The sequence below is a fragment of the Azospirillum sp. B21 genome (genome assembly GCF_008364825.1).
Taxonomy (GTDB): Bacteria; Pseudomonadota; Alphaproteobacteria; order Azospirillales; family Azospirillaceae; genus Azospirillum.
This window is the reverse complement of sequence record NZ_VTTO01000007.1, coordinates 1-114,483: the sequence shown is the minus strand read 5'-3', so window position 1 is coordinate 114,483 and position 114,483 is coordinate 1. Positions and strand designations below refer to the sequence as shown.

101 protein-coding genes and 2 pseudogenes (1 of these 103 only partly in view) are annotated in these 114,483 nt (G+C 67.9%); 61 read left to right on the top strand and 42 right to left on the bottom strand.

Annotated features, from left to right (window positions below):
* Positions 1-94, bottom strand: the beginning of a protein-coding gene (locus FZ983_RS18240; RefSeq protein ID WP_149224945.1) for a hypothetical protein. 521 nt of this gene lie to the left of the window's left edge; the window shows 94 of its 615 coding nt (coding positions 1-94); it begins with the start codon at positions 92-94; its stop codon lies beyond the left edge, outside the window.
* A gap of 176 nt (positions 95-270) precedes the next feature.
* Positions 271-1,284, bottom strand: coding sequence for a helix-turn-helix domain-containing protein (locus tag FZ983_RS18235; RefSeq protein ID WP_149224944.1), 1,014 nt, complete (start codon positions 1,282-1,284; stop codon positions 271-273).
* Between the two features lie 203 nt (positions 1,285-1,487).
* Here FZ983_RS18235 and kynU point away from each other — a divergent pair, with 203 nt between their 5' ends.
* Genes kynU through FZ983_RS18220 form a run of 3 tightly spaced genes read left to right on the top strand, consistent with a single transcriptional unit; the run spans position 1,488 to position 4,374 of the window.
* Positions 1,488-2,681, top strand: coding sequence for a kynureninase (kynU, locus tag FZ983_RS18230; RefSeq protein WP_149224943.1), 1,194 nt, complete (start codon positions 1,488-1,490; stop codon positions 2,679-2,681).
* Between the two features lie 26 nt (positions 2,682-2,707).
* Positions 2,708-3,544, top strand: coding sequence for a tryptophan 2,3-dioxygenase (gene kynA, locus FZ983_RS18225; protein ID WP_149224942.1), 837 nt, complete (start codon positions 2,708-2,710; stop codon positions 3,542-3,544).
* Positions 3,541-4,374, top strand: a complete 834-nt coding sequence (locus FZ983_RS18220; RefSeq protein ID WP_149224941.1) for an alpha/beta hydrolase — start codon at positions 3,541-3,543, stop codon at positions 4,372-4,374. The genes kynA and FZ983_RS18220 overlap by 4 nt, the downstream gene beginning before the upstream one ends.
* A gap of 19 nt (positions 4,375-4,393) precedes the next feature.
* On the opposite strand, the gene FZ983_RS34165 is transcribed toward FZ983_RS18220, so the two are convergent.
* From FZ983_RS34165 to FZ983_RS18200, 5 genes are all read right to left on the bottom strand, one after another.
* Positions 4,394-4,540: a hypothetical protein gene (locus FZ983_RS34165; protein ID WP_188092394.1), complete on the bottom strand. Its 147-nt coding sequence runs from the start codon at positions 4,538-4,540 to the stop codon at positions 4,394-4,396.
* 92 nt (positions 4,541-4,632) lie between these two features.
* Positions 4,633-5,469, bottom strand: coding sequence for an oxidoreductase (locus tag FZ983_RS18215; protein ID WP_149224940.1), 837 nt, complete (start codon positions 5,467-5,469; stop codon positions 4,633-4,635).
* A 136-nt stretch (positions 5,470-5,605) separates the two neighbouring features.
* Complete coding sequence (locus tag FZ983_RS18210; RefSeq protein ID WP_149224939.1) at positions 5,606-6,535, bottom strand: AraC family transcriptional regulator; 930 nt, start codon at positions 6,533-6,535, stop codon at positions 5,606-5,608.
* 116 nt (positions 6,536-6,651) lie between these two features.
* On the bottom strand, positions 6,652-7,278 hold the full coding sequence (locus tag FZ983_RS18205) for a GPR1/FUN34/YaaH family transporter (protein ID WP_149224938.1): 627 nt from the start codon (positions 7,276-7,278) through the stop codon (positions 6,652-6,654).
* A 159-nt stretch (positions 7,279-7,437) separates the two neighbouring features.
* Positions 7,438-8,364, bottom strand: a complete 927-nt coding sequence (locus FZ983_RS18200) for a LysR substrate-binding domain-containing protein (RefSeq protein WP_149224937.1) — start codon at positions 8,362-8,364, stop codon at positions 7,438-7,440.
* 287 nt (positions 8,365-8,651) lie between these two features.
* Between FZ983_RS18200 and tkt the strand changes: the two genes are divergently transcribed.
* Positions 8,652-10,640: a transketolase gene (tkt, locus tag FZ983_RS18195; RefSeq protein WP_149224936.1), complete on the top strand. Its 1,989-nt coding sequence runs from the start codon at positions 8,652-8,654 to the stop codon at positions 10,638-10,640.
* 38 nt (positions 10,641-10,678) lie between these two features.
* A complete protein-coding gene (locus tag FZ983_RS18190; RefSeq protein WP_149224935.1) occupies positions 10,679-11,644 on the top strand; it encodes a D-2-hydroxyacid dehydrogenase in 966 nt (321 codons plus the stop codon).
* Here the strand turns inward: FZ983_RS18190 and FZ983_RS18185 are convergent.
* Complete coding sequence (locus FZ983_RS18185) at positions 11,638-12,420, bottom strand: GntR family transcriptional regulator (protein WP_247883813.1); 783 nt, start codon at positions 12,418-12,420, stop codon at positions 11,638-11,640. The two genes, FZ983_RS18190 and FZ983_RS18185, sit on opposite strands and share 7 nt — an antisense overlap.
* A gap of 194 nt (positions 12,421-12,614) precedes the next feature.
* On the opposite strand from FZ983_RS18185, the gene FZ983_RS18180 reads away from it, so the two are divergent.
* The 7 genes from FZ983_RS18180 to FZ983_RS18145 all read left to right on the top strand — a co-directional run bounded on the left by FZ983_RS18180 (position 12,615) and on the right by FZ983_RS18145 (position 21,791).
* Entirely contained in the window at positions 12,615-13,640 is a 1,026-nt protein-coding gene (locus FZ983_RS18180) for an ABC transporter substrate-binding protein (RefSeq protein WP_149224934.1), read from the top strand.
* A gap of 180 nt (positions 13,641-13,820) precedes the next feature.
* Positions 13,821-14,627 carry an ABC transporter permease gene (locus tag FZ983_RS18170; RefSeq protein WP_149224932.1) on the top strand — a complete coding sequence of 269 codons (807 nt, stop codon included), beginning with the start codon at positions 13,821-13,823 and terminating at the stop codon, positions 14,625-14,627.
* Positions 14,628-14,631: 4 nt separating this feature from the next.
* Positions 14,632-15,414 (top strand): ABC transporter ATP-binding protein, encoded by a 783-nt coding sequence (locus tag FZ983_RS18165; protein ID WP_149224931.1) that lies wholly within the window; start codon positions 14,632-14,634, stop codon positions 15,412-15,414.
* On the top strand, positions 15,411-16,754 hold the full coding sequence (locus tag FZ983_RS18160; RefSeq protein ID WP_149224930.1) for an amidohydrolase family protein: 1,344 nt from the start codon (positions 15,411-15,413) through the stop codon (positions 16,752-16,754). The genes FZ983_RS18165 and FZ983_RS18160 overlap by 4 nt, the downstream gene beginning before the upstream one ends.
* A gap of 34 nt (positions 16,755-16,788) precedes the next feature.
* On the top strand, positions 16,789-17,520 hold the full coding sequence (locus FZ983_RS18155) for an aspartate/glutamate racemase family protein (RefSeq protein WP_149224929.1): 732 nt from the start codon (positions 16,789-16,791) through the stop codon (positions 17,518-17,520).
* Between the two features lie 39 nt (positions 17,521-17,559).
* Entirely contained in the window at positions 17,560-18,996 is a 1,437-nt protein-coding gene (hydA, locus tag FZ983_RS18150; RefSeq protein WP_149224928.1) for a dihydropyrimidinase, read from the top strand.
* A gap of 248 nt (positions 18,997-19,244) precedes the next feature.
* Positions 19,245-21,791, top strand: coding sequence for an EAL domain-containing protein (locus FZ983_RS18145; RefSeq protein WP_188092393.1), 2,547 nt, complete (start codon positions 19,245-19,247; stop codon positions 21,789-21,791).
* 67 nt (positions 21,792-21,858) lie between these two features.
* Here the strand turns inward: FZ983_RS18145 and uxuA are convergent, their stop codons facing one another.
* The 3 genes from uxuA to FZ983_RS18130 all read right to left on the bottom strand — a co-directional run bounded on the left by uxuA (position 21,859) and on the right by FZ983_RS18130 (position 26,139).
* Positions 21,859-23,049, bottom strand: coding sequence for a mannonate dehydratase (uxuA, locus tag FZ983_RS18140; RefSeq protein ID WP_149224926.1), 1,191 nt, complete (start codon positions 23,047-23,049; stop codon positions 21,859-21,861).
* 55 nt (positions 23,050-23,104) lie between these two features.
* Positions 23,105-24,628, bottom strand: coding sequence for a mannitol dehydrogenase family protein (locus FZ983_RS18135; protein WP_149224925.1), 1,524 nt, complete (start codon positions 24,626-24,628; stop codon positions 23,105-23,107).
* A gap of 149 nt (positions 24,629-24,777) precedes the next feature.
* Positions 24,778-26,139: an MFS transporter gene (locus tag FZ983_RS18130; RefSeq protein WP_149224924.1), complete on the bottom strand. Its 1,362-nt coding sequence runs from the start codon at positions 26,137-26,139 to the stop codon at positions 24,778-24,780.
* Positions 26,140-26,640: 501 nt separating this feature from the next.
* On the opposite strand from FZ983_RS18130, the gene FZ983_RS18125 reads away from it, so the two are divergent.
* Entirely contained in the window at positions 26,641-28,335 is a 1,695-nt protein-coding gene (locus tag FZ983_RS18125) for an ELWxxDGT repeat protein (RefSeq protein ID WP_188092392.1), read from the top strand.
* A gap of 13 nt (positions 28,336-28,348) precedes the next feature.
* Here the strand turns inward: FZ983_RS18125 and FZ983_RS18120 are convergent, their stop codons facing one another.
* Genes FZ983_RS18120 through FZ983_RS18110 form a run of 3 tightly spaced genes read right to left on the bottom strand, consistent with a single transcriptional unit; the run spans position 28,349 to position 31,706 of the window.
* Positions 28,349-29,077, bottom strand: a complete 729-nt coding sequence (locus FZ983_RS18120; protein ID WP_247883812.1) for a GntR family transcriptional regulator — start codon at positions 29,075-29,077, stop codon at positions 28,349-28,351.
* The gene (locus FZ983_RS18115; protein ID WP_149224922.1) at positions 29,074-30,501 is read right to left on the bottom strand and encodes an amidase; all 1,428 of its coding nucleotides are present in this window, start codon (positions 30,499-30,501) and stop codon (positions 29,074-29,076) included. Before FZ983_RS18115 ends, FZ983_RS18120 begins: the two co-directional genes overlap by 4 nt.
* Positions 30,498-31,706: an MFS transporter gene (locus FZ983_RS18110; protein ID WP_149224921.1), complete on the bottom strand. Its 1,209-nt coding sequence runs from the start codon at positions 31,704-31,706 to the stop codon at positions 30,498-30,500. Before FZ983_RS18110 ends, FZ983_RS18115 begins: the two co-directional genes overlap by 4 nt.
* 26 nt (positions 31,707-31,732) lie before the next feature.
* Here FZ983_RS18110 and FZ983_RS18105 point away from each other — a divergent pair, with 26 nt between their 5' ends.
* Positions 31,733-32,086, top strand: coding sequence for a hydroxyisourate hydrolase (locus FZ983_RS18105; RefSeq protein WP_149224920.1), 354 nt, complete (start codon positions 31,733-31,735; stop codon positions 32,084-32,086).
* 6 nt (positions 32,087-32,092) lie between these two features.
* On the opposite strand, the gene FZ983_RS18100 is transcribed toward FZ983_RS18105, so the two are convergent.
* The 4 genes from FZ983_RS18100 to FZ983_RS18085 are packed head-to-tail and all read right to left on the bottom strand — an operon-like array spanning position 32,093 to position 36,048.
* Positions 32,093-32,905, bottom strand: a complete 813-nt coding sequence (locus FZ983_RS18100; protein ID WP_149224919.1) for an ABC transporter permease — start codon at positions 32,903-32,905, stop codon at positions 32,093-32,095.
* Positions 32,906-32,921: 16 nt separating this feature from the next.
* Positions 32,922-33,779: an ABC transporter permease gene (locus FZ983_RS18095; protein WP_149224918.1), complete on the bottom strand. Its 858-nt coding sequence runs from the start codon at positions 33,777-33,779 to the stop codon at positions 32,922-32,924.
* Between the two features lie 56 nt (positions 33,780-33,835).
* Positions 33,836-34,882, bottom strand: a complete 1,047-nt coding sequence (locus FZ983_RS18090) for an ABC transporter substrate-binding protein (protein WP_149224917.1) — start codon at positions 34,880-34,882, stop codon at positions 33,836-33,838.
* Between the two features lie 47 nt (positions 34,883-34,929).
* Positions 34,930-36,048, bottom strand: coding sequence for an ABC transporter ATP-binding protein (locus tag FZ983_RS18085; RefSeq protein ID WP_149224916.1), 1,119 nt, complete (start codon positions 36,046-36,048; stop codon positions 34,930-34,932).
* 364 nt (positions 36,049-36,412) lie between these two features.
* Between FZ983_RS18085 and FZ983_RS34770 the strand changes: the two are divergent.
* Positions 36,413-36,601 (top strand): annotated as a pseudogene (locus FZ983_RS34770) (IS3 family transposase); the annotation flags it as partial.
* 32 nt (positions 36,602-36,633) lie between these two features.
* Here the strand turns inward: FZ983_RS34770 and FZ983_RS18075 are convergent.
* The 7 genes from FZ983_RS18075 to FZ983_RS18045 all read right to left on the bottom strand — a co-directional run bounded on the left by FZ983_RS18075 (position 36,634) and on the right by FZ983_RS18045 (position 42,720).
* A complete protein-coding gene (locus FZ983_RS18075) occupies positions 36,634-37,326 on the bottom strand; it encodes a response regulator transcription factor (protein WP_149224914.1) in 693 nt (230 codons plus the stop codon).
* Positions 37,327-37,811: 485 nt separating this feature from the next.
* Positions 37,812-38,537 carry a response regulator transcription factor gene (locus tag FZ983_RS18070; RefSeq protein WP_149224913.1) on the bottom strand — a complete coding sequence of 242 codons (726 nt, stop codon included), beginning with the start codon at positions 38,535-38,537 and terminating at the stop codon, positions 37,812-37,814.
* Between the two features lie 347 nt (positions 38,538-38,884).
* Entirely contained in the window at positions 38,885-39,388 is a 504-nt protein-coding gene (locus tag FZ983_RS18065; RefSeq protein WP_149224912.1) for a hypothetical protein, read from the bottom strand.
* 115 nt (positions 39,389-39,503) lie between these two features.
* Complete coding sequence (locus FZ983_RS18060) at positions 39,504-40,208, bottom strand: hypothetical protein (RefSeq protein ID WP_149224911.1); 705 nt, start codon at positions 40,206-40,208, stop codon at positions 39,504-39,506.
* A gap of 130 nt (positions 40,209-40,338) precedes the next feature.
* On the bottom strand, positions 40,339-40,938 hold the full coding sequence (locus FZ983_RS18055) for a hypothetical protein (protein ID WP_149224910.1): 600 nt from the start codon (positions 40,936-40,938) through the stop codon (positions 40,339-40,341).
* A 189-nt stretch (positions 40,939-41,127) separates the two neighbouring features.
* On the bottom strand, positions 41,128-42,213 hold the full coding sequence (locus tag FZ983_RS18050) for a CsgG/HfaB family protein (protein ID WP_149224909.1): 1,086 nt from the start codon (positions 42,211-42,213) through the stop codon (positions 41,128-41,130).
* 87 nt (positions 42,214-42,300) lie between these two features.
* Positions 42,301-42,720 (bottom strand): curli assembly protein CsgF, encoded by a 420-nt coding sequence (locus FZ983_RS18045; RefSeq protein WP_149224908.1) that lies wholly within the window; start codon positions 42,718-42,720, stop codon positions 42,301-42,303.
* Positions 42,721-43,258: 538 nt separating this feature from the next.
* On the opposite strand from FZ983_RS18045, the gene FZ983_RS18040 reads away from it, so the two are divergent.
* The 13 genes from FZ983_RS18040 to FZ983_RS17980 all read left to right on the top strand — a co-directional run bounded on the left by FZ983_RS18040 (position 43,259) and on the right by FZ983_RS17980 (position 61,308).
* Positions 43,259-43,702, top strand: a complete 444-nt coding sequence (locus FZ983_RS18040; RefSeq protein WP_188092391.1) for a winged helix DNA-binding protein — start codon at positions 43,259-43,261, stop codon at positions 43,700-43,702.
* Positions 43,703-44,209: 507 nt separating this feature from the next.
* Positions 44,210-46,063, top strand: coding sequence for a two-component system sensor histidine kinase AtoS (gene atoS, locus FZ983_RS18035; RefSeq protein ID WP_149224906.1), 1,854 nt, complete (start codon positions 44,210-44,212; stop codon positions 46,061-46,063).
* The gene (gene atoC / locus FZ983_RS18030; RefSeq protein WP_247883811.1) at positions 46,060-47,475 is read left to right on the top strand and encodes an acetoacetate metabolism transcriptional regulator AtoC; all 1,416 of its coding nucleotides are present in this window, start codon (positions 46,060-46,062) and stop codon (positions 47,473-47,475) included. The genes atoS and atoC overlap by 4 nt, the downstream gene beginning before the upstream one ends.
* 377 nt (positions 47,476-47,852) lie before the next feature.
* A complete protein-coding gene (locus tag FZ983_RS18025) occupies positions 47,853-48,515 on the top strand; it encodes a 3-oxoacid CoA-transferase subunit A (protein WP_149224905.1) in 663 nt (220 codons plus the stop codon).
* On the top strand, positions 48,508-49,164 hold the full coding sequence (locus tag FZ983_RS18020; RefSeq protein WP_149224904.1) for a 3-oxoacid CoA-transferase subunit B: 657 nt from the start codon (positions 48,508-48,510) through the stop codon (positions 49,162-49,164). The genes FZ983_RS18025 and FZ983_RS18020 overlap by 8 nt, the downstream gene beginning before the upstream one ends.
* Positions 49,165-49,269: 105 nt before the next feature.
* On the top strand, positions 49,270-50,643 hold the full coding sequence (locus tag FZ983_RS18015; protein ID WP_149224903.1) for a TIGR00366 family protein: 1,374 nt from the start codon (positions 49,270-49,272) through the stop codon (positions 50,641-50,643).
* Between the two features lie 89 nt (positions 50,644-50,732).
* Positions 50,733-51,908, top strand: coding sequence for an acetyl-CoA C-acetyltransferase (locus FZ983_RS18010; RefSeq protein ID WP_149224902.1), 1,176 nt, complete (start codon positions 50,733-50,735; stop codon positions 51,906-51,908).
* Positions 51,909-52,071: 163 nt separating this feature from the next.
* Positions 52,072-53,763 carry a cache domain-containing protein gene (locus FZ983_RS18005; RefSeq protein ID WP_188092390.1) on the top strand — a complete coding sequence of 564 codons (1,692 nt, stop codon included), beginning with the start codon at positions 52,072-52,074 and terminating at the stop codon, positions 53,761-53,763.
* Positions 53,764-54,178: 415 nt separating this feature from the next.
* Positions 54,179-56,044 carry an ABC transporter ATP-binding protein gene (locus tag FZ983_RS18000; protein WP_211102939.1) on the top strand — a complete coding sequence of 622 codons (1,866 nt, stop codon included), beginning with the start codon at positions 54,179-54,181 and terminating at the stop codon, positions 56,042-56,044.
* A gap of 78 nt (positions 56,045-56,122) precedes the next feature.
* Positions 56,123-57,670 (top strand): ABC transporter substrate-binding protein, encoded by a 1,548-nt coding sequence (locus tag FZ983_RS17995; RefSeq protein ID WP_149224900.1) that lies wholly within the window; start codon positions 56,123-56,125, stop codon positions 57,668-57,670.
* 91 nt (positions 57,671-57,761) lie between these two features.
* Positions 57,762-58,685 (top strand): ABC transporter permease, encoded by a 924-nt coding sequence (locus tag FZ983_RS17990; RefSeq protein WP_149224899.1) that lies wholly within the window; start codon positions 57,762-57,764, stop codon positions 58,683-58,685.
* Positions 58,686-58,690: 5 nt separating this feature from the next.
* Positions 58,691-59,545, top strand: coding sequence for an ABC transporter permease (locus FZ983_RS17985; protein WP_149224898.1), 855 nt, complete (start codon positions 58,691-58,693; stop codon positions 59,543-59,545).
* Positions 59,542-61,308, top strand: coding sequence for a M14 family metallopeptidase (locus FZ983_RS17980; protein WP_149224897.1), 1,767 nt, complete (start codon positions 59,542-59,544; stop codon positions 61,306-61,308). Before FZ983_RS17985 ends, FZ983_RS17980 begins: the two co-directional genes overlap by 4 nt.
* A gap of 235 nt (positions 61,309-61,543) precedes the next feature.
* On the opposite strand, the gene FZ983_RS17975 is transcribed toward FZ983_RS17980, so the two are convergent.
* Positions 61,544-62,320: a FadR/GntR family transcriptional regulator gene (locus tag FZ983_RS17975; protein WP_149224896.1), complete on the bottom strand. Its 777-nt coding sequence runs from the start codon at positions 62,318-62,320 to the stop codon at positions 61,544-61,546.
* A 223-nt stretch (positions 62,321-62,543) separates the two neighbouring features.
* On the opposite strand from FZ983_RS17975, the gene FZ983_RS17970 reads away from it, so the two are divergent.
* From FZ983_RS17970 to FZ983_RS17925, 10 genes are all read left to right on the top strand, one after another.
* A complete protein-coding gene (locus FZ983_RS17970) occupies positions 62,544-63,425 on the top strand; it encodes a fumarylacetoacetate hydrolase family protein (RefSeq protein ID WP_149224895.1) in 882 nt (293 codons plus the stop codon).
* A gap of 37 nt (positions 63,426-63,462) precedes the next feature.
* On the top strand, positions 63,463-64,227 hold the full coding sequence (locus tag FZ983_RS17965; RefSeq protein WP_149224894.1) for an alpha/beta fold hydrolase: 765 nt from the start codon (positions 63,463-63,465) through the stop codon (positions 64,225-64,227).
* On the top strand, positions 64,227-64,622 hold the full coding sequence (locus tag FZ983_RS17960) for a DUF1636 family protein (RefSeq protein ID WP_149224893.1): 396 nt from the start codon (positions 64,227-64,229) through the stop codon (positions 64,620-64,622). Before FZ983_RS17965 ends, FZ983_RS17960 begins: the two co-directional genes overlap by 1 nt.
* Positions 64,623-64,728: 106 nt before the next feature.
* Positions 64,729-66,006 carry an amidohydrolase family protein gene (locus FZ983_RS17955; protein ID WP_149224892.1) on the top strand — a complete coding sequence of 426 codons (1,278 nt, stop codon included), beginning with the start codon at positions 64,729-64,731 and terminating at the stop codon, positions 66,004-66,006.
* A 102-nt stretch (positions 66,007-66,108) separates the two neighbouring features.
* Positions 66,109-66,966 (top strand): branched-chain amino acid ABC transporter permease, encoded by an 858-nt coding sequence (locus tag FZ983_RS17950; protein ID WP_149224891.1) that lies wholly within the window; start codon positions 66,109-66,111, stop codon positions 66,964-66,966.
* A gap of 5 nt (positions 66,967-66,971) precedes the next feature.
* Entirely contained in the window at positions 66,972-67,976 is a 1,005-nt protein-coding gene (locus FZ983_RS17945; RefSeq protein WP_188092389.1) for a branched-chain amino acid ABC transporter permease, read from the top strand.
* On the top strand, positions 67,973-69,223 hold the full coding sequence (locus FZ983_RS17940) for an ABC transporter substrate-binding protein (protein WP_149224889.1): 1,251 nt from the start codon (positions 67,973-67,975) through the stop codon (positions 69,221-69,223). The genes FZ983_RS17945 and FZ983_RS17940 overlap by 4 nt, the downstream gene beginning before the upstream one ends.
* A gap of 24 nt (positions 69,224-69,247) precedes the next feature.
* Positions 69,248-69,997 carry an ABC transporter ATP-binding protein gene (locus FZ983_RS17935; protein ID WP_149224888.1) on the top strand — a complete coding sequence of 250 codons (750 nt, stop codon included), beginning with the start codon at positions 69,248-69,250 and terminating at the stop codon, positions 69,995-69,997.
* Positions 69,984-70,697, top strand: coding sequence for an ABC transporter ATP-binding protein (locus FZ983_RS17930; RefSeq protein ID WP_247883810.1), 714 nt, complete (start codon positions 69,984-69,986; stop codon positions 70,695-70,697). Before FZ983_RS17935 ends, FZ983_RS17930 begins: the two co-directional genes overlap by 14 nt.
* Before the next feature lie 40 nt (positions 70,698-70,737).
* On the top strand, positions 70,738-71,508 hold the full coding sequence (locus FZ983_RS17925; protein WP_149224886.1) for an SDR family oxidoreductase: 771 nt from the start codon (positions 70,738-70,740) through the stop codon (positions 71,506-71,508).
* A gap of 59 nt (positions 71,509-71,567) precedes the next feature.
* Here FZ983_RS17925 and FZ983_RS17920 read toward each other — a convergent pair whose 3' ends face one another.
* The gene (locus FZ983_RS17920; protein ID WP_149224885.1) at positions 71,568-73,118 is read right to left on the bottom strand and encodes an FAD-binding oxidoreductase; all 1,551 of its coding nucleotides are present in this window, start codon (positions 73,116-73,118) and stop codon (positions 71,568-71,570) included.
* Positions 73,119-73,307: 189 nt separating this feature from the next.
* Between FZ983_RS17920 and FZ983_RS17915 the strand changes: the two genes are divergently transcribed.
* The 6 genes from FZ983_RS17915 to FZ983_RS17890 all read left to right on the top strand — a co-directional run bounded on the left by FZ983_RS17915 (position 73,308) and on the right by FZ983_RS17890 (position 83,779).
* Positions 73,308-73,994 carry a response regulator transcription factor gene (locus FZ983_RS17915; protein ID WP_149224884.1) on the top strand — a complete coding sequence of 229 codons (687 nt, stop codon included), beginning with the start codon at positions 73,308-73,310 and terminating at the stop codon, positions 73,992-73,994.
* Positions 73,995-73,999: 5 nt separating this feature from the next.
* A complete protein-coding gene (locus FZ983_RS17910; protein ID WP_149224883.1) occupies positions 74,000-76,042 on the top strand; it encodes an ATP-binding protein in 2,043 nt (680 codons plus the stop codon).
* Positions 76,043-76,232: 190 nt separating this feature from the next.
* Complete coding sequence (locus FZ983_RS17905) at positions 76,233-77,330, top strand: hypothetical protein (protein WP_149224882.1); 1,098 nt, start codon at positions 76,233-76,235, stop codon at positions 77,328-77,330.
* A 34-nt stretch (positions 77,331-77,364) separates the two neighbouring features.
* A complete protein-coding gene (locus FZ983_RS17900) occupies positions 77,365-78,765 on the top strand; it encodes an NHLP bacteriocin system secretion protein (RefSeq protein WP_149224881.1) in 1,401 nt (466 codons plus the stop codon).
* Position 78,766: 1 nt separating this feature from the next.
* Positions 78,767-80,908 carry a cysteine peptidase family C39 domain-containing protein gene (locus FZ983_RS17895; protein WP_149224880.1) on the top strand — a complete coding sequence of 714 codons (2,142 nt, stop codon included), beginning with the start codon at positions 78,767-78,769 and terminating at the stop codon, positions 80,906-80,908.
* Between the two features lie 15 nt (positions 80,909-80,923).
* The gene (locus FZ983_RS17890; RefSeq protein ID WP_149224879.1) at positions 80,924-83,779 is read left to right on the top strand and encodes an ATP-binding cassette domain-containing protein; all 2,856 of its coding nucleotides are present in this window, start codon (positions 80,924-80,926) and stop codon (positions 83,777-83,779) included.
* Positions 83,780-83,901: 122 nt separating this feature from the next.
* Here the strand turns inward: FZ983_RS17890 and FZ983_RS17880 are convergent.
* Positions 83,902-84,117 (bottom strand): annotated as a pseudogene (locus tag FZ983_RS17880) (amidohydrolase); the annotation flags it as partial.
* Here FZ983_RS17880 and FZ983_RS34765 point away from each other — a divergent pair.
* From FZ983_RS34765 to FZ983_RS35090, 3 genes are read left to right on the top strand one after another with little or no spacing between them, the layout of a single operon-like run.
* Positions 84,068-84,466 carry a cupin domain-containing protein gene (locus FZ983_RS34765; protein WP_348771062.1) on the top strand — a complete coding sequence of 133 codons (399 nt, stop codon included), beginning with the start codon at positions 84,068-84,070 and terminating at the stop codon, positions 84,464-84,466. The pseudogene FZ983_RS17880 and the gene FZ983_RS34765 overlap by 50 nt on opposite strands.
* A gap of 59 nt (positions 84,467-84,525) precedes the next feature.
* Positions 84,526-86,046, top strand: a complete 1,521-nt coding sequence (locus FZ983_RS17870) for an AMP-binding protein (RefSeq protein WP_149224877.1) — start codon at positions 84,526-84,528, stop codon at positions 86,044-86,046.
* A 3-nt stretch (positions 86,047-86,049) separates the two neighbouring features.
* Positions 86,050-86,184 carry a hypothetical protein gene (locus tag FZ983_RS35090; protein ID WP_282187005.1) on the top strand — a complete coding sequence of 45 codons (135 nt, stop codon included), beginning with the start codon at positions 86,050-86,052 and terminating at the stop codon, positions 86,182-86,184.
* Between the two features lie 42 nt (positions 86,185-86,226).
* Here the strand turns inward: FZ983_RS35090 and FZ983_RS17865 are convergent, their stop codons facing one another.
* Positions 86,227-87,159: a LysR family transcriptional regulator gene (locus FZ983_RS17865; protein WP_188092388.1), complete on the bottom strand. Its 933-nt coding sequence runs from the start codon at positions 87,157-87,159 to the stop codon at positions 86,227-86,229.
* A 369-nt stretch (positions 87,160-87,528) separates the two neighbouring features.
* Between FZ983_RS17865 and FZ983_RS17860 the strand changes: the two genes are divergently transcribed.
* From FZ983_RS17860 to FZ983_RS17810, 11 genes are all read left to right on the top strand, one after another.
* Complete coding sequence (locus tag FZ983_RS17860) at positions 87,529-88,302, top strand: ABC transporter ATP-binding protein (RefSeq protein WP_149224875.1); 774 nt, start codon at positions 87,529-87,531, stop codon at positions 88,300-88,302.
* Complete coding sequence (locus tag FZ983_RS34760) at positions 88,299-89,816, top strand: ABC transporter permease subunit (protein WP_247883809.1); 1,518 nt, start codon at positions 88,299-88,301, stop codon at positions 89,814-89,816. The genes FZ983_RS17860 and FZ983_RS34760 overlap by 4 nt, the downstream gene beginning before the upstream one ends.
* Before the next feature lie 85 nt (positions 89,817-89,901).
* A complete protein-coding gene (locus tag FZ983_RS17850) occupies positions 89,902-90,924 on the top strand; it encodes an amidohydrolase family protein (protein WP_149224874.1) in 1,023 nt (340 codons plus the stop codon).
* Positions 90,921-91,901: an ABC transporter substrate-binding protein gene (locus tag FZ983_RS17845; RefSeq protein WP_149224873.1), complete on the top strand. Its 981-nt coding sequence runs from the start codon at positions 90,921-90,923 to the stop codon at positions 91,899-91,901. The genes FZ983_RS17850 and FZ983_RS17845 overlap by 4 nt, the downstream gene beginning before the upstream one ends.
* A 14-nt stretch (positions 91,902-91,915) precedes the next feature.
* Positions 91,916-92,734: an SDR family oxidoreductase gene (locus tag FZ983_RS17840; protein ID WP_149224872.1), complete on the top strand. Its 819-nt coding sequence runs from the start codon at positions 91,916-91,918 to the stop codon at positions 92,732-92,734.
* Positions 92,731-93,537, top strand: coding sequence for a sugar phosphate isomerase/epimerase (locus FZ983_RS17835; protein WP_188092387.1), 807 nt, complete (start codon positions 92,731-92,733; stop codon positions 93,535-93,537). The genes FZ983_RS17840 and FZ983_RS17835 overlap by 4 nt, the downstream gene beginning before the upstream one ends.
* Before the next feature lie 25 nt (positions 93,538-93,562).
* On the top strand, positions 93,563-94,123 hold the full coding sequence (locus FZ983_RS17830) for a hypothetical protein (RefSeq protein WP_149224870.1): 561 nt from the start codon (positions 93,563-93,565) through the stop codon (positions 94,121-94,123).
* A 35-nt stretch (positions 94,124-94,158) separates the two neighbouring features.
* Positions 94,159-94,947: an SDR family oxidoreductase gene (locus FZ983_RS17825; RefSeq protein WP_149224869.1), complete on the top strand. Its 789-nt coding sequence runs from the start codon at positions 94,159-94,161 to the stop codon at positions 94,945-94,947.
* A 67-nt stretch (positions 94,948-95,014) separates the two neighbouring features.
* Positions 95,015-95,803 carry an SDR family NAD(P)-dependent oxidoreductase gene (locus FZ983_RS17820; protein WP_149224868.1) on the top strand — a complete coding sequence of 263 codons (789 nt, stop codon included), beginning with the start codon at positions 95,015-95,017 and terminating at the stop codon, positions 95,801-95,803.
* The gene (locus tag FZ983_RS17815) at positions 95,800-96,498 is read left to right on the top strand and encodes a ThuA domain-containing protein (RefSeq protein ID WP_149224867.1); all 699 of its coding nucleotides are present in this window, start codon (positions 95,800-95,802) and stop codon (positions 96,496-96,498) included. The genes FZ983_RS17820 and FZ983_RS17815 overlap by 4 nt, the downstream gene beginning before the upstream one ends.
* Before the next feature lie 32 nt (positions 96,499-96,530).
* Complete coding sequence (locus FZ983_RS17810) at positions 96,531-97,433, top strand: TauD/TfdA family dioxygenase (protein WP_149224866.1); 903 nt, start codon at positions 96,531-96,533, stop codon at positions 97,431-97,433.
* A 48-nt stretch (positions 97,434-97,481) separates the two neighbouring features.
* Here the strand turns inward: FZ983_RS17810 and FZ983_RS17805 are convergent, their stop codons facing one another.
* The 13 genes from FZ983_RS17805 to FZ983_RS17745 form a co-directional block, all read right to left on the bottom strand.
* Positions 97,482-98,315 (bottom strand): amidohydrolase family protein, encoded by an 834-nt coding sequence (locus FZ983_RS17805; RefSeq protein WP_149224865.1) that lies wholly within the window; start codon positions 98,313-98,315, stop codon positions 97,482-97,484.
* Positions 98,308-99,078: an enoyl-CoA hydratase/isomerase family protein gene (locus tag FZ983_RS17800; RefSeq protein ID WP_149224864.1), complete on the bottom strand. Its 771-nt coding sequence runs from the start codon at positions 99,076-99,078 to the stop codon at positions 98,308-98,310. The genes FZ983_RS17805 and FZ983_RS17800 overlap by 8 nt, the downstream gene beginning before the upstream one ends.
* Position 99,079: 1 nt before the next feature.
* Positions 99,080-100,279, bottom strand: coding sequence for an amino acid ABC transporter substrate-binding protein (locus FZ983_RS17795; RefSeq protein ID WP_149224863.1), 1,200 nt, complete (start codon positions 100,277-100,279; stop codon positions 99,080-99,082).
* 52 nt (positions 100,280-100,331) lie between these two features.
* Positions 100,332-100,748, bottom strand: a complete 417-nt coding sequence (locus FZ983_RS34160) for a Zn-ribbon domain-containing OB-fold protein (protein ID WP_188092386.1) — start codon at positions 100,746-100,748, stop codon at positions 100,332-100,334.
* On the bottom strand, positions 100,748-101,911 hold the full coding sequence (locus FZ983_RS17785; protein WP_188092385.1) for a thiolase family protein: 1,164 nt from the start codon (positions 101,909-101,911) through the stop codon (positions 100,748-100,750). Before FZ983_RS17785 ends, FZ983_RS34160 begins: the two co-directional genes overlap by 1 nt.
* Before the next feature lie 24 nt (positions 101,912-101,935).
* Positions 101,936-102,658, bottom strand: a complete 723-nt coding sequence (locus FZ983_RS17780) for an ABC transporter ATP-binding protein (RefSeq protein WP_149224862.1) — start codon at positions 102,656-102,658, stop codon at positions 101,936-101,938.
* The gene (locus FZ983_RS17775) at positions 102,655-103,437 is read right to left on the bottom strand and encodes an ABC transporter ATP-binding protein (RefSeq protein WP_149224861.1); all 783 of its coding nucleotides are present in this window, start codon (positions 103,435-103,437) and stop codon (positions 102,655-102,657) included. Before FZ983_RS17775 ends, FZ983_RS17780 begins: the two co-directional genes overlap by 4 nt.
* Entirely contained in the window at positions 103,430-104,398 is a 969-nt protein-coding gene (locus tag FZ983_RS17770; RefSeq protein ID WP_149224860.1) for a branched-chain amino acid ABC transporter permease, read from the bottom strand. Before FZ983_RS17770 ends, FZ983_RS17775 begins: the two co-directional genes overlap by 8 nt.
* Positions 104,395-105,276, bottom strand: a complete 882-nt coding sequence (locus FZ983_RS17765; protein ID WP_149224859.1) for a branched-chain amino acid ABC transporter permease — start codon at positions 105,274-105,276, stop codon at positions 104,395-104,397. Before FZ983_RS17765 ends, FZ983_RS17770 begins: the two co-directional genes overlap by 4 nt.
* 12 nt (positions 105,277-105,288) lie before the next feature.
* Positions 105,289-106,470, bottom strand: coding sequence for an acyl-CoA dehydrogenase (locus FZ983_RS17760; protein ID WP_149224858.1), 1,182 nt, complete (start codon positions 106,468-106,470; stop codon positions 105,289-105,291).
* On the bottom strand, positions 106,467-108,056 hold the full coding sequence (locus FZ983_RS17755) for an AMP-binding protein (protein WP_149224857.1): 1,590 nt from the start codon (positions 108,054-108,056) through the stop codon (positions 106,467-106,469). The genes FZ983_RS17760 and FZ983_RS17755 overlap by 4 nt, the downstream gene beginning before the upstream one ends.
* A 103-nt stretch (positions 108,057-108,159) precedes the next feature.
* Positions 108,160-109,077 carry a hydroxymethylglutaryl-CoA lyase gene (locus FZ983_RS17750; protein ID WP_149224856.1) on the bottom strand — a complete coding sequence of 306 codons (918 nt, stop codon included), beginning with the start codon at positions 109,075-109,077 and terminating at the stop codon, positions 108,160-108,162.
* A 3-nt stretch (positions 109,078-109,080) separates the two neighbouring features.
* Positions 109,081-110,295 (bottom strand): CoA transferase, encoded by a 1,215-nt coding sequence (locus FZ983_RS17745; protein WP_149224855.1) that lies wholly within the window; start codon positions 110,293-110,295, stop codon positions 109,081-109,083.
* A 267-nt stretch (positions 110,296-110,562) separates the two neighbouring features.
* On the opposite strand from FZ983_RS17745, the gene prpR reads away from it, so the two are divergent.
* The 3 genes from prpR (at position 110,563) to FZ983_RS17730 (ending at position 114,288) form a co-directional block, all read left to right on the top strand.
* A complete protein-coding gene (gene prpR / locus FZ983_RS17740; protein ID WP_211102936.1) occupies positions 110,563-112,533 on the top strand; it encodes a propionate catabolism operon regulatory protein PrpR in 1,971 nt (656 codons plus the stop codon).
* A gap of 112 nt (positions 112,534-112,645) precedes the next feature.
* Positions 112,646-113,590 (top strand): 3-hydroxyacyl-CoA dehydrogenase NAD-binding domain-containing protein, encoded by a 945-nt coding sequence (locus tag FZ983_RS17735; protein WP_149224854.1) that lies wholly within the window; start codon positions 112,646-112,648, stop codon positions 113,588-113,590.
* The gene (locus FZ983_RS17730) at positions 113,587-114,288 is read left to right on the top strand and encodes an aspartate/glutamate racemase family protein (protein ID WP_149224853.1); all 702 of its coding nucleotides are present in this window, start codon (positions 113,587-113,589) and stop codon (positions 114,286-114,288) included. The genes FZ983_RS17735 and FZ983_RS17730 overlap by 4 nt, the downstream gene beginning before the upstream one ends.
* Positions 114,289-114,483 lie beyond the last annotated feature (195 nt).

Genomic DNA, 114,483 nt, shown 5'->3' with positions numbered 1-114,483 from the left:
GCACGGCCCACATCAGGAAGACGGGGCGATCATTCAAACTCTTCGATGCCATTCTGTACCGGGCCATCGGCAGGGCTGCAATCGCCGGATCCATGATTTCTCTCTCTAGATTTTGACGGGTGTTGATCGCGTAGCGATGGAGGGATGCCGGCCGGCGCAGTGTCCGCATCGGCTGGTCGGTTGGAGCAATACGCTAGCGTGGCAATGACGGGCGGGCCATGACCGGGCGTCCAAATTTCCTTGACCATGCGTCCCCAAGAAGACCCTGTGTCAGGCGCGCAGCCGGCGCAGCCAGTCCGGGAACTCGCCGCCGATGCTGCCCGCCGCACCCGGCCGAACGGCATCCTTCACCGTCCCGGTCGTTACCCCGGCGCGCATTTCCGACGGCGAGCAGCCGAAGGCGCGGCGGAAGGCCCGGCTGAAATGCGCCTCGCTGGTAAAGCCGTAGGCGAAGGCGATTTCCCCGATGCGCCGCCGCTCGCCGGGATCGCACAGATGTTCGCGCACGCGCTGCAGGCGGCGCTCCTGTATGTAGCGGTTGACGCCGTGGTGGGGCTCGAACAGCGTATAAAGCGCCGAGCGCGACAGGCCGAGCGCCATGCACAGCCGGTCCGGCGACAGGTCCGGGTTCGTCAGGTTGGCGTCGATGTAGCGCCTCGCCTGCATGATCAGCGTTGCGGCGACCTGCGGCCGTGCCTGCACCAGCGCGTCGTGGCTGGGCGCCAGACAGGCCGTGACCATGTCGCGGATGACGCGCACGATCTGCGGCGCCTCCTCCACCGTTGCCGCCGGCACCGCCTGGGCCAGCGACCGCATGTGGTCGGCCAACAGCCGCCCCATGATGCCGCCGAGGCGGGTCCCGTGCAGCGCGTCCGCCCGCGGCAGCATGCCGGTCATGACATCGCGGGGAACGATGATGCAGGCGCCGTCCAGCCGCATCGACGGCAATGCCAGCGGCTGGCCCATGTCCTTGACCAGGATTTCATCCGATGCATTTCCGGCAGCGCCGGACCGGTCCAGGCGGATGATGAAATGGTCCATGTGGTCCGACCGGATCTTTGCCGGCGACCGGTGGTAGGCCAGCGCGTCGACATCCATCGTGCCGACGATCAGCGGCCCCAGGTGCGCGCTGGTGGCCGTGCCGCTGAACCGTCGGCTGACATCCTCCTCCAGCGGGGCGATTTCGTAGACCGACGTCATGGCATCCCGCCATGCGCCGAAACGCTCGCGTTCCGGAAGGAAGCCGGTGGAAAAGCGCCGGAACGGAACGGTCTGCGTGGCCACGAAGGAAACCCGCAAATTTGTTTAGTGTACCACTTTCTTTCAGATAGGGGCGCCCGGGTCAATAGGGGGGTGGAGGCCCGTCGCCGCCGATTTTCCGCTGGACAGTCTCCGGGTGGCGGCGATATCCAGAACTATAGATGGTTGGGACAACTGACAAATTTCGGCCGGCGGTGCTTGCCGGACAGACAGTGGCAGGCAGAGCTATGACGGATTTCCAAGCGACCCGCGCCCGCTTCCGCATTCCCGACGGTGTCATCTATCTGGACGGCAACTCGCTGGGACCGCTACCGGTCGCCGCGGAGGACCGGGTGGCCCGCACCCTGGCCGTAGAATGGGGTGGGCAGTTGATCCGCGGCTGGAACAGCGCCGGCTGGATGGTGCAGCCGCGCGTCGTCGGCGACCGCATCGCCCGGCTGATCGGTGCTCCGGCCGGCAGCGTGGTGGTGGGCGACACCCTGTCGATCAAGGTCTATCAGGCCCTGGCCGCGGCCCTGGCGATGCAGCCGGACCGCCGCGTCATCCTGTCGGACAGCGGCAACTTCCCGACCGACCTCTACATGGCGGAAGGGCTGATCGAGACGCTGGGCCGCGGCCATATCCTGAAGGTGGTGGCGCCGGAGGAGGTGGAGGCTGCGATCGGCGAGGATGTCGCCGTGCTGATGCTGACCGAGGTCGATTACCGGACCGGCCGCCTGCACGACATGGCGGCGCTGACTACCAAGGCTCATGCGGCCGGCGTGGTGACGGTGTGGGATCTCGCCCATTCCGCCGGTGCCCTCCCGGTCGATCTGGCCGGTACGGGCGCGGATTTCGCGGTCGGCTGCACCTATAAATATCTGAATGGCGGGCCGGGGGCGCCCGCCTTCATCTATGTCGCGCCGCGCCATGCGCAGACGACGCAGCCGGCCCTGTCCGGCTGGATGGGGCACGAGGCGCCCTTCTCCTTCGACCCGTCCTATCGCCCCGGCGAGGGCGTGGAGCGGATGCGCGTCGGCACCCCGCCGGTGATCGCGCTGGCCGCACTCGACGCGGCGCTGGACGTTTGGGACGGGGTGGACATGGCCGATGTCCGCCGCACCTCAATCGCGCTTTGCGATTTGTTCATCGAGCTGGTGGAGGCGCGGTGCCCGGCACTGGAACTCGCGTCACCGCGCGATGGCACGCGGCGCGGCAGCCAGGTGTCCTTCCGCCATCGCCACGGCTACGCCATCATGCAGGCGCTGATCGACCGCGGCGTGATCGGCGATTTCCGCGCGCCCGACATCCTGCGCTTCGGCTTCACCCCGCTCTACATCGGCGAGGCGGAGGTGTGCGGCGCCGTCGCCGTGTTGAAACAGGTGTTGGACGGCGGGCTTTGGGACCGGCCCGAGTACCACAGGAAGGCCGCCGTAACATGAGCAAACGTGACATGAGTGGGCGTGACATGAGCAAGCCTTACGACCCGGCGGACGAGGGCGCCCAGATGGCCTTCGACGGGCGGATGTCCTACGGCGACTATCTGCAGCTCGACCGCATCCTGGGCGCGCAGATCCCGCGTTCCACCGCCCATGACGAGATGCTGTTCATCATCCAGCACCAGACGTCGGAGCTGTGGATGCGGCTGGCGGTCTACGAGATCCGCGCCGCGCGTGAGGCGATCCGCGAGGACCGGCTGTCGCCCGCCTTCAAGATGCTGGCCCGCGTCGCCCGCATCTTCGAGCAGCTGAACTCCGCCTGGGACGTTTTGCGCACGATGACGCCCAGCGAATACACCCGCTTCCGCGACGATCTCGGCCAGTCCTCCGGCTTCCAGTCCTACCAGTATCGGGAGATCGAGTTCCTGCTGGGCAACCGCAACCCGGCGATGCTGCGGCCCCATGCCCACCGCCCGGAAATCCACTCCATGCTGGAACAGGAACTGTCCCGCCCCAGCCTGTATGACGAGGCGTTGCGCCTGCTGGCCCGCAACGGCATCCCGGTTCCGGCCGAAGTGCTGGAACGCGACGTGTCGCAGACTCATCAGCCCAATGACGGCGTGACGGAGGCGTGGCGGGTCATCTATCAGTCCCCCGAAGACCATTGGCCGCTCTACGAGCTTGCCGAGAAGCTGGTGGATTTCGAGGATTACTTCCGCCGTTGGCGCTTCAACCATGTGACGACGGTGGAGCGGGTGATCGGCTTCAAGCGCGGCACCGGTGGTACCGGCGGCGTGTCCTATCTGCGCAACATGCTGGCGGTGGAGCTGTTCCCGGAACTCTGGCGCGTGAGGACGGTGCTGTGAGCGGCTTGCAGGCAATCACCGATTGGGACGACGCCTACAGCAACAGCGCCTATATTCCCGGCGGCGACGCCTATCCGGCACGCTGGGCGGAGCGGGCGGCGGCCTTCCGGGCAGAGCGTTCCGTCGCCGGCCGGGCGGAGTTGGACCTGCCCTATGGCGAGGGGGAGCGGGAGCGCTACGACCTGTTCCTCCCCGATGCTGCTGCCAAAGGGACAGTCGTGTTCATCCATGGCGGTTATTGGATGGCTTTCGACAAGGGGCGCTGGTCACATCTGGCGGCCGGCGCTCTTGCCCGCGGCTGGGCCGTCGCGATGCCCAGCTACACGCTCTGCCCCGAAAGCCGCATCGCCGGCATCACCCGGCAGGTCGCGCGTGCGGTGGAGGCCATCGCGCAGGCCCAGCGGGGACCGTTGCGCCTGACCGGTCATTCCGCCGGCGGCCATCTGGTCAGCCGCCTCGCCTGTGCCGACGCGCCATTGCCGGCGGAGGTGCAGGGGCGGGTGGAACATGTCGTCTCCATCAGCGGCCTGCACGACCTGCGGCCGCTGCTGAACACCGGCATGAAGGCCACGTTGAATCTGGACGAAAAGGAGGCCGCGGCGGAAAGCCCGGCCCTTCTGCGCCCGCGGCCGGGCACCCGCATCACCTGCTGGGCGGGTGCCGCCGAACGGCCGGAATTCGTCCGGCAGACGGAACTGCTCGCCAACATCTGGCATGGGCTGGGGGCAGCGACCGAACTGCGGCTGACTGGCGGGCGCCATCACTTCGATGTCATCGACGATCTTGCCGATGCGGACTCAGAATTGGTGGCGGCTTTGCTTGGGTCTTGAGGCGGTGATCGGCTGATCCTTATCCCAGCAACTCCTCCCCTCGCGGGCGGTAGGGACTGGCCGCCGGTCGGTGCGCCTCATGGCGCGTATGAATCTGAAAGCTGCGGTCGCTGCCGACCAGCAGAAGCAGGCCGAGCGATGCGGCGACGATTCCGATGCAGAGCATGGCGGCAACTCCTGTCGTGATGGTGTTGGTTGCCTGATCCTCCAGGCGAGAGGAGGGCAGGGGCGGAGTGGCCGCCCCCGGTCCCCACGCCGTCAGGCTGCGAAGTCGGTCGCCACCGACCGGTCCCGCCAAGCGGCGATCTCGGCACGGCGCTGCTCGACCGCACCGCCGGCCATCTCCACGGCATCGGAGCCGGCCAGGAAGTGGCGGGGCGGTTCCTGCATGTCGGCCAGTTCGACCATGGCGGCGGCCAGCTTCGCCGGGTCGCCCGGCTGCTTGTGGCTGTAGCTGTCGTAGGTCGACCGCTGCTCGGCCGAGTGGGCGGAGTAATCGGCGATCTCCCTGGTGCCGTAGCGAACCGAGCTGCCGTCGAGGAAGTCGGTGCGGAAGAAGCCGGGCTCCACCACGGTGACGTGGATGCCGAAGGGCGCCACCTCCAGCGCCAGCGAGTCCGAGAAGCCTTCCACCGCGAATTTCGTCGAGCAATAGACCGAGGCGCCGGCGAACCCCAGGACTCCGCCGATGGAGGACAGGTTCAGGATGCGGCCCGACCGTTGCCGACGCATCACCGGCAGGACGGCACGGGTGACGTGGAACAGGCCGAACACGTTGGTGGCGAACTGCCGTTCGATGTCCGCCGCCTCGATCTCCTCGAACTGGCCGAGCTGGCCGAAGCCGGCATTGTTGACCAGTACGTCGATGCGCCCGAAGCGGTCGACCGCCGCCTGCACCGCCGCCACCGACTGTGCCTCGTCGGCGACGTCGAGCGCCACCGTCAGCACGCGGTCGCCATGGCCGGCATAGGCCGCCTGCAGCTGGTCGAGCTTGCGGCCGGTGGCGACCACCCGATCGCCGGCGGCCAGCGCCGCCTTCGCAACCTCCGCCCCGATGCCGCGCGCGCTGCCGGTGATGAACCAGACCTTGCTCATGTCCGTCTTCCCTCTTCGCTGTTGGACCGGCTGTCCGCTGCGGTCCCGATGAGGAGAGAATAGGGGCGGGCGGTCCGCGGCCGGTAGACCAGAGGTCCGGCAGGATTGCCTGATCCTCCGGAACCTGGAGAATCCCTCAGGCCCGCGCCGCCTGCCGGGCGCCGGCATCCTCGCCGGCCATGGAGGCGCGCAGGCGCGCGGCGTCGCGGATCGGCGGTAGCCCGAACAGGCGGGCATATTCGCGGCTGAACTGGGACGGGCTGCCGTAACCCACGGCGAAGCCGGCGCTGGCGGCATCGGTCAGGTTGGCAAGGATCAGCCGCCGCGCCTCCTGCAGGCGCAGCTGCTTCTGGTATTGGAGGGGGCTGAGCGCCGTGACCTCCTTGAAATGCTGGTGGAAGGCGGACGGGCTCATGTTGGCCTTGGCGGCGACCGTCTCGATGCGCAGCGGTTCGCGGAAATTGTCCTTGATCCACTTCACGGCGCGGCCGATCTGGGCGGTGCGGCTCTCGCCCAGCGCGATGCGGTGCAGCATGGCCCCATGGTCGGCTGTCAGCAGGCGATAGAGCAGTTCGCGTTCCACCAGCGGCGCCAGCATCGGGATGGCGTCCGGCGTCTCCAGCAGACGCGCCATGCGGGCCGCCGCGTCGATCATCTCCGGCGTGGCGAGGCTGGTGGTCAGGCCGAGGCCCTGTTCGGCCTGCGGCGGCGGCCGCAACCCGGCCTCCAGGAAAAGGCCGCTCAGCAGCGCCGGGTCCAGCGTCAGGCGCAGGCACAGGAAGGGGTTGTCCGCCGTCGCCTGGACCACTTGTCCGATCACCGGCAGGTCCAGCGACACGGCGATGTAGTGTCCGGCCCGGTAATCCAGGATGCGGTCGCCGGCAATGGTGCGCTTCGCCCCATGCGCGAGGATGCACACGGACGGCTCATAGACGGTGTGGAGCCGTTCGGTCGGGCTGCTGGCGCGGATCACCGCCAGCCGCGGGATCTGCGTTTCATGGACCCCGTCCCCCAGGTCGGAGGTCACGCGGTCCAGGATCAGCGAGAATTCGGTCTGCTTGAACATGGATGGCAGGCTCCCATTCCGGTCGGTCCGCAGCCATCCATCCTAGCGTCCGGATGCCGATGCTCACAGAGCCCCAAGAGGATCGTGCAAGCATCGGCGAGGATCGAGCCGGGCCTTCAGCGCAGGAACGGCTTGCCCATCGGCAGCACGTCGCGGCCGAAGACGTCGAGGAAGACGGCGTGCGCCATGCCGTACAGCGCCAGACCGGCACAGACCATCAACTCGTAGCCGGCGATCACCGTGAAGACGTGATCGGCGAAATGGGCCAGATCCAACAGGACGAAGCCGGCCAGCAGCGTGATGAAGATCAGGCCCAGCACCCGGCTGATCCGCATGGCGCCGATGGTCATGATCGCGGTGTAGAGCGTCCAGGCGACCAGATACCAGCCGATGTCCGTCTCGCCGACGGTGAACAGGCCCGTCTTGTTGCCGATCAGGATCAGGCACAGCGAAATCCAGAAACAGCCGTAGGAGGTGAAGGCGCTGTAGCCGAAATTGTTGCCCGCCTTCATCTCCTGCAGGCCGGCGATCATCTGCGCCACCCCGCCGAAGATCAGGCCGAGCCAGACCACCGGGCCGATATCGATCCAGCCGACATTGTGGAACTGCAGAAGCAGAGTCGACAGCCCGAATCCGGCAAGGCCGACGACGGCCGGGTTGCCATGCTTGAGCGGAGCGTGAGAAGCGGTTTGACCGGCTTCGACGGGCGAAGCCGGTTTCGCGACGAGAACGGATACTGACATTCTGGTTCCAGTCTCGCGGGCGGCAAACTTGAGCCCGCCCGCGGCAAAGAAGGTGTTGGATATGGGCGGACACCGAACGCCCGCCTCCACCTTTAAGACCACGTTCCCGCGCGCCGATGAAGTGGTCATACCAGCGACATACCATCGCATCCGTATGCGTCAACCGGGCGGCGTCCGATGGCCTGGGGCCGCCTTGTCGAAGTCAATCTTCGGGACACCGAGCTCTTCGACGAGCCACGTCACGAAGCAGCGGAAGGCGTGTTTCCGTTCGGCGCCCTTCGGCCAGACCATCCAATGCGCGACATGCCGCAGGCTTTGTGACCGTCCCTCCAGCGGTGCCACCAGCTGGCCGGACTGCAGTTCGCGTTCCGCCAGGCGCGTCGATTCCAGCACGACGCCGACCCCATTCACCGCGGCGGCGATGGCCATGAAGCTGCGGTCGAAGCGTGGTCCCGCCGGGGTGGCGGCTATGGCGGAATTGGCGTCGAACCACATCGGCCAGGTGAACCGATTGTGGTCGCTCCGAACGAGCGGGACCGACAGGAGGTCGTCGATGGCGGCGATCCGCGACGCGGTGGCCGGCGCGCACAGCGGGCAGACCGTCTCCTGCCCCAGCGGGATCGCCACCACGTCGGTCTGGCGCGGCTCCCCATAGACGATGGAGAGGTCGTATTCCTCGGTCGGGAACAGCGGATAGTCCGGGCTGGCCGACAGCTTCAGCTCCACCGCCGGAAAAAGCCCCAGGAAGCGGCCGAGCCGCGGCGACAGCCATTGCGCGGCGAAGGACGGCGCGCAATGGACCCTGATGCGCGCCGGACCGGCGGTCGTGATCTCCTGCAGGCCGCGTTGCAGTTGATCGAAACCGCGTGTGACGTGCCGATACAACGTCTGTCCTTCCGGCGTCGGTTCGATCTTCCGCGGCGACCGCTGGAAAAGCACCGTTCCCAGCATGCGCTCTAGTTCCCGGATGGCATGGCTGACTGCGGACGGCGTGACCGCCATTTCCTGTGCCGCCGCGGCAAAGCTGCCCAGGCGGCAGGCCGCCTCGAAGGCGCGTAGCTGGGTCAGCGGAAGCCGGCCGGTCATAGATGAATCCAATTCATGACCTGTTGCAAACGATGCGTTTGTCAGATGGTCCGGGGTGATGCAAGTCTTTCATCGCGCCGCAGCCGTTCGAAAGAACTCGCCAAGGCAACAATCACCGGTTCGGCACGATGCCGAGATCAAACTGCCGGAGTGGGCTGTATATCCGGTATTGCCCGAACGGGGGGCGCCGCCGCCGCACCGCCGGTCCGTTCCGTCTATCGCCCCTCCCACCCAGCGTGCATCGGTCGCCGTCCCGCCGGGTGGACGCGACGAGGAGATTTGCGCCCATGACGCCCCCTGCAGCCGTCGACCCCCGCCTGATGGCGAATGCGATCCGCTTTCTGTCCATCGACGCCATCGAGCGCGCCACCGAAGGGCATCAGGGCGTGCCGCTGGGCATGGCGGAAATCGCCACGGCCCTGTTCACCCAGCACTTCAAATGCAATCCGGCCGATCCGCGCTGGCCGGACCGCGACCGCTTCGTCCTGTCGAACGGCCATGGGTCGATGCTGCTCTATTCCCTGCTGCACCTGCTGGGGTACGAGCGCATCTCCCTCGACCAGATCAGGAATTTCCGCGAACTCGGATCGCATTGCGCCGGCCATCCCGAATATGATCCCGACGCCGGCATCGAGGTCACCACCGGCCCACTCGGCCAGGGCATCGCCAACGCCTTCGGCATGGCGGTCGCCGAAGCCTATCTGAACGCCAAATACGGCCCCGCCCTGGTGGACCATCACACCTACGCCTTCGTCGGCGACGGCTGCCTGCAGGAAGGTGTTGGGCAGGAGGTCATCCAGCTTGCCGGCCATCTGCGGCTGGGCAAGCTGGTCTTCTTCTGGGACGACAACAGCATCACCGACGACGGCAGCACCGTGCTGTCGATCAGCGAGGACGTCGCCGCCCGCTTCCGCGTCGCCGGCTGGCATGTGCAGGAGGTCGACGGCCATGATGTCGAGGCGGTGTCGGCGGCCATCACGCTGGCGAAGAAGGACCCGCGCCCGTCGATGATCGCCTGCCGCACGGTGATCGCCCGCGGCATCCCGCGCCTGGAAGGCCAGCGCGGCGGCCACAGCGCCCGCCTGTTCAAGGAGGATCTGGAAGCGACGCGCGCCGATCTCGGCTGGCCGTACCCGTCCTTCACCGTGCCGGACGACGTGCTGTCGGCTTGGCGCGACGCCGGTGCGCGCCATGGCGGGGAATATGACGCGTGGCACCGCCGCGTCGCCGCCCTGCCGGACAAGGAGCGTGCCGAGTTCACCCGCGTGATCGAGGGCCGGCTGCCCGAGGGCTGGCGCGACGCGCTGCTCGCCTACAAGAAGCGCATGGCCGACGAACGGGTTGCCCAGCCCTCCATCCAGGCATCGGGCGACATCGCCACGCTGTTGGCGGACATCCTGCCGGAAATGATGATCGGCTGCGCCGACCTGGAGGCGCCGACCAACCACAAGCGCACGCGCACCTCCTTCACCGCCGAGGAACCCGCCGGCACCTATGTCCATTGCGGTGTGCGCGAGCATGCGATGGGGGCGATGGTCAACGGCATGGCCGCGCATGGCGGCATCATCCCGGTCAGCGTCACCTATCTCGCCTTCTCCGACTATCAGCGACCGACCTTGCGCATGGCGGCGCTGATGGGCTTGCCGGCGATCTACGTCTTCAGCCACGACTCCCTGGCTGTCGGCAAGAACGGACCGACGCATCAGCCGGTGGAGATCCTCGCCTCCTTCCGGGCCATGCCCAACATTCTGGTGATGCGCCCTGCCGATGCCGTCGAGGCCGCTGAATGCTGGGAGATCGCGCTGGAACACCGGACCGGCCCCAGCATGCTGGTCTGCTCCAAGCAGGCGCTGCCCGCGACAGGCCGTCCCTACGGTGCAGAGAATCTGACGCACCGCGGCGCCTATGTGCTGGCCGAGGCAGAAGGCGGCAAGCGTCTGGTCACGCTGATGGCCACCGGTTCGGAGGTGGCGCTGGCGCTGGAGGCGCGCCAGACCCTGCAGGCCGAGGGCATTCCCACCGCCGTGGTGTCGATGCCCTGCTGGGAACTGTTCGACCGGCAGGACGACGCCTACCGCGCGGAGGTGATCGGCACCGGCACGGTGCGCGTCGGCATCGAGGCGGCGGTCCGGCTGGGCTGGGACAAATATGTCGGCGAAACCGGCGGCTTCATCGGCATGAGCGGCTTCGGTGCCTCCGGCCCGGTGGATGCCCTGTTCGAACGCTTCGGCATCACTCCGGCCCACATTGTGGCCGAGGTCAAGCGCCGGCTCTGACCGCGCCGCCACTCCCTTTCGTGACCAAGGACATCGTGATGCGCAAGATCGTCTTCCTCGACCGTGCCACCCTCGCCCCACAGATCCGCCTGCGCAAGCCGGGCTTCCCGCATGAGCTGGTGGAACATGCCCAAACGACGCCGGATCAAGTGCTGGACCGTCTGGCCGGTGCCGAGATCGCCATCGTCAACAAGGTGCAGCTGACTGCCGAGCTGCTGGAACGGCTGCCGCAGCTGAAGCTGATCGCCGTTGCCGCCACCGGCACCGACTGCGTCGACAAGGAGTATTGCCGGACGCACGGCATCGCGGTGAGCAATATCCGCGGCTATGCCATCAACACGGTGCCGGAACACACCTTCGCCCTGATGCTGGCGCTCCGCCGCAACATCGTGCCCTTCCGGCAGGACGTGCTGGATGGCGAGTGGCAGAAGTCCGGGCAGTTCTGCTTCTTCAACCACCCGATCCACGATCTGCAGGGCGCCCGGCTCGGCATCATCGGCGAGGGCGTGCTGGGCCAGCGGGTCGCCGACATCGCCCGCGCCTTCGGCATGGTTCCGCTGTTCGCCGCGCACAAGGGGAAGTCCGGCCTCGGCCCGCTCTACACGCCGTGGGACGTGGTGCTGGAGACCAGCGACGTCATCACCCTGCACAGCCCGCTCACGCCCGAGACGCGCGGCATGATCGCCATGCCCGAGTTCCGCCGGATGAAGCGCCGGCCGCTGATCATCAACACCGCGCGGGGCGGTCTGGTGGTCGAGGAGGATCTGGTGACGGCCCTGGACGAGGGGCTGATCGCCGGCGCCGGTTTCGACGTGACGCTGCCCGAGCCGCCGCCGGCGGACAGCCCGCTGATGCGTATCGCCGGGCGGCCCAACGTCATCGTCACGCCGCATCTGGGCTGGGCGTCGGACGAGGCGCAGCAGGCGTTGGCCGACCAATTGATCGACAACATCGAGAATTTCGTCGCCGGTTCGCCCAGCAACCTCGTGATGGGTGCTTACTGACGAACGCCGATGCCGGCGGGGTGGTCGGAAACCGACCGGCCATCTTCCCCGGAAACCGCACCGGCCTCATTGCCCTGCCGCAAGGTGCGCAGGACCGCATCGGCGGTGCGGCGGCTGTGATCGGCCAGCAGGGCGGCGGCGGTGGCGGCATCGCGGCGGCGCAGGGCGTCCATGACCGCCTCATGCTCCGTCAGCGAATGTTGCCAACGGTCGGCATCGTAATTGGCCAGCGAGCGCGCCCGGTTGAGCTGGGCGGCGAAGCCCTTGTAGGTTGCCTCCAGCACCGGATTGCCGGCCATGGCGACGATCCAGCCATGGATGCGGCGGTTGGTGGTGGAATAGGCCGCGCGCTCCCCCGCCTGGAATTGGGCGACGAGTTCGCCGTGCAGCCGGTCCAACTCCGCGAACGCCTCTGCCGAACCGTTGTCGCAGGCGAGCCGGCCGGCGAGGCTCTCCAGTGCTTCCATCACCTGGAAGATCGCTGCGATCTCCTTGGGATCGATCGGCGTCACCACGGCGCCGCGGTGCGGGCGCAGCTCCACCAACCCTTCGGCCGCCAGCACGCGCAGCGCCTCGCGCAACGGCGTGCGCGAGACGCCGAGCTGTTCGCACAACTCCATCTCCGGCACGCGGCGGCCGGGCGGCAGTTCCCCCTCCAGGATCATGGCCCGCAACTCCGCCACCGCGGAGTGATGCAGCGTCTCACGGCGCAGGGGGGCGTTGGTGGTCTTTGCGGGGCTGTCCATGGTCGATCCGGCGGGGCTGTTCTGCTGCATACTTGGGCATTCTTGCTCAAACGATGCCATGCGCTCAAAAATAAGGCAAGCAACCTCGTTGATGATCCTTCGCGTCAAATCGACATTAAGCGGCTGTATTAAAACAGCAATTACGAAATAGAGATTTTGTATACAATCTGGCACGGTGCTTGCGACAGAGGTGGAAACGCAACCGCATCTGGAGCCGAAGCCTCATGTCGATCCGGTCTCTCTCCCTGAACGCCATCACCGCCACCGCGCTGGCCCTGTCCGCCCTGGCGGTGGCCGTTCCGACGGCGCAGGCCGCCGATGCGGAAGCGGTGAAGCTCGGCTTCGCCAAATGCGCCCACTGCCTGCCGATGGCGCTGACGCCCGATCTTGCCAAGGGCGTGTCGATCGAGGCGATCAACTTCAACTCCGGCAACGACGTGCTGACCGCGCTGGTGTCCAAGAGCATCGACGTGGCGCAGGTCACCTACCTCCACTACGTCACTGCGCTGGACAAGGGTTTCGACGTCGTTGCCATCTCCGGTCAGGTCAATGGCGGGTCGGAGATCGTCACCGCCAAGGGCATCGACCTGAAGGCGGGCGACTGGGCCGGGCTGAAGGCGCTGGCGGCATCCCGCAAGGAGAAGGGCGAGCCGCTGCGCGTCGCGGCATCGCGCGGGAACGCGCAGGACATCCACATGCGCGGCGCCCTGCAGAAGCATGGCATCGACGCCAACAAGGACGTCCAGTTCATCAACATCCCCAACCCATCCGACCATGCCGCCGCCCTGCAGCGCGGCGAGGTCGACGTGATCTGCACAGTGGAGCCCTTCGCTTCGCAGATCCGCAGCACCGGTGTCGGCGCGCATTTCGCGCTGCCCTATGACCAGGCGGCCGGCAACCTGACCAACCTGATCGTCACCCGCTCCGACGTGATCAAGGAGCATCCGAAGGCGGTCGAGGCCACCGTCGCTTCCGTCGTGGCGCTGGTCGACAAGCTGAAGACCGACCGCACCGTGTGGGTCGACACCATCAACAAATATACCGGGCTCAACAAGGATATCGCGGCGGCGTCCCTGGAAAACGCCTTCCCCGACTACGCCATCCACAAGGACAGCACCGTCGCCATCGCGACGATGATGCGGGAGCTGAAATACATCGGCAAGGACGTGTCGGACGCCGCGGTGCGGAACATCGACTACCGGTTTCTGGAAGCGGTGACGAAGAAGCCGAAGAGCGAGCTGGGGGGCTGAGGGGGCGTCAGTCTCCGGCCCCCACCCTAACCCTCCCCCGCTGGGCAGGGGAGGGGACTGCCGCCGCTCTTCCGCACAAGTACTTGCTCCCTCCCCCGCCCAGCGGGGGAGGGTCGGGGTGGGGGCAATTGTGCCTCTCCCATCTCAGGCACCACACCGAGAACTTCGAAAGGCCGCTCCATGACCGCATTGTCTAAATCCTGGGAGCGCGCGGTCGTTCCCGTCCTGATCCTCGCGGCCTGGGAGATCGTGTCGCGGTCCGGCCTGTTGCCGGCGGCCTTGCTGCCGGCGCCCTCCGTCGTGCTGCACAGCTGGGCCGACTGGGTGTTCGGCTTCGACGAGACGGCGCAGGCGAACAGCGGGCGCTGGCTGGCCGATGCGCTGTCCAGCGCGGTGCGCGTCGCCGCCGGATACGGCATCGCGGTGGCGACCGGCGTGCTGCTGGGCATCGCCATCGGCTGGTGGAGTTGGGTGGAGCGCGCCATCGAGCCGACCATCCAGATGCTGCGCCCGGTGCCGCCGGTGTCCTGGATCCCGGTGGCGATCATCTGGTTCGGCATCGCCAACAAGCCCGCGATCTTCCTGGTCTTCCTTGGCGCGTTCTTCCCCATCCTGATGAACACCATCCACGGGGTGAAGACGGCCGACCGCAACCTGATCCGCGCCGCCTCGATGATGGGCGCCACCGAACAGCAGCTGTTGCGCCATGTGGTGTTCCCGGCGGCGCTGCCCAGCATCTTCGCCGGCCTTCGCATCGGCATCGGTGCCGCCTGGATGCTGACCGTCACGGCGGAGATGGTCGCGGTCAAGAGCGGGCTCGGCTACGTGCTGTGGGACAGCTACTACTTCCTGCGCTACGACCTCGTCCTTGCCGCGATGGCCAGCATCGGGCTGCTGGGCTACGTCACCGACGCGCTGATCAAGCTGCTGATGTCCGCGGCGCTGCACTGGCAGCACGCCTCCACGCTCCAGAGCCGGGAGGGCTGAGCCCATGGCCTCCATCGAACTTCAGAACATCACCAAGATCTACAGCGACGCCAAGCGCAAGCGCGACCTGCTGGCCATCGACGACGTCAGCCTGACGGTGGAACGCAACGAGTTCCTCTGTATGCTCGGCTCGTCCGGCTGCGGCAAGTCCACCCTGCTGAACATGATCGCCGGCTTCGAGAAGCCGACCAAGGGCACCGTCACCGTCGGCGGCAAGCCGGTGGACGGCCCAGGTGCGGACCGCGGCATGGTGTTCCAGCAGGCCAACCTGATGCCCTGGCTGCCGGTGTGGGAGAACATCGCCTTCCACCTGCGCCTGAAGGGCTGGCGCAAGGCCGACCGCCGCGCCGCGGCGCAGGAGTTCATCGACCTCGTCGGGCTGAAGGGCTTCGAGAACCATTATCCGGCCGAGCTGTCGGGCGGCATGAGCCAGCGCGTCGGCATCGCCCGCGCCCTGCTGATGAACCCGCAGGTCATCCTGATGGACGAGCCCTTCGCGGCGCTCGACGCCCAGACCAAGATGGACATGCAGGAGGAGCTGGTCGCCATCTGGCAGAAGCAGCGCTGCACCATCGTCTTCGTCACCCACAGCGTCGACGAGGCGCTGGTGCTGGGCACCCAGGTGGCGGTGCTGACCAGCCGGCCGGGCCGCCTGCGCGAACGCATCGAACTGGATCTGCCGCGCCCGCGCGACATCACCAGCCCGCGCTTCAACGACCACAAGCGCCACATCCTGAACCTGATCCGGGAAGAGGGCCTGCAGCAGCGGCAGGTCGCCGCGGCATGACCGAGGCTTCCCAACCGCAACCGCTCGACCTGCTGCTGACCGGCGCGACGATCATCACCGGCGACGAGGCTGGGGTAATGGAGGATGCGGCGCTTGGCATTCGCGATGGGCGGATCGTCCATCTGGCGCCGGCCGCACAAGCCGCGCCGCCGGCCAAGCGGACGTTGGCGCTGCCGGGGCGGCTGGTGACGCCGGGCTTCGTCAACGCCCATCTGCATGCCGTGCTGGTGATGGTGCGCGGTGTCGCCGCCGACCTGGGTTTCGCGCCATCCTACACGCCGGGCGTGCCGAAGGGCACCGACGCGACACCGGAGGAGGCCCGCGCGCTGGCCCGGCTGGGCGCGGTGGAGGCTCTGCTCGCCGGCTCCACCCTGGTCTGCGACCATTTCGTCCATGCCGACGCGACGCTGGACGCCATGGCGGACCTGGGCCTGCGCATCCATGCCGGCTGGCGGGTGCATGACGTCGATTTCGCCCGTGTGCCGAAGGGCGACTGGAGCTTCGACGCGGCGCTGGGCGAGGATCTGCTGCGGCGGACGCTCGACCTGCACGACCGCTGGGACGGTGCCGGCGGCGGACGCATCCGGGTGCAGATGGCGGCCCATGCGCCCGACACCTGCTCCCCCGCCTTCCTGCGCAGGCTGGCCGAGGCGGCGGCGGAGCGCGGCATGCGCGTCAACACCCATCTGGCGCAAAGCCGCGTAGAGGTGGAGCGGGTGAAGGCTGCCACCGGCATGACTCCGGCGGCGCTGCTGGCGGAGACCGGGCTGCTGAACGACCGGCTGCTCGCCACCCACTGCCTTTATGTGGACGAACACGACATCGCCCGGCTGGCGCGGGCCGGCGCCCATGCCGTCCATGTGCCGAAATGCAACGCCGCCTCCGGCAGGCTGGCACCGACCCCGGCGCTGAAGGCGGCGGGCGTCAATCTGGCGCTCTGCACCGACACCCAGCATGGCGACATGGTGGAGGCGATGCGCTGGGCGCTCGCCACCGGACGCATCGGCCAGGGCGGCGTCACCGCCGACTGGCAGCCCGCCGACGTCTTCCGCATGGCGACGCTGGGCGGAGCCCGCGCCGTCGGGATGGCGGACGAGATCGGCACGCTGGCGGTCGGCAAGGCGGCGGACCTCGTGGTGTTCGACGCCCGCCGGCCGCACCTGCGCCCGCTGATCAATCCGCTGGGAACGCTGGTCCACACCGGGCGCGGCGGCGACGTGGAGATGGTGCTGGTGGAGGGCGAGACGCTGGTCGACGGCGGCCGCCCCGTCCATGCCGACTTGGAAGAGATCTGTATCGAGGCCGACAAGGCCGCCCGCGCCCTGTGGGCGCGTGCCTGACCCCACTCATTCAAAGAAAGACGAGTCCCCCGAGATGACCAAGCGCGTTCTTCTGGGCATGCTGACCCCGTCCTCCAACACGGTGCTCGAACCGGTGACCGCCGCCATGCTGAGCGGCCTGCCGGAGGTGAGCGCCCATTTCGGCCGCTTCACCGTCAAGGAGATCTCGCTGCGCGCCGCGGCACTCGACCAGTTCACCGACGCACCCTTCCTGGATGCCGCCCGGCTGCTGGCCGATGCGCAGCTGAACGTGATCGGCTGGAACGGCACTTCGGCCGGCTGGCTCGGCTTCGACGCCGACGTGAAGCTGTGCAAGGCGATCGAGGATGAGACGGGAATTCCCGCCTGCACCTCCATGCTGGCGCTGAACGAGATCCTGGAGACGACGGGGCGCAAGCGCTTCGCCATCGTCAGCCCCTATCTGGACGAGATCCAGCAGACGATGGTCGCCAATTACAACGCCGCCGGGTTCGAGGTGGTGGCCGAACGGCACCTGAACGACCGCGGCAACTTCTCCTTCTCCGAGATCAGCGAGGAGCAAATCGAGCGCATGTGTCTGGAGGTGGCGGAGGCCAAGCCGGAGGCCATCGCCATCATCTGCACCAACATGCGCGGGGCCCCGGTGGCGGAGCGGGTGGAAAAGGCGCTGGGCATCCCCGTCTACGACACGGTGTCCACCGTGCTGTGGAAGGCGCTGCGCATGACCGGAGTCGACACCCGCCGGGTCCAGGGCTGGGGCAGCCTGTTCCGGGAATTGCACGGCTGACGTGCCAAGAAGCTGACGCGCCAAGAAGGGGAGGGGAGCATGGACTTCGATCTGGTCATCCGCAACGGCACGGTCGCCACCGCGTCGGACGTGTTCAAGGCCGATGTCGGCGTGAAGGACGGCACGGTGGCGGCGCTCGGCAGCGGGCTCGCCGCTGGGCGGGAGGAGATGGACGCCGGCGGGCTGCTGGTCCTGCCGGGCGGGGTCGACAGCCATGTCCATTTCGACCAGCCGACCGGCGACTCTTCGGTGATGGCCGACGATTTCCTGTCGGGCACCCGCTCCGCGGCATTCGGGGGCACCACCACGGTGCTGCCCTTCGCCTGCCAGCAGAAGGGCCAGTCCCTGCGCGCCGCGGTGGAGGATTATCACCGCCGGGCCGCGGGCAAGCCGGTGATCGATTATGCCTTCCACCTGATCGTCACCGACCCGACCGAGCAGGTCCTGGGGCAGGAGCTGCCGGCGCTGATCCGCGACGGCTACACCTCCTTCAAGATCTACATGACCTACGACGCGCTGAAGCTGAACGACCGCCAGATTTTGGAGGTGCTGGACATCGCGCGGTCCGAGGGCGCCATGGTGATGATGCATGCGGAGAATGCCGACTGCATCGCCTGGCTGACCGAGAAGCTGGAACGCGCCGGCCAGACCGCGCCCTTCTTCCACGGCGTCTCCCGTCCCCGCGTGGCGGAGCGCGAGGCGACCCACCGCGCCATCTCCCTGGCCGAGCTGGTGGACGTGCCGATCCTGATCGTCCATGTCTCCGGCGCCGACGCGGTGGAGCAGATCCGCTGGGCCCAGGGGCGCGGCCTGCGCATCTATGCCGAGACCTGCCCGCAATACCTGTTCCTGACCGCCGACGACCTGGGTGGGGAAGGATTCGAAGGAGCGAAATGCATCTGCTCCCCGCCGCCGCGCGACGCCGCCAACCAGAAGGTGATCTGGGACGGGCTGACCGGTGGCACCTTCCAGATCTTCTCCTCCGACCATGCGCCGTTCCGCTTCGACGGGGCGGGTGGCAAGAAGGTGAATGGCGAGAAGGCCCCCTTCCGCTGCGTGCCCAACGGCATTCCGGGGGTGGAGACCCGGCTGCCGCTGCTGTTCTCCGAAGGTGTGATGAAAGGCCGCATGGAGCTGACGAAGTTCGTCGAGCTGACCGCCGCCAACCCCGCCCGCATGTATGGCCTGCACCCGCGCAAGGGTACCATCGCCGTCGGGTCGGACGCCGACATCGCGATCTGGGATCCCGCGCGCAAGGTGACGATCACCAACGGCATCCTGCACCACGATGTCGACTACACCCCCTATGAGGGCATCGAGGTCACCGGCTGGCCGGTGATCACGCTGTCGCGCGGAGACGTGGTGTGCCGCGACGGCGTCCTGCTGGCGTCGCCCGGCCGCGGCGCCTTCCTGCCCTGCGGCCTGCCGGCCCCTGCCCGGCCGAAGGGGGCGCCCGCACCGGCATTGCCATTCTAAGGCCCCTACGGGTTGCACCGGATTGCGAAGCTCAGATCTATGACGAAAGGCAAGGTATCGCGCAACAGGAGGAGGACTGCGCGAAAAGATTGATCTGCGTACCTTGCGAACTGTTCTCATAAGCGGAAAATTAACGGGAAGGAGTGCACAATAATTGTGATATTCGAAAACCGGTAACTTTCGCGATGATCTCTCCCCGCACTCCAGAAATCTTCGATCGGGCTACGGGCGATGCTCGCCGACTCAATATGGCCGGCCTGCTTTTTGCCGCCATGGTTGTGCTGACCATCGCATTCGTGATGTTCATGGCGCTGGAGACGGCACGGCGCATCGACACGGCAATGGCGGAGCGGACGAAGGCGGAGATCGTCGATGCGGTGGCCGATCTGGGCGCCGCGATGGGGAAGAAGGCCGAGGAATACAGCCTGTGGAACGACGCCGTCGACCATCTGGTGGTCGCGTTCGATGGCGTCTGGGCCAATGCCAACGTCGGTCCCTATGCGGAACGCCTGTGGGGGCTGGACCGCTCCTATGCCTGGAACGGCCGCGACGGGCTGATCTATGCGTCGAAGGACGGCGCCCTGCGCGGCGATCTGGACGCGGCCGCCCGGGAGGCTGCGGATTTGCTGCCGGTGCTGGCGGCGGCGCGGACCGCCGGCCGGCCGGTCAGCGGCATCGTTCATATCGGGCAGACGCCCTTCGTCTTCGGCGCCCGCGTGATCGAGTATGAGGAGGGACGCGCCGCCCTGCCGCCCGACCCGCAACAGCCGGTCCAGGTGTTCCTGACCACCCTGGAAGGCGAGTTGGCGAAGCTTGCCGAGTCGCGGCGGATCGCCGGGTTGCGTGTGGTCCCGATCGATACCCCGGCTCTTCCGGTCCTGGCCAGCCTGCCGCTGGAGGCCATCGCCGACCAGCCGGTCGGTATCCTGACCTGGAAGCCGGAACAGCCCGGGGGCACGCTGGTCCGCCGGATCGCGCCCTATGCCGCCGGCTTCGCGCTGGCCTTGATGGCGTTGCTCTTCCTGTTCCAACGCGTGCTGCACCGGCTGAAGCGGCAGGAGCCGCTGCGCCTCAGCGAGGCGCGGCTGGCCCAGGCGCAGCGCGTCGCCCGGCTGGCCTACACGGTCCACCTGCCGGAGGAACGGCTGGAGGTCTCCGCCAATTTCCGCGACCTGATTGGCCTGCCCGGCGAGTCCGGCCTGCTCACCATCGGCCTCTATCTCGAACGGGTGAAGCCGGAACACCGTATGGAGGTGCAGGAGGCCTACCGCCGCGCCTGGGCGGAGAACAGCCGCTTCGACATCGAATACCGCATCACCCGCTCAGGAGACGGACATCTCGACCTTCAGGAGGTGGGGGAGCCGTTCCACGATTCCGACGGCCTCGTGCTGGGCCTGATCACCGCCATCCAGGACGTCACCGCCCGCCGCCGCGCGGAGGAGACCATCCGGCACCAGGCCAATTACGACGCGTTGACCGGACTTCCCAACCGGCCGCTGTTCTACGACCGGCTGCGGCAGGCGCTGCGGCGGGCGTTGCGGTTGCGCAACCGGATGGCCCTGCTGTTCATCGACCTGAACCGCTTCAAATGGGTCAACGATACGCTGGGCCACCAGACCGGCGACGTCCTGCTGCGCGAGGCGGCGCAGCGGATGGCCGGCTGCCTGCGCGATTCCGAAACCATCGCCCGGATCGGCGGCGACGAGTTCACGGTGATCCTGTCCGACATCGGCGACCGCGAGGATGCCGAGCGGGTGGCCCGCCGCCTGCTGGACTGCCTGTCGGAGCCGTTCCACATCGCCGGCCAGACCCTGCACATCTCCGCCAGCATCGGCGTCACCTTCGCCCCCGACCAGGGGACCGACCCCGAGCTTCTGGTGAAGAACGCCGACGTCGCGATGTACCATGCCAAGCGCCTGGGCACCGCCAACTGGACCTTCTACGACCCGGCGATGGACGCCGACGCCCTGGCGCATCTGCAACTGGAGAACGAACTGCACGAGGCGGTGGCGAAGGGCCAGCTTGCGCTGTTCCTCCAGCCGGTGGTGGATGTCGCCAGCGGCCTGCTGGCGGGTGCCGAGGCGGAGGTGCGTTGGAACCATCCCGACCGTGGCCTGCTTTCCGCCGATCAATTCCTGCATCTTGCCGAGGCCAACGGACTGATCGTGGCGGTCGGCGGCTGGCTGCTGGATGCCGCCTGCCGGCAGCTGGCGGACTGGCGCGACCGTGACGCCGCCGGCCTGCGTCTGACCGTTCCGGTGTCCTCCCTGCAGCTCCGCCATTTCGGCTTCGAGGAGCAGGTCGCCGGCTGCCTCGCCCGCCATGGCGTCCCGCCCGACCGGCTGATCCTGGAACTGCCTGAAGCCGCCATGCTGTCGCCGTCGGATGAGACGACGCGGACGATGCAGACGTTGCGGACGCTGGGGGTCGCCTTCTCCATCAGCGGCTTCGGCACCGGCTATGCGTCGCTGGGCCATCTGCGGCGGCTGCCGGTGGAGTTCCTGAAGATCGATCAGGCGATTCTGCAGGACATGGCGCGGAACCCGGGCAACCAGGAGATGGGGCGCGCCATCGTGGCGTTGGCCCGCAGCATGAACCTGACGGTGATCGCGGAAGGAATCGAGACGGGGGAACAGCAGGCATTGGCCGGTGAGGTGCGCTGCGTCTATGCCCAGGGCCGCTATCTCGGCCATCCGGTTCCCGCCGAGTCTTTCGACCTGACCCTGACCGCTGCGGGGAGCGGGCCGCTTTGCCCGGCGGCCATCTGCCCGGCGGACGGCGAGGGTCGTCCCTGACGCGCGCTCGGCGACGGGGCCCCTCTCCCCGCACTGGAGAGAGCCCCCGCCACCGTCACGCCCGCCGTCACGCCACCCGCTTCTCGCGGAAGGCCTCGATGGTCCGCATCACGCCCCGCAGCTCTGCGAGGCCCTTCAGCCGGCCGACGAAAGAGTAGCCGGGGTTCATCGTCTGGCCGATGTCGTCGCCCAGCAGATGGCCGTGGTCGGGGCGCATCGGGATCTGGGCGTCGGCGCGGCCGGCCTGCCGGCGGCGGGCCTCCTCGTCGATCAGCGCCGCGGCCACGCCGATCAGGTCGGTGTCGCCGCCGAGATGGTCGGCCTCGTAGAAGGACCCGTCCGGCTCGTGCGTGGTGTTGCGCAGATGGACGAAGTGGATGCGTGGCGCAAACTCCTTCGCCATCGCCACCAGATCGTTCTTCGGGTTGGACCCGAAGGACCCCGTGCACAGGGTCAGCCCGCAGGCTTCCTGCGGCACCGCGTTGAACATCGCCCGCACGTCGTCGGCGGTGGACATTACGCGCGGCAGGCCGAAGATGGGGAAGGACGGGTCATCGGGGTGGATGCACAGCCGCACCCCTTCCTCTTCCGCCACCGGCGTGATCTCGCGCAGGAACTCGACCAGATTGGCGCGCAGATCCTCGACACCGATTTCCTGGTACAGCTCCAGCATGCCGCGGAAGCTGTCGCGGTCATAGGCGAAGTCGCGGGCGGGCAGCCAGTCGATCAGGTTGCGCTCCAGCTCGGCCACCTGCTCCACGGCCATCGCCTCGAAGCGCGCCTTGGCGGCGGCGACGTGGGCGGGATCGTAGCTGGCCTCGGCGTTGCGGCGCTTCAGCACGAACAGGTCGTAGGCGGCGAAATCGACGCTGTCGTAGCGCAGGGCATAGCCGCCGTTCGGCAGCCGGTGCATCAGGTTGGTCCGGCTCCAGTCGGTGATGACCATGAAGTTGTAGCAGATCACCGGGATGCCGGCGCGGGCCACATTGCGGATCGACTGCTTGTAATTGTCGATCTTGGTGCGGAAATCGCCGGTGCGGGTCTTGATCTCCTCGCCCACCCCGATGCTCTCCACCACCGACCAGGTCAGGCCGGCGGCCTCGACCATGGCGTGGCGCTTCATGATCTCTTCGGTGGTCCAGACGCTGCCCTGGTTCATGTGGTGCAGCGCCGTGACGATGCCAGTGGCACCGGCCTGACGGGCCTTCTCCAGGGTGACGGGATCGTCCGGGCCGAACCAGCGCCAGGTTTCCTGCATGATATGGTCCTTTCAAGAAAGCGGGTTTGCTTGCAGCGGTCGTGACCGCCGCGATTCACGGGGTGGCGAGGAAGGCGGCCAGCGTTTTGCGGACACCGACGGTCATCAGGCTGTCGAGATGGCGGACCACCGCGTCGCGGAAGCCGGCCTCGGCGACCAGCTCCGGGGCGAAGATGTCCTCGACGGCGAACAGGGCCGCCGCCAGCGCGCCGGCATCACCGGCATGGACGCGGGCGATGCGGGTCAGCGCCGCCGCCATCGGGTCGGCGACGGTGTAGACGTTGCCGGCCTCGTCCTTTTCCAGCAGGAAGCGCATCCAGGCGGCGACGGCCAGCGGGATCACCCTCGGTGCATTGCCGGCGGCGAACAGCTCGCGGGCCGGCTCCAGCAGGCGCGGCGGCAGCTTCTGCGACCCGTCGGAAGAGATCTGGATGGTGCGGTGGCGGATGCCGGGGTTGCGGAAGCGCGCCTCCAGCGCGGCGGTGTAGGCGGGGATGTCGGTTCCGGGCACCGGCGGCAGGGTGGGGATCAGGTCGGACGCCCACAGCCGGCGCATCACGGCGGGCAGCTGCGGGTCGGCCATGGCGTCGGCGATGGTCTCGATCCCGGCGATTACCGACAGGTAGGCCAGCAGCGAATGGGCGCCGTTCAGGCAGCGCAGCTTCATCAGCTCGAACGGGTGAACGTCGTCGACCAGGATGGCGCCGGCCTTTTCCCAGGCCGGGCGGCCGAGCGGGAAGCGGTCCTCGATCACCCACTGCTTGAACGGCTCCGTCACCACCGGCCAGGCGTCGGCGCAGCCCAGCGCCGCGTCCACCGTGGCGCGGTCGGCGTCCTGGGTGGCCGGCGTGATGCGGTCGACCATGGTGCAGGGGAAGCTGACCTGCTCCGCGATATAGGCGGCAAGCTCCGGGTCGCGCAGTTCGGCATAGCGGACGACGATGCCCTTAACCTTGATGCCGTTCTGGGCGAGGTTGTCGCAGACCAGCACGGTGAAGGGCGCCACTCCGGCGGCACGGCGGCGGCGGATGGCTTCGCACAGCAGGCCGGGGACGCTGCGCGGGGCGGCGGGATCGGCAAGGTCGGCGCGGATCAGCGGATGAGCCTCGTCCAGCGAGCCGGTGGCGGCATCCTGGCAATAGCCCTTCTCCGTGACCGTCAGGGTGACGATGCGGATCTCCGGCTTTGCGGTCAGGGCCAGCACCTGCTCCAGCTGGTCGGCGGTGACCATGGCGTCGAGGAAGGAGCCGACCACGCGCAGGCGGTCGCGGTTCTCCTCGCGCACCAGCAGAGTGTAGAGGCAGTCCTGCGGCTTCAGCGCGTCGCGGATGGCCGGCGACAGCGGGTCGACGCCGACGATGCCCCAATCCTTGTCGCCGGTCGCCAGCACGTCGTCGGTGTAGGTGGCGAGATGGGCGCGGCAGAAGGCGCCGAGGCCGATATGGACGATGCCGGGCGTCACCGCCGCGCGGTCGTAGGCGGGGCGTTCGACCGCTTCCGGCAGGCGGCGGAGGGTTTCGGTTGAAAGGCGCGTTTGGGAAGGACGGGCCGCCAGCAGGGCGGTGTTCGCGTCGGGCATGATGGGCTCCGGTTCGCGGCGGTCGCTGCGGTCACCCTTTTTCCGCTGTCGCGGAGTGTCGCGGGGGGCCGGTGCACCGTCATTCGGTCAGGCTTGGATGGTTCGGAAGGACTCCGGGGCGGGGTGCCCCGGAGCGTAGGGCGAAAGTTTCAGACCTCGATGCCGGCCGGGGTGCGGCCCGACCCGGTCTTCGGCAGCACGAAGTGCATGATCGCCAGACCGACGAGGTAGAGGACGGAGGCGATGCCGAACAGCACCTGATAGTTGCCGTTGGTGGCGTCCAGCAGGCGGCCGACGCCCATCGACACGAACATGCCGACGAAGTAGGCGCAGAAGCCGCCGATGCCGACCACCGAGCCGACCGCGTTGCGCGGCATGGTGTCGGACACGATGGTGTAGACGTTGGCGGAATAGCCCTGGTGGGCGGAGGCGGCGATGCCGATCAGCAGCACGGCCAGCCACATGTTGGACACGGTGGAGGCGAAGAACACCGGCAGCACGCACAGGCCGCAGACCAGGAAGGTCAGCTTGCGGGCGCGCAGCGGCTTCATGCCGCGCTTGATCAGGTGGGAGGAGAACCAGCCGCCGCCGACGCTGCCGAAATCGGCCATGGTGTAGATGATGATCAGCGGCAGCATCGCCCCGAACAGGTTGACGCCATACTGCTTGTTCAGGAAGCCCGGGACCCAGTTCAGATAGAACCACCAGACCGGAGCCGAGAAGCAGGTGCCGACGATGTTCGCCCAGGTGCCGCGGTAGCTCAGCAGTTTGATCCAGGGGATGTTTTCCTGCGGCAGCACGGGATCGCTGCGGATATAGGCCAACTCCTCGGCCGTCAGCTTCGGATGCTCTTCCGGCTTGCGGTAGATCAGCAGCCAGGCGATGACCCAGAAGAAGCCGATGCCGCCGGTGACCAGGAACGCCGCCTGCCAGCCGAAGGCGACCAGCAGGATCGGCACCAGGATCGGCGCCACGACCGCGCCGACGTTGGATCCCGCATTGAAGATGCCGGTGGCAAGCGCGCGCTCCTTGGCTGGGAACCACTCCGACACCGCCTTGATCGAGGCCGGGAAGTTGCCGCCCTCGGTCAGACCCAGGCCGGCGCGCGCCACCTTGAAGCCGAAGACGCTGCCCATGAAGGCGTGGATGCAGGCGAAGAAGCTCCAGCCGGCTACGGCGGCCGGCAGGCCGATGCGGATGCCGACCTTGTCCATCAGCCGGCCGCAGCCGATGTAGCCGAAGGCATAGGCCAGCGAGAAGGCGGCGACGATGTCGCCATAGTCGGACTCGGTCCAGCCCATGTCGCCCATCAGCGTGGACTTCAAGAGGCCCAGGACCTGACGGTCCATGTAGTTGATGGTGGTCGAGAAGAAGAGCAGGGCGCAGATGGTCCAGCGGTAGCGGCCGATGGCCTTGCTTACCGTGACCGCCGCCTTGCTGATGCCGCCGGCCCTGCCGACCGGCTCCGCCGACTGCACGGTGGCGGCGTCGGCAATGATCTGTTCGCTCATGATTTGGCGTCTCCAGCCAGGACGCGCGTCACCGCCGCCGATGTTCGATCCCGCACCCCCGCCGATCCCGGATCGGTCATGTTCCGGATCGGCCATGTTCCGAATCGGTCGGGGGCGCGCCGAAGGGCGGACGCGGAAGCCGCATTCCAGGCTTCCACGCCGCGTCGGGCGGCGGTTCTTCGCGTTTAAGCACAGTCTCCTGGAGCAGTCCGGCCATCGTCGGGAGCGGTGCCGCTTCGGTACCGTTCGTGGCGTTGCATACTACCATTCCAGTTGCTGGTATATTAGTTGCGCCTCCGGCCGGCGGTCAACCGCGCCACCTGCGGCATTTCGTCAGGTGAGCGTGAGTACCTCTTTCTGTCGGGATGGCCGGCCTCCCTTTCGCCCGGACCGGGGTAGGTGGTTGGACGATAGGGCAGTGGCTGACCGCGTCCTTCGGGACAACAACCAAAGAGTGTAGATTTCCCTGGCGTTGCAGATGTCATCGCAAAGGGGACGGTCATGGAACTGAACCACGCGCAGGATCATGGCGCATCCGGGCGGACGATCACGGGCGGCGGGCGTCGCGACCTTCTGTTCGGCGGAGAGGGGGATGACACCGTCGTCGGCAATCGCGGCAACGACTATATGGAGGGCGGTGGCGGCAGCGACCGATTCGTCCTCAGGCCCGGCGATGGCTGGGACTGCATCGGAGATTTCCAGGGCGGGGCCGGCGGCGACTTGTTGGATCTGCGAGGTTGGAGCGGAATCCGCAGTCTGGACGATGTGCTTGCCCGCTCCCACCAGGACAGCGACGGGCTGGTTCTGGATTTCGGGCCGCGCGACGGCGTGAAGCTGATGGGCCTGTCGCGAGAGGACCTCACCGCCGAGAATCTGCGGCTGAAAGACGGTCCGCTGAAGGCCAGCGCCGTGTTCGCGGCGACGGACGGCACACACGGCAACGAGCTGTGGGGAACCGACGGACGCCGCGCCTTCCTGCTACGGGATATGGCGCCGGGTTCGGCTTCTTCCGAACCGGCGGAGTTCGTGGAATTGAACGGGCGCGTGCTTTTCAGCGCCGACGACGGCGTCCATGGTCGCGAATTGTGGTCCACCGACGGGACCCCGGCCGGAACCCGCTTGGTGGCCGACATCAGTCCGGGCGGGGAGGGCTCGTCGCCCATGTCGCTGACCGTGGTGGACGGTCAGGTCTTCTTCCAGGCAAATGACGGCCAGCACGGTGCGGAACTGTGGGTGAGCGACGGAACGGCCGCCGGCACGCATATGGTGAAGGACATCGGAGGCCCCATGACCGGGGTTTATCCCTACAATTTGACTGCGGTCGGCGACGAACTTTTCTTCTCGGCGACCGACAGTGAGCATGGCAGAGCGCTGTGGCGGTCGGACGGTACTGAGGCGGGCACGATGCTGGTCAAGGATTTCTATCCCGGGCCGTTCGATCCGCCGGTCCCGCTGCCCATCTTCCCGGCGCATTTCACGGCGGTCGACGATCAGTTGTTCCTGACTGCTTGGGACGGCGCCGGGTCCTACAGTCAGCTGTGGGTCACGGATGGAACCGAAGAGGGCACGGTCAGGCTCTATGACGGGCTTGGGGACAACCCGCGGATCGGGCGCCCGGTGGTGCTGACCGCGGTCGAGGACACGCTGTTCTTCAACCGCGGAGAGGATTTGTGGAAGAGTGACGGCACTCCGGAAGGCACGGTGCTGGTAAAGGATTTCCCGTCGGCCGGCTTTTCCCTGCCCAGCCGGTTCAGCGCCTTCGGCGACCGGATCGCCTTGGTGGCAAGCAATGGGGAGCATGGCGCCGAACTCTGGATTTCGGACGGAACGGCGCAGGGGACGCGCATGGTGAAGGACATCGCGCCGGGCGGCGAAGGCTCCGGCATCGGGGATTTCACCGTGGTGGACGAACTGCTGTTCTTCACCGCCGACGACGGCATCCATGGACGGGGGCTGTGGATGAGCGACGGCACCGAGGCCGGCACCCGCATGGTGACGGACAGATCGCACGACACAACATGGACGCAGCCCACGAATTTGCGCGCGGTCGGCGACAGTCTCTATTTCAGCGCGACGGACGCCAACCAAGCCGTTGCGCTGTTCCGCCTCGATTCCGACAGGGGCGAGGTGACGCAGCTCGCCTCCACGCAGCCGATCAGCCTGTTGTACGGCACGTTGCAGATTGCGGGTGTCTGAATCCGCGCGTCCCTCACCCTGCCCGCCGGGCGCGGGGAGACGCGCAAGCCGCGGCCACCACCTCGCCGGTGCGGCCGACATGGTGCACGAACAGATGCTCGGCGGTGGCGCCGTCGCGGGCCTCCAGCGCCGCCAGGATCTCGCGGTGCTCCAGCACCGATTCCTTCCAGCGGCCCTGGGCGCCCAGCGCGAAATAGCGCGCCCGCGCCAGCCGGCCGAGCAGCCGGTCATGCGCCTCCACCAGCGCCGGGTTCTTGGCGCTCGACACGATCAGCCGGTGGATCTTCTGGTTGATCGCGAAGTACTCCTCCAGCGCGCCGGCACCCTGCAGCGCCTCGATCTTCTCCTGGAAGCCGCGCAGGCGGCGCAGGTCGGCGGCGGTCATCCGTTCGGCGGCGAGGCGGGCGGCGAAGCTCTCGATGCAGCCTTCCGCCTCGAACAGGTGGGTCAGCTCGGCGGCGTCGAGCGGGGCGACGATGGCGTTGCGGTTGGGCCGCAGCATCACCAGCCCGTCGGCCGCCAGCAGCTTCAGCGCCTCGCGCAGCGGCGTGCGGGAGATGCCGAGCTTGTCGCTCAGTTCCGGTTCGATCAGGCGGGCGGACGGCGCCAGCTCGCCATAGATGATCATGTCGCGCAGCCGGTCCACCGCCATGTCGGCCAGGGGCGGCGGCGGAACCGCACGCCGGCGGCGGGCTGGGACGGTGTCCGGGGCAGCGTCCGGCGGGTCGTTCTCGAAGGTCATGGTCGGGCTCTTGGCTGGGACTCCGGCACGCATCCGGCGAGCGTTTCCTCTGCGAAAGCGGCAAAGCGCAGCACCCTGCGGTCCATGCCGCGGGGCGCCACGATCTGCAACCCCACCGGCAGCCCGCCGCGCCCGGTCCCGCAGGGCAGGCTGAGCGCCGGGACCTTGGCGTGGTTGAACAGCGGGGTGAAGACTGCATGGGCGCGCGGCGGCACCGGCTGTCCGCCGATGGTCTCCGGTCCCAGCCGGTCCAGCGGCCAGGCGACACAGGGCGTGGTCGGCCCGACGATCAGGTCCACCGCGGAAAACTGCGCGGCCAGCGCACGGCCGACCTCGACGCCGAGCAGCTGTGCCGCCGCGACCTCCGCCCCGCTCAAGGACAGGCCGCGCTCGATCTGCACGGCGATGTCGGGATCGAACAGGCCGGGGTCGCGGCGGAAGGCCTCGGCATAAAGTGCGGCAAGCCCGGCATGCTGCAGCGGCATCAGCGCCGTTTCGGTGACGCCGGCAGGCCAGTGCGGGAACCGGCCTTCGGGAGGGACGATGCGGGCACCGGCATGGGCCAGCGCCTCCACCGCCCGCTCCACCGCGTCGCGCACGTCGTCGTCAACCGGGGCGTCCAGGCCGAATGCCGGGCTGTAGGCGACGGTCAGGGAGGAAACCGGCCGCTCCTCCGCCGGGGCGATGGCGGCGCTGTCGGGGTCGCGCGGGTCGGGGCCGGCCAGCGCCTCGAACATCAGGGCGGTGTCGGTGACATCGGCGGCGATGGGCGCCATGACCGCAATGCCGACGAAGGGCTCGGCGAAGCCGGGGCCGTAGGGGATCGCACCGAAGCCGGGCTTGAAGCCGACCACGCCGACATGGGCCGGCGGGCGGCGGCTCGATCCCCCCGCATCGGTGCCCAGCGCCAGCGGAACCAGCCCGCCGGCAATCGCGGCCGCCGGTCCGCCGCTGGAGCCGCCGGGGGTCAGCGTCGGGTCCATCGGGTGGCGGGTCGGGCCGAACAGCGGGTTGGTGGTGACGCCCTTGCAGGCGAATTCCGAGCTGTTGGCCATGCCGACGACCACCGCACCGGCGCGGCGCAGCCGTTCCACAGCGATGGCGTCGGCGGGGGCGCGGAAGTCGGCGAACAGGCGCGACCCCTGGGTGACGCGGCGGTCGGCGACCCAGATGGTGTCCTTGACCGCCACCGGCACGCCGGCCAACGGCAGATCCTCCAGCTGCAAATTCTCTCTGGCGGCAAGGCGGCGGTCCACCGCGTCGGCCTCGTCCAGTGCCTGTTCGGCATGGACGGCGACCAGGGCGTTCAGGGCGGGATTGCCGGCGGCGATGCGGGCGAGTGCCGCTTCGGTGACGGTGCGGGCGCTGCTGTGGCCGTTGCGGACGGCGTCGGCAATGGCTGCGGCGCGAAGGGGAAGGGTCATCGCTTATCTCCGAGAAGGCTCAGTCCCGCCAGTGCCGCCAGCAGGCTCACCACGAGATAGCCGGTGGCCAGGGTGCTGACCGCGGCGGCGGCCACCAGCAGGACCGGGCCGGCGATCAGCCCGGCGAAGCCGCCGACCATCACCGCCCCCGTCGCCTCGCCGATGCGCCCCGCGGGAGCCAGCCGCGCCACCTCGGCCAGGAAGACCCCGTTCCAGCCGCTGGCGGTCAGCCCGAACAGGAAGGTCGCAGCCGCCAAGGCCGGGAAGGGCAGGGCGGCGCCGGCCAGCGCGACCAGCGCCGAAGCCGCCGCCATGCCCAGCCCCAGCAGCCCGACCAGCCGGCGCGGCGCCACCCAGCGCGAGGCGACCACGCCCCAGCCGAGCCGTCCGGCGAGCCCGCCCGCCTGTCCGGCCGCCAGTGCCACCCCGGCGGCGACATGCTCCAGCCCCAGCTCCGCCACCGCGAAGACAACGAAGAAGCCGTTCAGCGTCAGTTGGCTCGCCGAATAGGGAAAGGAGGCCAATGCCAGCCGCCGCAGCGCCGGGTCGCTGCGCAGCAGCCGGATCGCCGCCCCCAGCCCGAAGGCGGTCGTGGCGGATCGGGTCAGCGGATCGTAAGCCGTCCGCAACCGTTCGAAGGGCAGGACGCAAACCAGCGCCAGCGCGGCGATGGCCGCATAGCCGGCGCGCGGATCGGTGACGGCGGCCAGCAGCGGCAGGGCCAGCGATCCTGCCATCGCGCCGATCTGGTTGCCGGTCTGCCGGACCGAGAACACCATCGGCCGATCCGCCTCCCGCACCAGCCGGCCGAGGATGGCGGCGCTGGCCGGCGTCTCCGGCCCGCAGGCCAGCCCGATGGCGATCCCCGCTGCCAGCAGCGCCAAGGCGCCGCTCCCCGTCATCGCACAAAGCATGGCCGCGGCCACCGCCACCGCGCAGAAGCTGGCCACCCGGAAGGATCCCAGCCGTCCGGCCAGCACCCCTCCGCAGAGCGACGCCGCCATCCCCACCGCAAAGCCGGTGGTGGTGAACAGCCCCAGCCCCGCCGGGTCGATCCCCATGCGTGGCGCCAGAACTCCCGGCGCGAACAGGGCGAGAGCGACCAGTGCCTGCAGGCCGGTCATTCCGATCAGCGCCGGCAGAAGCGGCGGCATCGCCGGAGGCTCGGCCGGCGCTGGCGCGAGCGCCGCCGTCTCGGCTACCATTGCGGAAACTCTGACCTGGAGGCGGCATGGCCGGCGGCATTTCGATTCATGGCGTGGATGTGGCGCGCGGCGTCGCCGCCGAAGGGCTGCCGGTGGAGCTTTACGCCCTGACGCCCGACCGCCGCCTGCTGGCCGACGGCCGGCTCGGCGCCAACGGTCAGCTCGACCACCCCACCGTCCGCGGCGAGGGCATCGCCCCCGGCCCGCACGAGGTGCTGTTCCATGTCGGCGACTGGCTGCGCGCGGCGGGATATCCGGAGGAGCAGATCCGCTTCCTCGACATCATGCCGTTCCGCTTCGTGGTGACCGACCTGGACCGCCATCTGCATCTGCCCTTCAAATTCACCCCCTTCGGGGTTTCTCTCTTTCTGGGTGTGTAGGCCGGCTCAGGTCAACCGCTTCGACAGGCCGGCGACGCGCTCCATCACCATCATCAGCGCGATGGTGGCGACGATCAGCACGCCCGACAGCGCCGCGACCGTTACGTCCAGCTTGCCTTCCAGATCCTGCCACATGCGGATCGGCAGCATGTCGGTCGCCGCATCGCGCAGGAACAGCGACACCGGCACATTGTCGAAAGACGCCATGAAGGCAATGAATCCGCCGGCCATGATGCCCGGCCGGATCAGCGGCAGGGTGATGCGGCGGAAGGTGAACCAGCGGGTGGCGCCCAGGCTGGCCGAGGCCTCCAGCAGGGTCGGGTTCATCTGCGCCAGCGACGCCACGGTGTTGCGCACCACGAAGGGCACGGACACCACGGTGTGGCCGATGATGAGGGTCAGCGGCGACACCGGCACGCCGACCAGCGAGAAGAACATCAGCGACGACAGCCCGAAGGCCAGCGCCGGCAGAACCAGCGGCGACAGGAACAGGCTGTCAAGCACCCGCGCCGTCAGGCTGGCCGAGCGCGCGATGCCGAGCGATGCGGCGACCCCCAGCAGGATCGACAGGCCGGTCGCCCATGCCGCCACCTTCAGGCTGTTCATCAGCGCGAACTGGAGCTGCCAGGCGTTCCACAGCTCGACATACCAGCGCAGCGAATAGCCGGGCGGCGGGAATTTCAGCGAATAGCCGCTGGTGAAGGACACCCAGATCACCACGACCGTCGGGGCCGCCAGCAGCAGCAGGGCCAGCAGCGCAACCCCCGTCATGACGATGCGGAAGCTGAGCGCGTCGAAATCGAAACGGCGGTTGCCCATGGCGGCCTCCCCAAAGTCAGGCGTTGGTGTAGCCGCGCGACAGGCGGCCCAGCACGTTGAAGATCGACACCACCACCAGCACCGCGACAAGGAAGATGACGGAGATTGCGGCGGCGAAGGGCCAGTTCTGCAGGGTCGAGGCCTGCTGGTAGATGTACATCGGCATGAACAGCATCTGCCCGCCGCCGATCAGGCTCTGGGTGATGAAGGCGGTGATGGCGGCGGCATAGGTCAGCAGGCAGCCGGCGATGATCCCCGGCAGCGACAGCGGCAGGATCACCTTGCGGAAGGTCCGCCAATGCCCGGCCCCCAGCACCGACGAGGCGTCGGCGAGGTTCGGGTCGATCCGGCTCAGCGCCGTGATCAGCGGCAGCACCATCAGCGGCATTTGCACCTGGGCCAGCGCCATCACCACGCCGCCCTCCGTGTAGAGCAGCTTCAGCGGCGTGTCGATCAGCCCCAGCCCGAGCAGCGAGGCATTGACGATCCCCTGCCGCCCCAGGATGACCACCCAGGCGAAGGTGCGCACCACCACGCTGGTCAGCAGCGGCAGCAGCACCAGCAGCATGATGACGCCCTTGGCCCATCCGGGGGAGCGCTGGTGCAGCCACGCCACCGGATAGCCCAGCAGCAGCGTCAGCGCCGTGACTTTCACCCCCAGCCACAGCGTCGATCCCAGCACGCCGAGGCTGAAGCTGTCGCCGAGGAAGTTGACGTACTGGGTCAGCCCGAAGTGCCCGCCCTGTGGGTCGGTCTGGAAGCTCAGCGCCAGCAGGATGACCAGCGGCGTGACGAAGAAGACGACGAACCCCGCCGCCAGCGGCGCCGCCAATTTCAGGTCGTAGGTGGTGACGTTGCGCAGCGTCGCGGCCATGGGAGTGTCTCCTCTTGAGGTGCCCTCTCCCGGTCCGGGAGAGGGCAGCCAATGCCTCACACCTTGATCTCGCGGTTGAAGCGTTCGATCCAGGCGCTGCGCTGCTCGTTGATCTTGGCCCAGTCCTGGAAAACGAACTTCTTCGCGATCTCGGCATGGTCTTTGGCCAGCGTCTTGGCGAGTTCGCCCTTGATCGCAACCTTGGTGTTGGTCGGCACGATCAGGAACGGCTCTTCCATCAGCTGGGCCTGCACCTCCGGCGACAGGGCGGCTTCGATCAGCTTGAAGGCCAGCTCCTTGTTGGGAGAGTTCTTGACGATGTGGATGGTTGTCTTGAAGGCGATGGCGCCTTCCTTGGGGATGACGAACTCCACCGGGACGCCGCGCGCCTTCAGGATCTGGATGGCGTTGAAATTGCCGGGGGAGATGTCGATCTGGCCCTGCTGGAACAGGGTGGCGAGCTGGCCGGGGTTGGCGGCAACGGCGGCGAGGCTGGGGCGCAGCGCCTCCAGCGCCTTGAAGGCGGGGTCGATGTTGGACTCCGACCCGCCATGCATCTTGGCCAGCTCCACCATGAAGCCGGTGCCGAGCGTGGAGTTCAGGTTGGTGATGCCGACGCGGCCCTTGAATTCCGGCTTCCACAGGTCGGCCCAGGAGGTCGGCGGCGTCTTCACCGTTTCCGGGTTGTAGGTGATGCCCACCACCTGGAAGAAGGGCGACGGCCCCATCGGCACCTGGGCCTCCGGGATCAGGTCCTTGTAATGGGCGCTCTTCTCCACCGGATAGGGCTCGACCAGATCCTGGGCGATGGCCTGTAGCGCGGGACCCGGATCGTGCAGCATGACGTCGATCGGCGGGTTGTTCTTCGCCGCGTTCACCTTGGCGATCTGGTCGACCGACAGCATGGGGTCGAGCACCATGTCGGCGTTGCCGGTGGCCTTGCGGAAGGCGGGGACGAGCACGGCCTTGTGCGCCTCCTCCCAGCTGCCGGTGAAGGTCGCGAAGACCAGCGGGCGTGCCTGCGCCCAGGTCAGGCCGGGGAAGGCGTGCATGGCACCCAGCGTCAGCGCCGTCTGCATCAGGGTGCGGCGGGTCAGCAGCATGGATCACTCCTGTCGGGTGGGGGAGGAAGAAGCGGGGGAGGAATGGGTCAGGCCGCGGCGAAGACCGAGGCGAGGCGGGGCGCGACCGGGGCGAGGCGCACCGGCGTGCCGGGGGCGAACAGGGCGGCGCGGTCGATGCGCGGTTCGGACACCTTCACGGCGGATCCGTCGGCGACGCGCACCTCGTGCACGACCGTGGCGCCCAGCGGCAGCCCCATCTCCACCACGCCGTTCAGCGTGTCGGCGCCGTCCGCCGCCGGATCGACGCGCAGATGCTCCGGCCGCAGGCAGACGGTTACGCGGCCGCCGGGGCGGACCTCGCCCTTGGGCGCGCGCGTCTCGATGGTGCCGCCGGCATCCAGCTGCACCGTGCCGCCGCTGCGGTCGGCATCGAGCAGAACGCCGCCCAGCAGGTTGGCGGAGCCGACGAAGGTGTTGACGAACAGGCTGTCCGGCGCGTCGTAGATCTCGGTCGGCGGGGAGAACTGCTCCAGCCGGCCCTGGCTCAGCACCGCGACGCGGTCGGCCATCGACAGCGCCTCTTCCTGGTCGTGTGTGACCAGGATGGTGGTGATGCCGGACAGGCGCTGGATGCGCTTCACCTCGATCTGCATGTCCAGGCGCAGGTTCTTGTCCAGCGCGGCGAAGGGCTCGTCCAGCAGCAGGATCGACGGGTTTACCGCCAGCGCGCGGGCCAGGGCGACGCGCTGCTGCTGCCCGCCGGACAGCTGGCGCGGCATGCGGTCGCCGAGATGGCCCAGCTTCACCAGATCCAGCATGCGCTGGGCCTCGCTGCGCTGGGTGGCGCCGTCGACGCCGCGGGCGTCCAGCCCATAGGCGACGTTCTCCGCCACCGTCATGTGCGGGAACAGCGCGTAGTTCTGGAAGACGATGCCGACGGAGCGGCGGTTGGGCGGCAGCCCGTCAATGGCCTCGCCGCCGACGATGACGTGGCCCTTCGTCTGGGCCATGAAGCCGGCGATGATCCGCAGCAGGGTCGTCTTGCCGCAACCCGACGGCCCGAGCAGGGCCACCAGCTCGCCGCCCTTGATGTCGAGCGTCACGTCGTCGACGGCCAGCGTGTTGCCGTAGCGCTGGGTGATCCCGTCGAGAAGAAGCGTCTGCCCACGCTGGGCCGACTGGCTGCTTTGCGAGGCTCCGACCATGGCTGTACCGTCCGTTTCGCGTTGCACATTGCAGATCGTTAGATAGCAAAGCGCATGCCGTTTTCGGACTTATTGTTTTTTGTCAACTAGTTGATTGGATTTTAAATCTTTCTAAGGGTGAATGGCTATATCCGGATGCTGGCTAATTGAGCGGCAGCTGCAGGCAATTGCCTCATTTGGAGCCAATGATGCCTAGCAATTGCCCCCACCCCATCCCTCTATCGCTCCCAGCGGACCTTCGGTCCGCCTGCCGCGTCAGCACAAAGCAAAGCTTTGTGCGAGAACTGGGCGGGGGAGGGGGCTGCAGCAGTTGGCTGACTCCCGTCATGCCACCTTGCGGACACACGTCGCCCACCGGGACGAGTTCCCGGTCCGGCTCATATGCAGGGTGCTCGGGGTGTCCGCCAGCGGTTGCTATGCGTGGCGCGAGTGGCCGGAATGCAACCGGGTCGCCGCCAACCGACAGCTTCTGGCCGAGGTCCGACGGGTCCATGGTCGCCACCATGGCCGCTATGGCAGCCCGCGCGTGGATGCCGCCCTCCGCGCGGAGGGCATCGCCGCGTGGATTTGGGCGTTGCGGGGCGCTCAGTGGATCGCTTCCAGATGCCGGACATTGGCCGCGGTGAGGGTGGGGACGTCCGACGCCGCAAGGTCCGGCGGGCAGCCATGCGTCATCGCCCAGACCGCGATCTGCGTCCGGTTGGTAACCTTCAGCTTGCGCATGACGTTCTTGACGTAGAACTTCACGGTTGTTTCCTTCAGCCGCAGATCGAGGCCGATCCGCTTGTTGCTGTGGCCGCGGACGATCATCTCCAGGACTTGGGCCTCCCGCGGGGTGATCGTGGCCTCAAGCTCGTCCGGGGACGGCGGCGCGATCACGTGCGTGTCGTGCACGAGGTCCATGACGAAGCTTGGAACCAGCACCTGCCCCAACAGCACCAGCCGAAGGGACAGCACCAGCGCCTCGGCGGAGAGTTGCGGGCCGAGAACGCCGTGCGCGCCATGCCGTATGATGTCGATCGCCTGCTCCGGGGCGCTCCGCCGCAGCAGGAACACCAGTTTGGCGGCCGGGAAGCGGCGGAGAAGCGCCGTGCAGATCGGCTGTTCCTGGCCGTCGGCGTCGTCTACGAGGATCAGATGGGGCTCTTCGGGCCACCGGGCCGCATCGGAAATCCTGGCCGCCTCGAAATCCACGGTGAACCGATCTGCCAGGAGGGCTTTGACACCCCTCCGATACAACTGGCTCTCCGCAAGAAGGCCAGTGATCACGTCAGCCATGGCAACACCTGCGCAGTGATGAACGATCGCGAGAAACGGACAAGACTCTGGCGAAGAAGCGCCGGAAACGCGACGTGCACATGCTCTGGTTGCGACGACCAGGGCGAGACGGAGGGAAATCGCGATAGCAGAAGCAACCGGGCGCTTCAAGGCGAGGCAACTGCCTGGACCTTGCCGTTCGCATATAAAAATTGCGGGAATTCCGACCGAAAATCAAGAGGAAAGCAAAGAATCTTGCTTTAGCGAATGGGTTTTTTCGAATGAAACGAGAGTCCTTACCGCGCCGCATACGTCCTTTGACAAGGGAGGCGCGGAAGTGCTCCTTCTTCTTATCAGGGAATATGACTCTAAAGAGACCCGATTGCTTCAGGTGCCGACTGTGGCTCCACTGGTCTGTTTGCCGATATGGTGATGCCCGACATAAAGGCCGGACATCGAGGTGCCTGTCCTGATGGCGCAAGGAACCGCGGCGGAAGCGGTCCGTCTCAGTGCGTCACGGGGTTTGGCACCGGTTCAAGCGCGTGGGCATCGTCGTGCTCGTCGTCTTGCGGCGCCGTGCCGGCGGTCAAGTCGTGCGAAGCCGCGTGGTCGCCGTGGCTCAGGGCCCAAATGGCGGCCTGTGTCCGGTTGGCGACCTTCAACTTGCGCATGACGCACTTCACGTAGAACTTCACGGTCTGCTCGCTGATGCCGAGCATGCGGGCGATTGACTTGTTCCCGCGGCCGTTGGCGAGTTCTTCGAGAATTTGCCGTTCCCGCATCGTGATCGGAACCTGGACGTCATCCCCCAGGATCCTGGGGGACTGGTGCTCCGCCGGGTTGAACGAGAGGGCAAAATCCGGAATGGCGGTCTGCCCGGCCAGGACGAGGCGCAGGTAAAGGACCAGGACCTCGGGCGTCAGGTCGGGTCCAAGGACGCCGTGCGCACCGTTCCGAATGAGGGCGACCGCGTGGTCATGCGACGCGTGCCGCAACATGTAGACGATGCGGACGTTGCGGAACCGGTTGGTCAGCGCGGTGTGGACGCAATCATCGCCGCCATCCGCGGCGTCGATGACGACGAGGTCCGGTTCGACGCTCCATCGCGCCGTGTCGTCGGCGTGTTCGGCTTCCAGGATCAGAGGGAAATGCTCTCTCAGAAGAGCCTTTATCCCTTCGCGGTAGATTTGGCCTTCGGCGACAAGCCCTAAGGAGGGATTGGACACGGTCATGCCCCTGCGTTTGCGCCCACGGCGTGGGATCGTCCAAGATCGATCGGTGCAGGCTGATAAGGGGAGATTGTTTCTATTTTTACGGAAAAGTCAACCAAAGGTTACCAGTTAAGGCGCAATGAAGGGTTGACTATTGATAGGGATTCATGTCGAGCGGTAGATCTTAAGGCAGAAAGACAACGACTTCGTATTGCAGCCATTCCGATCATCTTGCGATAAGTTTACATTGCCATTATTGTTTGTCGCGATTAATGTACGTTTATTCAATCAGTGCGACCTCATGCAATCGGATGGTGACGCCAACTACGCGCCGGGGAGCAGGGCGGCACTGTCCTGACGCCGACCGCTTATTCGGGACGGGGCGAGCAGGCGCCTTCATCCGCGAAGGGCGTTCGGGCAAAAGCCCGGAACGTGCCCCGCTTCAGTTCGATGCAGCCGTAGCCAACGACGGCGTGGTAGGTTCCTAGCTCCACCGCCTTCGGCGTGCCGGTCGAGGCCAGCAGCGCTTGGACGGTGACGGCCTGTTCCCGAAGCGCGCCATAGACCTCGCCCAGGTCATCCGGCCGGGCCCAGAGGACGTTCGCCAGGATTGCCGCGATGATGTCCGGCGCCTGGTTGGCCTCCCACCGTTCCGGCGGGGTCTTCGCCGCCAGGTCCAGCGCGTCATCGAGCGCGAGGCTGGCGCCGAACCGCCGCAGGGCCGCGGCAGGACCGCCATGATCGGAACGGCCGGGGACTGGCGACCGGACCGGCCACTGGATCTGCGCTTGGGCGCAGAAGCCGCGGTCCTGTGCGACGGCGCAGATGCCCGGCGGGCCGTTTTGGAAGACATATGATCGGTTTCCGGCCATCGGATCGCTCCGGCATTGGCAGGTGCCGGCCCAAATTGGTCCAGCAATTCCAATGAGGGAACCCAGCAGGACCACGGCGGTGGCCGCGAGCATGGGGCTGCCGCGCATGGCCCACCTACCGCGTGATGATCTTGATGGTGGCGCCGACGCCCGTCTGGGTAACTTTCACGCCGTTGGCCATCACGATGCTCTGGCTGTCGAACGTAAGGTTGGAGCCGCGCTGGACGAGGTCGATGCTCTCGCCGCCGGTCTGTTCGACGACGGATTTGTTTCTGGCCCCCACCTGGGTGGTTTGCGCGCTGTTGTCCTGGCCGCTCTGGGCCACGACGGACAGGTTGTCGATGCCGTCCTGGACCTGCGTCAGGGAGTTGCGCGCTCCGCTTTGATAGGCGACGGCGCGGTTCGCCGTTCCTGACTGGCTCTGGGCGGCGTTGTTGCCTTGCCCCTTCTGCGACAGCTCGGTGACGTTCGCGGCTCCGGCCTGGAGTTGCAGGCCGACATTGGCCGCTCCCGCCTGAATGGCGCGTGCCCAGTTCCCCGATCCGACCTGATCCTGGATCAGCAGATTGTCCGAACCGGCCTGCAGGATGGCGGCGGAGTTCTCGCCGACCTGCGTCTGAGTCGCCCGGTTGCCGAAGCCGGACTGGAGCACGGCCGCCCGGTTGCCTCCGGACGCGTGGATGAGAGAAGCGTCTATCTGGTCGATGTAGGCGACGCTGCCGCCGGCTTGGGCCGGTGCGATGGCGAACGCACAGGCGATCAGCGCGATGGTCGTGATCAATCCGGGTCTGACATCGCGGAACCCGATGGTGTGAGACATGGCCTTTCCTCCCGTACGGAAGAAAACGCGCGCCCAGCCCGACGGTCTGCACCGGAGCTGGGCGCTTGCGCCGGCGGATCGGCGGGAGGGGCGGGGACCCTCCCGTCGACCCCGGCCTCGGACCCGCGGATCACCGCTGGGTCTGGGTGCTGTAGTTCGACACACCGGTCTGGTTCGCGATCGCCAGATTGCCGTTGCTCATCTGGGTCTGGTAGGCGGTGTTCACCATGCCCTTCTGGGCGATGGCGGCCTCGTTCATGACGCCGTCCTGATACTGGGAGGCGAAGTTGCCGGCGTTCACCGGACCCCAGCCGAAGTGGCCGTCGAAGCCCGACTGGACGATGCTGGCCTCGTTGTCGGTGCCGAACTGCTTCTGATGGGCCGTGTTGCCGGCGTCGGATTGGTCGACCTTGGCCAGGTTGGCCGTGCCGTCCTGAAGCTGGTTGGCGTAGTTGCGGTCGCCGTTCTGGTTCACGAAGGCCCGGTTGGCCGTGCCGTCCTGGTAGGTGACCACCGCGTTGCGGTTGCCCTTCTGCCAGTTGTCGGACAGGTTGGACTTGCCGTACTGGGTCTGGGCGTTGCTGTTCAGGTCGCCGATCTGGTCGATGTAGGCGGCGTTGCCGCCGTTCACCGGCACCGGCGGCCAACCGGGCTTGCTGCTGTCGGCCAGAGCCAGGCCGGCGGTCATCGACGCGATCATGGCGACGGAGGCGAAAAGGACGCGTTTCATGGCGTATACCTCATGTTGGTGTTGAGGGGAGGCGAACCGGGGTCCGCTTTTGCGGGCGGCGCCCAATGCCGTCGATCCACCGGTCAGGTCTTCAATGGGCTAACGAATCACTTCGAGACGAATGCTTCGGATCGGGCTATGGCGGGCGGTAAAAAGCCCGGCGATCGCGCCCGATCGCTGATGGCCCGGTCACCTCTGGATGGATGGGGGGATCGGGCTGCGGCTGCGATCGCCGGGAAGAACGTAGGTCGGTCCTGAACTCTGTGCGGGCTGCTCCGGCGGCATCGGGGCGACCTTCTGCTCGTCGGCTCCGGCGCCCGGCGTCGGCGTCTGCGCGGGCGGCGGCGGGACCGAGACCGGCGTGGCCGAGGATGGATCTGCCATGGCATCGGGCCCGTGCAGCACGGTGACGTTGTACGCGCCGTCGCGTTCCTGCAGATACTTCGGCACCAGCCTGGACGCCGCGCCGGGATCGAGGAAGCTCCAGTAGCCGTCGATGACACCCTCCAGCACCAGGTCGTGCACCGCCTTCTCGATGGCTTGCTTGACCGCCAGGGTGGCAGGCTCGTTGGTGGTGACGCCGGTTTCGATTTCCAGCAGGTCCTTGAACCCGATGTAGCGGAAGGCGCTGCCGTTCAGGGCGGCGGAATAGATCGTCTTGCTGGTGTTGACGGACTTCAGCACCTCACCGGTCTGCACGGAGACGGCCCGGATGTAGACGGTAACCGTGTCGCGCCGGTATTTTACGTCGCCGCCGACACCCAGGAAGCGGGCGCCGAAGCCGCCCGTCAGCGTGTTGGAGTCGTAGCCGATGATGCCGCCGTCGATCAGCAGGCCGGCGTAGAGCAGCGGCGGCAGCGGGGGCAGATTGTCGCCGGCGTAGGCCTGTCGGGTCTGGCGGATGATCTGCCGTTCCTGTAGGAGCTGCGGCAGCGAGCTGCGCTCCACCACCTTGAACCAGCTTTTGTTGCCGGTCCGCTTCAGCGCGTTGATCAGCACGGAATTCCCGCCCTGGGTGACGGCGCGCGAGTATTCGGAAAAGCTGTCGTTCGGCTTGTTCTGCCCGGTCTGGTCGGTGAAGCTGTAGACCGCGACCGTCAGCGGGCGAGTCGGCGGCGGCAGCGTCTGGAGCGTGTCGAGGGTCTGCGACTTCTGCTCGGGCAGCGGCTTCTCGGACAAGGCGGTCTCCGGACGGGTCGACGCGCAGGCCGACAGGGAAAGCACGCCGATGGCCAGCGCCAGTGCATGGCGGGGAGATGCGATCAAGATCGACATGATGCTGATCCCTTCGTGCGAAGGACGCGGCGGGTCTCATCCGGCTTTTCACCGGCCTTCGCCCGGGCTATCGCGGTGGAACTGCGCTCAGTAGGCCGGCAGCTCGATGATCTGAGTGCTCTTGCCGTTGTTGAGCGTAAGTTTGATCTGGCCGTTCACCTGGACCCACTGCAGCGTGGTTCCCCCGACGGAGGCTGTTCCGCTCGTCTTGGCGTTCTCGCCGTAAATCTGGTCGGCGATCTGGCTGGCGACCCGGCTCAGCACGCTTGCCTGGATCGTGTTGGCGAAGGAGTCGGTCGCGTCGGTCGCCGAACTCGTCGTCGAGGATTTTGGATCCTCGAACTTGTTGATCGCGTTGGCGATGCCCAGCAAATGGCTGCTGTTGAAGGGATCCCCCCCGAATGAGGGGTTGACCGGCCGATACTTCAGTTCCCCGGCACCGGCGGATGCGGCCGCCATGGTCAATCCGACGGCGCTCAGGGCCAGGATTGCGCCGATTGTGCGCATGATTTCGAACTCCCGACTGTGCGGCGCTTCCCCATCGACCCATGTTGGCCGAAAGCCCGATGCGGGTACGGAAGCCCAATGCCGTAAAGATTAAAGAACTGGTTGGTCAATCATCGTCCTGCTGAGGCGCCGCCGCATGGTATGAAAACAAAGGACCGATCTGTTCGGTTGCTGCTTCAGTTCTGCATGCCCGCGTCGTCAGCGTTGATTGCGAGATATTTATAACCCAGAAAACCGAAAATGCATCGCGATCTTCAGTACGGAGGGGCCGCCAACTTTTGTGTCGTGTTGGCTTTGGCTTTTATCCGTGGGTGGGAAGCAGGGAAAGACCCCTCCCGGAAAGATGGCCCTGCGTGGGAGGGGAGGGGGCATCTGCCACGCTTTCGTATCAAATGCTTTCGATCGTCCTCCCGGCGAATGCGGGGAGTGCAGGCTCGGCGGTCCACCCTTGGTAGTCTGGCCTTCAGAAACGCGGTCGCGCTCTGGAAAAGGATTTACCCTGCCCGATGACCCAAACCTCAACCCAAACAGGTGCGTCATGGTCGGGAACATCACCACGCATCGGACATCGTCCCTTTTTCCCCTGCCGGGAACACTGTTGAAGGCCGCCGGCGCGCTTGAGGAGCTGTGCCTGGCGCACGAGCATCTCGACCGTGCGCAGCACATCGTCATGACCCGGATCGAGCGGAACGGCATCCGGGATCTCACGCCGCTGCAGATGGCGATCCTCTATATGCTGAGCCGTGAGCCTCAGCAACCGACGAAGCTGAGCAAGCTGCTGTTCAATCGTGACCGGCCGATCACCCATTCGCTAAAGCCGCTGACCCGCCGCGGCCTGATCGAAGAACGTCCACACGCGCAGGACAAGCGGGCCAAGCTGCTGCATATCACGGCCGAGGGCGCCGCCATCCTGCGCCGGTTCGGGATCGACTGCCACAATGGCATCGCCCACTGCCTGTCCGACGTCCCGGGAAGCCGATAGGCCATCGGCCGTCCGGGACGGGCGACGCCGACCCCGCATCGCCGGCTGAATGGTGATGGGCACCGTCATACATCGCCCGCGCGGTGGGCATGGTTGGAAGCGGCTGTGGCCGGTGACCTGATGATTGCGCGGCAAGCGGAGGCCCAACGACCTCGGCCCAGGTGGCAATGGCCCGGGCGGGGGCCAAACGGCAATCGGAGGCGGGGCGGTGGTCGCAAAGGAGATGGAATAGGTTCATCGTCCTGAGACGCCTTCTCGGACGTCGATGCCTTCGTCGATGAGGTGCTGGCCGAACTCACGGCCATCGCCACGGATGATCCTGCCCTCATTCTGAAGACAATCCGCCATTGGCCGGTCAGATGGTCGTGAACGAAGCCGGGTCCATCGGACCGGTTGGCAATCGCGGCTCGGAGGGGGCGTTCCTCCTTTGCTCCCCTGCCGCAATTCTGCTATGGCCGCGATAACGGGCGGGAGTAAGGCCTCGTCCGGTTGAAAGGAGTGGGCGTCATGCGGCCCCTGGACTGGATAAGCCATTCTCTGCCAAGCACCCTGCGCGGTAAGTTGCTCCTGTTTTCCCTTGCCGTGGTGGTTCTGCCCATTTCACTGACCGGCTACCTGTTGGAACGGGAAGGGCGGCAGGCGCTGGTTCACGAAAAGTCGGAAAAACTCTTCGGTCTGACGCGCCTGCTTGACGTGCATCTCGGTCCCGGCTTCGATCCTCTCCTGGCCGATATGGGCGTCGCGGCCGGCGACCGGGGCGCTGCCGTCCGGGCGTTGTCAGGTCGTTTGACCCCCTTCACCGACATGATCGCAGGGGCGAACCCGGGGGTGGGGGTCGGCTATTACAGCAAGGCGCTCAACGCCATCATCACCTATGGACCCAGCCGGGATTACAGCGCGACGGTCGGCACCAGCATACCGCCGGAGCATCCGGGATGGCATGTGCTGGAAAGCGGAAAGCAGGCTCTCGAAAGCGGCCGGCAGGTGCGCGGCTTTATCCTGAACGCGATGCTGCCCATCGTTCGCGATGGCACGGTCATCGGCTATATTTGGGCCAATGAGCTTTCCGACGATGTGGAGCGGCAGGCCGCGGCGATGGACCGTGCGGTCTTGACGGTCAGCCTTGGGGGAATACTGCTTGGACTGACGCTGACGCAGGTGCTGGCGCACGGAGTCGGCCGCGACATCCGGCACATCATCGACGGTCTGCTCCGTATGCGCAGCGACCTTGGAGAACCGATTCAGCCGCTGCCTGGCGAATTCGGTGCCATCGCGCTCGAGGTCAACGCCATGGCCCGCGCCCTACTGGACGCCAGATCGCTGACCGAGAATATCCTGCACAGCATTGCCGACGGCGTGATCGCCGTTGATCGGGCCGGACAGGTCACCGCGCTGAACCCGGCCGCCGAAGCGATGCTCGGGATCGCGGCGGCCGACGTGATCGGGCGGCCGTACGAGTCGCTGTTCAAGCCGGATGGCCGCTTCGCCAGTCCGCTGCTCGACACGTTGAAAACCGGCCGACAGCATGTCGGCGTGACGCTGGATTTTCCCGGGACCCGGCAGACGCTTCATCTCACGGTGTCGAGCAGCGTGCTGCGCGACAGCCACGGTGAGGCGATCGGCGCGGTCGTTGTTCTGAAGGACCTGACCGAACAGCAGCGGCTCCGCACCCAGATCATGCGTGCCGACCGGCTGGCGGCGCTGGGCGAACTGGTCGCCGGCCTCGCCCATGAGGTGCGCAATCCTCTGACCTCGATCCGCGGCTTCATGCAGTTCCTTGAAAGCTCCGACGATGTTGCGGAGTGGCAGCGCTATGCCCCGCTGATCGTCAGGCAGGTCGACAGCTTGAACCGCCTCGTCACCGAATTGTTGGAGTTCGGCCGGCCCCGTCCGCCGGCCTTCAAGCCGGTGCAACTGAACGATCTGATTCGCGAGGTGTCGCTGCTGGCCGGGCGCAAGTCGAACGCCCGCATCGCCCTGCATCTCGCCCCTGACCTGCCCCTGGTCGAAGCCGATGGCGAGGCGCTGAAGCAGGTCATGCTCAACCTCATCATCAACGCGATCCAGGCGACCTCCGAAACCGGGGGCATCACCATTACCACCGCCTCCACAGCGCAAGACTGCCGCGAAGTGATCGTCACGGTGGCAGACGACGGCGAGGGGATCGCGCCGGAGAACCTGGACAAGGTGTTCGATCCCTTCTTCTCGACCAAACCCCAGGGCACCGGACTGGGGCTGGCGATGGCCCACCGGATCGTGGATGCTCACCACGGAACCATCACCATCGTCAGCCGGCCCCAATCCGGCACCACGGTCACCTTGCGGATTCCCTTCGTTCACAGTCAAACGGTTGATGCATGACGACCCCGTTTCCAATCGTGCAGGCCATGCCGGTGCCCGCCGTCCTGGTCGTGGATGACGATGAGGCGATCCGCGAGATGCTCACGGCGGTGCTGACGCGCGACGGGCTGTCGGTGACAACCGCCGCCGATGGTGTCGAGGCGGTCGCCGCCTTCGCGGCCCAGCGTCATGCCGTGGTTCTGATGGATGTCCGCATGCCGCGGATGACCGGGCTGCAGGCGCTGGCGGAGATCCGGAAGCTCGACCGCTCCACCGCGGTGATCCTGATGACCGCCTTCGCCGAGGTCGGATCGGCGGTTCAGGCGATCAAGGACGGCGCCTTCGACTATGTCATCAAGCCCTTCGACATCGCGGAGATCCAGCTGCAGGTCGGGCGGGCGTTGCAGATGCGCCGGATGCGCGACGATATCGCGACCCTGCACCGCGAATTGTCGAGCAGCTATCACACCGACCGGATCCTGACGGCCAGCCCGCGCATGAGCGAGCTTCTGCAGACCATCGCCAAGGTCGCCAAGAGCAACGCCACCGTCCTGGTGACCGGCGAGAGCGGCACCGGCAAGGAGTTGGTGGCGGCGGCCATCCATTACAACAGCCCGAGGAAAGCGGGTCCCTTCGTCAAGGTCAACTGCGCCGCGGTGCCGGAAGGACTGTTGGAAAGCGAGTTCTTCGGCCATGAAAAGGGCGCCTTCACAGGGGCGCAGGCGCGTCGCCGCGGCCGGTTCGAACAGGCCGAACACGGAACCCTCTTCCTCGATGAGATCGGCGACATTTCCGCCAGCCTGCAGGTAAAGCTGCTGCGCGTGCTGCAGGAGCGCGAGTTCGAGCGGGTCGGCGGCACGGAACTGGTGCGCACGGATGTGCGCGTGGTCGTCGCCACCAACCGGAATCTGGAGGAGATGGTGCGTCAGGGTTCGTTCCGTCAGGACCTCTATTTCCGGCTGAATGTGGTGACGCTGAAGACGGTGCCGCTGCGCGAGCGGCCGGAGGATATCAGCCTGCTCGCCACCCATTTCCTGCAGCGCTTTGCGGCCGAGAACCGGATCGAGGTCGGTGGCATCGACGAACAGGCCTTGGAGCGCCTGCGGGCCTATCGCTGGCCGGGCAACATTCGTGAGCTGTCCAATGCCATGGAGCGTGCGGTGGTGATGAGCACCGGCGCGATGATCGTCGCGGAGGATCTGCCGGAGCAGATCGCCGGTCCCGTGGAGGATGGGGAGCCGGCCGGTGGCGGCGACACCGCTCCACCTGCCGCGGGTGAGGGTGGCCTGCGCGAGCAGGTCAGCCGTTTCGAGGCGCGCGTGGTGGCCGAGACGCTTGCCCGCAACGACGGCAACCGGATGCGCACTGCCCAGGAACTGGGGATCAGCCGCCGCTCGCTGCTCTACAAGCTGCAGGAATACGGCATCTCCTGAGCGGGGCGGCGCAGGGGACGCCACTGCGCAAGATCTTGCGCAGCACGCACAAAGTTGCGCACTGGGCCGCGTCGGCATCGGCTCACCGCCCATGGTTCGGAGCGGTTCCCGCGGCCGGATGTCTTGATTTCTCCGCTGTTCGCCCCAGTCCGGCGGGTTGGCACATCCATTGCAGATTTGTGGGTATGCCGGCGGGATTGGCCGCTCCACAGCGTTAGCGTGGGCAGCAGCTCTCCCGGTCGCAGCGCTACGAAACCAAAAATGAGCGTTGGGTCCGCCCATCCGGTTCATCGCCGGCGTTGGGAGCGGGCTCCGCGCCCGCGGGGTTGCCGGCGGAGATCGATCCGCCGCGCCCCGACGTCCAAGGGAGACGTCGAATGAGTAAAGTGCGAAAGCTGGAAGACACCGTCGCCATGATTCCCGATGGCGCGGTGCTGATGATCGGCGGGTTCATGGGGGTCGGCACGCCGCCCCACCTGATCGATGAATTGCTGCGCCAGAACAAGCGCGGCCTGACCGTGATCGCCAACGACACCGCACGCCCGGCCGTCGGCATCGGCCGGCTGATCGCCGCCAAGGCCGTTCGCAAGGTGATCGCCAGCCACATCGGCACCAATCCGGAAACCCAGCGCCAGATGATCGCCGGGGAGACGGAGGTGGAACTGGTGCCGCAGGGCACGCTGGCCGAACGGGTGCGCGCCGGCGGCTTCGGCCTCGGCGGCGTGCTGACCCCCACCGGCGTCGGCACGGTGGTGGAGGACGGCAAGCAGCGCATCGAATTGGACGGAACCGTCTATCTGCTGGAAAAGGCGCTGAAGGCCGATTTCGCTCTGATCGCCGCCAAGCGGGCCGATTACCTGGGGAACCTCGAATACGCGCTGACGGCGCGAAACTTCAATCCGCTGATGGCGATGGCCGCCGGAACGGTGATCGCCGAGGCCGAGGACATCGTGCCGGTGGGCGTCATCCCGCCCGACAGCGTCGTCACCCCGAATGTGCTGGTCGACTGCCTGGTCGCCAAGGAGCATCGCCATGGATGAGAAAACCCTGATCGCCAAGCGTGTCGCGCTGGAACTGCGGCCGGGCAACCTGGTGAATCTCGGCATCGGCCTGCCCACCATGGTCGCGTCCCATCTGCCGGCCGGCGTCAACGTCTTCTTCCAGTCGGAGAACGGCATCGTCGGCATGGCGCCGGTGCCCGAGCCGGGGGCCGAGAACGAGGATCTGAGCGATGCCGGCGGCAGCCCGATCGGTGCCGTTCCGGGAGCCGCCTCCTTCGACAGCGCGATGTCCTTCGGCCTGATCCGCGGCGGGCATCTGGACGTGACCGTTCTCGGCGGGCTGCAAATCGACGAGGAGGGCCGGCTCGCCAACTGGATGGTGCCCGGCAAGATGGTGCCCGGCATGGGCGGGGCGATGGATCTGGTCTCCGGCGCCAAGCGGGTGATCGTCGCCATGCAGCACAGCGCCAAGGGCACGCCCAAGATCGTCAAGCGCTGCGAACTGCCGCTGACCTCGGTGCGGCGCGTCGACCTGATCGTTACCGAGCTGGCGGTGATCGAGCCGACGGATAAGGGGCTGGTGCTGCGGGAGGTCGCTCCCGGCGTCACGGTCGCCGACGTGCTGGCCCAGACCGGCGCCGAACTGATCGTGCCGTCCGCCGTACCGACCATGCCGGTCGCCGCCTGACCGTCGCCATTCAAGCATCGTGAGCATCGGGGAGCCGCTGTCCCCGCGCCGCCCGGCTGTCTGCCCGACGGCGCGGAAAGGCCCCCCTCGTGCCGGAGATCCGCCATGAGCGTCACCACCGCACCCCCACGGGCGCACGAAGCCAGCGCCCGCTTCAACCCGATCACGCCAATTTCCCGCGCCCTGACCTGGCTGGTCAGCCGCTATCTGCCCGACCCGCTGATCTTCGCCATCATCCTGACCGTGCTGACCTTCGGCTTCGCCTGGTGGCTGACGCCGAGCGGGCCGGTCGATCTGGTGCGCATGTGGGGCAACGGCTTCTGGAACCTGCTGGCCTTCTCGATGCAGATGGCGCTGGTGCTGGTTACCGGCCATGCGCTCGCCAGCTCAGAGCCTGTGCGCAACGTCATGGGCCGGGTGGCCTCCATCGCCAAGACGCCGGCCCAGGGCGTCATGCTGGTCTGCTTCGCCGCCGCGGTGACCAACGTCGTCAACTGGGGATTCGGCCTCGTCGTCGGCGCCATGTTCGCCCGCGAGGTGGCGCGCCGCGTCCCGAAATCCGATTACCGTCTGCTGATCGCCTCGGCCTATATCGGCTTCATGACGTGGCATGGCGGTTTCTCCGCCTCGGTCCCGCTGGTCGCCGCGACCAAGGGCAACCCGATGGAGAAGACCGTCGGCCTGATCCCGATCGCCGACACCATCTTCACCACCTACAATGTCGGCATCACGCTGGCGCTGATCGTCATCCTGCCGCTGATCTGCCGGATGATGCATCCGAAGCCGCATGAGGTGGTGGCGGTTGATCCGGCGCTGCTGAAGCCGGAGCCCTCGACCAAGCGCGTCCTCGGCCCCGACGCCAGCCCGGCCGAAAAGCTGGAGGAGAGCCGCATCCTTGGTTTCGTCGTCGCGGCACTCGGCATCGGCTACCTGTTCCTGCACTTCCAGGCCAAGGGCTTCGACCTGAACATCAACACGGTCAACCTGATCATGCTGGTGGCCGGCCTGATCCTGCACGGCACGCCGATGGCCTATGCCCGCGCCGTCGCCAATGCCGCCCGCGGCACCGCCGGCATCATGGTGCAGTTCCCCTTCTATGCCGGCATCCAGATCATGATGGAGCATTCCGGCCTGGGCGGGCTGATCACCAACCTGTTCGTCGACATCGCCAACAAGGAGACCTTCCCGGTCCTCGCCTTCCTGTCGTCGGGCCTGATCAACTTCGCCGTCCCGTCGGGCGGCGGCCACTGGGTGGTCCAGGGTCCCTTCATCATGCCGGCCGCCCAGCAGCTCGGCGTCGATCTCGGCAAGGCGGCCATGGCCATCGCCTATGGCGAGGAGTGGATGAACATGGCCCAGCCCTTCTGGGCGCTGCCGGCGCTTGCCATCGCCGGGCTGGGGGTGCGCGACATCATGGGCTATTGCGCGACGGCGCTGGTCATCACGCTGCCCATCTTCCTGATCGGCCTCTATTTCTGAGCCATTGCGACCAACCGGCCGCCGCGGTCCACCCGATGGACGCGGCGGCCTTCCATCCTGCAAGACATACTGTTCCGGAGGGGTCCTCCATGACCGAGATCGTCATCGCCAGTGCGGTCCGCACCGCCATCGGCAGCTTCAATAGCGCGCTCGCATCCGTCCCCGCCCATGAACTCGGCGCCGCCGTCATTCGCGAGGCGCTGTCGCGCGCCCACACCGACGCCGCCGAGGTGACCGAGGTGATCCTGGGCCAGGTGCTGACCGCCGGCCAGGGCCAGAACCCCGCCCGTCAGGCCGCGGTGAAGGCCGGCATCCCGGTCGAGAAGACCGCTTTCGGCATCAACCAGGTCTGCGGGTCCGGCCTGCGCTCCGTCGCGCTCGGCTGGCAGGCGATCCGCTGCGGCGACGCCGAGGTGATGGTGGTCGGCGGCCAGGAGAACATGAGCCTTTCGCCCCACCTCATGCATCTGCGCAACGGCACTAAGATGGGCGGTGCCGAGATGCTCGACAGCATGATCAGGGACGGGCTCTGGGAAGCCTTCCACGGCTACCACATGGGCTCCACCGCCGAGAATGTCGCCCGCGCCTGGGATCTGAGCCGCGAGCGGCAGGATCTGTTCGCGCTGGCCTCGCAGCAGAAGGCGGAAGCCGCGCAGAAGGCCGGCCGCTTCCGGGACGAGATCGTGCCGGTCACCATCAAGGGGCGCAAGGGCGACGTCGTCGTGTCAGACGACGAGTACCCCAAGCACGGCACCACGCTGGAGGCGCTGGCCAAGCTGCGCCCGGCTTTCGCCAAGGACGGCACCGTGACCGCCGGCAACGCCTCCGGCCTCAATGACGGAGCCGCCGCGCTGGTGCTGATGACGGCGGAGAACGCTGCCCGGCGCGGGGTGACGCCGCTGGCGCGCATCGCTTCCTGGGCAACGGCCGGCGTCGATCCGAGCATCATGGGCACCGGGCCGATTCCGGCCTCGAAGCTCGCGCTGAAGAAGGCGGGCTGGACGGTGGACGACCTCGACCTGATCGAGGCCAACGAGGCTTTCGCGGCGCAGGCGCTGGCGGTCAATGCCGGAATGGGCTGGGACGAGGGTCGGGTGAACGTGAATGGCGGTGCCATCGCGCTCGGCCATCCCATCGGCGCGTCAGGTGCGCGCATCCTGGTCAGCCTGCTGCATGAGATGGCCCGGCGCGATGCCCGGAAGGGCCTTGCCACTCTGTGCATCGGCGGCGGCATGGGCGTGGCGCTCTGTGTTCAGCGGGGCTGACGCAAATCCGGCGGCGCGGTGGCAGCCACGGCCGCGCCGCCATCTGCAACGAATCACCGGCATTGTTCAACGGTCATGAAAGCTTTCGCCGATGATGGCGGGGGATCGATCTGCCGCCGGGAGCCGGTCCGGACCAAGCGGATCAAGGGGAAGGATTGGGAGCATGCGCATCTCTGAACTGCCGTTGCGGTGGCGCATCGGATTTCTGGCGTCACTGGCGATCATCGCTGCAGGACTGACGGCAGCAGTCGGCGGCTACTTCGTCAACCGTGCGCTGGTCGAACAGCGGATGAACAGCGTCCGTTTCATCGCGCAAAGCGGCAACAGCATCGCGGAACGCTTCCACCGGCTGGCTCAGGACGGCGCGTTGAGCGAGGAGGAGGCCAAAGATCGCGCCAGGACGGCAATCGGCGCCATCCGCTATGCCGACGGCGAATATCTGTGGATCTGGACCTCGCAGATCATCAGCGTCATGCACGCGAACCCGGCCCTGATCGGCAAGAGTGGCGCGGAGATCCGCGACCGCAACGGCGTCTACGTCATCCGTGAGGCGGTGCGTGGTGCGCTGGCTCCGGTGCCGGAATTCGTCTCCTACGAATGGCCGCGCCCCAACGATCCGAAGGGACCGACTTACGAGAAGCTTGCCTATTCGGTCCATTTCAAGCCGTGGGACTGGGTGATCGGCACCGGCGTCTACACCGACGACCTGCGCTCGGCCTTCATTGGCATGATTTCGGTGTTCGGACTGGTCGTCGCCGGGATCTCCTGCCTTGCGCTTCTGTTGGGTTGGGCGGTTGCCCGCAGCGTGACGCGCCCGTTGTCGCGTGTGCATGGCGTCATGCTGCGCCTCGCGGACCATGATCTGGATGCCGAGGTGCCGGAACGCGGGCGGCGGGATGAGATCGGCGGCATGGCGCGCACCCTTGAGGTCTTCAAGGAGAACATCCGGCGCAACAGGCAGATGGAGCAGGAGCGCAGGACCGCCGCCACCCAGGCGAACGCGGAAAAGCGGGAGGCGGTGTTCGATCTGGCGAACCGGTTCGAAAGCAGGGTCGGCCGTATCGTCGATCAGCTCGGCCAGTCCGCCAAAGGCTTCCAGGAAACGGCATCGCACCTGTCCACGGCGGTTCAAAAGGCCGAGCAGGAGTGCACGTCGGTGGAATCGGCTTCCGAACAGGCGTCAGTCAATGTCCAGGCCGTCGCATCCGCGGCCGAGGAGATGTCGACGGCGATCCGCGATCTGTCGGGACGGGTGGCGCAGGCGGCCCAGCGGTCGAAGATGACCGCCGAACGGGCGGAGCAGGCCCGCAGTCATATGGACGCATTGTCAACCGCGATTGAGCAGGTGGACCAGGTCGTCGCATCCATCAATGCGGTCGCCTCGCAGACCAATCTGCTGGCGCTGAACGCCACCATCGAGGCAGCGCGCGCAGGAGAGGCCGGCAAGGGCTTTGCCGTCGTTGCGAGCGAAGTCAAGAATCTGGCCAGCCAGACGCATGCGATGACCGAGCAGATCGGGTTGCAGATCAGCACCGTGAAAGCCGCATCCGACCGGACCGTGGAAGGGATGCGCTTGATCATCGGCCAAATCGAGCACATCGACCAATCGGCCGCCGAGATGGCCGCTTCGGTCGGGCAGCAAAGTGCGGCAACTGACGAAATCAGCTGTAATGCACAGCAGGCGGCGATTGGAACCAATGACGTCTCACGCAGCGTGGTCGACATCCGAAAGGCTGAGCAGGAGAGCGGAATAGCCGCCAGGCAGGTCATGCAGTCGGCCGACGCACTGGCCGCAGACGCTGACTTGCTGAAGCATGAACTCGAGGCATTTCTGGCGGAGATCCGCGCGGCCTAACATGGGTCATTCCTAAACCTGAAGCCTGTCCGTTACGGAAACCCCGTTCGGTAAAGGCCAAATCCCGCCCCCGCAACCACCGACACTTGACGACCCGGTTCGAATGAGCCGGGGCGTTCGTGCGACTGGATCTTGCGCATCTCAGAAGAGATTTTTGGCCCGGTCCTCTGCCTGACGCCCTATGCGACCGAAGAGAAAACGGTCGCGATCGTCGCCTGGGCATCACGGCGGGCGGCGGATCTCCGGCGTCACCAAGCTGGTGATGATGGCCACTCCTCAGCGTTCGCGGGGGTCCGTCGGAGACCGAACGATAACATCCAGCGTCGTGATCGATCCGAAATAATGCATTGACGGGGCTGGTAGAACCGGGAAATTTTAGCCTCTTTACGATAAGGACATCAAGGTTCGGCGCCCGATGCAGCCATCCACCCGGAACTCCTCGCCGACTCCCGCGCCGCCAGCGATGCCGCCTCTGCTCAGCGTCGAGAAACTGTCCGTCGCGTTCGGCGGGCAACGCGTCATCGAGGATCTGAGCTTCCGTGTTCATCCGGGCCGGACGCTCGCGATCGTCGGCGAGTCGGGGTCGGGCAAGTCGGTGACCTCGCTGTCGGTGATGCGGCTCGCCGACATGGCGGGCGCGCATTTCCCCACCGGCCGCATCGTGTTCGAGGGCAGCCGGGGGCCGCGCGACTTGCTGACGGCCACGCAGAAAGAAATGCGGGTGATCCGCGGCAAGGAGATCGCCATGATCTTCCAGGAGCCGATGACCTCGCTGAACCCCGTCTTCACCATCGGCGACCAGATCGGCGAGACGCTGATCCTGCACGAAGGCATGGGCAAGGCGGCGGCGGCCGAGGAAGCCCGACGGCTGCTCGACATGGTCCGCCTGCCGGACGCCGCCCAGATCCTCAGGCGCTACCCGCACCAGCTGTCGGGCGGCATGCGCCAGCGGGTGATGATCGCCATGGCGCTGGCCTGCCGGCCCAAGTTGCTGATCGCGGACGAACCGACGACTGCGCTTGACGTGACGATCCAGGCGCAGATCCTGACCATCATGCGCGACCTCCAGGCCGAACTCGGCATGGCGATGATGTTCATCACCCACGACATGGGCGTGGTGGCCGAGATGGCCGATGACGTCGTCGTCATGTGGAAGGGCCGCAAGGTCGAGGAGGGCCGCGCCACCGATCTCTTCGCCACCCCGCGCCAGCCCTACACCCGCGCCCTGCTGGCCGCCGTACCGCGGCTGGGCGCCATGGCCGGGCAGGACCATCCCCGCCGCCTGCCGCTGACCGTGCTGGACGGCGACCAGGTCACCACCATCGGCGAGGCCCGGGTGCAGGACACGGCCGACTACGGCGCCGCACCCCTGTTGTCGGTCCGCGACCTGTCAGTCCGGTTCAAGTCCAAGACCAACTGGCTCGGCCGCGCGACGCATCAAGTCCATGCGGTCACTCAGGTCTCCTTCGACATCCATCCGGGCGAAACGCTGGCGCTGGTCGGCGAGTCCGGCTCCGGCAAGTCGACGATCGGACGCACCATCCAGCAGTTGCAAGAGGCGACCTCGGGCCGCATTTCCTTCCGCGGCCGGCCTTTGTCGGAGATGGGAGCGGCGGACCGCAACCGGCTGCGGCGCGACGTCCAGTACATCTTCCAGGATCCCTTCGCGTCGCTCGACCCGCGCAAGACGATCGGCTTCTCCGTCGCGGAGCCGATCCGCACCCATGGCCTGCTCGACGGCGAACGGGAGATCCGCAAACGGGTGGAGAGCCTGTTGGAGCGGGTCGGACTCGTCCCTGCTCACGCCGCCCGCTACCCGCATGAATTCTCCGGGGGCCAGCGCCAGCGCGTCTGCATCGCCCGCGCGCTCGCCTCCGACCCCAAGCTGATCATCGCCGACGAGGCGCTGTCGGCGCTTGACGTGTCGATCCAGGCGCAGATCATCAACCTGTTCATGGATCTTCAGGCCGAGCGCGGCCTCGCCTACCTGTTCATCAGCCACGACATGGCGGTGGTGGAGACGATCAGCCACCGGGTGGCCGTTCTTTTCCTCGGCCAGATCATGGAGATGGGAAGCCGGCGGCAGATCTTCGAAAGCCCGGCGCACGACTACACCCGCCGCCTGCTGTCGGCGGTCCCGGTCGCCGACCCGTCGCGGCGGAGCCGCCGGGCCCTGCTGGACGGGGAGATCCCGAGCCCGGTCCGCGCCGTCGGCGACGATCCCGCGGTCCTGCCGCTGGACGAGGTGCGGCCGGGGCATTTCGTCCGCCGGAGCGCGTGACCCGGCGTCGGGCCAACCACAAACGACAACCACAAACGACAACCAACAACAACAACCATCGATCAAGGAACAGGTGTCATGGCATTGGGTGTGAAGGGGCGAGTGAAGGGGTTCAGGGCCGCGTTCATGGCGGCGCTGCTGGCGGGGACGGCCTTCATGGCGACGCCCGCGGATGCCGCCGGGAAGCTGACGATCTCGTCGCCGCAGGACCCCGGAAGCTGGGACCCGATCGACACCTTCCTGGTCAACTGGGCGTCGGTCGGCACCAACATCTTCGACGGGCTGACCTACCGCGGCCCGGACCGCAAGCTGGTGCCGGGTCTGGCCGAATCCTGGACCGAGATGGACGGCGGCAAGCGCATCCGCTTCAAGCTGCGCAGCGGCGTGACCTTTCACAACGGCGAGCCGTTCAACGCCGCCGCCGTGAAGTTCACCTTCGACCGTCTGCTGGGCGAGGAAGGGGCGAAGGGGCCGCAGCGTTCCAACTACACCGCCATCGACAGCGTCGAGGTCATCGACGACACCACCGTCGATCTCAAGCTGAAGGCGCCCGACCCGGTTCTGCTGACCAAGCTGGCCGGCTATGGCGCGATGATCGTCCCGCCGAACTATATCAAGGAGAAGGGCGACGCCTTCTTCAACGTCAACCCGGTCGGCACCGGTCCGTTCAAGTTCGTCTCCTACGCTCCCAAGACCAGCATCAAGCTGGAGGCCAACCCCGGCTATTGGGGCGGCGCACCGAAACTGTCGGAGCTCGAATACCGCTTCATCACCGAACCTGCCACTGCCGTCGCCGAGCTTCAGGCCGGTCGCGTCGACGCCGTCCTGCCGCCGACCATTCCCATCGGCATGGTCCCGGTGATCCAGGCCGACCCGAAGCTGACGGTGCTCAGCGTTCCGGGCCCGACAGTGGACGCGCTGCGCTTCAACACCAAGACCGGCATCACCGCCGATCCGCGGGTGCGCAAGGCGCTGACCATGGCGGTGGACCGCGCTGCCATCGTCAAGTCGATCCTGGCCGGCCAAGCGTCGGAAATCGCCAGCTTCCAGGGCGAGCTGTCCTTCGGCTACGACCCGACGCTGAAGCCGCTGCCCTTCGATCCCAAGGGCGCGCAGGCCCTGCTGGCCCAGGCCGGCGTGAAGCCGGGCGCCACGGTGCAGATCGACATCCGCGGCAACGACGCCACGATGAACGAGGTGGCCCAGGCCGTCGCCGCCTATCTGGGCGCGGTCGGCGTCGTCGCGACGATCAAGCCGTACGAGACCAATGTGCTGCTGAACGACATCATCCCGCAGGGCAAGACCGGCGCGATGTTCCAGCAGAAATGGGGTGGCTGGACCTTCGACTACGACAACACCGCCTATGCCATGTACCATTCCGGCGAGAAGTGGAACCCGTACGAGCAGGACGCCGATCTCGACAAGCTGCTGGAATCGCAGCGCGCCATCACCGACGTGGCGGAGCGCGAGCGCATCCTGAAGCAGATCGCGCGCACCGTCGCCGACAAGGCGCTGGAGATGCCGCTCTACAACTCCAACGCCATCTACGGCGTCGCGAAGCGGGTCAAGAACTTCCCGCCGGCCTCGGACAACCGTACGAAGCTGACCGAAGTGACCGTGGACTGACCGCGCATCCGGCACCGCGGCGCGCCTCTCCCATGGGGTGCGCAGTGGGGCCGGATGCGGATTTGCTCGATTTCTTCAAGGATGGCACGCCGTGGCCGGCTTCCTTCTCAAGCGCCTGATCCAGGCGATCTTCGTCATGGTCGTGGTGACGCTGGTCGTCTCATTCGCGATCCGCCTGACGGGCGACCCGGCCCTCATGCTGACGCAAGGGGCGGGCAGCATCACCGAACAGGATCTGGAGCGCATCCGCGAGGCGTTGGGGGTCAACCGGCCATTCCTCGTCCAGTATGGCGGCTTCCTGACGGGGCTGCTGCGGTTCGACTTCGGCAACAGCTTCCTCGGCGGCACGCCGGTGTCGCGGCTGATCGCCGACGCGCTGCCGGCCACCCTGCTGCTGGCGCTGGTGTCGATGGCGGTTTCCATCGCCTTGTCCATCCCGCTCGGCATCAAGGCGGCGACGTCGCGGGGCGGGGTTGCCGACCAGGCGATCCGCATCCTGTCGCTGGTCGGCCTGTCGGTGCCCAACTTCTGGCTGGCGACGATGCTGGTGCTGCTGTTCGCCATCACCTTGGGCTGGCTGCCGCCGAGCGGCATGGAAGGGCCTTCGAACTTCATCCTGCCGGCGGTCACCATGGGCGTCATCCTGACCGCGACCAACGTTCGGCTGGTGCGCAGCGCCATGCTGGAGACCTTGCAGTCGCAGTATGTCATGGTGGCGCGCGCCAAGGGGCTGAGCGAGGGCAAGGTCCTCTACAAGCACGCGCTGCGCAACTGCGCCATCCCGTTGATCACCTATTTCGGCCTGCAATTCGGCGGCCTGTTGGGCGGCATCGTCGTGGTGGAACGCGTCTTCAACTGGCCGGGGCTCGGCACGCTGGCCTTCGACGCGGTGGCCGCGCGCGACTACCCGGTGCTCCAGGGCGTCATCACCGTCCTGTCGCTGCTGATCGTCGGCGTCAACCTGCTGGTCGACATCGCCTATGGGCTGGTCGACCCGCGCATCCGGACCTCGTGACCGCCATGGCCGCCGCACTCTCCTTCCTGCGCTCCCGGCGCTTCCGCAACCTGGAATTCCTGCTCGGCGCATCGCTGACCCTGGCCATCTGCCTGGCTGTGTTCTTCTCCGACCAGCTGTTCCCCGGGGGAGCGGACAAGATGGACCTGCTGGCCCGTCTGGCACCGCCCTTCCAGAATGCGGCGCACCCGCTGGGAACCGACCCTCTGGGACGCGACGTGCTGGCCCGCGTGGTTGCGGGCGGCAAAATCTCGCTGCTGGTCGGCTTCGTCTCGGTCGCCGGGGCGGTGCTGATCGGGGTGCTGATGGGACTGATCTCCGGCTATTACCGCGGCATCTGCGACATGGTGGTGATGCGCTTCGCCGACGTGCAGCTGGCGCTGCCCTTCATCCTGCTGGCGATCACCTTCATCGCCATCGTCGGCGGCAGCCTGACCAACACCATCATCCTGCTGATCGTGTCGCAATGGGTGCAGTACGCGCGCCTCGTCCGCGGCTCTGTCCTGGCCTTGCGCGAGCGGGAATTCATCCAGTCCGCCCGCGCCATCGGGGTGAAGGACTGGCGGATCATCGTCCAGCACCTGCTGCCGAACCTGATCGGTCCGGTGATCGTGCTGATGACGCTGAACGTCGCCAACAACATCCTGCTGGAAAGCAGCCTGACCTTCCTCGGGCTCGGCATCGATCCGACCATCCCCAGCTGGGGCGGCATGCTGGCCTCAGGGCGTACCTATCTCCAGGTCGCCTGGTGGGTCAGCGTCTTTCCCGGCCTTGCCATTCTTCTGACCGTGCTGGGCTTGAACCTGCTCGGCGACTGGCTGCGCGACAGCCTCGACCCCACGGGGAGAACCTCTCGATGACCGTCCTGTTCGAAGCCTCGTTCGAGCGGACGCTCGACCGGCTGTGCGCCCAGCTGACCGGCAGTCCCCAGGGCGGCAATCCGGTGGAGGTCTGGACCTTCGACGACGCACCAAGCCGCCGGGCCGCCGAACGCCGCCTCGCGGTGCGCGGCGTGTCCGCCCGCTTCCGCAGCGCCTACAAGCCCCTGCTCCACTTCTTCCTGGAAGAGGTTGGGGAAGAGGTCTGGCGGCGCGATCTGGCGACCGTCACCGTCGCCTATCCGGTCCACCCGCAGGCGCCGGCGAACCGCTTCCTGCTGGAAGCCTATCCGCTGGCCGCCCTGCTGGAGGGGGCAGAGGTCGCGTTCCGCCCGCGGGCGGATGGCGCGTTCCATTACGACGTGACGCTGACCTTCAAGGACGGCCGGCGGGAAGAGCAACGGGTGGCCGCGCCCAACCGCGTCCACACCGACATGGCGGGGGAGACCAGCGTGTCGCCGACCGGCTGGCTGCGCCTGGGCGAGAATGGAGACGGGGAACGGTTGGAGACCGATTACGAGCGGCTGTTCGAATCCGCCATGACGGCCATCGTCGGCCATCCCTGGACCGGCGGGGAACCCTATTTCGAGGAGCTGAGCATCCGCGCCGAGTATCCGGCGGCGGACGAGCCGCTGGGCTTCGCGGACGAGGTGGTCAGCCTGCGCGAGGCCTTGCACGAGGACTTCTACTTCTCCCTGCTGGAAGTGTTCCAGCGCAGGTCCGGCCGGCCGCTCGGCGACCGCGGGCTGAAGCCGGGCCAGATCGCGCCGGACATCGGGCTGAGCGATGGCGCCGTCCGGGTGCGGGTGGAACTGCGCCCCCTCTCGCGCAGCGCCATCACCACCGCCGCCGATCCGCTGGACGCCCCTTCGCTGGACCGCGCCGCCGCTCCGATCGGGGACGCGGCGATCCGTGCCGGGCTGGAGCGGATCGGCGGCGAGCCGTTCGAGGCGAGCACGCGCAGCGGGCGCCGGGTGCTCGCCCGTTATGTGCGGGGCAGCGATGCCCCGGTGATGATCAGCGGCGGCCAGCACGCGAACGAGACGACCGGAGTGGTGGGCGCCCTGCGCGCGGCAAACCGGCTGGCGCAGCGTCCGGGGGCGCACTTCACCGTGTCGCCCTTGGAAAACCCCGACGGCTATGCCCTGCATCACCGGCTGCGGGCCGACAACCCGCGCCACATGCACCACGCGGCGCGCTACACCGGGCTCGGCGACGATCTGGAATACCGCGATCCGGCGACGGCCGGACCCCATCTGAACGAGAAGGCCATCCGGCTGGAGGCGGAACGGCTGAGCGGCGCCCGGCTGCACCTGAACCTGCACGGCTACCCCTCGCATGAGTGGACCCGGCCGCTGTCGGGTTATGTGCCGCGCAACTTCGCCATGTGGACCCTGCCCAAGGGATTCTTCCTGGTGATGCGCCACCACGCGGGCTGGGAGGCGGCGGCGGAGCGCCTGCTCGACCGGGTGACGGCACATCTCGGCACGACCCCGGGGCTGGCCGCCCGCAACGCCGAACAGATGGCGCTCTACGAAATCCATGCCGGCGAGACCGGGTTCCGCATCATCAACGGCTTCCCCTGCCTGTCGTCGCTGGACGAACGCAGCACAGTGCCGGTGACGTTGATCACCGAGTATCCGGACGAAACCATCTATGGCGATGCCTTCATCCAGGGCCACACCGCGCAGATGGCGACGGTGCTTGCCGCCTACGAGGCCTGGCAGGAGCTTATCGTGAGCTGACCGGCGCCGATCAGATGGTTCCGTCAGCTTTCGTGCCAGAACGGATCTTGCCCCGGTTCGGCGGCTTTTGCGCAGGTTGCGTGGATCTCGCCGCCAGGAGGGTTGGTCTGCCCCTCGGCCTGCCCGCTGCTCCATGGCAGGGTGAGTGCCGCCGGGACCACGGCACCATCCTGCTGCAAAGGTCTGAACAGCCGTGATGCCGTAAGGGGCAAAGCACGAAAACAGCCGGAAACCCTTAAAGATCGATGTTCGTCTCCGGCTCTGCTGCAGTGCCGTGGCTTGAAGCCGCCAACAGGTTGGCGCGAACCAGCGTCAGGTGCTGAAGCAATTCCGCACGGGCTTTCGCGCCGTCGCGGTCGAGCAGGGCGGAGACGATGCGGCGATGCTGTTCCTGATAGACCGCCCGGCGCTGCGGCGTGACGCTGCGCGCCTTCAGCCGGCCCCACTCCGGCTGGTTGCGGATGTCGTTGATGGCGTCATAGATGTCCATCAGCAGGCCGTTCTTCGTCGCAGCGATGATGGCGACGTGGAGCATTCCGTCCCAATGCTCGAAGTCGGGAACGTCGCGTGCCTGATCGGCGCGCAGCAGATACTCCTCAAGCCGTTGCAGGTCCGCGGCGTTCGCCCGGCTGGCGGCCAGCTCCGCCGCCAGCGGCTCGACCATCAGCCGCACCTCCATCACCTCGGTCGGGCTGGCGCCGTGGATGCGCCGGACGAGGGTCTCGCCGTCCTGCGATCCGATCAGGCGGAGCGCCGCGCCCAACGCCGGTTCCGGCGAGCCCGCGACGAAGGAGCCGCGCCCGACATGGCGGACGATCTTTCCCTGATTCTCCAACTGGCGCAGGCTTTTGCGCAGGGTGTTGCGGGAAACCCCGAAGCGCTTTTCCAAGTCCCGCTCGGTCGGCAGCTTGGTGCCCGGCCCCCAACTGCCATCGTCGATGTTGCGCTCGATGAACTGTACGACGGCGTTTGCGCCGTTGGCCGCCCGATCCCTGAGATTCAGCGAGTCCATGCCCTTCCTCGCTCCGAGAATTTGCTCCAAACGTGAGCCAATTCTATCCGGCTCCCTCGCTACGCGCAATACAATCCTTCAACATTCTTCACGGTCAAAGGTCATATTTCCGTTTTTTCAGTTGACCAAACAATCACCGCACCGGCCTAATTGGCTCACAAGCCGCTCTGCGGTTCCGGTTTGGCCGGTAAATGGCTCAACAATGGGGCAAGAAGGAAACGCCATGAAGTTTGCGACCATCCAGCTTGATGGACGCCGCGCCGTCGCGGTCATCGATCCGGACAAGAATCGGGTTTGGCCGTTGGAATCGCTGCTCGGCGAAGCGGTGGACGATCTTCTCGACGTCATCCGCCGCTACGACGAGATCAAGGGGCGCATCGCCATCGAAGGGGACGGCATCAGCCTCTCCCGCGTCCGGCTGGAGGCGCCCATCCCGCGCCCGGCGCGCAACATCTTCTGCGTCGGGAAGAACTACCACGACCATGCCCGCGAATTCGCCGGCAGCGGCTATGACAGCAGCACCACCGGTGCCGCCGACGCCGTTCCGGCCCTCCCGATCTTCTTCACCAAGGTTCCCGAAAGCGTCATCGGACCTGACGAGGCCATCCTCTATCCGCGCGGCATCAGCGAGCAGATCGATTACGAGGTCGAACTGGCGCTGGTGATCGGCAAGGGCGGCAAGAACATCGCGCCGGAGGAAGCGTACCGGCATGTCTGGGGCTACACCGTCATCAACGACGTGACCGCCCGCGATGTCCAGGCGCGGCACAAGCAGTGGCTCCTGGGCAAGTCCTTCGACACCTTCTGCCCGATGGGACCGTGGGTCGTCACCGCGGACGAACTCGATCCGACCAACCTGGAGGTGAAGACCTGGGTCAACGGCGAGCTGAGACAAAACGCCAACACCCGCGACCTGATCTTCGACATTCCCACCCTGGTCGCGACGGCGTCCGCCGGCATCACGCTGTACCCCGGCGACATCATCGCCACCGGCACCCCGGCGGGTGTCGGACTTGGCTTCTCTCCGCCGAAATTCCTGTTCCCCGGCGACCGCGTCACGGTCGAGGTCAGCGGCATCGGCGCGCTGACAAACACCCTCGCCTGATGGGCGAAAGACGATCATCAACCGAAGTGAGGCGCTTATGGCACCGCAATTGGCCGTCGAGGTGCACGGCAACGGCGATCCGGTCCTCCTGGTCCATGGACTTGGCGGAACCTCGAACGTGTTCGGTCCGCAGGTCGGCGTTCTGTCGCGTTTCTTCCAGTGCATCCGGCCCGACCTTCCCGGGGCCGGGCGCAGCCCCGCCGACGGACCGCTGTCGATCACCGGCCTCGCCGAGGCGATCGAAGGCGTGATGGACGAGCGCGGTCTCGACCGCGTTCATCTGGTCGGCCACTCGCTCGGCACCATCGTCTGCCAGCACATCTCCGTACGCCGTCCGAACCGTGTTCGCAGCCTTGCACTGATCGGCCCGCTCCACGCGCCGCCCGATGCCGCCCGTCCCGTCATTCGCGACCGCGCAACCAAGGCGCGCGCAGAGGGCATGGTCGGCATCGCCGACGCCATCGTTCAGGGTGGCACCTCGGCGGACACCAAGGCCAACCGGCCGGAGGTCGCGGCCCTGGTCCGCGAGATTCTGATGCGCCAGGACCCGGAAGGCTATGCCCGCACCTGCGAGGCGCTGGCTGCCGCGGAACCGGCGGACGTCTCCCGGATCGCCTGCCCGACGCTGCTGGTCACCGGCGACGAGGACGGCACGGCCCCGCCGACCGCCGTGCGGGCGCTGCACCGGAAAATCGCGGGATCGTCCCTGCGCCTTCTCGACCGCTGCGGTCACTGGACGACCTTCGAGCGTCCCGCCGAAGTGAACGAGGCGCTGATGAACTTCCTGTTCTCGGTGGATTGATGGACGCGCCGCCGGTCCCCGTGCGGCACATCCTGGCGGTGTGCCGCACCTGCCACCGCTACGCGGCGCGCGGCGCCGACGAGCCGACGCCGGGGGAGCGGCTCGCCGACCGGTTGGAGGCGCTGATCGCCGGAACCGGGCTGGCAGAGCGGCTGACCCTGCGGCGGGTGGAATGCCTCAGCGGCTGCCGATACCCCTGCAACGTGTCGCTGTCCGCCTTCGGCAAGACCCGGCTGCGCTTCAACGGCGTCGGCCTTGAGCAGGCGGAACCGCTGGTCCTGCTGGCCCGCCGCTATCTGGACAGCACCCGCGGCGAGGTGGGTGGGGATGCCGGACCGCTCGGGCTGGAGGCCCGCATTGCCTCCGCCGTTCCGCCCCCGGCTGCAACGAACTGAGACCCACGAGGAACCGAGACGACCACCGAAGAACGATCACTCAGCCCACACTCACCCGCGGCGAGGCGCCAGGACCAAGAAGCAGCCCCCGCAACCGGAGGAAACGATGCCAACGACTCTGTTCACCAACGTCCAGATTCTCGACAGCACCGGTGAGAAGCCTTACGCCGGGGAAGTGCTCGTCCAGGGCAACCGGATCGCCGAGGTGGCCCGGCAGGCCGGCACCATCTCCCACGAGGCGCACCGGATCGTCGATGGCGGCGGCGCCACGCTGATGTCCGGCCTGTGCGACGCGCACACCCACTTCAGCTGGATCAACCAGGCCGGCCTGGACCCCATCGGCCTGATGCCGGTGGAGGAGCACATCCTGGAGGCGGCGGACAATGCCCGCACCTACCTCGACTGCGGCTACACGATGTGCGTCGGCGCCGCGGCCGCCAAGCCGCGCCTGGACGTCGTGGTCCGCGACTACATCAACAAGGGCCGCATCGCCGGTCCACGCTACCTCGCCAACGGCCCGGAGATCGCCACCATCGGGGGCCTTGGTGACCTGAACCCCAGCCATGTCGGCGCCTACACCTTCGTGGAGGTCGTCAACGGCCCCTACGAGATGCGCGCCTGCGTCCGCCGCCTGCTGAAGGAGGGCGTCGATCTCATCAAGCTGAATCTCTCCGGCGAAGAGATCACCAAGTGCAAGGCGGAAGACACGCCCATGGCCGAGGACGAGATCGCCGAGGCCGTCCGCGAGGCTCATCGCAAGAAGGGGGTGCGCATCTGCGCCCATGCGCGCAGCGCGGAATCGGTGAAGCTCTGCGTCAAGTACGGCATCGAGATCATCTATCATGCGAGCTTCGCCGACGAAGAGGCGCTGGACCTGCTGGAGGCCAACAAGGACAAGCATTTCGTCGCCCCCGGCCTCGCCTGGGTCTACCAGACCTGCTACGCCGCCGCCGACTGGGGCATCACCGAGGAGGTCGCCCGCAACATGGGCTATTTCCGTGAGCTCGAGGCCGCGATCGAGACCATGAAGGCGATGCGCAGGCGCGGGATCCGCGTGCTGCCCGGCGGTGATTACGGCTTTGCCTGGACCCCGCACGGCACCTACGCCAAGGACCTGGAGTATTTCGTCGAGCTTCTGGGTTTCACCCCGATGGAGGCGATCCAGTCGGCCACCCTGCTGGGCGGCGAGATCATGGGGCGGCCGGGCGAACTGGGGCTGGTGCGCAACGGCTATCTGGCCGACCTGATCCTGCTGGACGGCGATCCGCTGCAGGACATCACCCTGTTCCAAGACCGCAGCCGCATTCTGGCAATCATGAAGGACGGCTCCTTCCACAAGGAGATGACGCCGCCGGTCCGCGCGCAGGTCAGCGTCGCCGCCTGAGGACGGCGCGACCTGCCGCAGCCGCGACCCTTTCCCCGCGATGGCGGGGGAGGGAACGGGCGGGCTTTGTGCCCTCCATCCCCAGCATCGGGGCCGCCGAGCATGAGATTTTATATTCTCCTGTCGCTGAACGCGCTGACCGTGGCATCGCTGTACTTCCTGGTGGCCAGCGGCTTCTCGCTGATCTTCGGGCTGCTGCGCACCGTCAACATGGCACATGGCGCCTTCTATCTTCTGGGCGCTTATGTCGGGTACGACATCGCGTCCTACACCGGGTCGTGGCTGCTTGGACTGGCGGGGGCGGCGGTTGCCGTGGCAGCCGTCGGACTGGTGATGCATCTGACGCTGCTGCGCACGCTCAGCGGCGATGAGTTGCGGCAGGCGCTGGTCACCATCGGCTTCGCCATCGTGGTCGGCGACCTGCTGCTGGCCCGTTATGGCGGCATCACCTACCAGTTCGCTCCGCCCGAGATTTTATACGGCACGACTCCCATGCCGGTGATCCGGGGCTATCCGACGATCCGCCTCGTGGTCATCGCCAGCGCGCTTCTGGTCGGGCTCGGCCTGTGGCTGCTGATCCACCGGACCAGGCTGGGCATGCTGATCCGTGCCGGGGTGGACGACCGCGACATCCTCTCGGCCATGGGTTTCAACGTGCAGCGGGTGCTTGTGCTCGTCTTCGCACTCGGCGCCGGTCTGGCCGGGCTGGCCGGAGTGATCGGCGGCAGCGCCCTCTCCGTCTCGCCAGGAGAGGACGCGCGGTTCCTGTTGTCCTCGCTGGTCGTGGTCATCATCGGCGGCATGGGCAGTCTGGCCGGGGCGGCGCTGGGCGCGCTCCTGATCGGCTTCGCCGAACAGTTCGGCCTCGCCTTCATCCCGAACTACGCCACCCTGCTGACCTTCCTGCTGATGGTTGCGGTCCTGGCGGTTCGGCCCCAGGGACTTCTCGGACGGGGATGACGCCGATGCCTCAACAACTCCTTCGCCATCCCGTCCTGTGGCTGGCCCTGGCCGGCCTGGCCTTCCCGCTGATCGCCGGCGAATTCTGGGTGGGCACGGTCGCTGCCCGCGTGCTGATCATCGGCACCATGGCGCTGAGCCTGACTTTCCTGACCTCCAGCGCGGGGCTGGTATCCTTCGCCCAGGCCGGGGTGGCAGGCGTGGCCGGCTACACGCTGGCGCTTCTGTCGCCCAACATCACCGGCGTGGGCATGGCGGTGCCCTGGCCCCTGGCGGTCGGCGCGGCGCTCGTCATGGGAACGCTGGCGGGCCTGCTGGTCGGCTGGGTGTCGGTGCGGTCCAGCGGCATCTACCTGCTGATGATCACGCTGGCGATGTCGGTCAGCCTGTTCTACCTCGTCTCGCAGAATACCGAGATCTTCAACGGTTTCGACGGCATCAACGGGCTGAAGCCGCCGGAACTGTTCGGCATGGACCTGCGGGCGCCCATTCCCTTCTACGGCATGGCTCTGGCCGCCGCCGTCCTGTCGGCCGCCGCGGTCATGCATCTGGACCGCACGCCCTTCGGCCTGCAGCTGCATGCCCTGCGCAATGCCCCGCGGCGGGTCGCGGCGCTCGGCTTCAGCACCACGCTCCTGCGCATCGCCGCCTTCGGCATCGCCGGGCTGATCGCGTCGGTGGGCGGGGTGCTGAACACGTGGTTCAGCGGCCAGATGTCGCCGGGTGCGGTGGACGTGCATGCGGCGGTCAACCTGCTGGTCGTCGCGGTGCTGGGCGGCATCCGGCACCCGCTGGGCGCCTTTCTGGGGGCCGCCGCCTTCGTTCTTCTGGAGAACTACGCCGCGTCGGTCATCGACCGCGAGCGCTTCAATCTGGTGATCGGGGCCGTCTTCATCGTGATCGTCCTCTTCGCGAAGGACGGCCTGATCGGACTGATCCAACAACTGCGCGCACAGATCAAGCCGGCCTGGACCGGCGTGTGCGCGAAAAGCGGGAGGAAAGCGGTATGAAGACGACCTTGCACACGATTCTGGGCGCCGCGGCTCTGCTGTCCGGCACGGCCTTGTCCCCCGCCTTTGCCCAGGACATCCGCCTCGGCGCGCTGGCCACCCTGGAAGGCCCCTTCGCCCAATCGGGCCTGGACGGGATGCGCGGCGTCGAACTGGCCGTGGACGCCTTCGAGGGTAAGGTGGCCGGGAAGCGGATCGTGCTGGTGAAGGAATCCTCCAATGCCAAGCCGGACGTGGCGGTCGCCAAGACCCGCAAGCTGATCGAGCAGGACAAGGTGGACATCGTCGTCGGCCCGCTGTCCGGCGGCGAGGGGATCGCCGTCAAGGAATACGCCAAATCGGTTCCGTCCAAGACCTTCGTCAACGGCACCTCCGGCGCGCAGGACACGACGCTGCGCGATCCGGCACCGAATTTCTACCGCTTTACGCTGGACGGCGCGCAATGGCAGGCCGGGCTGGGCAGCTACGCCTACGAGAGCAAGGGCTATCGGAACATCGCCGTCGTGTCGGAGGATTATTCCTTTCCCTATTCGCAGGTGATGGGATTCCAGGCCGAATTCTGCAGCCGCGGCGGCAAGATTTCCCAGAAGAACTGGGTGCCGGTCGGCACCAAGGATTTCACCTCCGTCATCGCCAAGCTGCCGGACGGCGTGGATGCCGTGTATGTCCTGCTGGGCGGGGCGGATGCGGTCAATTTCCTGACGCAATACTACCAGTCCGGCGGTACGGCGCCGCTGATCGGCAGCAGCGTCACCGTCGACCAGACCGTGCTCAGCTCCAAGGGAGCCTTCAAGAACAAGGTGCTGGGCATGATCTCCGCCGGCCCGGTCGCCGATTCCAACGACGACCCGAAATGGGCCGCGTTCGTCAAGGCCTACAAGGCGAAGTACCCGGATGGGCTGGAATCGCCGTCGCTGTTCGCCCACGGCTATTACGTCAGCACGCTGGCGGTGCTCCAGGCGCTGGAGCAGGTTGGCGGCAGGCTGGACGACGGGCAGAAGGCGTTCCAGGCCGCTCTGGCGAAGACCGAGCTGACCGACAGGTCGCCGACCGGCCTGATCCGGCTGGACGAGAACCGGCAGGCCGTCGCCGACAACTTCGTGACCGAGGTCGCCCAGCGGCCCGACGGCGCCTTCTACAGCAAGGTGGTGACGGTGGCGAAAGGCGTCGACCAAGCGCTGGGTATGGACCGGGCCAAGTTCCTGGCGCTCGGCCCGGCCTCCCGCGACAACCCGTCCTGCAACTGACCGCCTATCTCCCGGAGGCCCGCCATGTCCACCCCGCCGATCCTGGCTGTTCGAGAGGCATCCATCAGCTTCGGCGCCGTGCGCGCGGTGAACGGCGTATCCCTGGCGCTTGCGCCCGGAGAACGTCATGCCCTGCTCGGCACCAACGGGGCCGGGAAGACGACGCTTTTCAACGCCATCTCCGGAGAGGTGCCGCTGACCAGCGGCGGCATCGCCTTCAAGGGGAGCGACATCTCGCGCCTGCGTCCCCACCAGCGGGCGAGGCTGGGCATCGGGCGCACCTTCCAGACGAGCCTGACCTTCGCCGACCGCTCGGTGGAGGACAACCTGCGCGTCGCGGTGATGGGCAGACGGGGGCCACGCTTCGGCCTCCGCCCCTGGGGGGCCTACCGGCCGCAGGTGGAGGCTGCGCGGGTCAGCGCCGCGCGCTTCGGGCTGGACGAGGTGCTGGCCCAGCCGGTGGGGACCCTGTCCTACGGCCAGCAGCGGGAACTGGAAATCGCCATGGCGCTGGCCGGTGAGCCGGAACTGCTGCTGATGGACGAGCCCGCCGCCGGCATGTCCCCGCAAGGCCGCGGCCGTCTGGTCGAGATCCTGCGCGGATTGCCGCGCAGCATCACCATGCTCTTCGTCGAGCACGACATGGACGTGGCGCTCTCGCTGGCCGACCGGATCACCGTGATGCGCGACGGCGCGGTGGTGGCAGCGGGCACCCCCTCGGACATTCGCGCCAACCCCCTGGTTCGGGAGCTGTATCTTGGTGGAAAGCACTAATTCCCTGGTGGTCAGCGGGCTGGAGGTGCGGCGCGGCGCGCTTCCCGTGCTGCATGGTGTGGAACTGCGGCTCGACGGGCCGAGCCTGGCGATCCTCGGCCGGAACGGGGCGGGGAAGACGACGCTGTGCAGCGCGCTGATCGGGCTGCTGCCCGCAGGACGCGGATCGATCCGCTTCAATGGGGTGGAACTGGCCGGGCGCAAGCCGCACGACATCGCCAGCCAGGGCGTGTCCATCGTCCCGCAGGGGCGGCGGGTGTTCCCGTCGCTCTCCGTGGACGAGCATCTGCGCCTGATGCAGGGCCGGCGCCCCGGTCCCTGGACGGCGGAGCGCGTCTATGAGGTCTTTCCAAGGCTGGCCGAACGCCGCCGCAACTTCGGCAACCAACTCTCCGGCGGCGAGCAGCAGATGCTGGCCATCGGGCGGGCGCTGCTGACCAACCCGCGCCTTCTGATTCTCGACGAACCGTCGGAGGGCTTGGCGCCGAAGATCGTCGATCATCTGCTGGAGGTGCTGGGTTCGCTGCACCGCGACGGCACGTCCGTGCTGATCGTCGAGCAGAACCTGCGCGTCGGCACCAGCGCAGCGGAGCGCGTCGCCATCATGTCGGGCGGCCAGATCGCTCTGGTCATCTCCTCCCGGGAGTTGTGGGAGGACGACGGCCTGCAGCAGCGCTATCTCGGCGTGGCCTCTCATTGACCACCATCCATTGGTCTGGCGGGATGAAGGAAGAGCAGGGATGAGACTTTCGAGGGCATTCGCCGTCGTCACGGGCGGGTCGGACGGCATCGGCTACGCGATCGCACAGGCTTTCGCGCGCGAGGGGGCCGATCTCTGCCTCGTCGCGCGCAATGCCGACAGGCTGGCGGACGCCGCCGCGAGACTGGCCCGCAGCGGGATCCAGGTCACCACCGTCGCGGCGGATCTCGGCCATCCCGTTGGCCTCGAGCGGGTCGCGGCGGAGATCGCCGGCCTTGGCCGGGCCGTCGATGTGCTGGTCAACAATGCCGGCACCGCGACCTTCGTCCCCTATCTGGAGGCGGACCGGGCCCAGTACGACCACAGCATCGCTTTGAACGTCACGGCGCCCTTCTTCCTGACGCAAGCTCTGGTACCGCTGATGCCCGCCGCGAGGGGATCGGTCATCAACATCTCCTCCTACTTTTCCGGAAAGATGCTGCCGGGGCGACCGTCCAGCCTCTATTCCCTGACCAAGGGGGCGCTCAATTCCCTGACCAAGGCCATGGCTTACGAGCTGGCACCGCGCGGCATCCGCGTCAACGCCATCGCGCCGGGCACGGTGGACACGGATCTGCGCCGCCGCACCATAGCCGCGATGCCGGAGGACGCCCAGCGCGCCATGGAAGAATTGGTCAAGCGGCTTTACCCCTTGGGCAGGATCGGCCAAGCCAGCGACCTCGGCGGCATCGCCGTCTTTCTCGCTTCGTCGGAGGCCGCCTGGACCACCGGGGCGATCTTCGCGATCGATGGCGGGCTGACGATCACCTGACGGCGGACATGGAAGGAAAACGCAAGATCACAGCACCCGGTTCGCTGCAACAACGCCCATCACGGCAACCGACCGATACCGTTGCGACCGGGTGACAGGACGCCGGCTGGGTCGCCCACCGCACGCAATTCCGCCAGCAATGCGGCCGCGGGCGTCTCGCGCATCGTCTCAGGCACCGGCAGGCCGTTTGCCAGCCGATATGGGACGAAGCCCCGTTCCAATGCGGTTCCGATCAGATCCCGATAGGCGGCGAGAGCCGCCTCGTCCGCCCCCGGCGCAGCACGGTCGAACCCCAGCGTGAAATAGCTCAACAGGCAGCGGAAGCCGTTGGACTCGATCCCGACATTCAGGTCGATCCCGGCCTCTTCCAGCCGGCCGCGCGCCCAGGTCAGATAACTGATCAATGCTTGGTATTCGAAGGGAAAGGCGAGACAGAGCCAGATCAGTCCGCAGCCGTCGCGGTCTGGATCGGCGGTCGTGAGATCGGGATGCCGCTCCTTGCGCCAGTAGACCGTGCGCAGGTTGCGCCCATCCGGCACCCCCAGCCAATCCTCGAATCCCTCGATCCAGGTGCCGTCGCGCCTCGCGATGTCCACTTCCACCGTCCGGGACACCGCGGCGAAACGTCGGGACAGACGGGCGGCGCGGGCCTCCAGTATCTCCGGCGCCTCCGCCCGGATCACGGCGGAGGCATGCCACTCGTCCAATGCCGCCGATGCGAGCCGGTCGGCCGGTATCGCCGCGCGCACCTCGTCCAGCGCCAGCCACTTGATGCCGTTCCACAGGGTCAGCGATCGGTCGGGCAGGGATTGCTCACATTGGCAGTCGCGCCAAACCTCCATGAAGGCGGGCAGGGCATCAAGGCCCCCGATGTCCACCGACAGGATGGCGAGATCGCCGGGCATGGCTTCCAGCCGGATGACGGCGCTTGTCACCACCCCCAGGTTCGACTGGCTGAACAGCCCGTCGATCAGCGGGCCGGCCGGCGCCGGGTCGAGCCCGACCGTCCTGTCCGCTCCGAGCGGCCCGCAACCGGTCCGCAGCCGCCGGCCGTCCGGAAGGGCGACGTCCAATTCACAGAGCGAAGTCCAGCGCTCGCCCATGCTGCCGTCTCCGCGGTCGAGGGCGTTGGCGAGCGCGCTGGCCTGTGCCGGGCCGCCGATGACCGGCACGAAGAAGCGGTCGGTCCTTTCCTCCAGGAAGTCCGCCAGGGCCTGAAAGGTGACCCCGGCCTCGACCCGCACCAGCCCGCGCCGCCCGTCGAAGCCGGAAATGCGGTCCAGCCGGCGGAGATCGAGGATGACGGCCCCGTCCCGCGTCGGCGCCCGCGATCCCATTCCCCAGTTGGCGCCGCGGCTGACCGGATGGACCGGCAGGCGGTAACGGGTGGCGGTCGACAGGCAGGCGGCGGTCTGGTCGGCATCGCCCGGACTGACGACGGCCGATACCCGCACATCCGGTGCGAAGGTGCGGCGGCCCCAGTCCAGCCGGTCGGCTTCCCCGGTCCGGACATGCTCCGGCCCGACGATGCGGCGCCACTCCTCCAGCGCGGCGGCGGGCAGTTCGATGCCGCAAGGGGAGGCGGCAAGTGAGGTGGTCGGCAAGGGCATTGCGGCAGTCCCGTTGTCGGGTTCATGGCGGCGGGTTCATGGCGGCTGGTGCATGTCAGCCGGTGCATCGTCGCAGATCGTGTACCGGCGGCGGCATCCCGCATTCATGGTATGTGACTTCCCGCAGTTGCCCGGTATGATGACGTTCGATTCGAACCATCGAACCGGCAGACTGCAGGGGGCGTCACAGTGGATCAGGCAGGGTCAGCCGCCAGAGCCGACCACGTCATCTCGGTGATCCTGGTGGAGGACGATGCCCCGACCCGGGACTTCCTGGCTGCATCGCTGGCCGCGGGCGACGGGATCTCCCTACAGGCGTCCGTCGGAACGCTGACGGAGGCGCGCACCGCGTTGGAGCGCTGCCGCCCGAGCGTGCTGGTGACCGATCTGAAGCTGCCCGACGGTCACGGCAGCGACCTGATCCGGGAGGTGCGGCAACGCCTGCCCGAGACGGAGATCATGGTCATCTCCGTCCTGGGGGACGAGCTGTCGGTGATGCAGGCGGTGCGGGCCGGCGCCTCCGGCTACATTCTGAAGGATGCGCGGCCGATCGACCTGATCGCGGCGGTGCATGACCTGACCAATGGCCGATCTCCGATCTCCGCGTCCATCGCCCGCCACATCATCCGCCAGACCCAAGCAGGCCCGCCCGCCAAGACGGAGGAAGCGCCGCCCCCTCTGACCCCGAGAGAAATGGACATCCTGTGGGGCATCGCCAAAGGCTTCACCTACAACGACATCGCAGCGCGCCTGGGAATCAGCCGGCAGACGGTTCCCAGCCATATCAAGAACATCTACCGTAAGCTTGAGGTTAACTCCCGAAGCGAAGCGGTCTACACTGCAGTGGAGCGGAGAATCATCAAGCTGTCGGACTGACTCCAGTGAGCCAACACATCGCCGGATTGCCGGCCTCCGGTCCGCATTTGCCGATGCGCCTGCGGGCATGGCTGAAAGGCCGCGGTCCGCTGCTGCTTCTTTATTACGGACTGGCTGTCCTTCTCGGCCTCGGACTGGTGATGGCGACGCCGCCCACACCCGATGGCGCACTGCCGATCGTGGAGGCGCGCTTCACCGCGGTGGCCGGCGACCACTCTTTGGACAGTCCGCCGCCCGAAGCGATGCCCCCCGGCGTCGCCACCGTCCCGCTTCCTTACCGTTGCAAGGCGGTTCCTGATCCGGTCGGCTGCTCCGGCCTGTTCCGACTGACCTTCCGCTATGTTCCGAATGAGGACGGGCCCTGGTCCGTCTATGTGCCGATCCTGTCCGGGCGCATTACGCTGTGGGTGAACGGAGCGCTGCTGGCCGACAGCCAGACCACCCAGTCGGACGTGGTCGTCAATCAGGCGATGCCGCTGATCCAGCGGGTCCCCACCCAGTTGCTGAAAGATGGAGAGAACCGGATCGACATCCGCATGGACGCCTGGAGCCAGTCCGGCGGATTTCTCGACACGGTGCTGGTCGGCCCGGACCGTCTGCTGCGTGCGGCTTACGGTGAGCGTGAGTGGATGATGGTCACGCTGCCGCGCCTGCTGGTCGCGTGGCAGGCGGCCTTGTGCCTGTCCCTGCTGATCGTGTGGATCGGTCACCGGGACGAGCCGATCCATTTGGTGATGAGCCTGATTCTCGCGCTGGGCGTGCTCCAGGGCTTGCCGATGTTCAGCACCGGGCCGAGCGGGCTGGAATGGCTGTTCCGCGTCGTCAATTTCGCCGGCCAGTGGCAGGGAGCGCTGCTGCCCTTCGTGATGTGCCGTCTGGTCGGGCGTGAACTGGCCGTTCCGATCCGGCTGCTGCTGGTGGTTCCGGCGGTGATCGCCATTGCGTTCCTGATCACCGCCCTCGACCCGCCGCGGCTGCAGCCATGGTTCGCCCTGCTTTGGCTGGTCGCCGTCATCCCCTGGGCGATCGCGATGCTGGGCTGGTCGGCCGGGATCCTGATTTCGGCGGCGGTCCGGCGGAATCATGCTCCCGCCCAGATCGTGCTTGGCGGCTTGATCGTCATCATCCTGATGGCCGCCCATGACATCCTGTCGATGACCGGCGTTCTGGACCTGCGCGTGCCGTCGATGACCCGCTACATGGCGCCGCTGCTGATGACGGTGATCAGCGCGACGCTGATGTGGCGGTTCGCCAAGGCGCTGGGCGAGGTCAGCCGCTTCAACGACGTTCTGCGGCGCGAAGTGGCGACGGCGGAGGCCGAATTGCGGGCCAGCTTCGCCCGCGAACAGGCGCAGACCCGCGCCGCCGCCCTCGAAAGCGAGCGGCTGCGCCTGACCCGCGATCTGCATGACGGCTTGGCCGGGCAGTTGGTGTCGATCGTCGCCCAATGCGAGCTGCCGCAGCACGACTATCGTCGCATCGGTGCGGCGGCCCGGCAGGCGCTCGACGATCTCCGGCTGGTCGTGGCATCGCTCGACGATGTCGGCAACGACCTGGGCATGATGCTGGCCCAGTTCTACGACCGCATCGGTCCGCAACTCCAGGCCCAGGGGATTGAACTCGACTGGCAGATGGCGCCGCTGCCCGACATAGAGGGGCTCAGGTCGGAACATGCCCTGACCCTGTTCCGCATCCTGCAGGAGGCCGTCACCAATGCAGTGCGCCATTCCGGCTGCCGCCGGGTCGCCATCGTCATGGCGCCGGCACCGGCCGGCCATCTGGAGGGCGGTCCCGACAGGGAGGGGCCGTTCGCGGTTCGCATCATCGTGCGGGATGAGGGCAGGGGGATTCCACGTGGGATTCCAGGTGGGATTCCAGATGGGATTCGGGGCGGGATCGCTGCCGCACGCCCCGGCAAGGGGCTGAACAACATGCGCACGCGTGCGGCGTCGCTGGGTGCCGAACTGACCCTGCTCAGCGGACCAGACGGAACGCGGGTCATCATCGATCTGCCGTTCCGCCTCCCTGGTTTGCAAGACACCCAATAGAAAACCCAAGGCTGCACTACCACCGGGGCTTGCGGGAAATTTGGATTCTCAAGGTCTCCCATAAACATGGGATTACCTCGAGCGGTTAGCACCCATACAAATGATTTGACGCGAACTTCGCGCGTTTACCGGCCGCGACGAATGTCGGGTCGAAGGACTTTCGATCATCCAATAACCAGGGATTGCAAGCATGAGCAAGATGCAGGCGGTGATGGTCGAGCTCCCCGATGACGAGCTTCTGGTGGTGGTCGGGGGAACCGGCACGACCAACGCCCAGTCGGGTCATGCGCAAGAGGATGAGAACGGGGTCAGCGTCAGCGTCGGTGTCGAGGTTGCCAGCGCTTCGGGCAGTGTCGGCGTTTCCACGTCCACCAGCCACAACGTCGGCGGCGCCACCGTGACGGCCGAAGTGGGAGCCGGCGCGAGCGGATCGGCCGGTGTCACCATCGGGTCCGGCGGCGTGACCGCCACGGCCGAGGGCTTTGCCGGCAGCCAGGGCAGCGTTTCGATCTCCAGCGGGCCGGTCACGAGTACCGTCAGCTACGAGGCCGGCGTCGGCGGCAGCGCCAGCGTTTCGGTTTCGGTCACGGGGGTGGAGGCGTCCGCGTCCGGTTCTGTCGGCGTGTCGATGACCACCGAGGTTTCGGCCGGCGGAAATGTCGGCAACGGCGTCACGGTCGAGGGCACGGCCAGTCAGACCATCGCGATCGGCGCCGGCGGCGAGGTCACCGCCTCCATCGGCGCGGGCGGCGTCGATGCCGGGGCCAGCGGCTATGCCGGCATCTATCAGGAGGTCTCGGCCTCCGTCACCGTGGGCGACAACAATGTCAGCGGCACCGGGCAGGTCGGCTACATCAGCGGCGGTTCGGTGGGCGGCGGCACCGAGGTGACGGCCGGCTATTCCGACGGCCATGTCACCATCGGGACCGGCGTCAGCGTCGCGGTCGGCATCGGTGGCGTCACGCTGAGCAGCGAAGTCACCGTCAACACCGCTCCGCTCGAACATGCCGGTGCCCAGGCCGTCACCGCGGCCACTCCGGCAGTCACGGATGCCGCCCACACCGTTGCCAACACGGCGCAGTCCGTCGCCACCACGGCGGCTCCGGCGGTGACCGACGCGGCGCATACGGTGTCCAACACTGCCCAGAGCACTGCGAACACGGTCAGCAGCACCGCGCAGTCGGCGGTGCATGATGTGTCGAGCACCGCGCAGAGCACCGTCAACAGCGTGTCGAACACGGCCAAGAGCGTCACGAACACCATCAAGAAGAAGATGAAGAAGTGGTGATGCCCGGCGGAAGGGCAGCGGACGGCATCGCTGCATGAGCGACAGCGCGACGACCAAGCGGCCGGCGGCGGCATCCCAATCCGCCGCCGGCCCGGCAGGCAGCAGTGGCGGAAACGGCGGCAAGGCGAGCTTCCGTGCCGAAGCCGCAGCCGCCGCCACCTCCGTTTCCCAGGTGGACGACGCCCTGGAAGTGGTGCGGCCGCCGGTGCTGGCCTTCTGCGTCACGTTGGCGCTGCTGGTCGTCGGCGTCGTCGTCTGGGCGTCCTTCACCGACGTGCCGATCAAGGTCACCGGTCAGGGTATCCTGGTCAGCCCTGCCGGCGTCATCGACGTGGTGTCGGAATCGAGCGGCCGGATCAACGATATCCGCTTCAAGCCGGGCGACATGATCCGCCCGGGGGACGTCGTGGCGCTGGTCGACCAGAGCGAGCAGAAGCTGCGGCTGGCCGAAGCGGAAGGCGAGTTGCAGGATGCGCTTGCCGCCCGCGACGACATGCGGCGTTTCCAGGAGCGCGACCTGCATGCCGACGAGGTCTGGCGGCAGGCGCGCGAGCAGGCGGTCAACGGTAACATCGCCTCGCTGCAGGAACGCCAGCGGATGATGACCGAGCGCGAAGAATTGGTCCGCCAGCTTGCCGACCGCGGACTGACCACCCGCGACCGCGCCATCTCCGCCAAGATCGAGCTGTTCACCATCCGCTCCGACCTGGAGGCGCAGCGCAACGAGCTTCAGACCATGACGCTCGACGCCGCCCGCCGCCAGACCCAGCGCGAAAAGGACATGTTGGCCGCCGAGCAGCGGGTGGCGACCGCCTCGCGCGCGGTCGAATCCGCCCGCGACCGGCTGACGCGCTATGCCGCCGTGCTGTCGCCCTATGGCGGGCGTGTGGTCGAGGCCAAGGCGAACATCGGGCAGGTGGTGTCGAGCGGCGCACCCATCGTCAGCGTCGAGCGCGACGGCGCCTTGCCGGGCCAGGGAAGCGATCTGGTGGCTTTGGTCTATGTCGGGGCGCAGGACGGCAAGAAGCTTCGCCACGGCATGGAGGCCGACGTGTCGCCGGCGTCGGTCCGCAAGGAGGAGCACGGCCATCTGGTCGGGCGGGTGGACCGCGTGGCCGACACCCCCGCCAGCAGCGTCGGCATGCTCCGCACCCTGCAGAACGACGCGCTGGTCAACGAGTTCCAAAAGACGCTGCGCACTCCCTTCGAGATCATGATCCGGCTGGACCGCGACGCGGCCGGGGCGCTGCGCTGGTCGACCGGCAATCCGCCGAAATTCTCGATGGACGGCGGCACGCTGGTGTCGGTGGAGATCACCGTGCAGAAGGTGCGGCTGATCGCGCTGGCCCTGCCGATCCTCCAGCAATGGCTTCGGCTGGATCTGAGCAACGTGGCGACGGAGCCGGTCCCCCAGCCGGCCCCCTCCGGGGTCTGAGATGCGCACCCCGTCGATCCTGCAGATCGAGGCGGCGGAATGCGGCGCCGCGGCGCTCGGCATCGTCGCCGCCCATTACGGCCGCTGGCTGACGCTGGAGGATCTGCGCGAGCGGTGCGGCATCTCCCGCGACGGCAGCCGCGCCGCCAATCTCGTCCAGGCCGCACGCGAACTGGGCTTGCAGGCCCGCGGCGTGCGCACCGAGCCGGAGGGGTTGCACGGACAGGCGGGGCCGATGATCCTGCATTGGGGAATGGACCATTTCCTGGTGCTGGAGGGACGGCGCGGGCGCTGGTGGTATCTGAACGACCCGGCGCGCGGCCGCCGCCGCGTCGACGATGCCGAATTCCGCCGCCAGTTCACCGGCATCGCCCTGCTGATGTCGCCGGGGCCGGAGTTCCGCAAGGGCGGCTCCTCCCCCAGCGCGCTGCGCGGCCTCGCCCGCCGGCTGCGCAAATCCTGGGGGGCGGTGTGGTTCGCCGCGGCGCTCAGCCTGCTGCTGGCGATCCCCGGCATGCTGTTCCCCGCCTTCCGCCAGATCTTCATGGACAGCGTCCTGGTTGGCGGGCTGGCCGACTGGATGACGCCGCTGATCGGCGCGATGCTGACGGTCAGCGCAGTCACGCTGACCTTCACTTGGCTGCAGAAAAGCGTGCTGCACCGGCTGGAAACCCGTCTGGCCCTGCTGGGCGGCATCGGCTTCATGGAACGGGTGCTGCGGCTGCCGATGGGGTTCTTCGGCCAGCGGGGGCCCGCGGCGGTCGCCGACCGCATCATGCAGAGCGACCGGCTGGCCGAACTGTTGGCGGGCGAGATCGGCGGCTGCCTGTTCGCAATCCTGACTGCACTGACCTATTTGGCGGCGATGGCCTTCTACCAGCCGGCGCTGGCGCTCGTCGCCGTCGTCGCCGCTGCCGGCTTGGCCCTGGCGCTGGCCCTGTTGTCGCGCCAGCTGGAGGAGGGGCAGCAGCGTCTGCTGAACGAGGCGGCGCAGGAAGGTGCCGACGCCAAGCAGGGGCTGCGCATGATCGAGACCTATCGCGCCGCAGGGGCGGAGCGGCTGCTGTTCGAGCGGCTGGTCGCCCGCCATGCCCGCGTGCTGAACATCCGCCAGTCACTGATGCTGCGCCGCGCGATCCTGCGGTTGCTGCCGGCCTTCGTCGGTGGGGCGGCGTCGGCCGCGGTGGTCACCATCGGCGGCGGCATCGTCGCCGAGGGCGGCATGACCATCGGCGCCATGATGGGCTTCCTGGTGCTGCTGTCGGCCTTCCTGGCGCCGGTGTCGCGCCTCGTCCAGCTGGGCGTCCGCATCCAGGAGGCGCGATCCTATCTGCGCCTGCTCGACGACACCATGCAGCATCCCATCGCCGAGGAGTTCCGGCAATCCGAGCCGCAGCAGGCGCCCGCCGTGCTGCGCCGGCTGACCGGGCGGATCGAGCTGCGCGACGTGACCTTCGGCCATTCGCGCCGGGCGCCGCCGCTGATCCGCGGCCTGTCGCTGACCATCGAACCGGGCGAGCGGGTCGGGGTGGTCGGCGGCTCCGGTTCCGGCAAGTCGACGCTGGCCCTGCTGACCGCCGGCCTCTACGAGCCATGGTCGGGCGAGGTGCTGCTCGACGGCAAGCCGCTGCGCGAGGTTCCGCGCCGGGTGCTGCGGCAGAGCGTGCAGGTCGTCGACCAGATCGTGACGCTGTTCGAAGGCACCGTGCGCGAGAACATCGCGCTGTGGGACCCGACGGTGTCGGACGAGCGGCTGTTCGCCGCCGCCCGCGACGCGGTGATCCACGACATCATCATCGACCGCCGCGACGGCTACGCCTCCATGGTCAGCGAAGGCGGCGCCAACCTGTCCGGCGGCCAGCGCGCCCGCATCGAGATGGCGCGCGCCCTGGTGCAGAACCCGCGCATCCTGGTGATGGACGAGGCGACCGCCGCCCTGGACGACCACACCCAGGCCCAGTTGTTGTCCAACCTGCGCCGCCGGGGGTCCACCATGCTGGTGATCGCACACCGGCTGACGGCGATCCGCGATTGCAACCGGGTTCTGGTGATGCAGAGCGGCGAGATCGTCGAGTCCGGTCCGCCGGCCGAACTGGCGCGCCGCGCGGGTGCCTTTTCCACGCTGATGCTGAGCATGGCCTGACCGGATGAACCGCCGATGACGACATCAGCAGACGCGACCGCAGTCGCAGCAGCCGATACCTCGGGGGCGGCCGGCGTTCCCGTCATCGACTTCCAGCAGCCGGCCGTGGCGCTGGAACCCGCCGGGTCGGTGTGGTTCCTGGAGGAGGGCGAAGCCGACATCTTCGCTGTCGCCGCCATGGGGGCCAATGCCGGCTCGCGCCTGTTCCTCGGACGGTTGCCGGCCGGCAGTCTTCTCGTCGGCATCGACAGCTTCATGCAGGGGCTGATCGCGGTGCCGGCCGCCGGGTCGCGGCTGGAGACCGTCGCCGATCCGCTGGAGGAGATCGAACCGGACGCCCTGCTGGCCGGGATGGAATCCTGGTCGTCCATGCTGATTTCCGGCATCGCCGCTATCCTCTGGCATCCCGAGCGCATTGACCGGCAAGGACGGTGCGGCACGGCGGTCGAACTGGCCGAATCCCAGCTGGTGATGGTGCAGGAAGCCGGATTGTGGTGCGCCGTCCCCGCGCCCGGCGCCCTGCTGCTGGAACAGGAGATGGTCCAGGGCATCATGCCGCTGCCGCCGCGCGCGTGGCTGAAGGCCGCGGGGCCGATGCGCATCGTCTTCGGCCGCCGTCCCTTGCAGCGCGACCTGCCCGCGGCGCTGACCGGCATCCATGCGCTGACCGCCGCCTGCGGTGAGATGCTGATGGGCGCCCGCGGTCTGGCCGAAGCGGACGAGGCCGGGCGGCTGTCGCTGCGCGGCGTGCGCGAGGCGGAGGAGGGCGAGCGTTTCGTCCATCTGGCCGGCCGTCTGCTCGACCATGCCCGCAAGCCGCCGGCGCGGTCGGACGGCGGCCATCACGATCCGCTGTTCGCCGCGATGAGCGCGGTCGCCGCCCGCACCAACCCGCGCCTGCGGCTGCGCCGGCCGACTCTGCTGCGCGAACGCGATCTCGACGTGCAGCCGACGATGGAGGAGATCGCCCGTGCCTCCGGCCTGCACATCCGTCCGGTGACGCTGATGGACGGCTGGTGGCGCCGCCCACTCGGTCCGCTGGTCGGGGCGAGGCTGGACGGCATGCCGGTGGCGCTGCTGCCGAACCGGCGCGGTTACGAAATGCTGGCCGGCGAAGGCGCCAAGCCGGTCCCGGTCACGGCAGCGGTCGCCGCCAGGCTGTCGCCGTCGGCCTGGACCATGGTGGAGCCGCTGCCGGACCGGCCGCAGACGGTCGGCTCGCTGATGCGCTTCGTCCGGACGCCGCCGGCCTTCTGGCTGCTGACGCTGGCGGTGGCGGCGCTGGGCGCGCTTCTCGGCCTCGCCATGCCGTTCGGGATGAAGTTCGCCTTTTCGTCGCTGGTTCCGGCGCGCGACCATGCCGGCCTGCTGGAACTGGGAATCCTGCTGGGCGCGGTGGCCGCGGTCACGCTGGTGATCCAGCTCGTCGGCGAGGTGACTCGCCAGAGCATGCAGACCATGCGCGAGGCCGGGCTGCATGCCGGCCTGTGGGATCGGGTGCTGCGACTGCCCATGCCGGTGCTGCGCCAGCATTCGGCCGGCGACATGGCGGCGCGGGTGAGCATGGCGATGGCCTTGCCGCTGGCCGCCCAGGGGTTCATGGTCGCCGGCATCGGGACCGGCGCCGTGCTGGTGGCCAGCATCTTCGCCATGGCGTCCTTCCATGGCGGCGGCGCGGTGGTGGCGATGCTGGCTCTGGCGGTTCAGCTTGGGCTGGCGGCCCTGTCGGCGGTGCTGCGGGCACGGGTCTACAAAGTGGGGGAGGCGCTGAACGGGCAGGCCGATTCCCTGGCGATGCAGTTCCTGACCGGCATCGCCAAGCTGCGTCTGGCCGCTGCCGAGCATTGGGCGCTCGCCCACTGGGCGGAGCGCTTCATCGGCATGCGCGAGAAGCGCATGGAGGTGCAGAAGATCGAGGGCCGCATGGCGTCGGTCAACGCCGCCTTGCCGGTGCTGGCGATGGCGGCGCTGTTCCTGGTCTTCCACGCCGCCGGGACCGACAGTGCCAGCATCGTCGCGATGATGACCGCCTACATGATCGCCAACGGGGCGGCGGCTGCGCTGGGTGACAGCTTCGGCGCCTTCTATCAAGTCTATGCCGCCCGCGGCTTCGCCGATCCGGTGTTGCAATGCGCGCCGGAACCGGCGCTGGGGCGCATCGATCCCGGCCGGTTGTCCGGCCAGATTGCGGTCAGCGGGCTGTATTTCAACTATGCCCAGGCGGAGACCCCGGTCTTCGCCAATCTCAATCTCTCCATCTCTGCCGGCGAGTATGTGGCGATCCTCGGCCGGTCCGGTTGCGGCAAATCCACGCTCGTGCGGCTGTTGCTAGGGCTGGAACGGCCGCGGGTGGGCAGCATCACCTATGACGGCAACGACCTGTCCTCGCTCGATCTCGGGCTGTTGCGGCGGCGGGTCGGCACCGTGCTGCAGGGGGCGCAACTGCCGCCGGGTGCGCTGATCGACGTGGTGCGCGGCCTGAGCGGCGCGACCGAGGCGGAAATCTGGGACGCGCTGGCGGCGTCGGCCATCGCCGACGAAATCCGGGCGATGCCGCTGGGCGTGCGCACGCCAATCGCCGATGCGTCGCGCACGCTGTCGGGCGGACAGGTGCAGCGGCTGCTGCTTGCCCGCGCGCTGGTGACCAAGCCCGACGTCCTGATCCTCGACGAAGCGACCAGCGCGCTCGACAACGCCACCCAGGCGGCGACCATCCGCACCCTGACTTCGCTGGACTGCACCCGGATCGTCATCGCCCACCGGCTGGAGACCATCCGCGGCGCCGACCGGATCCTGATCCTGGATGGCGGCCGCGTCGCCCATGCCGGCCGGTTCGCCGACCTGCAGGCCCGTGGATTGCTGGGGGCGTAGTGCCTTCAGCGCAGGCCATGTCCGAGGGAAGCACGCTGTCGCTCAGCCAGGCCGGAAACGGTTCCGTCACCATCTGGAAATTCAGCACCGGGACAATGGGGCGCCGCGGGCCCGGCCAGAGGTCATCGGCATAGGCGTTGGTCGATCGCGGTTGAGAGGCCGGTCATGCCCGCGCCGACGATGGCGAGATTGGAATCGTTGAAGTCGTAGGCCGGATTGTGCAGCAGGCAGCCGCCCTCGGCCGGACCGTTGCCGAGCCAGCTGTAGCAGCCCGGCCGCTCCTTCAGCATGAAGGCGAAATCCTCGGCGCCCATGGACGGCATGGGGTCGTGGTCGATGTTCCATTCCCCGCTGGGCGCCGTCGCCGCCATCATCGGCGGCTTTGGCCGGCCTTTCGGCGCGTTCCTCGGCGGGCTGATGCCGGGCGTGATACAGGCAGTCGCCATTCTGGCGCAGCATCGCGTGATGCCCGGCCACGAGCCGCGTCCGCACAGCCATGTGCATCAGCAGATCGTCCTCATCCTGGCCGGCACCACCCGCTCCCACGTCGATGGCGAGCAGCATCCGGTCGGCCCGAACGGCCTGCTCGCCATTCCGCCCAAGGTCGAGCATTGGAAGGCGGTCGTCGGCGACGAGCCGCTTCTGAACCTGGACATCTTCACGCCGAAGAGGCCAGAATATTTGTAACACGAACGGACGATCCGCCGTTCGACGCAGTGGACCAGTCCAACAAGGGAACAGTGCCGGTGAATCTCTTCTCCCTCCTCGATCAGGCGGCGGCCCGCCATCCCGACCGCGGGGCGGTGTTCCGCGGGACCGAACCGGTCCACAGCTTTGCCGAGCTGCGCTCGCGCGCGTTGCGGATCGCCGGCGGGTTGCGCGCGTCGGGACAACCGGGCGACCGGATCGCCATCGCCAGCGAGAATGTGCCGGACTATGTCGAGCTGCTCTTCGCCATCTGGGCGGCCGGGATGGCGGCGACGCCGGTCAACGCCAAGCTGCACCCGCGCGAGCTGGTGCAGATCCTGGAGGATTCCGCGGCGTCCACCATCTTCGTTTCGCCCAAGCTGGCCGGCGGGCTGGAACAGGCGCTGACCGGGTCGCCGGCGGCGTCCTGCCGCCGCATCGTCATCGGCGGGGCGGACCATGCGGCGCTGGCGGCAGGGGAGGAATGGGCCGGACCGGTGAACCCAGACCCGGAGGCGCTGGGCTGGCTGTTCTACACCAGCGGCACCACCGGCCGGTCGAAGGGGGCGATGCTGTCCCACCGCAACCTGCTGGCCATGACCATCGCCCATCTTGCCGATGTCGAGGCGGTGGACGAGGAGTGCAGCCTGCTGCATGCCGCACCGATGTCGCACGGCTCCGGCCTGTACATGGCGGCCTATGTCGCCCGCGGTGCCCGGCAGGTGGTTCCGGCCTCCTCGGCCTTCGAACCGGCAGAATTCCTTGAGCTTTGCGACCATCATCCCGGCTGCGGCGCCTTCCTGGCCCCGACCATGGTGCAGCGGCTGCGGTTGGAGGCGGAGCGCAGCGGGCGCCGGCCGGCGAATCTGCGCTCCATCGTCTATGGCGGCGGCCCGATGTATGTGGAGGAACTGTGGCGGTCGCTCGCGATCTTCGGTCCGGTCTTCGCCCAGATCTATGGCCAGGGCGAGGCGCCGATGACCATCACGTCCTTGCGCCGCCGCGACCATGCCACCGATGACGACGCGGTGCTGGGCTCCGTCGGCTTCGCCCGCAGCGGCGTCGAGGTGGCCGTGGTGGATGCCGAAGGCCGGCCGCTGCACCCCGGCGAGGTGGGCGAGATCGTCTGCCGCGGCGACGTGGTGATGGCCGGCTACTGGAACAACGCCAAGGCGACGGCCGAGGCCCTGCGCGACGGCTGGCTCTACACCGGCGACATGGGATCCTTCGACCGGCGCGGCTACCTGACGCTGCGCGACCGGTCGAAGGACGTCATCATCAGCGGCGGCACCAACATCTATCCGCGCGAGGTGGAGGAGGTGCTGCTGCGCCATGCGGACGTCGCCGAGGTCTGCGTCACCGGCCAACCCGATCCGGAATGGGGCGAGATCGTCGTCGCATTCATCGTCGCCGAACCCTGCCGCGAGATTTCCCCCGACAGTCTCGACGCCCACTGCAACGCCAGCATCGCCCGCTTCAAGCGGCCCAAGCGCTACCTGTTCGTCGACGGCCTGCCGAAAAACAATTACGGCAAGGTGCTGAAGCGCGAACTGCGCGAGCGTCTGGTTGCCGGTGCATAGGATGTGCTGCCGGCTATGCAGCTGTGCGGCAAGATGCCGGAGCCGATCCGGGTGAAGGACGCCGCGCTGGGTGGCGTCTTCAACATGGGCGGGACGGCGGTCGCCAATTGCGCCGGTGTTCTGGAGCGCATTCGCTGACAGTGGCCTCCTCCGTCGGGACGTCACTTCCGGCGGAGGACATCAATCCTGTTCCGTCGCGACGGTGAAGTTCCGGTCCTCGCGCCTCAATTCGTCGAGCAGCCCGTCGATGATGCGCAGCGCCTGTGCGGTGGCGGCATTCATTTCGCTTCCGGCGGGATGAATGAGGAACAGCGTTCGCATCAGCGCCGGGTCGCAGATCGGCCGGATCACCAGGGCGCCCGCCTGGATGTCCTCCGCCACGGCGCTGTGCGGCAGGATCGCGCAGGCCAGTCCACGCCGGACCATGTCCTTGATCGCCTGCATCGATTCCAGCGAGAAGGCGACATTCGGTACCAGCCCGCGCGCGGTCATCGCGTCGGTGACCAGACGCCGGACCAGATCCCCCTCGTTGGGCATCGCCAGTTCGGCGTCGGCGATGGCCGCCAGTGACAATGGGCCGGTCCCGTCGAAGCGAGAGCCCGGATGGGTGATCAGGCATAGCGCCTCGTTCAGCCGCGGTTCCCGATGCAGCATGCGGCTGCGCGGCACCGTATAGGCCAGTGCAAGATCCAGTTTGCCTGAGGAGACATGACCAATTAGGGCGTGGCTCAGTTCCTCGAACAGCTTCAGTTCGACACCTGGCAGGGCGCCGCGCAGCCGCTCCATCAGCCTGCCGGCCAGCAGCCCCGACAGGCTGGGGGTCAGTCCCACGGCCAGTGTTCTTGGAACCTGCCCGGCAACCTCGCGCAGCGAGCGTTTCAAATCCTCCAGGCGCCGCACCATCAGCCGCGCCTCTTCCAGGAAGAGGAGACCGGCCGGGGTGGGGTGGGTCCCGGTGACGGTGCGCACCAACAGCGGCACGCCGAACTCCCTTTCCAGCGCCTTGATCTGGACCCCCAATGCCGGCTGCGCGATGTTCAGCGCCAGCGCGGCCTTGCTGATGCTGCCCAATTCGCACACCAGGATGAAGCTTTCAAGCTGGCGGCTGCGCATCTGTTTGGGATCCATCGTTGCGGCGGTGCGCGTCGCTTGCCTCGAAGCAATGGCAGAACGGTGCGCCACGGACACGGCTCGAAGCCTCGCACCGGAGGCGGGGGAGGGCAAACAATTTTTGTATGGGGGTGGTCCAAAGCTGTCCTGGACAGAGCCGGCGGGCTGCATTTGTATGCTTACAAAACAAACAGAATTCAGGCGAAACGCCGAACGCCCGACACCGGGAGGGAGATGCAGCCCATGCGTGGCCTATCGTCAGAAAGAGCACCGGTTCCCCAGGATGCGGCAGGGACGTCCCATCCGGCGCACCCCATACCCTTCGGCCGCTCCCAGGGGGCCAGCGGCTCGGTGGCCGGAAGCCATGCGGTGATGACCGGTGTCACCCGCATCTTCGGAACCGCCGTCCACGCGTTGGGGCCGGTCGATCTGGAACTGCGCCGGGGAGAGTTCTTCTCCATCGTCGGACCGTCCGGCTGCGGGAAATCCACCCTGCTCGACGTGCTGGCCGGGCTGAGCAGTCCCACCGACGGCACCATCACCTTCGAAGGCAAGCGCGTGCGCGGCACGGTTCCCGATGGGGTCGGCGTGGTGTTCCAGGAGGATGCGTCCTTCCCCTGGCTGACGGTGCGCGACAACATCGGCTTCGGCCTGCGCCGTGCCGGCTTCCGTGGCGCCGAGGCGGAGGACCGCGTGCGCCATGCCATCGATTTCATGGGTCTCAACGACTTCGCCGACGCCTATCCCAACCAGCTGTCCGGCGGCATGCGCCAACGCGTCTGCATCGCCCGCACGCTGGTGATGCGTCCGCGCCTTGTCCTTCTCGACGAGCCGTTCGGCGCGCTCGACCAGCAGACGCGCCTGCTGATGGGCGACGAGCTGCTGCGGCTGTGGCGGGCCAGCGGGGCAACCGTACTGCTCATCACCCACGCGCTGGACGAGGCGGCGATGCTGTCCGACCGCATCGGCGTGATGTCGTCGCGTCCGGGCCGCTTCATCGAGATCGTCGAGACCGGCTGGCCGCGCGACCGGACCAGCGCCATCGCCGCCGAACCCGCCTTCGGCGACGTCACCACCCGCCTGTGGAACACGCTGCGCGAGGAATCGCTGAAGGCGATGGCAAGCCAGCGGAGGGTCGCGGGATGACGCGCGCCGGCATCCAGCGCCTGCTGATCACCGCCTCCGCCGTCCTGGCACTGGAGGCGTCCTGCCGCCTGGGCTATGTCGGGCGCGGCACCATGATCCCGCCGTCGGAGATGCTGACCGAGCTGGTCCGGCTGATGGGAACCGACGGGTTCTGGACGCAGATCGGCTTCACCCTGCGCAACATCTTCGCCGCCGCCGTCGCCGCGATGGTGGCGGGATTCGCCGGCGGCGTCACGCTTCACGCCCTGCCGCGGGTGCGCCGGGCCGTGGAGCCGTTGATCGCCAGCTATTACGCCCTGCCGTTCTTCGTGCTGTATCCGCTGTTCATCGTTCTGCTCGGCATGAACGCGCTGCCGATCATCGCCATGGGCTTCCTCTACGCGGTGATGGCGATGGTGACGGCGACGCTGTCGGGACTGGACCGCATCCCGCCGGTGCTGCGCAAGGTCGGCCGCACCTATCGCCTCGACCGTTTCCAGGACGCGCTGCTGATCCAGCTTCCGGCGGCTGGCCCACACATCTTCACCGGGGTGAAGCTGGCGTTGAGCTATTCGGTGACAGGCGTCATCGGGGCGGAGTTCATCCTGGCCGGCAGCGGGCTCGGCTACTCCATCGCCTTCGCGTACAACAATCTCCAGGACCAGACAATGTACGCGCTGCTGCTGTTCGTGGTGGTGTTCGTGTCGAGCCTGACCGTCCTGCTGCACTGGGCGGAACAGCGAGTGCGCCACCGCTCCGGCGCCGGCCGCGTCGGCGCCGCCCGTGACACCGCCGGGGGCGGGGAGAAGCTGGTGGCCGCCGCCGTCATTGCCCTGCTGATCCTGGGCGGCTGGCAGCTGTTCCACGGGCTCGCAGGGGACGAGGCCCTGGCCTCGCCCGCCGTCACCCTGAACCGGCTGATGGTCCTGTTCGGCAATCCGTCCTTCTGGGAAAACGTGGCGGAGACCGCGAAGGCGCTGGGGCTGTCGCTGCTGATCTCCTGCATCGGCGGCGGGCTGGCGGGCGTGCTGATCGGCGCGAACCGGTCGCTGTCGGACGTGCTGGAACCGCTGTTCGTCACCCTCTACGCCATTCCCAAGGTCACGCTCTATCCGGTGATCCTGCTGCTGTTCGGGCTGGGCATGCCGGCGAAGGTCGCCTTCGGCACGCTGCACGGCTTCATCCCGATGATGCTGGTGACGATGGGGGCCATCCGCGCCATGAACCCGGTGCTGCGGCGCTCGGCCCGCGCCATGCGGCTGACGCGGATGCAGACGCTGACCGCGATCCTGGTGCCGGCGACGGTCCCGGAGATCGTGACCGGCCTGCGCATCAGCTTCTCCATCACCCTGCTGGGCGTGATGGTCGGCGAGATGTTCGCGTCCAAGCGCGGGCTGGGCTTCATGATCATGAACGGCATCAGCGTCAACGACACCGCGACGATGATGAGCGTCACCGTGCTGATCGGCCTGTTCGCCCTGGCGGTCAACAGCGCGCTGCTCGCGCTCGACAACCGGATGCACCGGGTCGCCTGAGCGGCGCCCGCCTCCGCCCCACGTCCCGCTTTCGCCCGTCACCTTATTCCCGGCCGCCGGCCAGTCCGGCGGAAAGGACCCTGTCATGCCCATCGAAACCGCGACGCTGATCGACGTCCATGCCCATGTCCGTCTGGAGGCCACCAACGGCGCCGCCGGAATCCACGGGCCGGAGCATGGTGTCGACGAGAATGGCCAGCCCTGGTACCGCGTCGGCAATTACCGGCTGAGCGGCGTCCGCCACCTGAACAGCCCCTTCACCGACCCGGAGCTGCGGCTGCGCCGCATGGATCAGGCCGGCATCGATTTCCAGGTGCTGTCGGCCAGTCCGCTGAATTACTTCCACCACATCGACGTGCCGTCGGCCGTCTCCTTCTGCCGCCGCCACAACGACGCGCTGGCGGAGCTGGTCGGGCGCTATCCCGACAGGCTGGGCGGACTGGCCGCCCTGCCGATGCAGGATCCGCGCGCCGCGACGGAGGAACTGGAGCGCTCCGTCACCGAACTTGGCCTGTGGGGGGCGGCGACCGGCACCGAATTCGCGGGCGAGCCGCTGCACAGCCTGGAGTTCGACAGGCTTTACGAGGCGTTCGTCCGGCTGGACGTGCCGCTGTTCCTGCATCCGGCCCCGGCCGGCATCGACGGTCCGCCCGGCGATCCTTCGCTGAAGCGATTCGACCTCGACGTCATCATCGGCTTCGCCGCGCAGGAGACCATCGCCGTCGCCACCCTGATCTTCGGCGGCGTGCTGGAACGCCACCCCAGGCTGGACGTCTGGATCAGCCATGGCGGCGGTGCCGCCGCCTTTACCGCCGGACGGCTGGCGCAGGCCGGCATGAAGCGCCCGTGGGCCAGCCAGTCGATGAAGAAGGATGGCGCCTTCGAGGAGATGCTGTCGCGGCTGTGGTTCGACACGCACCTGAACGACGACCGTGCGCTGGCGCTGCTGACCCAGGTGGTTGGACCGGACCGGCTGGTCTTCGGCACCAACTTCGCCGGCTGGGACCAGCCGGAGGACGGACACCACGGCGCCGTGTCGCCGGCGCTGGCCGGCAACGCCCGCCGCCTGCTCAGAAAAGACAAGATCTTCAACGGAGGGACGCCATGACCATCACCCGATTCCTGACCCGCGCGCTGGCGGCGGTGCCGCTGATCGGCGGCCTGCTGGCCTCGGCGCCGCAGGCCCATGCGCTGGAGATCATGGCGTCCCATTACGGCGCCCTGCTGAACACCGCCCCGATCGCCGTGGCGCTGGAGCGGGGCGACTACAAGAAGAACGGCGTCGACGTCACCGACGTGATGAGCTCGGTCGGCGGCGGCACCGGCATCCGCAACATGGTGGGCGGCGGGCTCGGCTACGGCATCGTCAGCACCTCCACCGCGCTGGCCGGCATCAGGCAGGGCATGGACATCCGCATCGTTCACACCGCGATCCGCCGGGTGGACGACCTGCTATGGGTGACGCGGCCGGACAGCGGCGTCTCCTCGGTCAAGGATCTGGTCGGCCGCAAGGTCGGCATCACCGCGCCGAAATCGTCGAGCGAACTGATGGTCGTCATGGCCTTCGAGGCGGCCGGCTTCCCCGGCAAGGCCGACATCGTCGCGCTGGGCTCCGTCGGCTCCGGCCTGTCGGCGCTGGAGCAGGGCGGAGTGGACGCGGCGCTGATCCTGGAGCCGCTCTACAGCGCCCGCAAGGACCGTTACAAAGTCGCCTTCTCGCTGGAGAACCTGCCGTCGATGACGCCGACCGTCGGCGTCGCCACCGGCGACTTCATGCGCAAGAGCCCTGACCAGCTGCGCGGGCTGCTCGCCGCTTGGCGCTCGGCGGTGAACTTCATCTACGAGAACCCGGAGGAGGCCGCGAAGATGGTCGCCAAACGCTACGGCGACACGCTGCCGGTCGATGTCGCCACCACCTCAATGAAGCGCATGGCGGCAATCAAGTACTGGAGCCAGGGCGATTTCGACATGGACGGCCTGAACATCTGGGTCAAGGGCATGGAGCGCATGGGCGAATGGTCCGGCCCGGTGGACTGGTCGAAGGTGCTGGACAACTCCTTCCTCGCCGCCGACCTGCGCAAGTGACGGGGTATTCCGCCATGACCCAGCAAATTCCGGCCGCGGACGGCGCGCTGGCCGTCGTCATCGGCGGCGGCAACGGCATCGGGGAGGAGACCGCCCGCCTGATGGCGTCGCGCGGCTGGCGGCTGGCGGTCGCCGACCTCGACCCGGATGCTGCGGAGCGGGTGGCCGGCGAGATCGGCGGCGCCGCGCTGGCGCTCGACATCGCCGACGCCGGCGCGGTCGAGCGGGTCGCCGCCGCCATCGAGGCGGCGCATGGCCCGGTCGGCGCGCTGGTGGTCGCCGCCGCGGTCTTCCAGCCGGTGCTGCCGCCCGCCGAGCTGCCGCTGGAGGTGTGGGAGCGCACGGTCCACGTCAACCTGACCGGCACCTATTACGCCAACCGCGCCTTCGGCACCCGCATGGCGCGGCAGGGACGGGGCAGCATCGTCAACATCGCGTCGATCGCCGCCATTGGTTCGGTACCGGTCCACGCCTATGCGTCCAGCAAGGCGGGGGTGGTCAGCCTGACGCTGAACCTCGCCGGGGAGTGGGGCCGCGCCGGGGTGCGGGTCAACTGCGTCTCGCCCGGCTCGACGCTGGTGCCGCGGGTGGTCGAACGGATCCGGTCGGGCCGCTACGCCGCCGATCCGGCCGAATTCACGGCGCTCGGCCGGATCGTGCAGCCGCGCGAGGTGGCGGAAAGCATCGAATTCTTGGCCTCCGACCGGGCGTCGGCAATCACCGGGGTCAATCTTGTGGTGGATGCCGGATGGCACGTCGCCGGCACCTGGGCGCAGTATGGCGGCGTCCGTCCGGCCCCGTCTGCCATCCCGGCGGCGGAGGGCGCGGCATGAACCCGCTGTCGCTCTCCTACTACACGGTGCCGGAGCTGTCGCCGCCCGAGATGGTGACGGTGGCGGCGGACCAGGGCTGCGCCCATGTCGGCCTGCGCCTGCTGGGCGGCCAGCCCGACGGCGATCCGATGCCGCTGCTGGCCGACCCCGCCCTGCGGCGCGAGATGAAGCGGCGCATGGCCGACCGCGGCGTCACCGCGCTCGACGCCAACACCGCCCGTGTCCTGCCCCACACCGACCTCGACGCCTTCCGCCCCTTCATGGAGGCCGCGGCCGAGCTGGGCGCCCGCCATGTGCTGGCGACCGGCGACGACCCCGACGCGGGGCGGCTGGCGGCGAGGCTGGGGCGGCTCTGCGACGACGCCGCCGGCTTCGCCCTGACCGTGCAGTTCGAGTTCGTGCCCTGGATGAGCGTGCCGAGCGCCGCCGCCGCCGCCCGGCTGATCGGCCGGGTGGGACGGCCGAACATCGGCATCGCGCTCGACGCGCTGCATTACGACCGCTCCGGCGGCACGCCGGCCGAGGTGGCGGCGATCCCGCCCGGCCTGTTCGCCTACATGCATCTCTGCGACGCCCCGCGCGAGCATGCGGCCGACCGCGAGTCCCTGCTGCACACGGCGGTGAAGGAGCGGCTGTTTCCGGGCGAAGGCGGCATCGACCTGACCGGGCTGCTGCGCGCGCTTCCGCCCGGCTTGCCGCTCGCCCTCGAAATCCCGACCGCCTCCCTGGCGCGGACGATGGAGGCGCCGGCCCGCGTGGCGCGCGCCGTCGCCGCAACCCGCCGCCTGCTCGCGACGCTCTGACTACCGTCTTTCAGGAGGACCCACCATGGCCGTCACCCCCGAGACCGGCACAGCCATCCGCGCCTGCGCCCAGGCGGTCATCCGGGCGATCGAGACGCACGGACACGACACCGCACGCCTGACGGCAGCACTGCGCGAACCGCTGGCGGCGCTTGCCGCCCGCCCCGACCTGTGCACGGCCGGCGTGCCGCGCATCGGCAACCATGTCGCGAATTCCCAGTACCTCTACTACGACGGCGACCTGTCGATCCTGCTGTTCGAGCTGCCCGACGGCCAGCCCATCGCCGTTCACGACCACGGCAATTGGGAAAGCATGGCGATCTACCGGGGCCGGGTGAAGCACACCGTCTACGAGCGGCGCGACGACGGCTCGGTTCCCGGCAAGGCGGATCTGACCGTGGTCGAGGACCGCGTGCTGGAGCCGGGCGACAGCGTGGTGATCGCCCCGCCCGCCGACATCCACGGCTTCATGGCGCTGGAGCAGGGAAGCTGGGGCATCACCGTGGCGAGCGGCACCTACAAGCCCGAGCGCTGCTATTTCCAACCCGAGGCCGGAACCGTCGTCAGCAAGCGCCCGCGCGGCTGACGGGCCGCCGCATCCGGAAAAGGAAGAACACAGCGATGGATTTGGGACTGAATGGCAAGGTCGCGCTGGTGCTTGGCGGCAGCCAGGGCATCGGACGGGCGGCGGCGCTGGGTTTCGCGCGCGAAGGCTGCGCCGTCGCCATCTGCGGCCGCGACCCCGGCCGGCTGGAGGCGGCGAGGGCGCTTCTGGAAGCGGCCGGTGCCCCGGTGCTGGCGGTCCGTGCCAACGTTGGCGACGCGGATACGGTGGAGCGGCTGGTTGGCGAGGTCGCCGGCGCCTTCGGCACCATCCACATCCTGGTCAACAACGCCGCCGGTCCGAAACCCGGTTCCTTCGAGGGGCTGAGCGGCGCCGATTGGGAGGACGCCTTCCGCCTGACGCTGATGTCGGCGGTCAACGCTACCCGCGCCGTGCTTCCCCACATGCGGCGGCAGCGTTGGGGGCGGGTCGTCAACATCAGCTCCTATTCTGTCAAGCAGCCGATCGGCGAGCTGATGCTGTCCAACAGCCTGCGGCTGGGAGCGCTGGGTTGGGCCAAGACGATGGCGACGCAGCTGGCGCCGGAGAACATCCTGGTCAACACCGTCTGCCCCGGTTGGACGGCGACCGACCGGATGACCCAGGTGGTCGGCGCCCGCGCCGCCGCCCAGGGCCGAAACGCGGAGGACACCGCGGCCGGCATCGCCGCCGGCATCCCGCTCGGCCGCTTCGCCCGGCCCGACGAGGTCGCCGACCTGATCGTCTTCCTGGCCTCAGAGCGCGCACGTTACCTGACCGGCACTGCCATCCCGGTGGACGGCGGCATCGTGCAGAGCGCGCTGTGATGAGTGCAAAGCGCGCCGTTACGCCGTTCCCTTCGACGTCCAACACCCGCTTTTCCGGGAGGATCACATGACCAAGACCGCTCTGGTGACCGGAGCCGGCGGCGGACTGGGCGCGGCCATCGCGCGGCGTCTGGCCGGGGATGGATACCGCGTGGCGCTGCTCGACCTCGATGCCGCCGGGCTGGAGACGGAGTCGGCGCGCATTCCCGGCGCCCTGGCCTTCACCGCCGACGTGACCGACGAGGCGCAGATCGACGCGGTGGTTGCCGCGATGACGGAAGCCTTCGGCGACGGCCCTGACGTGCTGGTCAACAATGCCGGCATCGTCCGCTTCGGCGAACTGCTGGAGCACAGCGTCGCCGATTTCCGCCGCGTGGTGGACGTGAACCTGACCGGCACCTTCATCGTCACCCGCGCCGTGGCGCGGCGGATGGCGGAGCGCGGGTCGGGAGCCATCGTCAACATCACCTCGCTGAACGCCGTCGCCCCCAGCCCCGACGCCGGGGCCTATCCGGCCACCAAGGCGGCGGTCGCGCTGCTGACCGAGCATCTGGCGCTTGCGCTGGCCCCGCGCGGCGTGCGGGTCAACGCCGTCGCACCCGGCTTCATCGACGCCGGCATGTCGGCGCCGATCTATGCCGACGCGGAGGTGCGCGCGGTGCGCGGCGGCGCCGTGCCCGCCCGGTCGCTCGGCACTGCCGACGATGTGGCCGACGCGGTGCTGTTCCTGGTATCGGACCGGGCGCGCTACATCCACGGCCAGCATCTGATGGTCGACGGCGGCGTGTCCTTCAGCCTGAAGATGCACCTGCCCCGCCGTGCGCCGGCGGTCAAGCCACTGGCGGGCGATCGATGAGCGGGGCGATCCGCAACCTGATCCTCACCGGCGGCATCGGCCATCCCTTCGCCGACGCCGTTCCGGCGCTGGAGAGGATCCTGGCCGAAGCGGGAGTCATCTCGACCGGCACCGACGACATCGAAGGCGGGCTCGAGGCGCTGGAACAGGGTGGTTTCGACATGCTCACCGTCTATGCGCTGCGCTGGCGTATGCAGGGCAGCGAGAAATACGCGCCGCACCGCGAGCGCTGGGCCTTTTCGCTGTCGCAGGACGGGCGGCATCGGCTGTCGCGCTTCGTCACCGGCGGTGGCGGGCTGCTGGGCCTGCACACCGCGCTGATCTGCTTCGACGACTGGCCGGAATGGAAGGAACTGCTGGGCGGCGCCTGGGTGTGGGGCCGCTCCGCCCATCCGCCGCGCGGTCCGGTCACACTGGCCCCTACGGCCAAGCCCCATCCCCTCACCGCCGGCCTGCCGCCCTTCACCGTGACTGACGAGGCCTATGGCGATTTCGATCTGGCCGGCGATGTCGAACCGCTGGCGACCGTGGCGTCGGAGGGGGGAGGCGCCTGGCCCGCCTTGTGGGCGCGCGACGTCGGCCGGGGCCGGGCAGTGGCCGACACGCTGGGCCACGACCGGGCGTCCCTGGAACACCCGGCGCACCGCCAAATCCTGACGCGCGCCGCCCTTTGGGCCTGCCGCCGTCCACTCTGAAAACCATCCCGCCCTGCAAGAGGAACCGTCCCATGAACAGCCTCCATGCGCCAGCCGCCAGTTCCGCCGCTGCACCAGCCGATGTCGCGGCCCGCTCCCTGTTCACGCCGCTCGACGGCATCATCGGGGCGGAGACCGACAGCCTCGACCTGTCCCGGCCGCTCGACGGCGGAACGGTCGAGGCGGTGCGCGCGGCCTTCCGCGACCACCATCTGCTGGTGATCCGCAACCAGTCGTTGGACAAGGAGCGCATGTACCGCTTCGCCGAACTGTTCGGCCCGATCGAGGGGCACATGATCCGGCTGGCGGACGGGTCGAAGTGGGACGCGGTCCACACCATCACCAACCTGGACGCCGCCGGCAACCCGGTGGCCAAGCCCTTCATCAGCTCCAACTATTTCTGGCATACGGACAAGTCCTTCCTGCGGGAGCCGTCGCTGCTGACAATGCTGCAGGCGGTGGAACTGCCGCCGAACGGCGGCGACACGCAGTTCGCCGACATGACCGCCGCCTATAACGCCCTGCCGGAGGCCACGCGCCGGCGGATCGACGGACTGAAGTCGGTGCAGAGCCTGGAATTCATGCGCCGCTACACCGGCAGCGCCCCGCCGACCGAAGACGACATTGCCGCCGCTCCGCCCATTGCCCATCCGCTGGTCCGCACCCACCCCGAGACCGGCCGCAAGAGCCTCTACATCGGCATGTACAGCTCCCACATCGAAGGCCTGCCGGAGGAAGAAGGACGCGCCTTGCTGGAAGAACTGCTGGAGCACGCGACGCAGGACCGTTTCGTCTATACCCACCGTTGGCAGCACGGCGATCTCGTTTTCTGGGACAACCGCTGCCTGCTGCACCGGGCCACGGCCAACTACGAGATGGGCAAGCACCGCCGCGTGCTGATGCGCGTCGTGGTGAAAGGCTCCGTACCGGAGTGACGGGCGCGGCCCCGGCGGCAGATCGATGCGACCGCCGGGGCCGGCTCCTCAGGCAAGCCCCAGCAGGCGACGGGCGTTGTTGCCCAGGATCTCCGCGCAGTCCCCATCCGTCAGGTCGGAGGCGAGGATCTCCAGCAGGGGGAATGGAACGCTGAACAGTTTGGGCGAAGAGTAGAAGTCCGTGCCCAGCAAAAGCCGGTGCGCTCCCGCCTCGCGCACGAAACGCTCGATCATGTGGGAAACCGGAACCATCACTCCGGTGTCGAACAGGATGTTCGGATGGCGCCGCGCGATGTGCGGCATCCAATGCGCGAAATCGGGCGACGAGAAGGCGTCCAGCGCGACGAACTTGACATCGCGGAAGCGCTCGGCCAGCACCTCCAGCTTCCACGGCGATTCCAGCTTGGAATCGCCGATGATGTGGATGAAGGCCGGCACGCCGTGATGACGCACGCGCTCCAGCAGCGCGTCCATGCGCAGATGGTCGATGGCGCAGCCCTGGAACCGGTGGTGCCAGACGATGCCCTTCATCCCGAGCACCTCGATGCAGCGGTCGATCTCGTCCAGCGCCGCATCCCCCTCCAGCGGGGAAACGGTGGCGAGCGCCGCCGGGAAACGGTCCTTCCAGCGCTCGCGGTATTCGGCGACGGAATCGTTGACGCGGCGGGTGTCGGCGATGCCGTTGGGGGCCTGATAGCCGTTGGACGGCATCAGCAGAGCCTGGGCGATGCCGTGGCGGTCCATGAAGGCGATCCGCTGTTCGGCATCCGCCGCCATGCCGTCTCCCGCGCTTCCCGCGCCGCCCTTTGTGCCGCCGACGATGTCGAGCGAGCCGACATGGTGATGCAGGTCGAAGACCTGGAAGGATTTGGCGTCACGCATCCGATGTTCTCCAGAATTCGCTGTAATCGGGACGCCGCCGGTCGCCGAAGGCGCCCAGCCCCTCCGCCCATTCGCCGGCGGGCAGCTCGGCCAGCATCGCCCGCACTGCCGGCCAGTCGAGCGGCGCTGCGCGGCGCACCGCGCGCTTGACCGTGGAAATGGCTCCCGGCGGCGCCCCGTCGGTGATGGCGCGCGCCAGTTCGACCGCACCGTCGACGGCGCCTCCGGGCGGTACGACGCGGGAGACCAGCCCCAGCGCCGCCGCCTCCTCCGCCCCGATGTGGCGGCGGGTCAGGATCAGGTCCAGGGCGTGGCGGGGACCGGCGATCTGCGCCAGCCTCGCCAACCCGGTGTTGGGCACCACCCCCAGCCCCAGTTCGGGCAGCGCGAAGACGGCGTCCGCCGCCGCGACCACCAGATCGCAGCACAGCGTCAACTCGAACCCGCCGCCGAGCGCCCGGCCATGGACCGCGGCGATGGTCGGGCGGGGATGCCCGTCAAGCCGCTCGAACAGGTCCATCGGCGTCGGCCCAAGGGGCGTCGGCGTCATCCAGCCGGCGCCCAGCAGATCGCCGATGTCGGCCCCGGCGCAGAAGGAGGGACCGTCGCCGGCGATGACCAATGCACTGGCTTGGCGCGCATCGGGCCGGTCGAGCGTGGCGAGCAGGTCGGCCACCAGATCGGTGGCAAGCGCGTTGTGGCGGTCGGGCTTCGCCAGGGTGATCAGCCCGACCGTTCCGCACCGTTCGAAGCGGACCGTCATCTCACGGTGCCGGATAGACGAGCTTGCCGCTCGCCTTGGCCGCCGGATAGACGACCTCCTCGCCCTCCTTGCGGTGCTGGACGATGACCATCGTCTCGTCCGACAGAAGCTGGTGCAGGCCGCCGCCTTCCGATGGCCGGTAGCCGATCTTGCCGTAGGGGGTGTCGAAGGTGGCGGTGGAGAGCACCGTGCGCACCTTGTCCTGGTCCAGCGTGCCGGCGCTCTCGATCGCCTTGGCCAGGGTCATCATGCCGGCATAGCCCTGGGGAAAGACGGGAGCGATGCTCTGGCCCTTCGCCTCCACCTTGCGGATCAGCTCGGCGGCGGCGGGGGTCCTGTCGGCGGTCGACCATTCGGTGATCATGGTCAGCCCCTCGCTCATGTCGCCGTAGTCGGCGCGGCGGTCGCCGGCGGACACCACCATGGTCAGCTTCGGCTTGATCCCCAGGCTTTTCATCTGGCGGACGAGCTGGAGGTTGTCGCCCGAGTAGCCGACGGAGAAGAAGGCGTCGGGGTTCAGCGACTTGACGCGGGTCAGCACCGGAGAGAAGTCGGGCGAGCCGGATTTGAACGGCTCCTTCATCACCAGCTTGATGCCAGCCTTCGTCAGATATTCTTCGGCATATTTGGCCGCATCGGCGCCGTAGAGGCCGTCCTCATAGGCCAGCGCCACCGTCTTGACCTTCGGGTCGATGGCGGCGAGGAAACTCGAAGCCGCCTTCTGGCGGTGATAATCCCAGATGTAGATGTGATGGTACCAGTCCTCCGTGCCGAAGGTCTTCTCCAGCCGGACGGACGAGGAGCCGGTGTGGATGAACAGCGGCTTGTAGCGCTTGACGCTGGACAGCAGCGCGAAGTCGGCCGTGCTGCCGTATCCGCCGACGAAGGCGTAGACCTTGTCCTCGGTCACCATTTTCGAGGCGATGGTGGCGGCGGTGTTCGGCTCGCTCTTGGTGTCCTCGATCAGCAGGGAGACCGGACGGCCCAGCAGGCCGCCGGCGGCGTTGATCTCGTCCGCCGCGAACTGCACGCCCGCCAGGATGGTCTGGCCGCCTACCGCCAGGACGCCGGTCAGCGGCAGCGGCACGCCGATCCGGATCGGCTCCGCCGTCTGGGCGGCGGCCGGAGTTGGACCGGTCATCGTCAGCGCGGCGATGCCGAGTGCTGCGGCGCCGGCCGCCAGCCGTTTCACGAAACGCATGGTTTCCTCCTGTTTTTATCGTCGTTGTTTGCGGGTGGTCTCGGTCGCCGGTTCAGCCGGCGGGGACGCGTTCGAAGAAGGGGTATCGGCGGTCGCCGATCTGGGGAAAGACGACCGACACGGCGTCGCCGCCGCGCACGGCCGGGGCGTCGGCGCCGATCAGCCGGCTGAGCATCCGGGGGCCTTCGGCCAGATCGACGAGCACCACCGTGTAGGGAAGCTGGCCGCTCCATGCCCCGCCCTGGAAGGCGACGTGGACATGGCTGTGGGAGAAGACGGTTCCCCGGCCCGACATCCGCTGCCAGCCAAGCGCCGTGTCGCCGCAGAGCGGGCAATGCCGGCGCGGGTAGTAGAAGAGATGTCCGCAGCGCCCGCATTTGGGAAACAGCAGCTCTCCCCGGTCGCATGCGTCCCAGAAGGGGGCGCTGGCCCCGGTCGGGTTCGGCGGGGTGGCGAGAAGATCCAGCATCAGGGTTTCTCCAGAATCATGGCGCCGCAGACCGAGAAGATGCCGCCGTTCCCGCTGACCAGCGCCCGGCGCGCGCCCTCCACCTGCCGCCGCCCGGCCTCGCCGCGCAGCTGGCGCACCGCCTCGGTGATGTGGAGCATCCCGCCGATGTGGGCTTGGGACAGCAGGCCGCCATGGGGGTTCAGCGGCCAGCGTCCGCCGAGATCCATCGCGCCAGACCGCACCAGCGCCCCGCCTTCTCCCGGCCCGGCGAAGCCCAAGGCCTCCAGCGACACCAGCACCGAGATGGTGAAGGCGTCGTGCAGGTTGGCGACCTGGATGTCCTCCGGACCCATCCCCGCCGCCTCGTAGGCGTCGGCGCCGGCGGCGGCCATCCCCAGTCCGGGAATGTCCGGCATCAGGGCCACCGAGTTGTGGGTGGTCTTCATTCCGATGGCGCGGATGGCGACGCCACGTCCGCCACCCTGCGGTGCCCGTCCGCTCCGCGTCAGAACCAGTGCGCCGCCGCCGTCCGACACCAGCGAACAGTCGAGCAGGCGCAGCGGGCTGCTGATCTGGCGGCTCGCCCGGTAATCCTCCAGCGTCATCGGCTTGCGCATCTGCGCGTTGTCGTTCAGCAGGGCGTGGCGGCGCGTGACCAGGGCCACCGCCGCCAGATCCTCGTCGGTGGCGCCGTAGAGATCGAGATAGCGCTGGGCGAGCAAGGCGTAGGGGATCACCATGCCGTGTAGACCGAACGGCTCCTCCCATTCCTCTCCGCCCAGCAGGTTGTGCATGTGCAGGCCCTGCGCGCCGACGGGCCGGCCGGTCAGGGCGTTCTCGCCATAGACGCAGGCGGCCACGTTGCAATAGCCGCTTTCGATGGCCCAGACCGCTTGCTGCAGCATGGTCATGCCGGTGACGGTGCCGCCGACATCGACCGTGCAGGCGAAGCGGGGCGCCACGCCCAGATGCTCGGCCAGCGTCGTCGAGAACATGCTGTTGGGGGTGGCGTAGGGATCGAGGTTGATCAGTCCGTCGAGGTCTGACAGGGCGAAACCCGCGTCGCGCAGCGCCGCGAGCACCGCCATGGCCTGGATTTCGACCGGTGACCATCCGGGCAGGCGACCGACGGGGGTCTCGCCGATGCCCGCGATGACGACGTCGGAACCGACTGCCGGCATGGGGTGTCCTCCGCTTCCGATGCGTCAGATGCCCAGATAGGCGCTGCGCAGCTTCTGGTGATTGACGACCTCGGCCATCGGTCCGGAGAGGGCGGTCCGCCCTTCCTCCAGCACGACGCAATGGTCGGCGATGTGGGTGGCGTAGCCGACATTCTGTTCGGCCATGACGATGGCGCAGCCGGTCTCCCGCTTGATCTTGGCGAGGGTTACGAACAGCTCCTCGACGACGATCGGGGCCAGCCCGGCCGATGGTTCGTCCAGGATCAGGGCCGATGGCTCGGCCATCAGGGCACGGCCGATCGCCAGCATCTGGCGTTGGCCGCCGCTCATGGTTCCAGCGATCTGGCGGCTGCGGTCGCGCAGGATCGGGAAGTAATCGCACACCATGTCGCGCAGACGGCCATAGGGCGCCTGTTGCCGCCGTCCCGCCGCGGCGCCATGGGCGCCCAGCAGATTGTCCTCGACGCTCAGGTTCGGGAAGCAACGCGCCCCGTCCGGGACCAGCACCACGCCATGGGCTGGAAGCTGCCAGGGCGCGCAGCCGCTGAGATCCTGCCCGTCGAGCGCCAGATGGCGGCCGCTGGTGGAAACGGTGCCGGTCAGGGCCCGCAGCGCCGTGGTCTTGCCGGCGCCGTTGGAACCGAGGATGACGAGCATGTGCCCGCTCTCCACCGCGATGTCGAGCTGGTGGAGGACGCGCAGGCGGTCGTAGGAGGCGCCGCCGATCCGTCCGATGAAGCGGCTCATGCGGCGAACCCCTTGCCCAGATAGGCTTCCCGCACCGCCTGGTCGGCCAGCACCGTCGCCGGCGCCCCTTCCGCCAGCAGGCGGCCGTTGTTCAGGACCACGACGCGATGGCACAGGGTGGTGATGACGCGCATCAGATGCTCGATGATCACGATGCTGATCCCCTGTTCGTGGACATTGCGGATGAGGCCCATCACCTCCACCGAATCCTCGTGCGACAGGCCGGCCATCGCTTCGTCCAGCAGCAGGAGGTCGGGTGCGCAGGCCAGCGCCCGGGCGATCTCCAGCCGCCTGAGGTCGGTCACCGACAGGTCGCCGCAGAAGCGGCGGAACAGCGGTCCCAGTCCGCAGAAGGCGGCGATGGCGGCGGCGTTGTCCAATTCCGGCAGGCGGTGGCGGTCGCGCCCGGCATAGAGAAGGGGAACCGACAGCACCTCCTCGACGGTCAGGGTGGGGGGAACGCGCGGGATCTGGTAGGTGCGCGCCATGCCGGCCCGGACGATCCGGTCGGGCCGCTGTCCGGTCACCTCGCCGCCGCGCAGGCGGATGCGTCCGCCGCGGACGGGAAGCTGGCCCGACACGGTGTTGACCAGTGTGCTCTTGCCCGAGCCGTTGGGGCCGATCAGGCCGGTGATCTCGCCCGCCGCGATGGACAGCGACACTCCGTCGAGCGCCTTCAGGCCGCCGAAGGCCACGGTCAGATCCTCGACCGCCAGGATCGCGCCGCCGGACGGCGGGACAGATGTCCGGGCGGGGCTGGGAGAGGTTGTGTCACGCATGGCGTTCCCGCTCCTTCTTCTTCTCGCCGGTGGCAGTCCGGCGTCCGGTCAGCGTCCCGACTTTGCGTAGCAGGCCCACGATCCCCTGCGGCATGGCGATGACGAACAGGATGATGACGGCGCCGTAGACCACCTGATAGCCGGTTCCGCCGATCACCGAGCGGGCCACTTCCTCCAGCGCCTTCAGCGCAATGGCGCCCAGCAACGGGCCGATGGTGGTGTCCATCCCGCCCAGCGTGGCGATCGCCAGTGGCAGCACGCTCCAGTTGGTGGTGAACACGTCGGTCGGCACGACATAGCCGTAGAGGCCGCCGTAACAGGCTCCGGCCAAGCCGATCAGCACGCCCGACACGATGAAGGCGAAGATCTTCATGCGCACCACCGGCACGCCGCTGGCCGCCGCCAGTTCCGGCTTGGTGCGGATCATGAAGAAGGCCGGGCGGAAGCGCAGCCCCAGCAGCGTGTCCGATATGGCCACCGCCGCCAGCAGCAGAAGCCCGATCAGTCCCAGTTGCCAGCGGGGATCGCCGTCCGCCAGCACCGGCGGCGCGATGCCGCCCGAGCCGCCGGTCAAATCGGGGAACACCACGACCAGAACCTGCATCGACAGGGCGAAGCCCAGCGTGGCGATGGCGAAATACATCCGGCGCAGCCGCAGGGTCAGCAGCCCCAAGAGCGTCGCCGCCAGCGCGCAGACCACCGCCACCGCGATCCAGGCCAGCGTCAGCCCGATCAGCGGCTCGAAGATCGCCAGCGTGTAGGACCCGATGCCGAAGAAGGCCGCTGACCCCAGCGAAACCTGGCCGGTTCGCGACAGGATGTCCCAGGCCAGCGCCGTGATCGCGGTGATGGCGACGCCGATGGCGAGCTGAATCCAGAAGGGTTTGTCGATCCAGATCAGCGCCAGCGTGACCAGAAGGATGAGAACGTAGGGGAGAAGTCGCGTGAGTCCGGTCTTCATGCGCGCCGCTCCGATCCAAACAGTCCGGTGGGTCGCACGACCAGCACCAGGACGATGATGACGAAGGCGACCCCGTAGCCCCAGCTACCTCCGCCCGGCACGAAGGTGGCGGTCAGGTTCTCCGCCGCCGACAGCAGCACCGCGCCGATCAGAGCGCCGCCGATGCTGCCCAGCCCGCCCAGCGCCACGATGGCGAAGGCGCGCATCACCAGATCGACGCCCACCAGCGGCTGGACATACAGGATCAGTGCCACCAGCCCGCCGCTGACGCCCGCCGTCAATCCGCCGATCAGGAAGGACAGGCGGAACATCCGCGTCACGTCCACCCCGGCCAGAACGGCCAGCTGCGGATCGTCGGCGGCCAGACGCAGCAGCAGTCCCTGGCGGGTATGCCGCATGAACCAGATCATCCCGCCATAGAGCGCGATGCCGACCAGCAGCACGACCAGATTGTTGCCGGGAACGATGACGTCGCCGATCTGCAGTGGCGGCAGCAGGGCCGGGGCATGCATCACGCGGGCGTCCGGCGTCCAGGCGATCATCGCCAGGTTGATGAGCAGGATCGACAGGCCGATGGTGGCGAGGATCTGGTTGTGCTCATCCTGTTTCAGGACCCTCGACAGGAACCCGTCGAAGACGAGCCAGGACAGGGCGGTCATCGCCAGACCGGACAGGACCATGCCGGCCAGCGGCGGCACGCCCGCCGTCTCGTACAGGAAATAGGTCAGGAAGGCGCCCAGCATGACGAACTCGCCATGCGCGAAGTTGATGATGCCGGTGACGCCGAATTCCAGGGTGAGACCGGAGGCGATGGCGGCGTAGAGCCCGGCGGTGGTCAGGGCCAGCAGCAGGGATTGGACCAGGAGTGTGCTTTCCATCCGGGATTGTCCTCACATCCGGTCGATCAGGCTGCGCGCGATCTGGAGCCGCTGCATCTCCGAGGTGCCCTCGCCGATGCGGAAGCCGCGCGCGTCGCGATAGATGCGCTCCACCGGCAGGTCGGCCATGAAGCCGGCCCCGCCGAAGATCTGAAGGACCCGGTCGGCCACCCGCCCGACCATCTCGGTGCAGTAGAGCTTGGCGCGCGATGCGGCGATGCGGGCGTCGGGATGCTTCTGGTCCGACAGGCGCGCCGCCTTGGCGCAGAGCAGCCGGGCGGCGTCGATCTCCACGTCGCAGTCCGCCAGCATGAAGGCGATGGCCTGATGGTCGGCCAGCCGCCGCCCGAAGGTGGTGCGGTCGCGGGCGTGCGGCACCGCCAAGTCGATCAGCCGCTGGGCCATGCCGACGCAGCGGCAGGACACGAAGAGCCGGTCGTTGTTGATGGTCGCCATCATCACGCCGAATCCGGCGCCGGGCGTGCCCAGAACGTGATCGTCTGGCACGAAGCAGTCGTCGAAGCTGAGCGCCGAGATGTGGTAGCCGTGCCAGCCCAGCTTGCGGAACCGGCGCTCGATGGTGAAGCCCTGCGCCCCACGCGGCACGATGAAGGTGGTCAGCCGCCCCTTCAACGGCGCATCGCGGTCGGTCACCGCCAGCACGATGGTGTGGTCGGCGGTCTCCGCATGCGAGATGAACGTCTTGGCCCCCGACAGCAGCCAGCCGCCGTCGGTCCGCCGTGCCCGCGTCCTCAGTGCGTTGAGGTCGGAACCGGCGTCCGGCTCGGTCAGGGCGTAGGCGACGGTGCGTTCGCCGCGCATCAGCGGTCCGACGAACCAGTCGCGCTGGGCAGCGTCGGCGAACAGCAGCGATCCCGGCAGATGGCCACAGGCTTCGGCGAGCGGCATGCTGGTGTGGCCGGTCGCCTCGTCGATGGCCGAGATGGCGATCCGGCTCAACCCCGGCCCGCCGATCTCCTCAGGCATGTTGTAGCCGTAGATGCCGAGGTCGGCAGCCGACCGGCGCAGGTCGCGCATCAGGCCGGGATCGACGTCGTCGGCGCGGTCCACCGCCTCCTCGTGCGGCCGCAGGGACGTCTGGACGAAGCCGCTCACGGTGCGGACCAGCGCGTCGAGCTCGGCGGCGTCATCGCCGGTGGCGGCGGCGGCATATGTGGACAGGCTGTCGCTCATGATGGCTCCACCGTCTGGCTGTCGACCCAACTTTCAACCCAGCTTTCAATGACGCCGCGCTGCACCTTGCCGGTGGTGGAGCGGACGATGCGCTCGGGCGGCACGAAATGGATGGCCTTGGGTTGCTTGAATCCGGCCAGCTCCCGCCGGCACAGGGCGGACAGTTCGGCGGCCTCCAGGCGGGGGTTGGCGGACACCACCACCGCCACCGGGATTTCGCCCCAGCGGTCGTCCTTCTTGCGCACGACCACGGCGTCACGCACGTCGGGATGCCCGACCAGAACGCGCTCGATCTCCGCCGGGTAGATGTTCTCGCCGCCCGACTTGATCAGGTACTTGGCGCGGTCGACGAAATCATAGAGGCCGTCCGGCCGGCGGCGGAGCAGGTCGCCCATGTGGAACCAGCCGTTGCGGAAGTCCTTCCGGGTGGCCGCCTCGTTGTTCCAGTAGCCGCTGAACAGCGTCGGGCCGCGCATTGCGAGTTCGCCGATGCCGCCGTCGGGCACGTCGTTGTCGTCCGGATCGACCAGCCGGATTTCCGCGCCGACGCTCGGCGCCTTGCCGAGATCGCCGGTGGCGCCGCGGGGAAGCTGGCGGCCGGAGAGGGGAGGGGTGCCGGTCTCGGTCGATCCGAAGCAGTTGAGGAAGTCGGCGTCCAGCAGTTCGCTCAGCCGCGCCACCTCGGCTGGCGGCGACAGGTCGGCCATCACGCCGCAGGTTCGCAGGCCGAGTGGCCTGACGCTGCGCCGTTCCAGCACCTCGATCATCCGGCCAAGCGTGCCCGGCATGATCGACACCCACTCGAACCGCTCGGTCTCGATCTTGTCGGCGATCCGGTCGGGGTCGAAGGCGTCCAGCACGATTACCCGCCCGCCGGTCAGCAGCGCGTAATGGGCCGGCTCCGTACCGCCCATATGGTAGAGCGGCGGCCAGCACAGGTTGGTGTTGCCCGGCCGCACCCCCAGGTCGAACGGTGCCGCCGCCATGCGGGCAAGCTGGCTGCGATGGGTCAGCACTGCCCCCTTGGGCAGGCCGGTGGTGCCGCTGGTGTAGAGGATCAGCAGGGGATCCTCCGGCTCGGCGACGTCCGGCGGCGTGTCGGCGGATGCGGCGGCGAGGCGGCGCTCCCATTCCGCGCCGAACTGGATCACCGGGATTCCGGCGGTGGCGGCGTCCGACAGGATGCCCGTATGCCGGGGCGAGACCAGGATCGCCGTCGGTGCGACGAGGCCGATGCAGTGCTCCAGCTCGCGCGGGCTGAGGCGCCAGTTCTGGCAGGCGGTTATGGCCCCCAGCAGGGCGCAGGCAAGCTGCGTCTCGATGTATTCCAGCCGGTTCTCCGACAGCACGGCGACACGGGCGCCGCGCGTCACCCCCAGCGCCGCCAGCGCCGAGGCACTGCGGTTCACGCGCTCGGCCAGATCGGCGAAGGTCAGGATGCGGATCTCGTCCTGGCCGTCATCCTCGATGGCGATGCGTTGCGGATAAAGCCGCGCGGTGGAAAGGAACAGGCTTCCCACGGTGGAGGCGGCGGCCCGTGCCACCAATGCGGCGGCCGGTTGGTCCGTGCCGGTTGTGAAACTCATGACCAAGCTCCTCCCTGCTTTTCATTGGACTGATAAGGACTTTATTCCCTTTTAAATCTTAATTATTGGGTGCCCAAATCATGTCGAATATCCGGGTATGCGCTCAACGATGATCTCCGGCTGCCCGCGCTTGGCTGCGTCTCAGCCAGGGCATGGCCCGTCCGCCCAGGGTCCGGTCCAGCAGGCGACCGGCGACATCGACCGCCGCGATCAGGGCGGGCAGATCGACACCGGTGGCGAGACCGGATTTCTCGGCCAACAGCACCACATCCTCGGTGGCGAGATTGCCGGCGGCGCCGGGGGCGAAGGGGCAGCCGCCGATCCCGCCGGCGCTGGCGTCGAGCCGGCGGATGCCCGCCTCGATGGCCGCATGGGCGTTGGCGACGCCGAAGCCGCGCGTGTCGTGGAAATGCATGCCGATCCGCTCCGCCGGCAGGCTGGGAAGCAGCGCCCGCAGCAGGCCGGTCACCTGACCGGGAGCGGCAGCGCCGATGGTGTCGGCGATCACCACCTCACCGGCACCGATTGCGGCGAAGCGTTCCGCCAGCCGGACGACGGCGGCCGGCTCCACCGGCCCTTCGAACGGGCATTCGAAGGCGACGGCGACATAGGCCCGCACGCCCACGCCCGCCTGCAGGGCGCGGCCGATCACCTCCTCCGCGGCGGCGGTCGCCTGATCCAGCGTCATGTTGATGTTGCGGCGGTTCATTTCCTCCGTCGCGGCCACCACCGTGGCGATCTGCGGGGTTCCGCAGGCCAGCGCCCGGTCCAGTCCGCGCCCGTTCATGGCGAGTGCGGAGACCTCCACGCCCGGTAGGGAGCGGGTTCCGGCGATGATCTCCTCGGCATCGGCCATCTGCGGCACCGCCTTGGGCGAGGCGAAGCTGGCGGCCTCGATCCGCGTCAGCCCGGCCTCGGCCAGCAGCCGGATCAGCTCGAGCTTGCCGTCGGTGGGAACGAAGATCGGCTGGTTCTGCAATCCGTCGCGCGGGGCGACTTCGGTCAACAGCAAGCGGTCCATGGCTCACCCCACCCGTCCGGCGCGGCGCAGCTCGCCGATGCGTTCGGACCCGTAGCCCAGCAGCGTTTCCAGCACCGCATCGGTGTCCTGGCCCAGTTCGGGGGGGGCGGTGAAGCGGTCGGCCTCGCTGCCGGACAGTTTGCCCCCGGATAGCTTGATCGGGTTGCCCGGCATCCGCACCGAGCCGCCCTGCGACAGCGGCACCTCCACCACCATGTCCCGGGCGACCACCTGCGGGTCGGACATCGCCTGGGCGAAGTCGTTGACCGGGCCGCAGGGCACCCGAGCCTCCCGCAGTCGGGCAAGCCAGTTGGCGGAGCTGTCCTTGACCAGTTCCTCCTCGACGATCCGCTCGATCCTCGCCTTGTCGGCGTAGCGGCCGGGCTGGAGGCGGTATTCCGGCGCCTCCAGTTCCGGCCGCCGGATGGCCGGCAGGAGCCGCTCGAAGAATGCGTCGCCGATGCAGGCGATGATGATGTGGCCGTCGGCGGTCCGGAAGGTGTTGTAGGGGACATGGACGAAATGGCCGTTGCCCAGCCGTTCCGGCACATGCCCCGACATCAGGTGCATCGTGCCCATGTAGTTGAGCAGCGAGATCTGCACGTCCAGCATCGACACGTCCACATGGCGGCCGACGCCGGTCCGCTCCCGCTCCTGCAACGCGGCGAGCACGCCCAGCGCGCCGAACAGCCCGCCGCCCAGGTCGCCGATGGGGATGCCTGACCGCAGCGGCGGACCGTCGGGCAGTCCGGTGATGCTCATGCCGCCGCCCATCGCCTGCACCACCTGGTCGAAGGCGGGCCGGTTCGGGTCGGGACCGTTGCCGCCGAAGCCGGTGACCGAACAGGTGACGATGCGCGGATTGATGGCCGACAGCGACGCGAAGTCGATGCCCAGCCGTTCCGTCACGCCGGCGCTGAAATTGTCGAAGACCACGTCGCTCTTGCGGACCAGATCGAGGAAGACCGCGCGCCCCTCCTCGCTTTTCAGGTCGATGCAGACGCTGCGCTTGCCCCGGTTGAGCGTGAGGAAATAGGCCCCCATGCCGTGCCGGGAATAATCGGGATCGCCTGCCAGCAGCTGCCGCGTTCCTTCCCCCCGCCCCGGCGGTTCGACCTTGATCGTCTCGGCCCCCAGATCGGTCAGCAGCATGGTGCCGTAGGGACCTGACAACATGTGCGTCAGGTCGATCAGCCGGATGCCGTTCAGTGGTGCCATGCCTTCGCCCCAGATGCTTCGTTTGCAGAATGTTTGTTCGCTTATCAAACAGCAAAGGCTGTGCCAGCTCGGGCCAGAAGGAAAATAGTGTTTGATTTCAGTGTGATGGCGAACGTCCAGGCAGGGTGAGCCGTTTCATGAAACAGGTGGCGTGTTGCGTTGAAACGTGACATGAAACATTTGTTTGCAACGCTGACGAAACGGCTGCGACCCGGCGTCCACGCCACCGGCGATTTCGTGGTGGAGGGTCCCCGGGGGAAAGGAACCATGCCGATGACGCCGGGCTATCCGAACGATGGGCGGCTGCGCCTTTGCTTTCTCAGCTACCGTCACCTCACCCGTCTGGCGCGCGCGGTTCTGGACGAATACGCCCAGCGTGCCGAGATCGAGGTGATCGACCAGGCATACGAGGCGGCGTTGGCGGTGGCGCGGGAGCGCGAGGCGTCGGGCGCGGTGGACGCCTTCGTCAGCGCCGGCGCCAACGCCAGCTACCTGCGCAGCACCGTGAAGTCGCCGGTCGCCACCATCAAGGTCGGCGGGTACGACATTCTGCTGGCGCTGCTGAAGGCGCGGGAGCGGTCGAACCGGGTCGGCATCGTCATGCATCGCCGCATCATCCCGGAACTGGACGCCATCAAGGGGCTGCTGCGGACGGAGGTGGAGCAGGGCTGCTACGAGACCCCGGACGAGGCGGTCGCCTGCGTCAAGGGCATGGCGGAGCGCGGCTTTCCCGTCATCATCGGGTCGAGCGTGGTGGTGGAGGCGACAGAGCGGCTGGGAATGGAGGGCATCCTGGCCTACTCGGTGGCGGGCGTGCGGCAGGGGCTGGACGACGCACTGGAAATGGCCCGCATCGCCCGGCTGGAAAGCGCCCGCTACAGCCAGTTGAACGGTGTTCTCCGGAATGTCCAGGAGGCGGTGCTGGCCGTCGACCCGGGCGACCGGGTGACGGCGGTGAATCCGGCGATGGAGGCTCTGCTGGGCTTTTCCCCGAACGCCATTCTCGGCCGGGTCGCGGCGGAGGTGGCGCCGGAATTGTCCTTGCGCGGGGTGTTGAGCAGCGGCGAGGCGGAGAAGGGCAGCGTCCTGCGCTTCCGCCGCCGCGACTGGATCGCCAACCGCATCCCGATCCGCGAGCATGGGCAGGTCACCGGCGCCATGATCACCGTCTACGACGCCCGCGCCATCAGCGAGGCGGACGTCAGCCTGCGGTCCCAGACCCGGCGCCGCTCCAACCGGACGACCCGCTACACGCTGGAGGACATCCGGGGCGACAGCCCGGCCATCGAACAGGCGCGCGCCACCGCGCGGCGTTTCGCGGCGAGCGACCTGACAGTGTTGATTTCCGGCGACAGCGGGACGGGGAAGGAGCTGTTCGCCCAGGCCATCCACAATCTCGGCCCCCGCGCCGGCCGCCCCTTCGTGGCGATCAACTGCTCCGCTTTTCCCGACTCCCTGCTGGAATCGGAGCTGTTCGGCCATGAGGAGGGCGCTTTCACCGGTGCCCGCAAGGGCGGCAAGGTCGGGTTGTTCGAGGCGGCGCACACCGGCACGCTGTTCCTCGACGAGATCGGCGACATGCCACTGGCCCTGCAGACCCGGCTGCTGCGCGTGCTGCAGGAGCGGGAGATCGTGCGGCTGGGCAGCGTCGTGCCGGTCCCGGTCGATTTGCGGGTGATCGCGGCCACTCACCAGCCGTTGGAGGAACTGGTGCCGCAGCGCGCGTTCCGGGCCGATCTGCTGTACCGGCTGAACACGCTGCGCCTGCGTCTGCCGCCGCTGTGCGACCGGGTGGAGGATGTGGCGGTGCTGGCCGAGGGCTTCGTCGCCGCCTGCCTGGAGCGGACCGGGATCCGGATGGCGCCTTCGGTCGTCGTCGCCCCCCTGCGATCCCGGCTGGCCAACTACCGGTGGCCGGGCAACGTCCGCGAACTGGAGAACATCTGCGAGCGTCTGACCATGCTGGTGCTTCAGTTCGGCACCGTCGAAGAGATTCCGGCAGAGATCCTGCGCCATGACTGTCCGGAGCTGTTCCTCGAACCGCTCGGGCAGGAAAAGCCGACCGGTCGGGACGGGGAGGATGCGCGGATCGCCATCGAAAGCGCCCTGTCCCGCCACCACGGCAATCGGGCGGAGGCGGCGCGGTCGATGGGCATCAGCCGCGCGACGCTGTGGCGGCGGATGCGCCAGCTTGGCGTCGGTGGGACTGCCGATGGTGAGGATACCGTGCGGGACTAGTGGCCCCGTTGTTGTCTTCCGCCGCCGGCTCGGTCATGAATGTCCCGGCCGTCCGACCCGGTTCCGGGATCCGGTGTTCCTCTCCGTCACAACAAGCCAGGATATCCGTCCAATGCCGTCATCCCAGCAAGCGACCACGTCCGTCGCAGTGCTCGGCTGCGGGCTAATCGGCGAGAGCTGGTCTGCCCTGTTCCTGGCCCATGGGCTGGATGTGGCGGCCTGGGACCCCGATGGCGGCGTGCTGGCGGCCCTGCCGCAGCGCGTCGAGCCGCTGCTCGCGCAGTTGCGGGCACTCGGGCACACCGCTGCCCGGCCCGGCCGTCTGTCCGTCGCCCAGTCGGTCGCCGCCGCGGTCGGGGGTGCTGCATGGATTCAAGAGAACGCGCCCGAGAACACCGCCGTCAAGCATGGCCTCTATGCTGAGGTGGAGGCCGCGGCGGCAGCGGACGCGGTGATCGCCAGCAGCACCTCCTCGCTGACCTGGACAGATCTGGCGGCGGGGGTGACGCGGCGCGACCGCCTCATCACGGCCCATCCCTTCAATCCGCCGCATCTGATGCCGCTGGTCGAGCTGTTCGCCGACAACGCGCAGACACTTGAGCGGGCCGAGACCTTCTATCGCGGCCTCGGGCGCGTGACGGTGGCGCTGAGGAAGGATGCGGTGGGGCACATCGCCAATCGTCTGGCATCCGCCCTGTGGCGGGAGGCGGTCAACATCGTCGCGGAGGGCATCGCCGATGTCGCCGATGTCGATGCGGCGCTGGTGCACGGTCCCGGACTGCGCTGGTCGGTGATCGGCTCCCACATGGCCTATCACCTGGGCGGCGGTCCCGGCGGCATCGCCCATTATCTCGACCATCTCGGTCCGAGCCAGGAGCGGCGCTGGGCCACGCTCGGCACCCCAAGCCTGACGCCGGAAGTCCGCCGGCTGCTGATCGACGGAATTGCACAGGAGGCCGCGGGGCGGTCCATCGCCACGCTGGAGGCCGAGCGCGACCGCGGGCTGATGCTGGCTCTGGCCGCCCGGCGGAAAGCCGGAGAGGGAGAATGCCCATGACTGTCGAAGTGAGAGCGGTACCACAGGGTCCGCGCATCGCCCTGATCCATGCGCTGGAAGAATCGGTTGTTCCGGCGCGAACCGCCTTCCGGGAGCATTGGCCCGAAGCGCGGATCTTCGACCTTCTCGATACCTCGCTCGCCGTCGATCTGGCCGAGGCCGGCCGGCTCGACCAGGCGATGATGGACCGGTTCGGGACGTTGGCCGGCTATGCCGCCGGCACCGTGGGGGCGGGTGGGCGGACGGCAGGCATTCTGTTCACCTGTTCCGCCTTCGCCCCGGCCATCGACGCGGTCAAGCCGCATCTGCCGATCCCGGTGTTCCGCCCGAACGAGGCGGCATTCGAGGCTGCCATGGAGATCGGCAGCCGCATCGGCATCGTCGTCAGCTTCGGCCCCTCCGCCGGATCGCTGCGCACCGAACTGCTGGCGATGGCCGCCGCAGCCGGCCGTCGGGTCGAGGTTGCCGTCGCCATCGCCGACGGCGCGCTGGCCGCGCTCAAGAGCGGCGACGGCGATGGCCACGACGACCGCGTGGTGCAGGCCGCCGGGCAGTTGCCGGACTGCGACGTCGTGATTCTCGGGCAATTCTCCATGGCGCGAACGAAGGCAAGGCTTCAGCCGCTGCTGCCCGTCCCGGTGCTCACCACGCCCGGAGCAGCGGTGGAGGCACTGCGCCGCCTGACGATGCCGGCATAGCCGCCACCGTGATCCGGCGCGCGGGCGGCGGCGCGTCCGTGCGTCATCCCGGATAGCTCAACCGAGGTTGATGTCGGAGAGCGAGAGCACCGTGCCGTTGTACACGCCGAGCAGGCGCACCTCGGACGAGGCCACCTGGCCGTCGCCGTTGGCGTCGACCACCTGGTACAGGCCGGAGTTCGTGCCGTTGTTGGC

Coding starts and splice junctions, on each gene's coding strand:
- kynU (WP_149224943.1), top strand. CDS start 1,488: ATGACGGATTTCCAAGCGACCCGCGCCCGCTTCCGCATTCCCGACGGT.
- kynA (WP_149224942.1), top strand. CDS start 2,708: ATGAGCAAGCCTTACGACCCGGCGGACGAGGGCGCCCAGATGGCCTTC.
- FZ983_RS34165 (WP_188092394.1), bottom strand. CDS start 4,540: ATGCTCTGCATCGGAATCGTCGCCGCATCGCTCGGCCTGCTTCTGCTG.
- FZ983_RS18215 (WP_149224940.1), bottom strand. CDS start 5,469: ATGAGCAAGGTCTGGTTCATCACCGGCAGCGCGCGCGGCATCGGGGCG.
- FZ983_RS18210 (WP_149224939.1), bottom strand. CDS start 6,535: ATGTTCAAGCAGACCGAATTCTCGCTGATCCTGGACCGCGTGACCTCC.
- FZ983_RS18205 (WP_149224938.1), bottom strand. CDS start 7,278: ATGTCAGTATCCGTTCTCGTCGCGAAACCGGCTTCGCCCGTCGAAGCC.
- FZ983_RS18200 (WP_149224937.1), bottom strand. CDS start 8,364: ATGACCGGCCGGCTTCCGCTGACCCAGCTACGCGCCTTCGAGGCGGCC.
- tkt (WP_149224936.1), top strand. CDS start 8,652: ATGACGCCCCCTGCAGCCGTCGACCCCCGCCTGATGGCGAATGCGATC.
- FZ983_RS18190 (WP_149224935.1), top strand. CDS start 10,679: ATGCGCAAGATCGTCTTCCTCGACCGTGCCACCCTCGCCCCACAGATC.
- FZ983_RS18185 (WP_247883813.1), bottom strand. CDS start 12,420: ATGCAGCAGAACAGCCCCGCCGGATCGACCATGGACAGCCCCGCAAAG.
- FZ983_RS18180 (WP_149224934.1), top strand. CDS start 12,615: ATGTCGATCCGGTCTCTCTCCCTGAACGCCATCACCGCCACCGCGCTG.
- FZ983_RS18170 (WP_149224932.1), top strand. CDS start 13,821: ATGACCGCATTGTCTAAATCCTGGGAGCGCGCGGTCGTTCCCGTCCTG.
- FZ983_RS18165 (WP_149224931.1), top strand. CDS start 14,632: ATGGCCTCCATCGAACTTCAGAACATCACCAAGATCTACAGCGACGCC.
- FZ983_RS18160 (WP_149224930.1), top strand. CDS start 15,411: ATGACCGAGGCTTCCCAACCGCAACCGCTCGACCTGCTGCTGACCGGC.
- FZ983_RS18155 (WP_149224929.1), top strand. CDS start 16,789: ATGACCAAGCGCGTTCTTCTGGGCATGCTGACCCCGTCCTCCAACACG.
- hydA (WP_149224928.1), top strand. CDS start 17,560: ATGGACTTCGATCTGGTCATCCGCAACGGCACGGTCGCCACCGCGTCG.
- FZ983_RS18145 (WP_188092393.1), top strand. CDS start 19,245: ATGGCCGGCCTGCTTTTTGCCGCCATGGTTGTGCTGACCATCGCATTC.
- uxuA (WP_149224926.1), bottom strand. CDS start 23,049: ATGCAGGAAACCTGGCGCTGGTTCGGCCCGGACGATCCCGTCACCCTG.
- FZ983_RS18135 (WP_149224925.1), bottom strand. CDS start 24,628: ATGCCCGACGCGAACACCGCCCTGCTGGCGGCCCGTCCTTCCCAAACG.
- FZ983_RS18130 (WP_149224924.1), bottom strand. CDS start 26,139: ATGAGCGAACAGATCATTGCCGACGCCGCCACCGTGCAGTCGGCGGAG.
- FZ983_RS18125 (WP_188092392.1), top strand. CDS start 26,641: ATGGAACTGAACCACGCGCAGGATCATGGCGCATCCGGGCGGACGATC.
- FZ983_RS18120 (WP_247883812.1), bottom strand. CDS start 29,077: ATGACCTTCGAGAACGACCCGCCGGACGCTGCCCCGGACACCGTCCCA.
- FZ983_RS18115 (WP_149224922.1), bottom strand. CDS start 30,501: ATGACCCTTCCCCTTCGCGCCGCAGCCATTGCCGACGCCGTCCGCAAC.
- FZ983_RS18110 (WP_149224921.1), bottom strand. CDS start 31,706: ATGGTAGCCGAGACGGCGGCGCTCGCGCCAGCGCCGGCCGAGCCTCCG.
- FZ983_RS18105 (WP_149224920.1), top strand. CDS start 31,733: ATGGCCGGCGGCATTTCGATTCATGGCGTGGATGTGGCGCGCGGCGTC.
- FZ983_RS18100 (WP_149224919.1), bottom strand. CDS start 32,905: ATGGGCAACCGCCGTTTCGATTTCGACGCGCTCAGCTTCCGCATCGTC.
- FZ983_RS18095 (WP_149224918.1), bottom strand. CDS start 33,779: ATGGCCGCGACGCTGCGCAACGTCACCACCTACGACCTGAAATTGGCG.
- FZ983_RS18090 (WP_149224917.1), bottom strand. CDS start 34,882: ATGCTGCTGACCCGCCGCACCCTGATGCAGACGGCGCTGACGCTGGGT.
- FZ983_RS18085 (WP_149224916.1), bottom strand. CDS start 36,048: ATGGTCGGAGCCTCGCAAAGCAGCCAGTCGGCCCAGCGTGGGCAGACG.
- FZ983_RS18075 (WP_149224914.1), bottom strand. CDS start 37,326: ATGGCTGACGTGATCACTGGCCTTCTTGCGGAGAGCCAGTTGTATCGG.
- FZ983_RS18070 (WP_149224913.1), bottom strand. CDS start 38,537: ATGACCGTGTCCAATCCCTCCTTAGGGCTTGTCGCCGAAGGCCAAATC.
- FZ983_RS18065 (WP_149224912.1), bottom strand. CDS start 39,388: ATGGCCGGAAACCGATCATATGTCTTCCAAAACGGCCCGCCGGGCATC.
- FZ983_RS18060 (WP_149224911.1), bottom strand. CDS start 40,208: ATGTCTCACACCATCGGGTTCCGCGATGTCAGACCCGGATTGATCACG.
- FZ983_RS18055 (WP_149224910.1), bottom strand. CDS start 40,938: ATGAAACGCGTCCTTTTCGCCTCCGTCGCCATGATCGCGTCGATGACC.
- FZ983_RS18050 (WP_149224909.1), bottom strand. CDS start 42,213: ATGTCGATCTTGATCGCATCTCCCCGCCATGCACTGGCGCTGGCCATC.
- FZ983_RS18045 (WP_149224908.1), bottom strand. CDS start 42,720: ATGCGCACAATCGGCGCAATCCTGGCCCTGAGCGCCGTCGGATTGACC.
- FZ983_RS18040 (WP_188092391.1), top strand. CDS start 43,259: ATGGTCGGGAACATCACCACGCATCGGACATCGTCCCTTTTTCCCCTG.
- atoS (WP_149224906.1), top strand. CDS start 44,210: ATGCGGCCCCTGGACTGGATAAGCCATTCTCTGCCAAGCACCCTGCGC.
- atoC (WP_247883811.1), top strand. CDS start 46,060: ATGACGACCCCGTTTCCAATCGTGCAGGCCATGCCGGTGCCCGCCGTC.
- FZ983_RS18025 (WP_149224905.1), top strand. CDS start 47,853: ATGAGTAAAGTGCGAAAGCTGGAAGACACCGTCGCCATGATTCCCGAT.
- FZ983_RS18020 (WP_149224904.1), top strand. CDS start 48,508: ATGGATGAGAAAACCCTGATCGCCAAGCGTGTCGCGCTGGAACTGCGG.
- FZ983_RS18015 (WP_149224903.1), top strand. CDS start 49,270: ATGAGCGTCACCACCGCACCCCCACGGGCGCACGAAGCCAGCGCCCGC.
- FZ983_RS18010 (WP_149224902.1), top strand. CDS start 50,733: ATGACCGAGATCGTCATCGCCAGTGCGGTCCGCACCGCCATCGGCAGC.
- FZ983_RS18005 (WP_188092390.1), top strand. CDS start 52,072: ATGCGCATCTCTGAACTGCCGTTGCGGTGGCGCATCGGATTTCTGGCG.
- FZ983_RS18000 (WP_211102939.1), top strand. CDS start 54,179: ATGCAGCCATCCACCCGGAACTCCTCGCCGACTCCCGCGCCGCCAGCG.
- FZ983_RS17995 (WP_149224900.1), top strand. CDS start 56,123: ATGGCATTGGGTGTGAAGGGGCGAGTGAAGGGGTTCAGGGCCGCGTTC.
- FZ983_RS17985 (WP_149224898.1), top strand. CDS start 58,691: ATGGCCGCCGCACTCTCCTTCCTGCGCTCCCGGCGCTTCCGCAACCTG.
- FZ983_RS17980 (WP_149224897.1), top strand. CDS start 59,542: ATGACCGTCCTGTTCGAAGCCTCGTTCGAGCGGACGCTCGACCGGCTG.
- FZ983_RS17975 (WP_149224896.1), bottom strand. CDS start 62,320: ATGGACTCGCTGAATCTCAGGGATCGGGCGGCCAACGGCGCAAACGCC.
- FZ983_RS17970 (WP_149224895.1), top strand. CDS start 62,544: ATGAAGTTTGCGACCATCCAGCTTGATGGACGCCGCGCCGTCGCGGTC.
- FZ983_RS17965 (WP_149224894.1), top strand. CDS start 63,463: ATGGCACCGCAATTGGCCGTCGAGGTGCACGGCAACGGCGATCCGGTC.
- FZ983_RS17960 (WP_149224893.1), top strand. CDS start 64,227: ATGGACGCGCCGCCGGTCCCCGTGCGGCACATCCTGGCGGTGTGCCGC.
- FZ983_RS17955 (WP_149224892.1), top strand. CDS start 64,729: ATGCCAACGACTCTGTTCACCAACGTCCAGATTCTCGACAGCACCGGT.
- FZ983_RS17950 (WP_149224891.1), top strand. CDS start 66,109: ATGAGATTTTATATTCTCCTGTCGCTGAACGCGCTGACCGTGGCATCG.
- FZ983_RS17945 (WP_188092389.1), top strand. CDS start 66,972: ATGCCTCAACAACTCCTTCGCCATCCCGTCCTGTGGCTGGCCCTGGCC.
- FZ983_RS17940 (WP_149224889.1), top strand. CDS start 67,973: ATGAAGACGACCTTGCACACGATTCTGGGCGCCGCGGCTCTGCTGTCC.
- FZ983_RS17935 (WP_149224888.1), top strand. CDS start 69,248: ATGTCCACCCCGCCGATCCTGGCTGTTCGAGAGGCATCCATCAGCTTC.
- FZ983_RS17925 (WP_149224886.1), top strand. CDS start 70,738: ATGAGACTTTCGAGGGCATTCGCCGTCGTCACGGGCGGGTCGGACGGC.
- FZ983_RS17920 (WP_149224885.1), bottom strand. CDS start 73,118: ATGCCCTTGCCGACCACCTCACTTGCCGCCTCCCCTTGCGGCATCGAA.
- FZ983_RS17905 (WP_149224882.1), top strand. CDS start 76,233: ATGAGCAAGATGCAGGCGGTGATGGTCGAGCTCCCCGATGACGAGCTT.
- FZ983_RS17900 (WP_149224881.1), top strand. CDS start 77,365: ATGAGCGACAGCGCGACGACCAAGCGGCCGGCGGCGGCATCCCAATCC.
- FZ983_RS17895 (WP_149224880.1), top strand. CDS start 78,767: ATGCGCACCCCGTCGATCCTGCAGATCGAGGCGGCGGAATGCGGCGCC.
- FZ983_RS17890 (WP_149224879.1), top strand. CDS start 80,924: ATGACGACATCAGCAGACGCGACCGCAGTCGCAGCAGCCGATACCTCG.
- FZ983_RS34765 (WP_348771062.1), top strand. CDS start 84,068: ATGAAGGCGAAATCCTCGGCGCCCATGGACGGCATGGGGTCGTGGTCG.
- FZ983_RS17865 (WP_188092388.1), bottom strand. CDS start 87,159: ATGCGCAGCCGCCAGCTTGAAAGCTTCATCCTGGTGTGCGAATTGGGC.
- FZ983_RS17860 (WP_149224875.1), top strand. CDS start 87,529: ATGACCGGTGTCACCCGCATCTTCGGAACCGCCGTCCACGCGTTGGGG.
- FZ983_RS34760 (WP_247883809.1), top strand. CDS start 88,299: ATGACGCGCGCCGGCATCCAGCGCCTGCTGATCACCGCCTCCGCCGTC.
- FZ983_RS17850 (WP_149224874.1), top strand. CDS start 89,902: ATGCCCATCGAAACCGCGACGCTGATCGACGTCCATGCCCATGTCCGT.
- FZ983_RS17845 (WP_149224873.1), top strand. CDS start 90,921: ATGACCATCACCCGATTCCTGACCCGCGCGCTGGCGGCGGTGCCGCTG.
- FZ983_RS17840 (WP_149224872.1), top strand. CDS start 91,916: ATGACCCAGCAAATTCCGGCCGCGGACGGCGCGCTGGCCGTCGTCATC.
- FZ983_RS17835 (WP_188092387.1), top strand. CDS start 92,731: ATGAACCCGCTGTCGCTCTCCTACTACACGGTGCCGGAGCTGTCGCCG.
- FZ983_RS17830 (WP_149224870.1), top strand. CDS start 93,563: ATGGCCGTCACCCCCGAGACCGGCACAGCCATCCGCGCCTGCGCCCAG.
- FZ983_RS17825 (WP_149224869.1), top strand. CDS start 94,159: ATGGATTTGGGACTGAATGGCAAGGTCGCGCTGGTGCTTGGCGGCAGC.
- FZ983_RS17820 (WP_149224868.1), top strand. CDS start 95,015: ATGACCAAGACCGCTCTGGTGACCGGAGCCGGCGGCGGACTGGGCGCG.
- FZ983_RS17815 (WP_149224867.1), top strand. CDS start 95,800: ATGAGCGGGGCGATCCGCAACCTGATCCTCACCGGCGGCATCGGCCAT.
- FZ983_RS17810 (WP_149224866.1), top strand. CDS start 96,531: ATGAACAGCCTCCATGCGCCAGCCGCCAGTTCCGCCGCTGCACCAGCC.
- FZ983_RS17805 (WP_149224865.1), bottom strand. CDS start 98,315: ATGCGTGACGCCAAATCCTTCCAGGTCTTCGACCTGCATCACCATGTC.
- FZ983_RS17800 (WP_149224864.1), bottom strand. CDS start 99,078: ATGACGGTCCGCTTCGAACGGTGCGGAACGGTCGGGCTGATCACCCTG.
- FZ983_RS17795 (WP_149224863.1), bottom strand. CDS start 100,279: ATGCGTTTCGTGAAACGGCTGGCGGCCGGCGCCGCAGCACTCGGCATC.
- FZ983_RS34160 (WP_188092386.1), bottom strand. CDS start 100,748: ATGCTGGATCTTCTCGCCACCCCGCCGAACCCGACCGGGGCCAGCGCC.
- FZ983_RS17785 (WP_188092385.1), bottom strand. CDS start 101,911: ATGCCGGCAGTCGGTTCCGACGTCGTCATCGCGGGCATCGGCGAGACC.
- FZ983_RS17780 (WP_149224862.1), bottom strand. CDS start 102,658: ATGAGCCGCTTCATCGGACGGATCGGCGGCGCCTCCTACGACCGCCTG.
- FZ983_RS17775 (WP_149224861.1), bottom strand. CDS start 103,437: ATGCGTGACACAACCTCTCCCAGCCCCGCCCGGACATCTGTCCCGCCG.
- FZ983_RS17770 (WP_149224860.1), bottom strand. CDS start 104,398: ATGAAGACCGGACTCACGCGACTTCTCCCCTACGTTCTCATCCTTCTG.
- FZ983_RS17765 (WP_149224859.1), bottom strand. CDS start 105,276: ATGGAAAGCACACTCCTGGTCCAATCCCTGCTGCTGGCCCTGACCACC.
- FZ983_RS17760 (WP_149224858.1), bottom strand. CDS start 106,470: ATGAGCGACAGCCTGTCCACATATGCCGCCGCCGCCACCGGCGATGAC.
- FZ983_RS17755 (WP_149224857.1), bottom strand. CDS start 108,056: ATGAGTTTCACAACCGGCACGGACCAACCGGCCGCCGCATTGGTGGCA.
- FZ983_RS17750 (WP_149224856.1), bottom strand. CDS start 109,077: ATGGACCGCTTGCTGTTGACCGAAGTCGCCCCGCGCGACGGATTGCAG.
- FZ983_RS17745 (WP_149224855.1), bottom strand. CDS start 110,295: ATGGCACCACTGAACGGCATCCGGCTGATCGACCTGACGCACATGTTG.
- prpR (WP_211102936.1), top strand. CDS start 110,563: ATGCCGATGACGCCGGGCTATCCGAACGATGGGCGGCTGCGCCTTTGC.
- FZ983_RS17735 (WP_149224854.1), top strand. CDS start 112,646: ATGCCGTCATCCCAGCAAGCGACCACGTCCGTCGCAGTGCTCGGCTGC.
- FZ983_RS17730 (WP_149224853.1), top strand. CDS start 113,587: ATGACTGTCGAAGTGAGAGCGGTACCACAGGGTCCGCGCATCGCCCTG.